The sequence below is a fragment of the Roseibium sp. genome (genome assembly GCF_048260565.1).
Taxonomy (GTDB): domain Bacteria; phylum Pseudomonadota; class Alphaproteobacteria; order Rhizobiales; family Stappiaceae; genus Roseibium.
Window position 1 is genome coordinate 456,697 of record NZ_JBLXGP010000002.1, and the last position, 114,740, is coordinate 571,436.

The window sequence follows — 114,740 nt, forward strand, 5'->3', positions numbered from 1 at the left end:
TCACCCGGTTTTGCAACGGTGCTTTTGTCGACATCCAGGAGCCCTCCACGAAAGTCTCGTCATATCGGCGGAAGCCTATCATGATAGGCGAAAAGAATCAGTGTCTTGGAGTCGTCCTTCATGTCCGTCCTGGTGATTGAAAACTATCCGGATGCCCCGATGGGCAATGTCGGCCGCGCCCTGGAAAAGGCCGGGATCGGCTTTGATATTGTGCAGGCCCATGCCGGTGAACCGGTTCCGGGAACGTGCGCGGGACGGTCCGGGCTCGTTGTCCTGGGAGGTTCCCAGAATGCGCTCGACGACGAGGGCTACCCTTTCCTGCCGGCTGTCTGCGACCTCATCAGAGACTTTCATGATCGAGACAAACCGGTTCTTGGCATTTGCCTGGGCTCTCAACTGATCGCGCGGGCGTTCGGGGCCGAGAACATTCTCGACCGGCCGATCGAATTCGGCTGGCACGAAGTGCGGGCGGTCGAGAAGGCCGGCGACGATCCGATCGGCCGGATTCTGGCCGGAGGCTCGCCGATCTTCCACTGGCACACGGACACGTTTTCCCTGCCGGAGGGCGCGGTGCACTTGGCCAGCAGCGATGCAACGCCGCATCAGGCGTTTCGACTGGGCCGCGCCACCTATGCGACCCAGTTTCATTTCGAAGTGGCGCTGCCGGAGGCCGAACAATGGTCCGCCCTGTTTTCCGAGCGGATCCGGGAGCATACGCCCGACTGGCCGGAACGCTTCACTCACGATGCAAACCGCCACGCGGCCGCCTCCGACCGGACCGGGCAGGCGATTGCCGAAGCCTGGGTCGCTCTGCTCGACCGGTCATAAGCTTTCGGTTCAGAACCTTCAGAGCACCAGATTGTGCCGGCCCACCTTGGTGATGTCGGTTTCGCCGCAAAGGCCCATGGTCACGTCCAGTTCCTTGCGGATGATCTCCAGCGCCTTGGTCACGCCCGGCCTGCCCATGGCGCCGAGGCCGTAGATGTACGAGCGGCCGATGAAGGTGCTTTTCGCACCCATGGCGACGGCCTTGAAGACGTCCTGGCCGGAGCGGATGCCGCCGTCCATGTAGACCTCGATCTTGTCGCCGACGGCATCGACGATATCCCGCAGCACATCGTAGGAGGCCAGGGCGCCGTCGAGCTGGCGGCCGCCGTGGTTGGAGACGATGATCCCGTCGGCTCCCGTCCCGACCGCGATCTTCGCGTCCTCCACGTCGTTGATGCCCTTCAGGATCAGCTTGCGGTTCCAATGCTTCTTGACCCATTCCACCGACGACCAGTCCAGGGTCGGGTCGAACTGGCTGTTGGTCCATTCCGCCAGCGAGGACATGTCCTCCACGCCCTTGACGTGGCCATGGATGTTACCGAACTGGCGACGCTTGGTCTGCAACATGTTCCAGCACCAGCGCGGCTTAAGGGCGAGGTCGAGCAGAACCGGCAGGGTCGGCTTCGGCGGGGTCGACAGGCCGTTCTTGATGTCCCGGTGACGTTGCCCCAGAACCTGAAGATCAAGCGTGAGCACGAGGGCGGAACAGCCGGCCTCGAGCGCCCGTGTCATCAGCGATTCCGAAAAGCCGCGGTCGCGCATCACATAGAGCTGGAACCAGAACGGCCTGGTCGTGTGTTCCGCCACATCCTCGATGGAGCAGACGCTCATGGTGGTCAGCGTGAACGGCACGCCGAATTGCTCGGCCGCCTGGGCGGCCAGAATTTCCCCGTCCGCGTGCTGCATGCCGGTGAGGCCGACCGGGGCGAGCGCCACCGGCATGGAGACGTCCTCGCCGATCATGGTCGTCTTGAGGCTGCGGTTATCGATGTTGACCGCGACCCGCTGGCGCAGCTTCTGACGCTGAAACGCGGCTTCGTTGTCATGATAGGTGCTCTGGGTCCACGAGCCGGTGTCCGCATATTCGTAGAACATCTTCGGGACACGGCGTCTGGCAAGGGCTTGCAGATCGGAAATGCAGGTAATGGCGGACATGGGTTTTCCTCGATTGGTCTGTATTTTTAACCTTTGGCAGCGGTAGAGCGACCGCTGCGCGGAACATGGCTGCGCTGTTTCAGCCGGAGATCGGACACCTCCTGCCAGCCTTCGGCGCGTTCCGCCTCCTTCAAGGCGGCGGCAACGAAATCGATATGGTCGTGTGACGCCTGTCGCGCCCCGTCCGGGTCGCCGGCCAGGATGCGGTCGACGATCCGCTTGTGCTGCTCCAGAACGGCGCGGCGGGCGGTCGGATGGTGATAGAGCCGCTGGCGGTTGTAGAAGACGCCGTTTTCCAGGAGCCGATAGCAGGAACGCAGGGCGTGCAGCAGGATGATGTTGTGGGCCGCTTCGCCGACGGCGTGATGCAGGTCAACATCCAGTTCCACTTCCCTGGCCGCGTCGCCGCTCTCGTAAGCCGCGTCCATCTGGGCGAGAACGTCGGTGAGGATCTTGCGGTCCGAGGCCGTGGCCCTCTCGGCGGCATGGGCGGCTGCGGTGCCCTCCATGTCGTGCCGGAACTCCAGGTAGTCGGCGATGGCCGTCGGATGGCGCTCGATCAGAGCGATGATCGGTTCGGAGAAGATCGGCCCGATGACATCGGCGACGAAAGTTCCGCCACCCTGCCGGCTGGTCAGAAGGCCGCGCTCTTCCAGAAGTTTCAAGGCCTCGCGCAGCACCGGGCGGGAGACATCGATCTCACTCGCCAGTTCCCGTTCCGGCGGTAGCCGGTCGCCCGGCCGGAGCACACCGTTGAGGATCAGTTCCTCGATCTGCTGCACGACGGCGTCGGCGGTCCTTATGGGTGGCGCCTTTCGGAACATGGCTGCTGTCCGTTGTTGATCTGCGTACCGGGCACGCAAAATCGCACCCGCCGGATCTTAATGACCCAACGAAGATGATTGGTCAATTAAATTGTCCAATTTCTTTTAAAGAAGATCCTTCGGCGTCCTGCCGGCAAAGAAGGCGTCGAGATTGTCCAGTGCGCGGAAGCCCATGGCGTCGCGGGTCCGCACGGTCGCGCTGCCGATATGGGGCAGCATGAACACGGTCTCGAAGTCTGCGAACGCCGGGTTGCCGCCGGGTTCCTTTACAAAACAATCCAGGCCAGCCGCAGCCACCTGTCCGGACCTGAGCGCCGTAATCAGGGCCGCCTCATCCACCAGCGCGCCACGGGCGGTGTTTACGATCACGCAGCCCGCGGGAAGCAGCTTCAAGCTATCCGCGTTCAGGAGGTTCTTCGTTTCAGGGGTTGCCGGGCAGTGGAGCGACAGGAAATCGCCGTTGGGCAACAGGCTTTCCAGCGAGCTGTGGTAGGTCGCGCCGAATTCCCGGTCCTCGGCAAGGCGCTGCCTGTTGTAGTAATGGATCTCCATGTCGAAACCGCGCGCCTTTTTGGCGAAGGCCTGGCCGACACGGCCCATGCCGACGATGGCGAGCCGCGCGCCGCTGACCTGCTTGCCGACCATGAAGGACGGGCTCCAGAAGTCCCACGCACCGCTTCTGACGATCCGGTCGCCCTCGACCGCCCGCCGGGCCGCACCGAGCATCAGCAGCATGGCGATTTCGGCGGTCGCATCCGACAGGACGTCCGGCGTGTTGGTCACGGCGATGCCGCGCGCCTTGAGAGCGGCCAGATCGCAATGGTCTACGCCGACCGAATGATTGGCGAGGATCTTCAGGCGCGGGTCGAGCCGGCTGACCACATCGGCTGAAAAGATCTCCGAGTGGCACGGCATCATCGCGTCGACACGTGCGCTCATGGCGACGATCTCGTCAGCAGTGCTGACGTCGTCCGCCTCGTTGAGGATCACCTCGTAGCTTTCCCGGGCCCGCGCGATGGTCGCGTCGGACACCCGCCGCGGCAGCCACAGGACCGGTTTGTCAGCCATTTTTGCCGTTCCCGTCCTTGCCCAGAACGCATTCCTGAACATAGTCGGTGACGGCGAGGGACAGAACGAAGATCACTATGATCCAGCAGGGCAGGCCGCCCCAGAAACCGGCAAAACCGGTGGAGATGCTGTAGGCCAGGCCGATCACGAAGACAGAGACCAGGGCGGTTCCGATCAGTCCCAGGAGGATCTTGCTGTTTCGTCCTAACATGAGGAACTCCTTGTCTCGTCTCAGGCGGCATTCAATGCTGTCAAAAGCCAGCGGGCGGTGCGCATCAGCCGGTCGTCCTGCTCGACCGCACCAATAAGCTGGACCCCGATCGGCAGTCCGTTCTCGCCGACCAGCAGGGGCATGGAAACGGCAGGCAATCCGCCCAGCGTCCAGAGTGTGCAGAAGATCGGGTCCCCGGTACTCGGCCCCATCTTCGGAGCTTCTCCCGCCGCACTCGGGCTGAGGATCGCATCGTAGTCCTTGAAGAAGGCGGTGAAGAAGCCGTCGGCCGTTTCGGCAACCGAAAGCGCATCCTCATAGGCCGCGGTCGTTATTGCCCGGCCCCGTTCAATCACCGGCTTCAGCGTCGCGCTGATCCGATCCCAATGATTATCGAAGGTGTCCTGCAGAAGCTGGCAGATCTCGTATTCATGGATGATCCGCTGCACCTCGACCAGGTCGGCAAACGCGGGCGGTGCCGGTATCCGTTCCACCCGAGCGCCGAGAGCCGTAACGAGTTCCGTAAACCCGGCACGGCTGTCCGCGCTCAGTCGGTCGGCGAAGGGAAGGTCGATAAAGGCCAGGGACGGTTCCACCGGCGGTTCCGACAGAAAGCCTGCCAGCATGGCGGGCCTTGGACGCGGATAGCACTTGTCGTCGGTCTGGTCGTAGCCTTTGAGGGTATCGGTCAGAAGGGCGCTGTCCTCCAGGGTGCGGGCAAAGACGCCGATCTGGTCGAGCGTATTTGATGTCGCCAGAACGCCCCGGCGGGAAATAACCCCGCGCGTTGGCTTGAAGCCGTAGGTCCCGCAAAAGGAGGCCGGACGGATGACCGAACCGTTGGTCTGGGTGCCGAGCGCCAGTGGCACCTGATGGGCGGCAACGGCTGCCGCCGACCCGCTCGAGGAGCCGCCGGGTATATGGCCCGGGTCGTGCGGATTGGTGGTATCGGTCGGATGAACGAAGGCCAGCTCCGTCGTCTTGGTCTTGCCCAGGATCACGGCCCCGGCGTCACGCAGGCGTTCCACCACGGCCGCATCCCGGTCGGGGCAGCGTCCTGTGAACACCGCAGACCCGCGTTCGGTCGGATAATCCTTCGTGTCGATGATGTCCTTCAGGCCGACCGGCACACCATGCAGGGCGCCGAGGGGGCGGCCTGATTTCCGGACCGCATCCATTTCGGCGGCCTCCGCCAGCGCCTTGTCCCGGTCCAGATGGGCCCAGGCTTTCAACTGCCCGTCGGTTTCCTCGATGCGTCGGAGACAGGCGGAAACAAGATCGGTCGAGGTCAGAAGGCCGGCCCGGATTTTCCGGACCGCCTCGCTGGCGCTGAGTTTGAGGATGTCGTTGTCAGGCAGTGTCAGGTTCATGGAATATACGGTCCGAACAGGTAATCAGGCAGCCACAGGGCAATCGCGGGGAATTCGTGCAGCATCACCATGCTGAAAATCACGATCGCCAGATACGGCAGGATGCCCTTGAAGATGTCAATCAGCTCGATCTCTTTCTTCAACACACCTTTCAGATAGTAGGCCGACATGGCCATGGGCGGGGTCAGGAACGAGGTTTGCAGGTTCAGCGCCACCAGCATCGCGAAGAAATACGGGTTGACGTGGAACGTATCGAGCATGGGCAGGAAGATCGGCACGAAGATGATCAGGATTTCCGACCATTCCAGCGGCCAGCCGAGGAAGAAGATGATCAGCTGAACCAGGATCAGGAACTGCCACGGCTCGAGCTGCATGTGCAGGAACCATTGCTCGATGATGTCGTGGCCGCCGAGATAGGAGAACACCGACGCGAAGGTCCAGGAGCCGACGAACAGCCAGCAAACCATGGCGGTCGCCTTGGCGGTCAGGAACACGCTTTCCGTCAATCGGACCCAAACCGCCTTGTGGGCGTGGCGGAGGCACGAGAGCCAGAGGCCGGCGAGCGCACCCAGAACAGGAATTGTGATCATCTGCCACAACTTCGGCTCCTTGGCGGACAGGATGAAAACCGCGAAGGACACCACGGCGAACCCGGCCGGAACCGGGTCTTTCAGTGTGACGCACCTCCTCAGGATGTCTTCCGTCGGCCCGAGATAGAGAGACGCCAGGAACAGACCTCCAAGCGCTCCCATCGCGGCCGCTTCCGCCGGCGTTGCCAGTCCGCCCAAAATAGAGCCGAGGACGAGCATGATCAGCACGGTCAGCGGCACGAAGGAAACCAGCAGATCCGTGTAGATCTTCGCCACCGGCGGCACGTCCTCCTGCTGTGGCTTGGGCGCGATTCCGGGACTGACGAGAACCCGGGCAATCACATAGAGGATATAGAGACCCGCGAGCATCAGCCCGGGGAAGACCGCTGCCGCGTAAAGGCGGAGCGGGGACAGTTCGGCGATCGCCGCATAGACGATCAGCATGATGGATGGCGGAATCAGGATGCCGAGCGTGCCGCCGGCACAGATCACGCCGGAGGCGAATTGCTTGTTGTAATTGGCATTGGCCATGGCGGGGAAGGCCAGAAGTCCCATCAGCGTCACGACGGCGCCGACGATCCCGGATGCGGTTGAAAAAACCGCGCAGGTGATCAGGGCGGCAATCGCCATGGAGCCGGGCAGGTTGCGCGCGGCCATCTGCAGCGAGAAGAACAGGCGGTTGACGATATTTGCCCGTTCGACCACGTAACCCATGAACAGGAACAACGGGATGGCGACCAGTGTGTCGTTTTCCATCACCGAATAGGTATTCTGGTTCAGCAGATAGAAGATGTTGTTAGTGAACAGGTCTGCGAAGGTTTCCGCACCGGAGTAATAGGCGTAGTAGCCGAAGGCGACGCCCATGGCGAGAAGGGTAAAGGCGATCGGAAAGCCGAGCAGCACCAGCAGGATAAACAGGCACAGCATCAGGATCGCGACTTCGGGATTCGTCATCTCAGGACACTTTCATCAAAGAGACATGCTGTCCGGTCAATGGCCGGCGGCGGGCTGGTCTTCGAAGGGATCCTCGGCCAGGATGTCCTCCGTTTCCTTCACGTCGTCCAGGCGTGGCAGCCATTGACCCGTTTTCATGGCGCGCCAGCAGCGTGCGAGTTCGGCAAGTCCCTGCAGCATCAGCAGGAAGCCGGCCACCGGGATCAGGGTCTTGAAGAAATAGACCTGGATGCGCGCCGGGCTGTTCCAGCTCACTTCCTTGTAGCGCCAGCTGTCGGAGGCGATCTCCGCCCCGTACCAGAACAGGGCCAGCATGCCCGGATAGAAGAACAGCAGGTAAAGCAGGAAGTCGACGCGGGCCTGCCAACGGACCGAAAACAGGCGGTAGAGGACATCGCCGCGCACATGGGTGTCCTGGGCCAGGGCATAGGGCCCCGACATCAGGAAGAGGGCGCCATACATCTGCACCATCATGTCGAAGGCCCAAACGGTGGGCGCGTTCAGCACGTAGCGCACGAACACTTCGTAGGAAACGGACAGGGTGAGGATGAGAATGCACCAGCCGAATGCCCGGCCGACCCAGACGCTTAGCCCTTCGATCATATAGATTAGTCTTGTCACGTCAGCCTCTGGAGGTTTGCAGGCAGGAATGCGCAGGGGCCCGTGACGGGTCCCCGCGACAACATCCGGCAAAAGGGGCTCGGATCAGCCGAAGTAGTGCTTGTAGGCCAGCTTGTAGTCGGGCTGGTTGAGGTTCAGGTAGCCCATCACCTCTTTGGCATACTTCTTCTGCGACTCGATCACCTTGGCGAAGAAGGGGTCTTCCTCGGAAATGCGGGTGACAACGGCATCCCAGGCATCGAGCTGAGCGGCCATGACCGCATCCGGCGTGCGGTAAACCTTGACGCCCTGCTCTTCCTGCAGTTTGACGAGGTCTTCCGAGTAGCGCTTGGTGTTGTGCCAGTAGAAGTTCGAGTTCTCCGCATTCGACGCGTGCTTGAGGACGGCCTGGAGCTCGGACGGCAGGTTCTCGTACTTCTTCTTGTTGAAGGTGATTTCGAAGAATTCCTGGCTCTGGTGGAACGACGCCAGCATGTAGTTCTTCGAGACGTCCTGCATGCCGAAGTCGCGGTCGGAGGTCGGGTTGTTGAACTCGGCCGCGTCGATTAGGCCGGACTTCATTGCCGGCTGAATTTCACCGCCGGGAAGCTGCACGACCGAAAGTCCCATCTGCAGCATCACGTCCGCAGCCAGGCCGACCGTGCGGTACTTCAGGCCGTTCATCTGCGCGACATCAGTGATCTGTTCCTTGAACCAGCCGAGCGGCTGTGCAGGCATCGGACTGTTGAAGAAGGAGACGACGTTCAGTCCGAGCGAGGCCATTAGTTCGTCGAACAGCTCCTGGCCACCACCGTAATTGACCCAGCCGAGCACTTCCTGAGAGGACCAGCCGAAGCACGGACCGGTACCGAACAGGGACGCGGTTTTCGATTTGGAGTACCAGTAGGCCGGAACGTAGTGGGCCGCATCGAGCACGCCCCGGTGCACAGCGTCCTGCATCTGGCTGGTCTTGACCACCGAGTCCACCGGCAGCAGGTCGATCTTCAGGTCCTTGCCGGCCATGGCATGGACGGTGTCCACGTAGGACTTGGCGTTTTCAAGAAAGATGCCGCCTCCCCAGGCGGCCTGCATTTTCAGGACGGCCGGCTCGGCGCGCGCCACGGCGGGTGCGGCAAGCGTGCCGGCCGTTGCAGTGGCGGCAAGCGCGCTGCCTTTCAGGAACCGTCTCCTGTTCAGTGTATCAGTCATGATTTTCCTCCCGTTTATGCCGGCTTTGTTTATGGGTATCCCGGACCTAAACAGGATTAGGAAACCATTATCCCCGAAGAAGAACAAGAGGATCTGTATCTTCCAGCTGATTGAACTCAAGAGGAGACTGAGGGGTTTGTTTTGCGGTCAAGTCTTATGTTTAATTTGTTAAATAATAGACTTTCTGTTTTTTTGGGTGCGTTTGTATTGCGTTGCGGAATGACGGCCTCGCATCTGCATCAGGTTGTGTGCCGTGGGGGGTATTTACCGGCGTTCAGAATGGGCCGGTTCGTCGATCGGGCACAGCCTGAGGCTGTTCCGGAACAATTTCGAGAAATGCGAACAAATGAATGCATTTACAAAATGCGAGAAACCGTTTGAGGTATCCGGTTCGAAGGCGCATGTGCTGCTGCCTGTCCGGACGGGTCGCATTGCATGATCCCCAGGGTACCTCGATGGGTGAAAACAGGGCCTTGGGATGGTGTGAAAATTTTGCGGCGCGACAAAGGCTTGAGAAGTCCACCGGTGCCGGGTTATGATTTCTCGCGAAATGAGAATTGTTTCGCGATTTTGCATTCAGTTTTAACGCTGCGTTGAAAATCCTTGTGGATTTATGCCCGCGTCGGGATGGCGCACGTCCATTCCAACCAAAACCCGTGACAAGGCTCCTCTCCATAAGCCATTCTCTGGACTGGTCATCATGGCGAGATGGAAGGACTGGGACAGTCATGGGCGAGAACACAAAGGACACGGCAAGCCCGTTACCGGCCTTCAAAACGCATCCCATGCGCGAGGCCGTTCTGGGGGAGGTGCATGCCCGTCCCTTTCGCCCGCTGTCGGTGCCAAGCATCATCCTGCATTACGCTTTCACCACGACGCCCGAGCAGGCGGCGGCCGATTACGACTGGTTTTCCGACCTCTGCGCCAGCCAGGGCGCGGCAGGGCCTGGAAAGTCGGCGCGCCACCACGTTCTGGGATTTGGCGGGGGGACCCTGAGCTGGGAGCGGCACGCCGAGTTCACCACCTATACGTGGCACGGCCCGGCGACCTCGTCGGATCCATTCGGGCCGCTGCCTGGCACGCATCCGTTCGGGGTCGCATTCCGGGCGCCGGGACCGATGCTGGTGTCGACCCGGCTCGATCTCTGCAAGGCGCCGGCATCGCAGAACTGGCGAAGCCACTATGATCCCGCAAGCCTGACGGTCTTCAAGGTGGAAAACGGTGCGGGGCTCGTCGCGACGGATTTCCGGCCGGACGGGGACGGCATGACCAGGATCGTCGTCTTCAATGAAGCCATGACGCCGATACAGAGCGGCGCGGTGGTGCAGCGCCTTCTGGAAATCGACACCTACCGGACCCTGGCATTGCTCGGTCTTTTCGAGGCAAACGGCAGGCAACCCGAAATCGGTACGATCGAGACGAAACTGATTGATCTGGCCAAGCGGCTCCAGGATACGGCCGGCCTGGAGGAAAACCGCACCCTGCTGGAGCAATTGTCCGGGCTGGCAGCCGAACTCGGCGCCGCCGCGGCGGCAAGCACCTACCGTTTCGCCGCAAGCCGGGCCTATTACGAAATCGTCCTGGCCCGTCTCAGGTCCCTTGGCGAGGAGACCGCGCCCGGTGACTTGAGCATGTCCGCGTTTCTCGGGCGCCGGCTCGGCCCGGCGATGCGGACGTGTCAGGCTCTCGAAACGCGCCAGGACATGCTGTCGGAAAAACTGGCGCGCGCGACGACCCTGTTGCGCACGCGGGTCGATGTGGATCTGGAACAGCAGAACCGGAGCCTGCTGGAATCCATGAACCGGCGCGCGCGCGTTCAACTGCGCCTGCAGCAGACGGTTGAAGGCCTGTCCGTCGCCGCCATCAGCTACTACGTAATCGGCCTGCTGTCCTATCTCGCCAAGGGCGTGAAGACGGCAGGCGTTCCGATGCCCGGACCGGAATTGACCACGGGGCTTGCCGTGCCGGTGGTCGTGGTCGGCATCTGGCTGATCGTGCGCAGGATCCGGTCTCATCACGCGGAAGGCGCCGACGACGAGACCGGGAAATAAACCGGACCTGGAAATGAGAAAGGCCGGCTCGCAGGGAGCCGGCCTTTTTTGTTTTCTACGGGAGGACCGCTTACTTCGTCGAGCCGTCCTCATTGAATTGGGCCAGGTAGGCGATGATGTCGTCGCGGTCCTTTTCCTTTTTCAAGCCCGCAAACGCCATCTTGGTTTTCGGAACGAGGTCTTTCGGCTTCTCCAGGTAGGTATGGAGGATCTCGTCGGTCCACACCTTGTCGCCTTCGGCGAATTCCTTCATGGCCGGAGAATACTTGAAGTCTTCAATGCTGGCGACCTTGCGGCCGACGATGCCGTTCAGCTCCGGTCCGACCTTGTTTTTGGCGTCGGGACCAACGGCATGGCAGGCCTTGCACTTCTTAAAGACCTTCTCGCCCTTGTCCACATCGCCTTCAGCCGATGCGGTAACGGTCAGGGCAAGAAGAGCCGTGCCGGCAATCATTACGAGACGCTTCATTTCATTCTCCCTCAATGATGCGTAATCACATAGCAGTTTTAGAACAAAAAAACGAAGCCCAACGCAAGGGAGCAGCCAGAAAACTTGTTCGGTTTTTCTGGGCTTGAGCGCCTATGTCGCAGGTTCGTGGCAAAACCGCTTACCCCAAAAGAGGCATTCCGTGTCTGAAATTGCAACCGATACATAAGGGTGATTTTTCAACTTGCCTTGGCCGTGCCGGACGAATCCAGCCATGCGTCCAGTCCGGCGTCCCAATAGGGCGAAGGGCCGTAAAGTCCGGCGAGGAAATCGATGAAGACGCGGACCTTCGCCGGCAGAAAACGTCGGCTGGGGTAGACGGCGTGCAGCCCCACATCCTTCGAGGCCCGGTATTGCGGCAGGACGATCTTGAGTTTTCCCTCGCGCAGTTCCGGTCCGATGTCCCAGGTGGAGCGCAGGGCGACGCCGACGCCCGCCAGGAGGCACTCGCGAACCACCTCGCTGGAGTTGGTCCGGATCGGGGCAAGCGTACGCACCGTCTCGATACCGTGCGGGCCCATCAGCCGCCACGGGTCCTGATTGACCGCCGCAAGACAGACGTGATTTTCCAGCAGATCCTCTATGGAAGCCGGTTCGCCGTGCTCGGCCAGATAGCCGGGAGCGGCACACAGGATCCGGTGAACCGGCGCGAGCCTGCGCGCCACGAGGCTGGAATCGGACAGCTCGGCAATGCGGATCGCCAGGTCGTAGCCCTCGCCGACAATGTCCACGAAGTCGTCGCCCAGGTCGAGATTGATCGACAGGTCCGGATTGTCCTTCAGGAATTTTCCGAGATAGGGCGCGATATGCAGTCGGCCGAACGAGGTGGGGGCCGCAACCTTCAGCGTGCCTCGCGCCTGCGCGGAACCGCGGGTCACGAACGCTTCGGCCTCTTCCACGGAGGCAAGAATCGCGACGACGCGCTCGTAGAATCCCTGTCCGGCTTCGGTCATGGCGATCTGACGGGTCGTGCGCTGCAGAAGCCTGGTGCCGAGCTTGTCCTCAAGCCGTCGGATGCGTTTGGAAACAACCGCGGGGGAAAGCGACATCTCCCGGCCCGCCGCCGACATGCTGCCGGCGCCGACGACCCTGGCGAAAATCTCCATGTCCGTGAGATTGCTCATTTTCAACTGCCCGGAAAGATTATTATTGCTTGGCCGGCGTTTCGTCCGGCGCGGTTTTTTGACAGGATTGGCAAACAGCCGGAATCCGATACGGTCAACCGGATTGATTATACGTCTTTTCGGCAATAATAGATCATATTTGTTCGGAAATGGAAAGGGAGAGGCCATGACTGCGATCGCAATGCCGGCGCCGGATGGCGCGGTCATCGCCCGCAGGGCGGACATCGTCAAAGCGCTGCAGGCGATTGTGCCCGGAGAGGGCGTAATCGATGACGAAACCGAAATGCGCCCCTATGAAACCGATGGCCTGACCGCATATCGTCAGCTGCCGCTGATCGTGGTCCTTCCCGAAACCGTGGACCAGGTCTCCCGCGTCCTGCGCTATTGCCACGAGAACGACGTCAAGGTGGTGCCGCGCGGTGCCGGGACGTCGCTTTCCGGAGGCGCGCTGCCTCTTGCCGACGGCGTTCTGCTATCCATGATGAAGTTCAACCGGGTGCTCGACATCGACTATGAGAACCGGGCGGTCGTCGTTCAGCCGGGCGTCACCAATCTCGGGATCACCCGGGCCGTCGAGCATGAAGGTTTTTACTACGCGCCCGATCCCTCGTCCCAGATCGCCTGTTCCATCGGCGGCAACATCGCGGAGAACTCCGGCGGCGTGCATTGCCTGAAATACGGCCTGACGACCAACAATGTGCTCGGCCTGGAAATGGTCCTGATCACCGGCGAGGTGATCCGCCTCGGCGGCAAGCATCTCGACAGCGAGGGCTATGACTTGCTCGGCCTGATGACCGGGTCGGAAGGCCTGCTCGGCGTCGTCACCGAAGTCACCGTGCGCATTCTGCAGAAGCCGGAAACCGCCCGCGCACTCCTGATCGGCTTTCCTTCCAGCGAGGACGGCGGCCGTTGCGTGGCCGACATCATCGGCGCGGGCATCATTCCCGGCGGCATGGAAATGATGGACAAACCGGCCATTCATGCGGCCGAGGATTTCGTCCACGCCGGCTATCCACGGGATGTGGAGGCGCTTCTGATCGTCGAACTCGACGGTCCGGAGGCGGAGGTGGACTACCTGATCGGCCGGGTCGAGGCGATCGCGAAGGACAACAAGGCGAGCCATATCCGGATTTCCGAAAACGAGGAGGAGCGCCTGACCTTCTGGGCCGGACGCAAGGCCGCCTTCCCGGCGGTCGGCCGGATCTCGCCCGACTATCTGTGCATGGACGGAACGATCCCGCGCAGGGAACTGCCGAAAGTGCTGGCGCGCATGCGCGAACTGTCCGACAAGCACGGGTTGCGGGTCGCCAACGTGTTCCATGCCGGCGACGGCAACCTGCACCCGCTCATTCTCTATGATGCCAACAAGCCGGGCGAACTGGATGCCGCAGAAGCCTTCGGCGCGGATATCCTGCGGCTTTGCGTCGAGGTCGGCGGTGTTCTCACCGGCGAGCACGGGGTCGGCATCGAGAAGCGCGACCTGATGACGGACATGTTTTCCGAAGACGACCTGAAGCAGCAGCAGCGGGTCAAATGCGCCTTCGACGACAAGCACCTGCTGAACCCGGGCAAGGTGTTCCCGGTACTGCACCGCTGCGCCGAGCTCGGCAAGATGCATGTTCATAAAGGACAGCTTCCGTTCCCGGACATCCCTCGTTTCTAGGAAATCCCATGGACGCGACACTGAAACCGCGCGATACGCGCGAAACCTGCGAAGCGGTCAAATGGGCCGCTGCCGAGCACACGCCGCTGGAAATCATCGGCCAGGGCTCCAAGCGCGCGCTCGGCCGCCCGGTCCAGGCGGCGCATGTGCTCGATCTCTCCGACCTGAACGGCGTGGATGTCTACGAGCCGGCCGAACTCGTGCTCACGGTGAAGGCGGGAACGCCGATCAAGGACGTCGAGGCGCTGGTGGCTCAAAGCGGCCAGGAACTGTCGTTCGAGCCGATGGACTACGGTCCGCTCCTGGGCGAGGCGCCGGGCAGGGGAACGGTCGGCGGCGTTCTGGCCGCCAACCTCTCCGGTCCGCGCCGGATCAAGGCAGGGGCTGCCCGCGATCATATCCTGGGTATGGAGGCAGTCTCCGGCCGTGGCGAGATCTTCAATTCCGGCGGCCGGGTCGTGAAGAACGTCACCGGTTATGATTTGCCGCGTGCGCTCTGCAGTTCCTGGGGAACGCTGGCGGTGGCCACCACGGTTACGCTGAAGGTCAATCCGAAGCCGGAAACCAGCGCGAGTTTCCGCCTCACCGGCCTGTCCGACGAGGACGCGGTCAAAGCCATGTGCGCGGCCATGGGATCGTCGGCGGAAGTCTCCGGAGCGGCCCATCTCCCGGCCGACATCGAAGGCGGCGAAGGTCAAACGTTGCTCCGGCTGGAGGGCTTCGCGACCTCGGTCGATTACCGGTTCGACACCTTGAGGAAGCTGCTGGCTCCTTTCGGCACGCCGACCCGCATCCAAAACGAGGAATCGGCGACGTTATGGGCAAGGGTCCGCGACGTGATGCCGTTCGCCGGAGGCAGGACGCCGGTCTGGCGCATATCCGTGGCGCCGGCGTCTGGCGCGGACCTGGTCGCGCACTTGCGGGACAAACTGGACCTGCAGGCGTTCTACGACTGGTCCGGAGGTCTTGTCTGGCTGAATTGTCTCGACGGCGAGGTTCACGACGTGCCCATCCGGGACGCAGTGGCCGATTGCGGCGGCGGTCACGCGACGCTTGTGCGGGCCGATGCGCCGGTGCGCGCCTCCGTTCCCGTTTTCCAGCCGCAGCCTGATGCGCTTGCGGCCCTTGCCCAACGGGTCAAGGAGCAGTTCGATCCGCATGGCATTCTCAATCCCGGTCGGATGGTTCCCTGAACACTCATATGAGCTGACAAAAAGCGCCGGGGAAGCGAATTGCTTCCCCGGCGCTTTTTGTCGGGAGCAGGCAGGCTGCAGCGGCCATGATCAGGCGCGCGGCGGTGCCTTCTTCAGGCCGGCGTTGCACTTGACGGTCAGGTCATACGTCATGCTGCCGCGCTGGTTCGTGGTGTTCTTTAGGCTCCACTTGTTGTTTTTCGCGGCCTTCTTACGGGCGGCCACGGCATCGAGTTCGAAGTAGGCACGTGCCTTCACCGTCCAGTTCTTCGACAGGACGTCCGTCTTCGACAGGCCCTTTTTCATCTGGTTCAACAGGTTGAGTTCGCACTGCTTTTTCGGATCGGAGCCGTGCCAGGCAAGCTTGTGAACCGGGATCTCCGGCTTGAAGCCGATGCTGACCGTCCGCTTGGAGCCGGACCCGACATCCCGGTACTTGAAGCTCTTGTGCCAGGCATTGCCGCTGCCTTCGAAATAAAGCACGTTATGGAAGGAACCGAGCTTCATGGCGACAATGCGTTCGCCGTTGGTGGCCTTGGCATAGAGGTTCAGCAGGAAGCGGTGGCTGGGGGTCTTGATCTTGGTGTAGCCGTTTGCGTCGGCGGAAACCTCGATGACCTTCACGTCGATGCCGTCCTGCTTGACGCTGACCTTTTCGATCCAGTCCTTGGCAAAACCGGCCGAGGTCATGGTGAGCAGCGCTGCTGCGGTCAGGGCGGTCCGGAAAATTGCTTTCGTCTGCATAATTTTCTCCAAATAGATGTCTTAATCAAACCCACGGGAAGACATATGGTGGCTCTGCCTTGAATGGCGCCTGAAGCCGTCGTTCAAACTCCGTTCATCTGTCCGTGAACTTTTCGCGGAATTTCGAAAGTCCTGTGCGGGAGATCGGGTTCGATGCGGCACAAGCATCTGCTATAGGTTTGATTGCAAAGGGAGAGGATCGCCGCCGGCTGTGACCCGACCGGCTGGTCGAGCAGGCCGGATTGACGGTCGATTGATGGAACCGAGGACACATGCAGACCAATTTCACCGCCGAGCAGTTATCTGACAGTGCTGTCGCGGAATCGGAAAAGATCCTGCGCAAATGCGTCCATTGCGGGTTCTGCACGGCAACCTGTCCGACCTTCACCCTGTTGGGCGACGAACTCGACAGTCCCCGCGGGCGGATCTACCTGATCAAGGATATGCTGGAAAACAGCCGTCCTGCGGATGCCCGCGTGGTCAAGCATATCGACCGCTGCCTGTCGTGCCTGTCCTGCATGACGACCTGCCCGTCCGGGGTGCATTACATGCATCTGGTCGATCATGCCCGGGCGCATATCGACAAGACCTACAAGCGGCCCCTGGCCGACCGGCTGCTGCGGGAGCTGCTGGCTTTCGTCCTGCCCCATCCGGGCCGGTTCCGGCTGGCGTTGGTGGGCGCGTTTTTCGCGCGGCCCATGGCGGGTCTCCTGAAAACCTTCGGCGGTTCTTTTGCAAAGTTGGGCGCCATGCTGGAACTGGCGCCGGCAAAGGCGCAGGGGATCTCGCATATGGCGGGGCCTGCCTGCTTTCCCGCGGAGACGGGTCAGCGGAAGGGGCGGGTCGCGATCCTGTCCGGTTGCGCCCAGCCGGTCCTGAAGCCGTCGATCAACGAGGCGACCATCCGCCTGTTGCAGCGTGCCGGCTATGAGATCGTCCTGCCGGAAGGCGAGGGCTGCTGCGGCGCGCTGGTCCATCACATGGGCAAGGAAGAGGCCGCCCTTGAAAATGCCCGGCGCAACGTGGATGCCTGGACCCGCGAGATCGAGGGGGAGGGGCTCGACGCCATCCTGATCACCGCATCCGGCTGCGGCACCACGGTCAAGGACTACGGTTTCATGTTGCGCGAGGATCCGGTCTATGCGGAAAAGGCGGAACGGGTATCCGCGCTGACGAAGGACATCACCGAATTTCTCACCGGCGTCGAACTGGGCGAACCGGCCTTCGCGCCAAACCTGACCGTTGCCTACCATTCCGCCTGCTCGATGCAGCACGGCCAGAAAATTACCCGTGAACCCAAGGATCTGCTGAAGGCCGCGGGCTTTGTGGTCAAGGATGTGCCGGAAGGCCACCTGTGCTGCGGTTCGGCCGGGACCTACAACATCCTTCAGCCGGAGCTGGCCAGGAAACTGCGTGACCGCAAGGTCGCCAATATCGAAAAGACCGCGCCGGATCTGGTCGCCACCGGCAATATCGGCTGCATGACACAGATCGGTACGGGATCGGATCTTCCGATCGTCCACACCGCCGAACTTCTGGACTGGGTCTACGGTGGGCCGGTACCGGAAGGGCTTGAGCAGGTCTACCGTCTGTAGCCGCCGATACCTGCCTGGATCGCTCCATCCGGTCGGCTTTTTGAAAATTACCGCCCGAGCCACCATATTGATCGGGTTGGAAAATCAGGTGGAAGTCTTGTCGGCCGGAAGCAGCCATACAGCAATCGTCAGCCTCGGCATGTCCTGCCAGAGTTCGCGGCAGATCCGCACCAGTCTGGATACTCTGAGCACAGCGCTGGAAGAGACATTCGAGCGGGAGCGGCATTTCTTCGACGGCCTCATCGCTCCGGTCGACGGCATGGCAGCTCTGTTTGAGGATGACTTTCCGCTCTTTCAACGCGATCAGATCGAGCCGGGTCCGGGACACCCGACCTGGCAGCCCTACGGGATCCGGTTTCTGCATCATTTTCGTACGGATGACGAAGACGCCGATATCGATGCGCACTTCGACGAGGAACGCTCGCGCTTCGGCTATATGAGGGAGAAACTTGCCGACCTTGCGAACCGCCGGCGTGTCGTTTTCGTCATTTCCAACAGCCAGAACAATCTGGCCGAGGTGGCCGCGGAAACAGGGATGGGGTCCATCGCCTTTAAAACCGGTGAGCTGAACCGCCTGCAGACAGCGGTCGACCGGTTTCTCGGAAGATCATGCGAGTATCTCGTGGTCAGTTATCCGGACCGCCACGGCGGCATCACCCATCCCGAATTGACGGTCCTGCGGCCCGATGACAGCGAATGGACGGGCGACAAGGCGCAATGGCGCGCCCTATTTCAGGACTATTTCGGCCAGCCGAAACGGCTGTCTTTCGCCGTCTGAATGGAAAACCCCGCCGAAGCAGGGCTTTCCATGACTTGTTTGGCTTGAACGCCCTCAGATCACGTGCACCTCGGTGCCCACGCCGACGCGTTCATAAAGGTCTTCGACATCCTGGTTGCGCATGCGGATGCACCCTGACGAGACGGCATGGCCGATGGTCCAGGGCTGGTTGGAGCCGTGAATCCGGTAGAGCGTCGAGCCCAGATAGAGCGCACGCGCGCCAAGCGGATTTCGCGGGCCCCCTTCCATGAAGGTCGGCAGATCCGGGCGGCGCTGGAGCATTTCTTTCGGAGGGCGCCAGTCCGGCCATTCGGCCTTGCGTGTGATCTTGTGGGTGCCGGCCCACTCAAAGCCGGGCTTGCCGACACCGACACCGTAACGGCGCGCGGTCCCGTCCCGCTGAACCAGATAGAGATAGCGCTGCTCGGTATTGATGATGATCGAGCCCGGTTTGTAGGGGCCGTCATAGTCCACGATCGTCGGCAGGAACCTGGGTTCGATCTGGCGCTGCGGCCTGCGTGCGGCCGTCTGCACCGAAGCTGTCTGGCGACGGGAGGCGGTCTGCGGATGCCCGCCGAACAGCCAGTTGCGTGTTCTGGGCGGTTGAGCCTGGCGCCTCTGCATCTGCCGCTGGCCCTGTGGCCGAAGCTGGAGGATCCAGGGCTCGGTCAGGTTCGGGCTGAGCACCAGGGGCGGCGGGGCCGCGCGGCCGATGTTGCCGGCGAACGCCGGTTCACAAACGGGTGCAAGGGCAATCAGGACTGCCAATGGAATAAATCGGAACATAGATGAACTCGCTACAAATCATCAGACCTGTCCGGTGCGTCACCGCACTGGTTAAGCCAAGGCCTCGAATTTGAGGTCGCGGCTTAAGACACTGGCAATCATGTTAGAAACGGAAGGATAGCCATTGGTGAATCGCGGCGTAACCATGCGCAAAAATTGCGAGGATGGTTAGCATTCGGTTTCGATTTACGATTTACAAACATTTAACGCCGGCGGCGGTCTGGCGACCGTGAAATCGACGCCGATGATTCAAAAGGGGAATTCGGAAAAGCCTGGTTAATTTACCCGCCGGCGCGCGTCGCGGGCGACCAGCGGCAGAATGTTCTGAAGCTGGGTTGTCGACATGCCCGGCTTGATCCGCGGGTCGTAGAGCATGTTCAAAAGGATCTGGTCGAAGGCTGTAAACCGGCTGTGGTGCGACCGGTCGTTAAACACCGAATGGATCAGGGTATCGTCGTCGTTCATGGGACCGAGCCCTTGAAGGACCTCTTCGACCAGACAGCGGTGGAACAGGAATTCTCCCTCGTCGGAGACGATAACGGCGGCGGATCGCTTGATGCCTCGGGAGCCGGATACGACCCTGACAAGGCATCGGCCCGGCGGATCGATCTTCGAGTTCTTGTAGACATCCTTCTGAACGACTTCCCGGTACTGGGACCGGTCGACGACAAAGACCTGGAAATTGGCGCTGTCGGCACTGCTGGCGAAATCCGTTTTCAGCCCGTGGACCTTGCGCCCCAGGTTTCGGATAAAGGAATTCACCATCGGCTTGCGGTTCTTGCGTGAAAGATTGTGGACGTAGAACCGTACCGGCACCGTATATTTTTTCACCAGGTAAGGACGCCAACTCCAGGCGCGGTATTCCAGCCCGAAGACCGTCTTGTGAAAACCCGCAAGAAGTTCTTCGGTCGAAAACGTGTCCGAGGCGGCAACTGCCGGACCGGCCGCAATGCTGACCGAGAGCAGAATGGAGTACAGAATCCGGCGCATGGATGTCATTGATGCCGATGTCGGTTTCAAACAGGAGCCTGACCGGCCGCTGCAAGAATGTGGCTTACCGGTGTCGCAAAGGGAACTTAGCGAATGCCTTGACCAGACGGAAACAAAAAATTCGGCAGGCCGGCCGTAACGACAACTTGCTGAAGAAATATTTCTCTCAAAAACAATTCCTTAAAACATCCAAGCCTATACCTAGGAAAATTGATGCTCTGTGGTAGCGGAGCAGAGTGAAGACGACTGGAGAGGGCATGGCCGCTATCAGGAGATCCTTTCGGGCTGAAAGCTTGATGCGTATGCAGACGGGGGCGAATGAAGATCCTGCCGCCCGTGATGCGCATCGTCACCGTGAACTGATGGAGGAAATCAGCTCCCTGAAGAGCATGATCTCCAGCGGGCTTCAGGGGCAGCAGCCGGCTGTCGACCCTCAGGAAGTCAGTGCGAAGTTCATGGAGGAGTTCCGCAAGGAGCTTTCCGAAGCCGCCAAGCTCAAGGTCGAGCTTGACGCGATCTATGAAGCGATCGCCCAGACCAAGAAGGAAATCGCCACGCTGCACCAGACGACCGGTTCGGAAGGCGAGGAGATGACCCGCGTCACCAACGAACTTGATGCGGTGGTCAGCGGTACCGAGGGTGCGACCGAGAATATTCTCACCGCTGCCGAGTTTATCGACGAGACAGCCAATACCCTGTCCGCCCGCCTCAAGGGACAGGACGCGGAAATGGCCGGTGATATCCAGGACAAGGTCGTGCAGATCTTCGAGGCCTGTAACTTCCAGGACCTGACCGGTCAGCGCATTACCAAGGTGGTCGGCACCCTTCGGTTCGTCGAGGACCGGATCATGAAGATGATGGACATCTGGGGCGGGATCGAGAGCTTCAAGGAAATCGAAGCCGAGCAGAGGGCCGCGGCCGAAGGCGATGCCGCCCTTCTCAACGGCCCATCCCTGCATTCCGATATGGATGTGGCGACTCAGGACGACATCGACGCCCTGTTTTCCTGATAGCCGTTGCTTTCCTCACGCAGTGTTTTTGAAGAACCCGGCTGTTCAGCCGGGTTTTTTGTTGACCTCTTGAAGGTGGGGCTGAAATCGTGCCATAAGAACAAAAGGTGAATATTGAAGTTTCTGGAAGGAGGACGCAGATGGAACCGGTCATGGATCCGAACACAGGCCTCATTCGGGGCGAGGATGGCAGCGACCGCTGCTGGTGGCACGGCGGTCTGGACGACTACCGCCGTTACCATGACACCGAATGGGGCTGGCCGATTGCCGATGACCGCAGGCTGTTTGAGAAGATCTGCCTGGAAGGGTTTCAGGCCGGCCTGTCATGGCTGACCATTCTCCGCAAACGCGACGCTTTCCGAAAGGCCTTTGCCGGCTTCGATTTCGAAAAGGTCTCGGAATTCGGCGAGCCGGACATCGAGAGATGCCTGCTGGACAAGGGGATTGTCCGTCACCGCAAGAAGATCGAATCCACCATCAACAATGCCAGGCGGGCACTGGAGCTTCGGGACGAATTCGGGTCCCTGGCCGCCTATTTCTGGCGCTTTGAGCCGGGCCCGGAAGATCGGCCGAAGAAGATCGATTTTCCGACGGCCAAGACCCTTGCGACGTCTCCCCAAAGCGTTGCCCTGTCGAAGGATCTGAAGAAACGCGGCTGGAGTTTTGTCGGGCCGACGACGGTCTATGCCTTCATGCAGGCCATGGGACTGGTGAACGACCACCTGGAAGGGTGCTGCTGCCGGCAGCCGATCGAAAGCGCGCGTGCGGACTTCTCCCGACCCCGGAATTAGACGGCCACGGATTTGATGGGACTGCAAATTTCCGCCGGCCGGAGTGATCCGGTACGCCCGATCATGCGTAACACCCATGAACGCATCGGCACGTGACCCCACCTGTCTGCAACGATGTGTTCAAACTTGCCGATACTCCGTCCCTTGAAGAGACGGGTATTTTCCTGGGGCCGCCGTGAGCGGCCCCTTTTTTATGCGCGCCCCGCCTTAAGGCCGGACCTTCTCCAGCAGTGGTTCGAACAGGCGGTTCTCCCGCTTGAACACGTATTCCAGCGTTTCCACTGTGACCGTATCCGCACCACCGGCCTCGATGAGGATCTTGGCGCAGTCCGGAACGGCCTTCTTCGAACAGAGCAGGGTCAGCACCGACTGTTCGGTGGTGGTGAAGGGTTCGCTGGCACCGAGTTTTTCCGCAGCAGCCAGAGCGGCTGCGCGGTCTTTCACGCTCGCCTTGACCAGACGGGTGTCCCGGGCCTGTTCTTCCGCCGCCACACGGTCGAGAATGGCGCGGGCGCCGGCCAGGGCCTCTTCGGACCAGTCCGCGTTGCGGGAGGCGACCAGGTGCGCCTGGCTCTTCAGGATGACGCCGTCGGCCAGGATCTTGAGGTTGTTGGCGGTCAGCGTGGAGCCGGTGGTGGTGATATCCACGATCAGTTCGGCGGAGCCTGCCGCCGGTGCGCCTTCCGTAGCGCCGGCGCTCTCCACGATGCGGTAGTCGGCAATCCCGTGGCGGGCGAAAAAGGCTCGGGTCAGGGTGACGTATTTCGTCGCCACGCGCAGGCGACGTCCATGCCGGTTGCGGAAATCGGAGGCCACATCGCCGAGGTCGGCCATGGTTTCCACGTCGATCCAGGCATTGGGCACGGCAACCACCACATCGGCCGGACCGAAGCCGAGCGGTGTCACGATGTGCACGTTCGTATCCGGATCGGTGATGTTTTCATGTACGAGGTCGAGACCGGTTATGCCGAAGTGCACGCTACCGGCGGACAGCTCGCGGGCGATCTCGGACGCCGACAGGAAGGCGATCTCCACGGTGTCCAGTCCGGCAATCGCGCCGCGGTAATTGCGCGCGCCGCCCGGCTGCAGCACCTTCAGGCCGGCGCGGCCGAAGAAGTCGTGGGTGTTTTCCTGCAAGCGGCCCTTGGACGGAATGGCGATGGTGAGCTTCGTCATTGGCTGCGCCCTGAAATTTCTGCAATCCGGTCGAGCCAGATGGAAAAGCCGATTGCCGGAACTTCCGTGCCCGCGCCAAGCAGCTTGAGGAGGCGGTCATAGCGCCCGCCACCGACCAGTTGGCCGCCGGCCTCCGCGTTCTTGCTGTGAATTTCGAATACGAAGCCGGTGTAATAATCGAGCCGCCGGCCGAAATCCGCCGCGAAGGTCAGGTTGGCGGGATCGATGCCTTTGGCCCGGATGGCTTCAAGCCGGTTCCTGTAGCCCGCGATTGCGTCGTTCAGGTCGAGGCCCGTGTTGCTTGCAAAGGTCTGGAGCTCCGACAGGCTGTCGGCGGCATTGCCGCGAATGGCGAGGAAGGACTTCAGCACCTCGGCCGCGCGCGCATGATTGCCCGAGCCGTTGGCCAAGGCGGCCTGTTCCAGGAAGCGGTCGGCAATTTCGCTCGGTGTCCTGCCGCCGACGGCCGAAATGCCGGCGATCGACAAAAGGTCTTCGACGACCGCATGGGCGGCTTCCGGATCCGCGCCTTCAAGGGCCGCCAGAAAGCCAAGCCGGACATCCCTTGTGTCGTCGCTCGACTGGTCCGTACCGGCCATGCGGCCGATGGCGGCCGACAGCTTGTCGGTTTCGCCGAAGAGATCGCGCAGGCGCCGTTGCCAGACGGCAGGAAGGTCAAGCCCGCTCAGGACGGAGGCGAAAAGCGTTTCGTCGCCGATGAGAATGTTGCGGTCCCGGATGTCGAAAACGTCGAGAGCTGCGACCGCAAGGCCGAGCATGTCCGCGTCCGCTTCGTCCCGGTCGTCCCGGCCGAGGCTTTCCGCGCCCAATTGCGGGATTTCCCCGCTGCCCTGGGCCCGTTGCCGGAACACCGGTCCCGAATAACAGTAGTCGGCGCGCCGTCCGGCATCGCCGCGTTCCAGGTGCTGACGGCAGACCGGAATGGTGAAATCCGGACGCAGGCACAGATCCGACCCGTCCGGACCGCTGGTCAGGAACAGGCGGCGGCGGATATCCTCGCCCGTGAGGTCCAGAAACGTGTTCGCCGGCTGCAGGATCGGCGGTTCGACGGTCAGGTGACCGGCATCCTGAAACAGCTTGAGGACAGTGTCGATCCGGGCCTGGCTCATCATCTCACCGGCCCTCGATTGCCCGTCTGCGGTCTTCGGCCTGGTCGGCCAGAAGCTGCCGGACGGTATCCACCAGCGCGTCTTCCTTCACGGTGACCTGTGCCGGACGGCTTTCGCGCCAGGTGACGTTGTCGGTGATCTCTTCCGACAGGAGCTTGCCCTCGATCAGGTCCTTGATCTGGATCTCGCCCGCGTCCCGCTCGTCGGAGCCCTGGATGATGGCGATCGGACAATCGCGCCGGTCGGCGTATTTGAGCTGGTTGCCGAACTTCTTCCAGTTGCCCTGGTACATTTCGGCCCGGATGCCGGCAGCGCGCAGGTCCTGAACCATCTTCTGATAGCGGGCGAGCGCGGCTGTCTCGCCGTCCATCACCGTCACCAGAACAGGCGCGACCACATCCGCCGAACCGAGCTTGCCCAGGTTCTTCAGGGCGGTCATCAGGCGCGATACGCCGATGGAAAAGCCGGTGGCCGGCACGTCGCGTCCGGTGAAGCGCTTGACCAGACCGTCATAGCGCCCGCCGCCGCCGACCGAGCCGAACTGGACCACTTCGCCCTTTTCGTTGGTCACGTCGAACAGGAGCTCCGCCTCGTAGACCGGGCCGGTGTAATACTCCAGGCCGCGCACGACCGATGGATCGATGGAGATCCGGTCGGACATGTAGCCCGCACCCTTGACGAGGTCGGAGATCAGCTTCAGTTCGGTAAAGCCGGCCTCGAAATGCTCGTTGATGGCGAATTTCGAAAGGGCCGCCGTCTTGAAGGTCAGGTCGTTGGTATAGTCGACCAGGTCGTCTATGGCCGAAGCGTCCAGAATTTCCAGGATCGCCTCGATGGCATCCGGGTGCAGCTTTGCACCTGCGGTGAAGTCTCCGCTCTCGTCCTTGCGGCCGTCACCGAGAAGCAGGCGGACGCCTTCGGAGCCGAACTTGTCGTGCTTGTCCATGGCGCGCAGCACGGTCAGGCGGCGTTCGCTTTCTTCCTCGCCGCCGAGGCCGATGGCCTCCATGACGCCGTCCAGGACCTTACGGTTGTTGACCCGGATGACATAGTCGCCACGTGCGATGCCGAGCGCTTCCATCGTGTCGGACATCATCATGCACATTTCCGCATCGGCCTGGACGCCAGGCGCGCCGACCGTGTCGGCGTCGAACTGCATGAACTGGCGGAACCGGCCGGGGCCGGGCTTTTCGTTGCGGAACACCCATCCGGCCCGGTAGGTCCGGTAGGGGAGTTGGATGTCGTTGATGTTTTCCGACACGTGGCGGGCAAGCGGCGCAGTCAGGTCGTAGCGCAGGCTCATCCACTGCTCGTCGTCGTCCTGTACGGAGAACACGCCGGCATTCGGCCGGTCCGTGTCCGGCAGGAACTTGCCGAGGCAGTCGGTGTATTCGAAGGCCGGCGTTTCGACCGGATCGAAGCCGTATTTTTCATAAACTTCGCGGATCCGTCCGAGCAGCTCGTCCGTTGCCCGGATGTCGCTGGCAGACCGGTCGACGAAGCCGCGCGGCAGGCGGGCTTTCAGCTTGTTTGGTTTCTTGGCCATGAAATCTTAAACGTCCCGGCGAGCTCTTTTGAATTCCTGAGCGGTACTCGACGAAACCGATACCTACTGGAACCCCAATTCACGCGCTGTCCTAGACGAAACGTCGTTCAAGGGCAAGGAGCGTGGCGGGTCAGGCTTAACTCAGGTTGTGCTTTGAGCCTGGGTGTCGTCCGTGGTCAGAAAACCCGGAACCTTGTCGAACGGAGAGGCGATGGTCGCCATCCACAGGCTTTGGGCGATTTTTTCCGCCTGGCGGATGACGACGCGGGCGGCAGCCTCATCCTTGAAGACCTCGAAGGCGGTTTCCCGGAACAGTTCCAGCCAGATCCGGTAATCCTCGGAGACGACTTCTTTCAGTTTGGAGTGGGTGGGAACCGGCTGTCCCTTGTATTCTCCGGTCTTGAGCAGAACCGTTCGCCAGAAGGCCTTCATTTTGCCAAGGTGCGGCTCCCAGCGTCCATCGAGTCTTCGGTCGAAAACCGGGCCCAGCCGGTCGTCTTCGCGGATCCGTCCGTAGAACGTGTCGACCAGGGCGGAAATCTGCGCGCTGTCGATGGAGGGATGCGCCGGCTGCCTGCGAACGGCGGGGCGAATATCGATGCTCTGTTCCATGTCGCTTCCGTTCAAAAATTCCCGTTGGTTGCTCCTGATGTAGGGACTGACGTCCTTGCCGGCCAGCAAAATTAAGCCGGTTTTAGGGTCTGTGTGGCAAAGGGTCCCATGAAAAAGGCGTCATCACGCTCGGTTTGCAACGAATAGTGTTTGGGATATGGTCCCGGCCACTTTATCCCTACGGGATAGGACGGCCACCGGCAGCGGTGGCCAGGACGGAAGTTTCATGCACATGATCGATAAAGTCTCAGTCGAAGCGGAGGAGGCCGTGTGGCCTTCGGCGGAACTGAGTGTCATCCTGCCGACGTTCAACGAGGCGGAAAACGTTCCGATCGTAATCGGGCTGCTCGACGAGGCGCTGCACGGCATCGCCTGGGAAGCCATCGTCGTCGACGACAATTCGCCCGACGGGACGGCGGATGTGGCGCGGGAAATCGCAGGCCGCGATCCACGCGTCCGCGTGATCCGCCGCTTCGGCCGCCGCGGGCTCTCCGGGGCCTGTATCGAAGGCATGCTGGCGAGCTCCGCTCCTTATGTGGCGGTGATGGATGCCGATCTGCAGCATGACGAGACGCTGCTGCCGCGCATGCTGCAGGAGCTTCGCCACACCGATACCGATCTGGTGGTCGCCAGCCGCAAGGTGGAAGGCGGAGACATCGGCTCCGGCCTGTCCTCTATCCGGACCTGGGGGTCGAATGTGGCCAACGGCCTGGCCCAGAAGCTTTTGAACGTGTCCCTGTCGGATCCCATGAGCGGCTTCTTCATGATCCGCCGGGAAGAGGCGGAAGCGCTTGCTCCCAAGCTCTCCGCACAGGGCTTCAAGATTCTTCTGGACATGGTGTCCAGCGCAAAGGGGCGCCTGAAAATCCGGGAATTGCCCTTCACCTTCCGCGAGCGCCAGCACGGCGAGAGCAAGCTCGATACGCTGGTAACCCTCGACTACTTCGGCCTGCTGCTCGCGAAATACTTCGGCAACGTCATCTCCGTTCGCTTCCTGATGTTCGGTCTGGTCGGCGCAAGCGGCCTGTTCGTGCATCTGGTCGCACTCCGGCTCTTTCTCACGGTCGGGGCCTTCGAATTCAATCTGGCCCAGACGGCGGCTTCCTTCGTCGCCATGACCTCGAATTTCTTCCTGAACAACCAGCTTACCTATCGCGACCGGCGTTTGCGCGGGTTCAAGGCCATCCAGGGACTGCTCACCTTCTACGCGGTCTGTAGCGTCGGTGTGCTTGCCAATGTGGGCGTTGCCAGCCTGATCTATTCCGAACCGTCCTACTGGTGGTTTGCCGGCGCGTCCGGTGCGATCATGGGGGCGGTTTGGAATTATGCGGCAAGTTCGGCCCTGACCTGGCGCAAGGGCTGATCGCCAACAAGGGCCTGGAAATGAAAAGTACGTCTCACTGGCAGGCCTTGCCGGTCTATCTGCGACCAGTCTTTCTGTGCCTGTTCGTGCTGGCCCTGACGGTACTTAAGCTCTGGTCGGCAGCCAACGCCTGGTTCGTCGAGGACGAAGCCTATTATCGCCTGTGGGGGCAGTTCCCGGCGCTCAGCTACTACGACCATCCGCCGATGATCGGCTGGTGGGCCTGGGCGGGCCAGCAACTCGTCGGCGATACGTTCCTCGGAACGCGGCTTGTCGTCGTCCTGACATCGGCGCTCGGGTCGCTGGCGCTCTGGCGCACGGCTTTTCTGCTGTTCGACCGGCGTGTCGCCGGCTGGGCCGTGCTTTTTCTGAATGCCAGCATCCTGGTCGGCGTCGGCGGTATTCTGGCGACCCCCGATGCGCCGTCCGTCCTTTTCTGGGGCCTGGCGCTGTGGGCGCTGGCGGAGCTCTACCGGTCGAACAACGCCAACTGGTGGCTGGCCGTCGGCCTGTTTGCCGGTCTCGGGCTTCTGTCGAAATATTCGGTGCTGTTTCTCGGTGTCGGCATCGTTGTTTGGCTGTTGTGGGCAAGAGGCGCGCGGCGCTGGTTCTTCAGCTGGCAACTCTGGGTCGGCGGCGCGCTTGCACTGCTTATGTTCGTTCCGGTCCTCTACTGGAACCATCTCCACGACTGGGCGAGCTTCTACAAGCAATTCGGCAGGGCCGGGCGGGGCGACTGGACCTCCAGATACATCTTCGAGTTTACGGGCGGGCTTCTGGGGCTGGTCAATCCGCTGCTCGCCGTCCCCGCGATCTTCGGGGCCGTTCGTCTCGGCAGGCGAACTCTTCGCCGGGACGGCGCCGCCACTCTCATTCTCCTGACCGTGCTGCCGTTCCTCGCCTATCTCGTCTTTCATTCGCTGCATGCCCGGGTCCAGGCCAACTGGCCGGCACCCCTGTTTCCCGCCTTTGCCATCATGGCGGCGGTCTTCGTCGCCTACCCGAATGGCTGGGACGTCTGGTGGCGGCGCCTGTCGATCGCCGGCATTGCGTTGGGCGTAACGGTAGCGGTCGTCATCCAGATCCATGCGGTCACACCGCTCACCGGCACGCTTGCCCGCAAGGATCCCACGTTCCAGCTGCGCGGCTGGCCCGAAATCGGCGAGGAGATCCGGAGTATCGCGGAGGAAACGGGAGCCGCCTATATCGCGACCACCGGCTACGGGCTCAATGCCCAGCTTGCCTATCTGTTCAAGGATGAGCTTCCGGTCCTTCAGCTCAACGAACGTATCCGTTATGCCATGCTGCCGTCCCCGGATCCGGCCCTGTTCCGGAAAAAGGGGCTTTATGTCACTTTGGAACGCCGCGACCGCGTCGAGCGGCTCAGGCAAATTTATGGCGACGTGATGAAGGCCGCTTCCCTGACCCGGAGTGTGGATGGAACCTTTCTGGAACACATAGTGGTCTATGAGGTTCCAGGACTTCCGAATATGCCGCTTCTACCCGACGAAGACGATTGATCTTTGAAGGGAATAGTCTTTCTAAGGTTGAAATCCGCATGATATTGCCGCAGGGATAAGTACCCGTCACGGTTACCGCCATTTTGTGCGCTAGGCATTTTGGAAAATGAAAAGAATTACACTGGGCGCCCTCGACTACGCGGTGGCCTTTGGCGTCGACAGAGCCTTGCGCTCCCTGCTTCTGGAAGGCCGCTTGAGCGCGGTCGGGTGTCTGGTCGCGAGCGAGCTTTGGGCGCGCGAGTTCAAGCCCATGCAGGAAGTCGCCGAGAAGGTGGGCCAAAAGGCGCTGATCGGTGTCACGCTGGCCTTCAGCGGAGATCGGGTCCATCCGGTCAGCGAACGGATGCGCAAACTCTACCGCGAAAAAATGCCGAGCCGGAGCTTTGTCGAGCGCCGGGCCATGCTGCGGCTGTTGCCGGATGAGGTCTTCGCCGCGGAGGCCGATGCCCAGTTGACGCGCTTTACCTTTCTGATGAACCGGGAACCGGATTTCGTCGCCGTCCGGGAAGGGCTCATGGAGCGATCGGTGATCGCGAGGCATGTGTTCGATGCCATCGAAAGAGCCGGATTTGAACGCACCCCGAAGATTATTTCGCCTTTTGAGCCGGGGTTGCATGCCAAACGTCTTGACCGGATTGCCGCGAAAAAGGGGATAGAGGTCCTGCCCAAGGGTCCGCCCGTTCCCGAAACGTCGGATTCCGAAGATCTGCACCGCAAACTCCGGCATCATTTCGATGGACTGCGGGATATGACCTTTGTCCCCTGTATTCCCGCCCAGGTGGATGATCGGCTGCGCCGCGAGGAACCGCGCGAAAAGGTCACCATGCGGGAGTGTCAGTGGAAAGTGCTCCGAAGCGACCGCTTTTTCCATACCCTGGAAGAAGCAGACATTTTTCTGAATTAGCCCGCATTCTTTATCGGGCCGGGACGGGTCGCCACCAGGTCAGATTCGCCGGCTTCCGTTTCAACATTCTCGTTTAACGATTATCCGGTAGATTTTGCCTGTGTTTGTTTAGTTGGATTTTTTCGGGATTTCAGTGGGCAAAATGGGACGAATTGAAACACAGGGACGCGTGCGCCCGATGGAGGAGAGTGACCTTGATCAGGTCGCCGGCCTTTTTTTACGCAATTTCAGGGCGGGAAGCAGTTTCGACATTTCCGATTTCAAAGCTTACGTCCGGGACGTGTTTTTCGATCCGTCCCGCTACGAGGAAGAAAGCGGAAGCATCGTCTATGAAAATGCCGAGGGCAGGATCCTCGCTTCGATTTTCAGCCTGCCGCTTCAGATTACCGCCAATGGCCGGATCTACAACGGCAAGCTCATGAGCTTCTTCATGAAAGACGTTGATGTAAGCAGCAGGTCCGTTGCTACCCTGTGTCTGGGATTGCGGCCGCGCCATCACGATTTCTGCTTTTCCGACACGGCAAATGTCATCACCCGGAGGATCGTTCTTGCGGGCCGCGGTGAGGAGCTTCCCCTGCAGTCGCTGAAATGGCGGCGTATGTTTCGTCCGGCCACCCATCTTAGTCTCAAGGTGGCCCGCAAGCTGCCCGGGCGACCGTCCAGGCTGGCCGGCGCGGTCGGAGGGCTCTGCGATCCGCTCCTGCGCAGAGCCGACCGCGCTCTGGTGCCTGATAGAGACTGCAAAACAACGAGCCACACGATCGGGCCTTCCCGCTTCCAACAGCTCGCTCAGGAGCATCTGCCCCGGTTTTCCGTTCACCCGACCTGGAACCTTGCGGAATTCGACTGGGTCCTGCAGCAGGCGGGGAAGAACAAGGCCCTGGGCCGCTGCGTGATCCGGGAGGTGATGAATGAAAAAGGCAACAGTATCGGCGCCTACCTTTATTTCGTGACCCCGGAGGGATATGCGGAAGTCTTCAACATTCTGAGCGCCTGCGGACGGGAAAGCGACGTCGTCAACGAATTGCTGCATCACTGCGACCGGGAAGGATATGTCGCGGCCGGCGGCATGAACCAGCCGTTCCTGATGGCGCCGCTGTCGGAGCAGAAATACGTTTCCTTCCGCCATCGCGGCCATTTCTGGATCATCACACGTCATCAGGACATCATCGACGCGGTCAGGCGCAACGATATCTACATCGGCGGGCTTGCTTCGGAGGGCTGGAACCGTTTGATGACGGGCTTCGGCCGGCAAGCCGGCTAGTTCGGCGCCCTGCAACGAAAAAACGGTTCCGGCGGGGAGACGGAACCGTTTTTCGGGGAGGTCAGGAAGGGGGAGGGGGAACCCGCTTCCATGTCTTTGTATATAGGGCTAATTTGATCGGGCGCACGTGATGTGGGTCACAAAAGTGCGCTTGGCGGGAAATGACATGCCCCTGGTGTCGGGGCAGGAGGCGGGGCAGTGGCCGAGATACAGGAATTTCTGCAGAACAGCTTTTCGCTTGAGGGCTTGTCGTCGGAACTGGCGGAGGGCCTGTCGGCTCTTGCCCGGCCGATGAAGATCGGCGCCGGCACGATCCTTTTCGAAAACGGTGACCCGGGCAACGGCTGCTACGCCGTGCTTGAAGGCTCACTCAAGGTCTCAATTCTCTCTGTGGACGGGGATGAGCAACTGCTGGCCGTTCTCGGGCCGGGTGACCTCGTCGGCGAACTGGCGCTTCTGGACGGCAGGCCCAGGTCCGCGACGGTCAGCGCCTTGAAAGCCGCCAATCTGGCCTTCATCGACAAGGCCGCATTCGAGCGGTTTGCGGACGCCAATCCGGCCGTCTACCGGCACATGCTGTCGATCGTCGGCGGGCGTCTGCGCCAGGCGAACGATGTTCTGGCAGCACGGTCTTTCCTGCCGTTGCCTGGACGCGTGGCCCAGGCGCTGCTACAGCTTTCGGAGACTTTCGGCAAGCCGATCGACGGCGGCCGTATCCTGATCCACTACAAGCTGAGCCAGGCGGACATCGCCAATATGGCAGGCGCGGCGCGCGAAAACGTGAGCCGGGTGCTGAACGATTGGAAGCGCGCGGGCACGATCAGCCGGATCTCCGGCTATTACTGCCTGGAGCGGCCGGAGCTGCTGCAGCAGGCGGCAACACTGTAATTTTCAAGAACAAAGGTAAGTCGAAATTGGCAGACACCGAAGAAACCTCTCTCGGCGAACTCACGCTGCGCACCATGGCCATGCCGGCCGACACCAATGCGGCCGGCGATATCTTCGGCGGCTGGGTGTTGTCCCAGATGGATCTTTCCGCCGGGATCGCCGCAGGCCAACGGGCCGCCGGTCGCGTCGTCACGATCGCCGTCGACAAGATGAAATTCATCCGCCCGGTCCATGTCGGAGATGTCCTGTGCGTCTACAGCCGCATCGGCCGCGTCGGAACCTCATCGATAGAGGTGCAGTTGGAGGCATGGGCGCTGCGCCACCGTTTTGGCCACCGGGAAAAGGTCACACAGGCGACGTTCACCATGGTTGCCGTCGATGAAGACGGCCGTCCGCGGCCTGTGCCCAAGGAATGCCCTTAACGCCGTTCCCGGCGGCGGTTCAGGATGTCGGCAAACAGCCGTTCGTCGACAGCGTATAGACACCCTTCCGCCCATAGGCGTAACAGATCCTGCAAGCGGTGCAGCCGTTGTTCAACCGTCAGCGGCGGTTCGTGGCGCGGCAGGCCGCCGATGAGACGCAGCTGATCGATGCGCATCAGAACGCAAGTCTCGGCCGCTTCGATCCATCGCTGCGCTTCCTCAGCGAAACTCTGGCCCGTATCCGTGTCATTCAAACCGGCAATCAGGCTGGCAGCCCGTCCGGCAAAAGCGTCTAGAGACAAAAAATCCTCCATCGGTTTCCCGAGGAGGACTGGCGCAAATATTCCTGGTCGAACCGCTTGGTTGCCGAACGTACTGCAAGACGTTTCAATCGGCCACATCCCCGGCGGGAACCACCTTGCCCGGTCAGGCAGGTTGGTGAGGGCGCCAGCCCTTCTCTTGATGATGGCGGCCTTATGGCATGCCCGTATCGGCCCGTCAATTCTGCTTTCATTTTGCGCGAAACGCGATCGGGCTATAAAGCGAAGTGTGTCCAATTAAACGGAAGGATCGTGGCAACTATGCGGCTGGATCCGAGGGGTTTCTTACATCATTCACAGCCTTCGACGGCAGCCATCCTGGCGTTCTGTGCCTGCTTTATCGATGTGGTGTGCATCGTGGGGCTGTTTCATACCTTCACGGCGTTCATTACGGGAACGCTCGTCGTCTTGTCGACCGAGCTGTTTCAGACCCCCGAAGCCGCTCCGCTCAAGCTCATCGTGCTCGGTGTCTTCTTTATCTCGACGCTAGGCTGGTACGCGCTCGTTCTCCGCATGCGCCGTTCGGGCCGCGGGTCCCTGCGCATGCTGTTGTTGATCGAAGCGGCGCTGCTCACGTCCTTCATGTTGATTGCGGCCTTGTCGGCCCCGCTTTCAGGACCACTCGCAATCGCCACGCTTGTCGCCGTGAGCCTGTCCACCTTCGCCATGTCGTTGCAGAACGTCGTCATGAGCGAGATTTTGAATTTCCATGCCCCCACCACCATCATGACCGGGAACACGATCCGGCTCGTGTCCGGGCTGGTGGATGGCTGGAGGGGGCGGCGGGAAGAGGGGACGGACAACGCGCGCCATAGGGTCAGGCGGCATGGCCGGGTGATCATCGCCTTTACGGCGGGCGGTCTTGTCGGCGGCTACTGCATGTCGCAGATCGGCTTCTGGAGCCTGGCGATACCCGTCGGCCTGATTACCCTGGTCGGATTGGCGCAGCCGCATGAACCCTTGGCAGCGGAAAAGGCCTGAGCGAATGCCCCGATATTGGCTTGCCGAGCTGCAAGGGAGAGGGGCGTTCTAATAATGCGGCGGCTTCTCGACCTGATGGCCGGGCAGGGCGTTCTCGATCAGCTCCTCCATCTGATCGGTCATGTCGGCCAGTTTGCGGGTCAGACGGTCGATCTGCCGGCCTTGCTCGAAGACGACGGTGTTCAGTTCGTCGATCGTCTGATTGGCATGGGCCAGGTCGATTTCCAGTTTTTCCAGTCGGGCTTCGGTGTCCATGGCGCTCATTCAATCGCGTGTCGGTATGGGGGAGATGATGCAGTCCTAGACGACCGCCGTGAAAAGTCTAGCCGAAACAGTCATGGCTCCACACGAGCCGCGGTTTCGGCGTCTTGTCGCCTCCCGGAGGCGGTGTTTTTTCCACCTGAAAGTAAATCTTGAAGGTGGTCAGCGCCGGCAGATCCGGATGTTCCTCGGACCAGGTCCGGCACAGGAACCGTGCGTAATTCAGGGCAAGGATTTGCGGGCGGTCTTCGTAGGAGTTGTCCTCCAGATTGGACAGGAATTTCCGCCAGCGGTAATTGGAATAGACCCTCGAGACGACGTCGGGCTTCTGGAAGACGGCGGGGCCGAGCCGACCGTTATAGACGTCTACCTGCGTACCGTCCTGCAGCTTGCCCGGGATGACCGGCCAGGGGCTGTTCATCTCCGGGTAAGGCGCGAACATGGTCCAGTTCTGGTAGAGGCCCAGGGCCTGGCGCAGGTCTACGAAAGCGTTGGGCAGCGAAAAGGGGCTTGCCGGTAGCGTCGAAATATTCTGGACGGTGATGAAGCCGAGGAAAACAGCCGCCAGAACCTGTGTTGCCTTTCCGATGTGAACCGTTGTCTGCCGCCATGGCAGAAGCCGCGCGGTGAGGCTTGACAGGCCGCCTCTGTGCCGGCCGACGAGGTCATAACAGCGGTCGCCAAGCCGCTTGAGCGGGCCGAGGCGCAGGACCAATGCCAGAGGCAGAAACACCCGGGATGCAGACAGGAGCGCAATCAGCCCGTCGGCCTTGAAGAACCGGTCATCGCCGATCGTCACCACCCACGAATTGCGCGCCGTGAGTTCGGCCCCGATCTTCGGATCCTCCTGCGCCGGACGGATGCCGGCTGCGGGCAGGAACAGGAAGGTGCGCAGAATATGGCAGGTCTTTTCGCAGAAGGAACAGCCCTGATCGTACCAGAGGGTAATTGCCGGAGAGGGCATGCGGAAGAGGCGTCCCGTGATCGCATCCCACATCCAGGAGGGCATGAAGGTGAGATTCATGACGATGGAGATGTAGGGAAAGAGCCCGATCTCCAGGAAGAAACAGAAGGCGATATGCATGGTCATGAAGGCGAGCATGACCAGGGTGCGGAAGGTGCGATGGAAGATCGGCGAAAAGATCAGGAACGGTCCGATCAGTTCCAGGACATAAACGTAATAGGTCAGGCCGGTCATCGCGTCCTGAAACTGGCGAAACCAGAGCGAAAACGGCGTCACCAGGTAGTCGAGCTGAAGGGCGTAATAGACCGCATTGCCGTCGGGCACCCAGATCGGGTGGGTCTTCAAGAGGGCGCTGAAGAAATACATCGACATGCCCTGGATAAGCAGGGCGAACGTTGCCACGGAGAAATAGGCGTTGTCGGGATAGTCCCGTGTCCTGCTCAAGGCGCGGTCCAGCGAGTAGCGGGCGCCGATCGGCAGGAACATGGCCCAGAACATCAACAGAAGCGCCAGATTGTCTTCGCCTGACAGGATGAAGGTGTTCCGGTTCTGCACGGACAGCAGCAGCGCCCAGGAGAGCGCGGTCATCAGCCGCGTGCGCCAGCCGAGGATCAGCCCGACGGCCGCCAATGCGGCAAGGGCGAAAAGCAGGCCCTGGAAGAAGGCGGCACCGTTCGCAAGATGAAGGGACCATGAACCGGAATTCAGCTGATCGATCTGAACCGCGCGGGGCATGATGCCCTGATCGGTGTAATGGGCGGACAGGTCACGAGCGCGCAGGACGAGATCGAACAGGACATAGAACCCCAGCAACACCCGGAACAGGGCCAGGGTCCGCAGATCGATCCCGAAGAGTGTCCGGGCCGGTGTCCATTCAATCCAGCGTCTGTGCATGGTCAATATGCCGGCGGGCTTTGTTATCCGTAGTGGCAGCTCTTCACCGGAATTGAGCTTGAGGGCTGATGGTTAACAATGTCTCCACAGAGACCAGAGGACGCAAAAAGGGCGGCCCGGGGACCGCCTTGAGCCTGGTACCAAACTCCGATTTCGTCATCCCGGGCGAACGACAGTGAGACCCGGGACCGGAGAGCCGGGGTCTTTGTCAGATTCGCCTTGCTGAAGCGGTCAGGCCTTTGCCTCCCCGGTCCCGGATCTCCGCTATCGCTTCGTCCGGGATTGTTTGTTTTGAGCGGGGCTTGTTAGAAGCACCCCGCGCAGCACAGCTGCGCAACCAACATGATGGGCGGCACGCCAACATACAAAAAAGGGCGGCCCGAAGACCGCCCTTTTCCGTAAGCTTTTGAGCGTGGCTTCTTAGAAGCCCATACCGCCCATGCCGCCCATGTCGCCACCGCCCGGCATAGCCGGTGCGTCCTTCTTCGGAAGCTCGGCAACCATGGCTTCGGTGGTGATCAGCAGGCCTGCGACGGAAGCAGCGTCCTGAAGCGCGGTGCGCACGACCTTGGTCGGGTCGATGATGCCGGCTTCGATCATGTTGACGAATTCTTCCGTCTGGGCGTTGAAGCCGAAGGTAATGTCGCTGTTTTCCTGGATCTTGCCGACAACGATGGAACCTTCGACGCCAGCGTTTTCAGCGATCTGACGGATCGGAGCTTCCAGAGCGCGGAGCACGATCTTGATGCCGGCCTGAATGTCAGGGTTGTCGGAAGTCAGCTTCTCGACAGCAGACTTGGCGCGCAGCAGAGCGGTGCCGCCACCCGGGACGATGCCTTCTTCAACCGCAGCGCGGGTTGCGTTCAGGGCGTCGTCGACGCGGTCCTTCTTTTCCTTCACTTCGATTTCAGTCGCACCGCCGACGCGGATGACTGCGACGCCGCCGGCCAGCTTGGCAAGACGTTCCTGCAGCTTTTCACGATCGTAATCGGAGGTGGTTTCCTCGATCTGAGCCTTGATCTGGCCAACGCGGCCCTGGATGTCGTCCTTGGAACCCGCGCCATCGACGATGGTGGTGGTTTCCTTGGTGATCGACACCTTCTCGGCGGTGCCGAGCATGTCGAGGGTGACGTTTTCCAGCTTGATGCCGAGATCTTCGGAGATCACGGTGCCGCCGGTCAGGATCGCGATGTCTTCCAGCATGGCCTTGCGGCGGTCGCCGAAGCCCGGAGCCTTGACGGCAGCGATCTTCAGACCGCCGCGCAGCTTGTTGACGACGAGCGTTGCGAGAGCTTCGCCTTCGACGTCTTCAGCAATGATGAGCAGCGGACGGGAAGACTGAACGACAGCTTCCAGGATCGGCAGCATGGCCTGCAGGTTGGAAAGCTTCTTCTCGTGGAGAAGGATGTACGGCTTTTCCAGATCGGCCAGCATCTTGTCGGCGTTGGTGACGAAGTACGGCGACAGGTAGCCGCGGTCGAACTGCATGCCTTCGACGACTTCCAGCTCGGTTTCCAGCGACTTGGCTTCCTCGACGGTGATGACACCTTCGTTGCCGACCTTCTGCATGGCTTCGGCAATGTCCTTGCCGACCTGCGTGTCGCCGTTTGCGGAGATGGTGCCGACCTGAGCCACTTCTGCAGAGGTGGTGATGGTCTTGGAAGCGCCTTCCAGGTACTTGACGGCTTCCAGAGCAGCTAGGTCAACGCCGCGCTTCAGGTCCATCGGGTTCATGCCGGCAGCAACGGCCTTGCAGCCTTCCTTGACGATGGACTGGGCCAGAACGGTCGCGGTCGTGGTGCCGTCGCCAGCGATGTCGTTGGTCTTGGAAGCCACTTCGCGCACCATCTGGGCGCCCATGTTCTCGAACTTGTCTTCCAGTTCGATTTCCTTGGCGACCGAAACACCGTCCTTGGTGATGCGCGGTGCGCCGAAGGCCTTGTCGAGGACCACGTTGCGGCCTTTAGGGCCCAGGGTCACCTTGACAGCGTTTGCAAGGGTGTCGACGCCGCGGAGCATCTTCTCGCGGGCGTCAGAGGAGAACTTTACGTCCTTTGCAGCCATTTTAACGTCTCACTTTTTAATTGGAATAACGGGTGAAATCAGGGGGCTCCGATTAGGAGATCACGCCCATGATGTCGGATTCCTTCATGATCAAGAGGTCTTCACCGTCGATCTTGACTTCGGTGCCGGACCACTTGCCGAACAGAACACGGTCGCCGGCCTTCACATCGAGTGCGACCACCTTGCCGGACTCGTCGCGTGCGCCATTGCCTACGGCAACGACTTCGCCTTCCTGCGGCTTTTCCTTGGCGGTATCCGGAATGATGATGCCGCCTTTGGTCTTTTCTTCGGAATCGACGCGGCGGACAACGACACGGTCGTGCAGCGGACGAAATGTCATTTGGCTTTTTCCTCTCATGGGGCACGCCCCCACACTTACAGGCAGCGTGCTGGCATGAACTTAAGGGTCTTATTGAGATGCCGGTCCACAGACACGGCATCTGTTAGCACTCCCGAAAGGCGAGTGCTAACAGCCGACGATTTAGGTCCGCCGCCTGGGCTTGTCAATGGTGGGTCGGGAGAAATATCGCTTGTGAAACCGATGTAAACGGCAGCTGAACCGACATTGGCCAATCCGCGGCCAAGTTCGGGATGGCTATGTGAAAGCGCATCAGCTTCGCTTGGCGGCTTACTGTCCGGCCGAAATGGAGAAGGGCAGGGAGATCGTTCCGGATTTTCCGCCGATCTTGTCGTTGAATGTCGTTTCCAGCGTGTAGTCGCCAACGGGCAGTCCGCTGAACTGGAACGACAGGGATGTCGGCAGTTCTCTTTTGGCGGACCGGGTCGTGCCGGAGAAATCCGCGAACCCGTCCTGGGAGGCAAGCACCTGTCCGGTCGTGTTCAAAAGGCGGTAGCTTGCCTGAAGGGAATAGCTGTAACCGTCCTCCGACGAGGAAAACCCGTAGCCGACCGGTTCCGCATAGACCGTGAGCGGTTCATCGGCCGCAAAGGCCGGTGTTGCGCGCGGGGTATATTGTCCGTATCCGCTCGCCGGCGCTTCGGCGAAGGTCGCCGTCGTGAAGGCAAGGCCGGAAGTATTCCAGGCACTGGAGAGCGCGGCCAGACTATCGGCGAGCGCGCCTTCCGGTTTAGGAAAGTCCGGTGAACCCGTCTGAGCGATAGATGCATAGGAAAGCGTCGTCGCGGCCAGGAATAGCGCGCCCCTTACCGCTTGCCGAGCAAAGAAACCTTTTTGCATTTACTTACCCCTGAGCCAGCCCAACAGCATTGTTTTTTCAACTGCTTTTCAGCCGATATAGACCGCCTTCGGCCAAGACACAAGGATTTGCGTGCAGTGCGGTAAACGCGAAACCGGCTAAAGGCTTCGCCCCGACCAGGATTGACGCTTGCGATAGATTGTCGACGGGCTGATTTCGAGAGCCGCTGCCGCCATGGCAATATTGCCGTCGAAGGCGTCCAGCGCGTCCTCGATGATCCGACGTTCCTGCGCCCAGAGCGGTTCGATGGATCCGAAGGCCCGGCTTGGCGCGGACGCCCGTGCCCGTTCCCGCGACAGGTCGACGATCGAGTGTCCGCGTCCGGAGGGATCGCGGATCAGCATCGGCAGCATGTCCAGCGTGACGGCGGCTCCGTCGTTCATCACGACGATCTGGCGGATCGTGTTTTCAAGCTGGCGCACGTTGCCCGGCCAGGGATAGGTGAGCAGCTTTGCTTCCGCGTCTGCATCGAACCCCTTGAAGCCGCGACGTTCTTCTGCGGAATACCGCTCCAGGAAGGTCTGGGCCAGTGGCAGGATGTCGTCACGGCGTTCGCGCAGCGGCGGAAGCCGGACCGGGAGGACGTGAAGCCGGTAGTAGAGATCCTCGCGGAACCGCCCGGCGTTTATTTCGGCCAGAGGGTCCCGGTTGGTTGCGCAGATAATGCGCGCATCCACCTGACGGCTGGTCGTGTCGCCGAGGCGCTGAAACGTACCGGTCTGCAGGAACCGGAGCAGCTTGCTCTGAAGCAGCAAATCCATTTCGCCGATCTCGTCGAGGAACAGGGTCCCGCCGTCCGCCTGTTCGGCCGCCCCCGGTCGGCTTTCGGTCGCCCCTGTAAAGGCGCCGCGCATATATCCGAAAATTTCGCTTTCGATCAGGTCCCGCGGAATGGCCGCGCAATTGATGGTGATGAACGGCTTGTTTTTCCTGTCGGAGAGCGTGTGGATCGCACTGGCGCACAGTTCCTTGCCCGTACCCGATTCCCCTGTAATGAAGACGGGAGCCTGTGACGGCGCCATGCGTTTCACCTGATCGAAGACGGCAAGCATCGGCGCCGAGTTTCCGATCAGCTTTTCAAGGCCACGGGGGGCGGTGGCAGGGGCAATGATCGGCGCGCTCATGTCCGGCTCTGCGGCGATGGAATGATCGTTGGCGCTGGCGGTTTCGGTTCCTGGGCGCGGATCCCGCTGATCCAGCTGGAAATTGATTTTCGAAGCCAGGGCGTCCAGCGAGAACGGTTTGGTCAGGAAATCATGGGCGCCGGCGCGCATGGCGTTGACTGCACGGGATACGGAGCCCTTGGACGAGACCGCGACCAGAACGGTTTTGGGACAACGTACTGCAAAGGATTCCAGAACGTCTTCGCCGCCGATTGTCTCCAGGTCCAGGATCAGGATGTCGGTCGTCTTGTTGGCAAGCTCTCCGAGACACGAGCCCGGATCGGTATAAAGTGCGGGTTGCGCGCATGGAGCAGCCAGTTTTGCGCAAACGGCGGCGGTGCGAGTGGCTTCCGAGATCGAAGCATCTAGAACGCGTACCATAACGGGTCCCGTGAGACCCTCATTACTCCCCATCGCTGGGCATCCCCCATCATTTCAAGCAGGGTTCGACATGGATCGAACAGATCACCTGATGAATGTTTCTACGAACAGGGTAAACAAAGCGTTGTCATGGACGGAGAACCATGCCGCCTATCGAAGGGTGGGCAGGGGCTCAGACAGTCAATTCAGGACAAAAGGCCCGGATTAACGGGGCTCCGCCTCACAGAATGGTGCCGAGGGTATAGCCGGCAATAAATGCGAGAAACACGACGCAGATTGCCGCGGGAAGTCGCATCCTGTTCGGAATATTTCCCAAAAGCCAGGCAGTGTCGACCGACCCGGCCGGCTGATTTTCGACAGGATCCGCATCGGCCGCGGTCGCAAAAAAAGGCGTTTCAGGCGGGGGCGTCGTAAACGTGTTGTCCATATCGGGACCGGTCTGCTCGGAGACAGTGAGGTTCCGGTGGGGGGTTTCGCAAGGTTGCCCTTCCGGTTCCCGGTTCGTATCGGGCGAAGGGGTCGCCGATCCGATGCCCTTCGTCCTCAACTCGAAGACCGGCACATAGCTTCCCTTTGGAATTGCGATCTCGATCGGGTCATGTTTCCCGCTGCCTGCATAATATCTGGCAAGCCGGCGTCTCAAGCGGGCGGCTTCCACCCGAACGATCGGATCGGTCACGGGATTGAAGGAGACGTCCCGGCCGAGGGCTTCGACCGCGATCGTGTAGCCCTTGATTTCGTCAAGCCGGTTCTCGATCGCTTTTGAAACCACGTAGTGCAGGAAGGCGCGAAGCTGATCGACGGAGCTGAATTCGGAACTGTTGAGCACCTTGTGCAGGGCCAGCCGCGCGTCGTCGCTCGAAACCTGAACGGGGCTTGTGAAGCCGGACGGTTGATCGACTGTTAAAGGCCTGCCGGTTTCGCTTTCGCTCTCCTGCGGAAGCCGGGAATGTCGCCCGGCTGTCATCATGGCTCCCCCCTGCATTTTCTGATCAGTCGTGCATTCTTTCGATGACGTATGAAATCAAGACCGAAAATATCATTACGTTACGTTAACCAAGGCATTGGAGCTAGGAAAGGAAAAAAACGAGGTGGCTCATAAGTTCGGCTGTTCCGCTCCTCCTTGCGGATCGCGGGAAAACATGCGCAATCGGACGGAAACCGGATCGCATAATCGGGGACAACCGCGAGAATCCGCCCGATGGCCTCTGGAAGGGATTCGGAAGCGGCCAATTCTTAAGGCATGATTAACGGTGAATTTGTGATTCGAGTTGAGAGCGTTTTGCGAAAATGGGCCGCACGGCGACCATATTCATAGCGATATGCATGAGCGTGATTGCGCTTTCCGCAGCGGCGGTGCTGGTGTTCCAGTTCGGCAGGCCGTTCGGGGAAGCGGTGTCGCTCTCGCTGGCCTTGATGTGCACGATGATCATGTTCCACCTGCTCGTTGCCAGGGCGACGGACCGGAGCGCGGTGAGCGATACCGTGGATCGTCTGGAAGACCGGATGGTGGAACTCGACGAGGACGTGGGCAATCTGGAAGGGCGCCTGACCGGCGTCGAGCGCAACATTCCCCGTCGGACACGTGAGGAAATCGATCCGCTGTTCGCCGAAGTGGAGGTCCTGGGGTCTCTGGTCAAGCAGATGGCAGAGGCTATGACCGATCTCGAAACCCGGTTCGATGACCAGCAACGCCTGGCTCCGCCACCGGCCGCGCCAGGCCTGCCCGACTACCGGACACCCGTATCGTCCTATAATGCGGGTGGGACGGCTTCCAGACCGGTCCGGAGTGTTCCGCCCCTGGATGATCCCTATCGATCTCAGAATTCCCGCATGGAACCGGAGATGAGGGCGACCGATTACGGCAGGGGGGGCGACTACGGTGGTGCCCCCGATTATGCCGGGGGCGATGAGTATGGTCGGCCCTATGGCGCTTCGGACCATGAAACCGCGTCCGGTATTCGTCGGGACGAACAGGCCGCGCGTTCGGCATATCTCCCCCAGGAACAGGATCCGTACGACGCGTCCGAAGCTGCCGGTGTTTTCGATGGCGGCGGCGAATACGCAGCAGACCTCGGCCGAAAGGCGGAGCCGCAGCCGGATCCCGCAATGCGGGAGCTGATTACCGCGGCGTTGAACGCGAACCGCGTCGAACTGCATCTGCAGCCGATCGTCACCTTGCCGCAGCGCCAGGTGAAATACTACGAAGCCTTCACGAGACTGCGCGATAGCCAGGGCGAACTGATTGCGGCAGGAACCTTCCTGCCCGAAGCGGTTCGGGCCGGACTGATCGCCCGTATTGACAATCTGCTTCTGTTCCGGTCGATCCAGGTAATCCGCCGTCTTACGTCCCGAAACCGCAATGCCGCGCTTTTCTGCAATATTTCGTCCTCATCCCTGGTGGACGAGACCTTTTTCCCCGGGTTCCTGGACTTCGCCAGCGCCAACAAGAACATCGCCGATGTTCTGATTTTCGAGTTTGCCCAGGACGATGTGTCCAGAATGGGTGTCGTGGAGATGGAAAGCCTGAACGCGCTTGCGGAAATCGGCTTCCACTTTTCCATCGATCGCATCACCGACATGAAGATGGATTTCAAGTCCCTCGCGCAGCGCGGCTTCAAGTTCGCCAAGCTCCAGGCCGATTTCCTCATCGGTCGCCGGTCCGCGGACCACGGACACATTCATCCGTCGGACTTCGGCGATCTCCTGCATCGGTATGGCATGGAACTGATCACCGACCACGTGGAGACCGAAAGTCAGGTGCTGGAACTTCTCGACTACGAGGTCAAGCTGGCCCAGGGCAACCTGTTCTCGCCCCCGCGCCCCGTGCGATCGGAAGTCCTGCAGGGCGCGCCGGCTCCCGCGCCGCGCAAGCGGGCAGCCGGCTAGAGTATCGGGCGATAACTTTGAAACATTTGACGGGTGCGCTTTTGTCTGCTGACAAGGCGGATTGCGCGCGGTGGTGTTTCCCACCACAAGCGTGAGCCCCACAAGCGCGAGAAAACGCAGTCAGCCGGGCCCTTCGGGTGTCAGCAAGCAGCCCATCGGCCGCGTTGCGCCGCTTGCACGATGCACCGCATCGCACTTCACGGCGCGACTCGCTCTAGCGCCCGATGCTCGGCTTCATTTCTACATTCGGTAAAAGGCGTGTTGCCGGTAAGACGGGATCATCCCGTTCCGGGAGCGCGCACGGAAAAGCGCGTCGCGTTCCCGGACCCCTTCGTGATGCTTAGTCGGTTGCCGGTCCGACCGAAACGACGGTCGGTTCCTTCCCGGCCAGCAGGCGTTGCGCCACCCGGTTCACATCATCGAGCGTAACGGCTTCGATCTCGCTGTTGCGGCGGTCGAAGTAGTCGATGCCCAAGTCGGCATTCTGCAGGGCAACGAGCTGACTGGCGATCTTGCCCGAAGAATCGAACCTCAACGCATAGGACCCGGTCAGATAGCGCTTGGCGCTGTCGAGTTCCGCCTGCGTCGGTCCCTTGGTGGCCATCCGGTCGATCTGTTCCAGGACGATTTTCAGGGTTTCGTCGGCCCGGTCGGCACGGGTCGCGGTCGACCCGAGGACCAATCCCATATGATCGTAAGGGATCAGGGACGTGTTCACGCCATAGGCCAGCCCGCGCTTTTCACGTACTTCCTCATAGAGCCAGGACGTGAAGCTGCCGCCGCCCAGAATGTGGTTCATCACATAGGCCGCCTGGTAGTCCGGATCGTCCCGCTTCAGGCCCGGCAGTCCGAACATCAGGGTGGTTTGCGGAACCTGCAGGGATTTGGAAACCTGGAGGCCGGTCTTTGCCATTACCTCCGGGATCGCTGACAGGTCGCCGTCTTCCGGCAGGTCGGCAAACACGCGATCGAGCAGGGACGCCAGCGTTTTTGCATCGATCGCGCCGACCACGCCGATCGTCAGGTCAGAACGGGCTACAAGCCGTTTGTGCTGCTGGACGAGGTCCTCCGGCGTCAATGTTTCGAGACTTTCCGGGGTGCCGCCGGTCGGTCGGGCGTAAGGATGATCGCCAAGGGCGGCCTCGGTGTAGCTGAGGGCGGCGATCGCATCGGCATCTTCCGCGTTCCGCTTCGCACTTGAAATAAGCTGCGCTTTCATCCGCCCGACCGCTTCCGCGTCGAAACGCGGCTTCGTGAGGGCGAGGTGCAGCAGCTCGAAAGCTTCGTCCCGCGTCGGCGTCAATGTGCGCAGGTTGCCGTAGAACCGGTCCTTTCCGGCGTCGAAGCTGATGGTAACGGCAAGCTCCTCCAGACGGGCCTGAAAGGCCTGCGACGGGAGGTCACCAGCGCCTTCGTCCAGGGTTGCCGCCAGGAGCCGTGTCAGGCCTTCCTTGCCCTTCGGATCCTGGGCCGCACCGCCATTGAACGAGAAATTCACCGCGATCTGAGGGATCGTGTGGTCCTCGACCAGCCACGCTTCGATGCCGCCCGGGCTGACGACTTTCTGAATTTCGACGGCCTGCGCCGGCAGAACGTACAGGGAGGCTGCAAACAGGCTCAGGCAACCTGCGGTCAGAACACCCAGGCTTTTTTCAAAAAGAGCACGCATGGTTCAGGACTTTCCTTTCGCTTCTGCGGAGCCGGCGGTCCCTGTCCGGGTTTCCTTGACCGGTTCGGCGTGCTTCAGCAGGCCCGTTACCGGTGAGCCCGACAGATAGGTGCGGGCCGCATCCTGCACGTCCTGTGCGGTGACGTCCTGAACCTGCTGTGGCCAGGTCTGTACGTTTTCCAGGGTCTGTCCCGTCGTCAGTGCGCTGCCGAATATCCTGGCAAGGCTCATCTGACTGTCCTGGGCATAGATGGCATCCGCGACCATGCTGTGTTTGGCCCGGTTCAATTCGTCTTGAGTGACGCCATCCTTGATGAGCTTGTGCAATTCCTCGGTGAACAGGGTTTCGAGTTCATCAAGGGAATGCCCTGTGGCGGGCGTCCCGTAAAATCCGAACTTGCCCTGATCCAGTGCATCGCCCTGATAATAGCTTCCCGCATTGATGGCGATCTTGCTGTCAAGCACGGCGGATTTGTAGAGGCGGCTGGTCGGTCCTCCGCCGAGAATATAGGACAGAACGTCGAAGGACACGGAGACCCGGCCTTCGCCGGTCGTCTGGCTCGGTACGATCCATGTCTGGGACAGGCTTTCCTGGCGGACGCGCGCATCGGAAACCGAAACCGTTCGTTCTCCCGTCAGCGGCGGTTCGGCGGGGCGGATCCGGGCACCCGGTTCCGCACGGCGCGCGACCTTGCCGTAGGTTTCTTCGGCCAGTTTCCGGACCTCGTCGGCCGTCACGTCTCCGGCAACCACCAGCACCGCGTTGTTCGGCGTGTAGAACCGGTCATAGAAGGCGATGACCGCTTTCCTGTTGAGCGCCTGGATCTCGTGTTCCCATCCGATCACCGGCGAGCCGTAGGGATGATTGACGAAAAGCGTCGCGTTCATGGTTTCGCGCAGTTTCGAAGCGGGTTCGCTGTCGACCCGCATCCGGCGCTCTTCCAGGACCACATCCCGTTCCGCCCCGATCATGTCGTCGGTCAGGAGGAGGTCTTCCATGCGATCCGCCTCCATTTCCATCATCAGCGGCAGGTGCTCCTTGGCAACCCGCTGGAAGTAGGCGGTGTAGTCCGTGGTGGTGAATGCGTTCTCCTGGCCTCCGAGCTCGGCGACCATCTTGGAAAAAGCCCCGTCAGGATGCTTGGCCGTGCCTTTGAACATAAGATGCTCAAGGAAGTGCGCCACGCCGGACTGGCCTTCCGGCTCGTCGGCAGATCCGGCCTTGTACCAGATCATATGGGTGACCACCGGTGCCCTGTGGTCGGGGATAACCACGACCTCAAGCCCGTTCTCGAGCGTGAAGTGGCTGAGGTTCGGCGCGATCTTCAAAGTTGCCGCGGGCTCGGCCGGGACAACAGGCTCCGCCGCATGGGCGGACAGACCGGGCGCAACGCTCAAGAGGCCGGCGATGCAGAATGCAAGTGCCGGTGCTGTCAGGCGATTTTGTTTTCTAGGAACTGCGTGGGTCTCGAAACAGGGCACATTCGTCTCCGGTTTTTATCGGTTCCGCAGGCCCTTGAGTTTTCAGGACCTGCACAGGCTCCACCTTCTCATATAGAGTGGTGTCCCGCGCCGGTCCCGTTAATTATTGGTCATATTGATCAGGCAACTCCGCCTAGCGCTCATAATCCTTACACTTGAGGCTTCGGTTGCTGCCCGAGCAGGCAATTTCGCTGCTGACGCGCGCAGCGGTGTCGTCGGTCTCGACGATTTCAGGCAACGGTGCACCGCCTGCAGGCGTGCTGTATTCGCTCGGCGGCTCGATCAGGTAACGCCGGGCCAGTTTGTCCTGCGCATTTCCGGCCGCCTGTTGCTTCAACTCGCCAGCTGCCGTGTTCTGCGCCTTCATTTCTTCCGGGGTCATCCGGGCGCCGTCTTCCAGCTCGTTCTGACGCTTCTCGGCGGCAAAATCGCGCGGCTTCGTGTTGTAGATGTTGATCCCGCGCGCCTGTTCCGGCGTCAACCGCGTGTTCTCGTTGCCGTCGTGCCCGCCGACGTTCTTTTTCGCGTAGAGCGCCTTTACAGCTTCATAGTCGTCGGCCTTCTGCGCTTGCGGCCAGTTTTCGGATTGCGACCCGGCAACCTTGGTTTCAGGCTTCGGCAGTGCGGTCGGTTCAGCCGGCATGGCCAGCGGCGCACGCGGCTTGTAATCGATCGGCTTTGCTTTCGGATCGACGGCGCCAAGCCCGGACATGATCGCACTGACCATGGCCGTATCGGGAGCCTGGGTCGTTCCATCGGCAGCCTGGCATGCGGCCAAGGCGAAAAGGGCCAGTAGGGCGACCGGGCGTGAAAGCGTTCTCAAATACGTCCGCAGCACCGCAGACTCCTTAGTTTTCATCAAGGCGATTCCCGCCGCATACCTTCGGGCACGCAGCCGGACTCAGCCTGAGTTCCTGATCAGTCCGCCCAATAGAGACTCATTTTGCGGCTGAATTAGGACCGGATTTCAACCCGTCATACAGCAGTCCGCAAACTCCGGCAACGATCCATACGTCGGCGAAGTTAAAGACGTACCATGAGAAATCGCCGACATGGAAATGGATGAAGTCGACGACGGCGCCGTAGGCGAGGCGGTCGATGCCGTTGCCGATCGCGCCGCTGATCACCAGAGCCAGCGCCAGGGCAAGGAAACGGTGGCCCGCGCGGACCGACCAGATCCAAAGTCCAACGGCGGCAATCAGGGTTGCGGCTGCCAGACCCCAGCGCCCGATCGCGCCGTCCTGCTGGAACAGGCCATAGGAAATGCCCCTGTTCCAGACCAGGGTCAGATCCAGGATCGGAAGCAGCGGAACCGGTCCGCGTCCCGCAAGACCGAAGCCGTGGAGGAGCCACAGCTTCGAAGCCTGGTCCAGCACCAGTCCCGCAAGGGCGACGACAAGAACGAAACCGCTCTGCCGCCCCCAGGTCCAGCGGGCCGTCCAGGAGGCCGAAGAGGCTTGTGCGGTTTCGCTATCGCTCATCGACGGTTCCATTGTCCTTTGCCGGTTTCGCGATCAGGCGGGCTGATGGGCCGCGTCCCATTCCCGCAGGGCCGCCGCATCGCGAAGCGTTACGTCCGGGTAGTCAGGATCGGATCCGACTTCCGGCAGGATCTTCCACGACCGGGCGCATTTCCGCCCCTCGGCAAGTCCCGGAACGACGGCAACACCCGGCGTGTCGTCCAGCGTGAAGGCGCCTGCAGGCGCCGGATCGGCACTCAGGGTCAATTGGCTGGTGATGGCGATATCGGCCATGTCCTTGCCTTCCAGAGCTGCCATCAGCGCCGGATCGGTCACATGGACCACCGGATGGGCCTCCAGGGAGGACCCGATCCGCTTTTCCCGGCGCTCCACTTCGAGCGCCCCGGTGATCACGCGGCGGACGGTCCGGATCTTGGCCCATTTCGCCGCCAGTGCATCGTCGCGCCAGTCGGCCGGAACCGCCGGGAACTGTTCCAGATGGACGCAAGCGCCGTCTCCGTAGCGCGATGTCCACGTTTCTTCCATGGTGAAGGGCAGCATCGGCGCCATCCAGGTCACCAGGCAGTTGAACAGCTTGTCGATCACGTAGAGGGACGCCTTGCGGCGCACCGAGGAGGCCGCGTCGCAGTAAAGCGCATCCTTGCGGATGTCGAAATAAAACGCCGACAGCTCCACCGTCATGAAGGTGAACAGGTGGTGGAAGATACGCTTGTAGTCGAAGTCCCAATAGGCCTTGCGGACCAGATCGTCGAGCTCGGCCAACCGGTGCAGCATCAGCCGTTCCAGCTCCGGCATGTCTGCAAGGGCGATCTCTTCGTTGGTCGCGTGGGCGAGCGAACCCAGCATCCAGCGCAGGGTGTTGCGCAGCTTGCGATAGCTGTCGACGCTGGTCTTGATGATCTCCGGGCCGATGCGCTGGTCTTCCGCATAATCCGAGGAGGCCACCCACAGGCGCAGGATGTCGGCGCCATATTGCTTGATGATATCCTGCGGGAACACCTGGTTGCCGAGCGACTTGGACATCTTGCGTCCGTCCTCGGCCATGGTGAAGCCGTGGGTCAGGACAGCGTCGTAAGGCGCATGGCCCCGTGTGCCGCAGCCTTCCAGCAGCGAGGAGTGGAACCAGCCGCGATGCTGGTCGGACCCTTCCAGGTAAAGCACATAGTCGTCGCCTCCGAGACCCTTGCGGTTCGGCATCAGGTCTTCGCGCCTTTCCAGGCAAAAGGCATGGGTGGAGCCGGAGTCGAACCAGACGTCCAGAATGTCCGTGACCATCTCCCAGTCGTCGGCCTTGTGGTCGTTGCCGAGGAACCGTTCCTTGGCCCCGTCCGCGAACCAGGCATCGGCGCCCTCGGAAACGAAAGCTTCGTAGATGCGGGCGTTGACCGCCTCGTCCTTCAGGACCTCCGCCGTGTCCTTGTGGATGAACACCGTGATCGGCACGCCCCAGGCGCGCTGGCGCGACAGCACCCAGTCGGGCCGGTTTTCGATCATCGACCGCAACCGGTTCTGGCCGGAGGCGGGAGCGAACCGGGTGTTGTCGATCGCATTCAGCGCACGGACCCGCAACGTGTCGCCCTTGCCGTCGATATCGCGGTCCATATAGACGAACCACTGCGGCGTGTTGCGGAAGATGATCGGCTTCTTCGACCGCCAGGAATGGGGATACTGGTGCTTCAGCCGGCCGAGGCCGATCAGGCAGCCGCTTTCCTTCAGCGCCTCGATCACGGCCTTGTTGGCCTTGCCCTTCTCACCCTTGTGGGTGATTACCTGGTTGCCTTCGAAGCCTGGCGCATCCTTGGTGTAGAAACCATCGTCGGCGACGGTGAACGGGATCGCGGTGTCGATGCCGCGGGCATCCAGCTCGCGGGCATTCGCCATCCAGATCTCGAAGTCGTCCGCGCCGTGGCCCGGTGCGGTGTGAACGAACCCGGTGCCGGCATCGTCGGTGACGTGATCGCCGTCCAGAACGGGAACGTCGAACTGATAGCCGCCGAGGTCCAGGTCGCGAAGCGGATGGGCAAGCGTCACCGAGGCCAGTTCTTCCGGCGTCACGGCGCGCACATGCTCGTAGCGCTCCACCCGGGACTGTTCGAAGACGGCAGCGGCCAGCGCGTCGGCCAGGATCAGCTTGTCGCCCTTCTGGACCCAGTTTTCTTCCGGCAGGTCGTCCTGGGTGACCTCGTAAAGGCCGTAATGGATCCTGGAAGAGAAGCAGACCGCCCGGTTGCCCGGGATCGTCCAGGGGGTCGTGGTCCAGATGACGACGGAGGCATCCAGCAGTTCGTCGGCTTCCGCCTCACTGGTGCCGCCGGCCTCGACCACCGGGAACTTCACCCAGATCGTGTCCGACTGGTAGTCGTGATATTCGATTTCCGCCTCGGCCAGGGCGGTCTTTTCCACCACGGACCACATCACCGGCTTGGAGCCGCGGTAAAGCTGGCCGGACATGGCGAACTTCATCAGTTCCTGCGCGATCACCGCCTCGCTCTCGAAGCGCATGGTGAGATACGGGTTCTCCCAGTCGCCCTCGATGCCGAGACGCTTGAACTCCTCGCGCTGCACGCCGATCCAGTGCTCGGCGAATTCGCGGCATTCCTGGCGGAATTCGTTGACCGGAACCTCGTCCTTGTTCTTGCCCTTGGCGCGGTACTGTTCCTCGATCTTCCATTCGATCGGCAGGCCATGGCAGTCCCAGCCGGGGACATAGTTGGAGTCCCAGCCAGTCATCTGCATGGAGCGGGTGACGATGTCCTTCAGCGTCTTGTTCAGCGCGTGGCCGATGTGGATGTTGCCGTTGGCGTAGGGCGGGCCGTCATGGAGGATGAACTTGTTCCGGCCGGTGCCGGCCTCCCGGAGCTTCTTGTAAAGGTTCATCTCCTGCCAGCGCTGAAGGATTTCCGGCTCCTTCTTGGGGAGACCGGCGCGCATGGGAAAGTCGGTCTTGGGCAGGTTCAGGGTTTCTGAATAGTCGCGTTCAGGTGTCTCGGTCATCACGTATGGGATCCGGTCGGAGAGGCGCACGGCGGGTTTGAGAATGAGCCCCGTGCGCGCTGCTACGGTCATTGTCGGCTGCACGGCGATCGGAAGATGCCGGCCATGAGAGATTTATCCCGGTCCTTGGGCGCCGCAGGGATGCGTCAGCCGAAGGCCGGGCCGGTAATTCGACGGTGCTGCAGCAGGGTGCAGTCTCTTTTGTAGTCGAGCCAGCGAAGCATGCGCAGGACATAGCAGCACTTTGTCGATGAATAAAGTCATTCCGCGCATTGGCGCGCATGATCGCGCGCCGTGCCCGCCTCAAATCGTTTCTTAACGCTCCTGCCGTACGAACGGCCAGGGAAGTGGCAACGGATGGGACGATGATCGAGGCATTGAGGCAGGGGCGCTGGGCGACCCGCGACCGGCTGGTTCCGGCCGGGTTCATGGCCCTTGCGGGTTATGTCATCGTCCTCGGCTATCTCTATATCTATCCGGGTATCCTGACCGCGCCGGGGGGAACCGCCGTCGTCAGTGACTTCCTGAGCTTCTGGGTCGCGGCGCGAGAAGCCGTCGGCGGGGCTCCGGCCACACCCTACCGAACCGAGGATTTCGCGGCCCTCCAGGCGGCCTACATCGGTGCCGGCCACTATTTCGCATTCTTCTATCCGCCGACATTCCTCCTGATGCTCCTGCCGCTCGGCCTGTTGGGGGGCGTTGCCGCCTACTGGATCTTTCAGCTTGCCGCTGCCCTTGCGGCCGGATGGGCATGTAGCCGGATCATGCGCCACTGGCACGGGTTCCTTCTGGCAGCCGCCCTGCCGACCAGCTTCAACACCTACTTCTATGGACAGAATTCCCTGCTGGCCGCGGCGTTCCTCGGAGCCGGCCTGGTCATGCTGGCGGAAAAACGGCACATTCTGGCAGGCGTCTTTATCGGCCTGATGACCTTCAAGCCGCAATTGGGCGTGCTCATTCCCTTCGCCCTGATTGCGGGCGGATATTGGCGCACGTTTTTGGCTGCGGCGGTGACGACCGTGCTGCTTGCCGCGCTCAGTTGGTACGTGTTCGGCACCGGAACCTGGGAGGCCTTTTTCGCTCAGGCCGGCTTTGCGCAGAAAACGCTCAACCTTGGTCTGGTGGACCTGCACAAGATGATTTCGGTTTACGCCGCCGCAAGACAAGTCGGCGCACCGATCCAACTGGCCTACGGCCTCCAGGCTCTGACCGCGTTCGCAGCCCTGGTTACGGTCTGGCTGTCCTGGCGAAGCCGCGCTCCGTTTGCGGCGAAGGCCATCGTTCTCGTCGCCGCCGGCCTGCTGGCGACACCCTTTGCGCTGTCCTATGACCTCGCCCTTCTGGCGGTCGCACTGGCCTTTCTGCTTCGCTTCGGCCAGACCGAAAGCCTGCCGTCCTGGAGCGCAACGCTTGCCCTCGTTGTCGTGCTGATGGCGGCAGGAACCCGCATTGCGGGCGAGGTGGGTTTCCCGTTTCTGGGGCCGATCCTGCTGACGATCACGATCTGGATCGGCTGGCGCTGTGCCATTGAAACGAAAGATAGTGAGACGGTCAGAGCTTAGCGGCGGGCTGGTTTGCCCGGCGCTTGTTCAGCGCCCGCTCGCGCTGGGTGATGTAGAGCCCGCTGCCGACGATGAGCGCAATGCCGATCCAGGTCGGCCCGTCCGGAAAATCGCCGAACACCAGAAAGCCAAACAGTGTCGCGCTGACGATCTCCAGATATTGCAGCGGCGCCAGCAGGGCCGCTTCGCCTCTCTGGAAGGCTGCGACGACCAGACCGTGGCCGACGAAGGAAATCGCCCCGATGGCGAACAGAAACCCGGTCTGGTTCAGATTCGGAACCGCGAAGGCGTAGTCCGGATCGCCCAACAGTGTGCCAACCGCCAGGGCTCCCCCCAGCACGATGCTTCCTGCCATGCCGGCACTGAACTGGATGGCCAGAAGCCCGTCGGAGCCTGCGTAGAGCCGGTTGAGCAGCAGATAGCTGGCAAAGAAAGTTGCGGCCAGCAGCGGCAGCAGGCTCGCCGGGCCGATCTCCAGAAAGCTCGGCCGCAGGATGATCAGCGCGCCGGCAAGCCCGGTGAGGATGGCCGTGATCCGGCGCGGCCCGACCTTTTCCTTCAGGATCAGGGCAGCCAGGACCGTCAGGATCATCGGCTCGACGAAGAAGATCGAGATCGCGGTTGCGACCGGCATGTATTTGACGGCGGTGAAGAAACACAGAACCGCCGCCGACAGCAGGACACCGCGCAGGTAATTGACCGCGGGCCGTTTGCTGCGAAGACCTTTCAGGTTCCAGGTCAGCAGGGCGGCCGCCAAAGAAATCAGGAGCTGGAACACGAACCGGCCGAAGGTGACCTCCAGCGGCGGCAGCGACAGGGCGAGATACTTGGCGATAACGTCCATGATCGGCACGATCATCATGGCGCAGGACATCAGCGACAGGGCGACGAGATTGTTGTCCTGGCTCGAGCCGGACGTGCTCGTCGGGCCGGTCATCTGTCGAACTCGAAAAGCGTCAGGTCGACCGGCGAGATCGGATGCAGCGAGGCAAGGGCCGCGCGTGCCTCCTCGCTGTCCCGGTCCATCTGGGCGATCAGCGCGTCGAGGGAATCGAATTTCTCCTCGCTCCGCAGAAAGGAAACGAGATGCACCCGGAGCGTCTCGCCGTAAAGGTCGCCCTTGAAATCGAACAGGAACACTTCCAGCAGTGGCGCGCCATTGTCGAAGGTCGGGCGCCGGCCGTAATTCGCCACACCGTCAAAGACGCCTTTCGGCGTCCTGACCCGGACCGCGTAGATCCCGTGTTTGAGCGGGCAATGCGGATCGAGTTGCAGGTTTGCCGTCGGATATCCCAGGTCCCGGCCCCGCTTGTCGCCGTGCCGCACTTCGGCGTCCACGAACCACCGGTAACCGAGCAGGCCGTTGGCAAGGATCAGTTCGCCGTTTGCCAGACACTCCCTGATCCGCGATGACGAAATGGTTTCTTCCGCTTCGTCCTGTTCGGCCTGAACGATGGTGACGCCAAAGCCGTGCTTCTGGCCCGATGACCGGAGAAAATCCGGGGTTCCCGCCCTGGCCCGGCCGAAATGGAAATCATAACCGGTTACCGCATGGCTGATTCCGAGGCGATCGATCAGGATGTTGCCGACAAAGTCGGACGCCTCGATTCCGGCGAAGTCACGGGTGAACGGCAGCACCAGGACGCCATCCAGACCGCAGGCCCTCAGGATATCCGCCTTCTGGTCGCGCGGCGTCAGGCGGAAGACGGGATTGTCCGGATTGAAGACGGTGCGCGGGTGCGGCTCGAACGTCATGGCAAAGACCGGAACGCCGTCCTTGCGCCCTTCTGCGAGCGCGGCTTCCAGAACGGCCCGGTGCCCGCGGTGAACCCCGTCGAAATTGCCGATGGCAACCACGCCGCCCTTGAGGTGGTCGGGAAAGGCGTCGAGACCGGATATAACCGAAAATTCAGCCGGGTTTGCAGCGGACATTCAGGGTACCTTCGTGGCCGGGCAGAACCGGCCTCGCCCGGCTACCCTCTAATTGGGATACGTGAGCATCGTCCAATGCCGCGATTCCAAACGCGCTTTAAGGCAATGCGCGCTGGAAACTGCCGTCTCCGTCGCGAAAGGTCAAGCGCTGCTGTTGCCAAGGCAGACCGGCTGGAAGTTCGGTCGGGCCAGACTAAAGACCGGAGCGGTCTTCATCCGCGGAAGGAACCTTGACCAGGGCTTCGCCTTCCAGCACGACCATGTCGTCGACGCTACAAACGCAGGACAGCCGCGCCCGGTTGCCCCGTTCCATCAGCTCTTCCACCTTTACCGTGACCAGAACGTCGTCGCCGATCTTGACCGGGGCCTTGAAGTTCAGCGTCTGCGACAGATAGATCGCGCCGGGGCCGGGAAGACGGGTTCCCAGAACGGCGGAGATCAGGCTTGCGGTATAAAGACCGTGGGCGATGCGGGTCTTGAAAGGGGTTCGGGCCGCGAAGTGTTCGGAGAGATGGATCGGATTCCGGTCTCCGGAAACCTCGGCAAAACCGACCACGTCAGATGAACTCACATGCTTGAGCAGAGTTTCGGTCATGCCGACTTCGAGATCTTCGAAACAGAGTTTTTGCAGTTCAAGCATTGTGGGCCTTTTGTGGTTTTGTCTTGAGGATTCCAAGCAGAGAGACCCTAGGGGAGCGGTGTTAGGGCTGCAATTGGGCTTTGGGCGAAGAAAAAACTTGTCTTATTAACGGTCTTTTCAGGGGCTTGGCGTAATTTCGCTTGAGTATGGGGAGGCGAGGACACGTGAAGTGTCTCTCTCCTTTGAAGTCAGAACGCGTTTCCACGGCCCAAGGCCAGGGGCCGCGCCGATTGACAGTATGGAGTAGATGATGGCCCTTGATCTTCAGATGCCGGTCCTCGTGGTCGATGACTACAAGACGATGATCCGGATCATTCGGAACCTGCTCAAGCAGCTCGGTTTCGAAGATATTGATGATGCAGCAGATGGTACCGAAGCGCTCGAAAAAATGAAGCAGCGCCGCTACGGTCTGGTGATTTCCGACTGGAACATGGAACCGATGACCGGTTACGAGCTGCTGAAGCAGGTTCGCGCAGACGGCAGCCTCAGCAAGACCCCGTTCATCATGGTGACGGCGGAATCCAAGACGGAAAACGTGATCGCCGCCAAGAAGGCCGGCGTGAACAACTACATCGTGAAGCCGTTCAATGCGCAGACCTTGAAGGGCAAGATCGAAGCAGTCTTCTCCGACTAAACGGGCAACACGGGCGGAAACCGGCGCTCGGCCGGGTCTGCCTCCGGAATTGGAAGAGTTCGTTGATGAACTGGTGCGGGGGCATTGGCGCAACGAACTCCTGTTACCTATCCGAAACGCGAAACCGGATTTGCGATAGGGAACAGACAGGAAGCAAGGGCTGAGAAAATGGCCGCAATGAGCAAGGATAACGTGGCGCGAGTCATCGATTTCCTGCAAGAAAACAAGAACCGCGGCGGCGACGTGTCCCTGTCCGATGTCATGCATCTGGCCGAGGTCATGTCAGGCTCGATGCATGAGGTTCTGACCAAGATCCAGCCTGCCGTCACCGAGGAACTGACCGCGATAGCGCGCGAAATCTCCCGGATGAAGCAGGAAATCACGGACCTTCGGGCCGATGACATGAAGAACAGCCGCATTCCGGAAGCCGGACGCGAGCTGGACGCCATTGTCGAAGCCACCGAGGACGCGACCAACACCATCATGGAAGCGGCCGAGGAAATCATGAGTGCGGACGCAAGCGACCCGCAGGCCTATCAGGATTTCGTCAGCGGCAAGATGATCACGATTTTCGAAGCCTGTACGTTCCAGGACATCACCGGACAGCGGATTTCCAAGGTCGTCTCCACGCTCAACTTCATCGATGAGCGCGTGTCGGCGTTCGTGGACAAGCTCCGGCTGCCGGAAGGCGAGGGGATCTCCACCGAGGAAACCGAGGAGGAGCGGCGCAAGCGCGAACTCATCCTGCACGGGCCGCAGCATGCGGGCGAAGGCGTGTCCCAGTCGGATGTCGACGCCATGCTCGCCGAAGCCCAGAGCGAGATCGACAAGCTGTTCGACTGACCGTTTCCCGTCAACGGAATTTAAAAAGCCGCCCTGCTGTCGGGGCGGCTTTTTTCGTGTCTTGAAAACGTCTGAACGCAAACCCCTTTATTCCGCTGGAACGGGCCCCGAACCAGCCTCCGCCGCAGCTGCCCGCTTGCGTTCGCGTGCGAGCGAGGTCAGGCCGAAATCGTCCAGGATCGTGTAGAAAGCCGGGACGATGAAAACAATCATCAAGGTCGTTCCGAGCAGACCAAAGGAAATCGACGTGACCAGCGGCACCAGCACCTGGGCCTGGGTGCTGGTTTCGAACAGGAGCGGCATCATCCCGGCGATTGTCGTCAACGACGTCAGGAGGATGGCCCGGAACCGGGCCTTGGCGCCGGCAGGCGCGATTTCGCTGACGCTGGTTATGCCGGGGGCGTGATGGTTCTTGATGAATTCCACCAGCAGGATGGAGTCGTTGACCACGATCCCCGTCAGGGAAATAAAGCCAAGCGTACTCGGCAGGGAAAAGTCGATCCCCATGAGGTAATGGCCGAGCACCGCACCGATCAGGGAGAACGGGATCAGCGTCATCACCACGATGGGTTCGGCGTAGCTGCGGAACTGGAAGGACAGGAGGCAGAAGACGAAGATCAGGCCGATCCCGAGCGAAGTGATCATCGAGCCCTGGGTCTTTCCGGCTTTGGCATTCTGCCCTTCTGTCGAGGCGCTCAGGCCCGGATAGGCGGCGAGCAGCTCCGGCAGGAACGCTTTCTGCGTGTTTCTGACAATCTCGTTGGCGTTGGCGATACCGCTTTGAATATCGCCGGTGACGGTCACCGTCGGCATCCGGTTGATGCGGTTGATCCGCGTATATCCGCGCTCGTAGGACGCGTTGGCGACGGCGCCGAGCGGAACCCGATTGCCTTGCGGCGTCTCGATCGTGAACTGTTCGATATCCTCCAGACTGTCTCGACCCGAAGGTGCCAGCCGGACATCGATCTCATAGCTTTGCGTGCCGATCTGGATTTCATCGGCGACGATGCCATTGAAGGCCGCCCGAATCTGGTTGGCGATCGAACGGGCATCGAGCCCGAGGGCCCCGGCGCCATCGCGCAGGGACAGGGACAATTCCGGTTTGCCCGCAGTCAGGTCATCTGAAATGTTGTAGACGCCCTTGTAGCCCGAGAGCCAGGTCTGGAGGTCCGCCGAAGCTCTGTCCAGTGTCGCGACGTCCGGGTGAGACAGGCGCAGCTCAATAGGCCGGCCCGCGGCGCGGCGTGCGGATTCGGTCAGAATGATCTGCCGCACGTCGAGCGTCTTCGGCAGTTCTTCCCGCCATCGGGTCATGATGTCTTCGTTCGTCGCGGTCCGGAGCGGTCCCGCAATTAGATCCACGTTGACCGTCGCCAGATGGGCGCCGTTCGTACCTGCGTCGACGTTCTCGTTGAAACGGACAAGGATATTGGTCGTAAGAGGCCGGTGATCTGCATTGCCGGGCGACGACGCGTCGCTCACCCGCTGAAGCGCGGCAACCGTTTCCGCGACCACTGCGCGTGTGTCACCAAGCGTCGCGCGGGACGGCAATTCGATCCGGGCTTCGATCTGGTCGCCCTGGACGTCCGGGAAAGCCTGGAACTTGACGATCCCGCCCAGCAGCAGGGACAGGGTTCCCAGGAACATCATGAGTGCGATGCCGAGCGTCAGGTAGCGGTACCTGACCGCCCAGGAGGCCACCGGTCCGATGAAATGGTCGCGCGCCCAGCCGATCCCAGCTTCCGCTTTCCGCGTGAGCCGGCTTTGCTTCTCATTCCCGCTGCCGTGGGAAAGATGGTTCGGCAGGATCAGGAACGCCTCGACCAGCGAAACGCAAAGGACCATCAGCATAACGATCGGGACCACGCGCAGGATTTTTCCCAGATCCCCGCTCAGGAACGCCAGCGCACCGAAAACGGCCGCGGTTGTCAGGAAGGAGGCCATCACGCCGGGCAGGACCTGTTTCGTTCCTTCGACTGCCGCCTCCAGCGGCGGCAATCCGTTCTGGCGCTTGGTGGCGATGTTCTCAGAGATCACGATGGCATCGTCCATGACGATACCGATGACGATCAGAAGTCCGACCAGCGACAGCATGTTGATCGTGATGCCGAAGGCAACCATCAGGGCGACGGCGCCCAGGAACGAGACAGGCAGCCCCAGTCCGATCCAGAACGCCTGGCGCCCGCCGAAGAAAATCCACATGGCGGCGACCACAAGGACCAACCCCTGAATGCTGTTGGAGATCAGGATCCTCAAACGGTCCTTCAGGGCGATGGACCCATCGCGTATCACGGTCAGCTTGATGCCCGGAGACGTTCTGTGCTGTTCCTCGCCGGCAAACGCTTTCAGGCGATCTATGACCTTGATCAGATCGTCCTGACGGGTCATGTAAACGTCCAGAACAGCCGCAATGTCGCCGTTGAGCCTGGTTTCGACCTCATCGTCCTCGAAGCGATCGGTAATCCGCGCGATATCGCCGAGACGGATCTGGCCCCCCTGGGACGAAGACCGGATGATTACGGACCGGTAGGCGTCGGCCGCAAGCCGTTCATCGGAAAACCGCAACAGGGTTGTCCCGTCCCTGGAGACGATTTCACCGGCCGGCAGGTCGATATTCTGACGCGAAACGATGTTGGCGATTTCTTCGAGCGTCAGTCCAAGTTCTCTTGCCGCTGCGTCATCCACTTCGATCCGGATCTGCCGGTCCGAGAACCCTTTGACTTCGACCTTCGGGATGCCGCCGAACCGGAGCAATCGGTCCTTGAGGTCATCCGCATAGACTTTCAATTGGGTCCGGTCCGCAATGCCTGTGACCACAAGCGAGGCAACGAAGCTCATCCGGCCCGCCTGCTCGACCACAGGTTCCTCAACCGGTTCCGGAAAGTCGTTGATCGCGCCGATCTCACGGTCGATGTCGAGCAGAAACTGTTCGACATCGTTCCCCTCGATCATGGTGACCGTGGCAATGGCCACGTTCTCGCGGGCATCGCACTGGATTTCCTCGACATTCTCGACGCCGTCGACGGCATCTTCGATCCGCCGGCAAATCGTGCGTTCCACATCCGCCGCCGTCGCGCCGGGATAGGGGACACTGACCGTGACTTCCTTGATCGGGATCTTCGGAAACGTCTCGATCAGGAGCCTGGGCAGGCTGATCAGGCCGAGGAGGAGAAAGCCCGCCATGAGCAGATTGGCGCCGGTGGGATGTTTGGCGAAGAAGCGGATCATTGGCCGTTCGCCTCCGGGGCGTCATCGGCCATGGCCAGGCGTTTCAGGTAATCGCCCATGTCAGGGTCTTCCACCGGCGTCAGCAGCATGCCTTCCACCGCCGGGGAGAGGTCGCCGATGACGACCCGTGTTCCGTCCGGAAGACTGTCTTGGAGGACGATCGCATCGCCGAATTCAAAAAGCGTTTCAGCCTGCTCGAACCGCAGCCGGTTGTCTCCGTCCACCAGGCGGAGACGCCCTTCGAACAGGGCGCTGCGCGGCAGTACCGTCACGCCGTCAACCGTTGGTCCGCGAAGTTCCACATCCACGAACATGCCCTTGATGAGCGGCGGGATGCTTCCCGGGACGAAATTCCTGTAGGGCTCCGGGACCGAGACGATTACCCCGAGCGATCGGGTCACCGGATCGACCGTATCGCTGATCCTTTTGACATTCGCCTGCCAGGTTGCCGACAGCCCCGACAGGTCGAGACGCACGGTCGCGGACATGCGGGACAACTGCTGGGCCATCTTCTCGAAGCTGATGGAGGGCGCAGGACTGTGTTTCGACTGCAGCTTGACGAAGCCGGCCATTTTTCTCGGCGTAATCTGAACCTCGACATCCGAGGCATTGATCCCGTCGAGATGGCCGATGGTGCTTCCTGCGCCGACAAACTGATCGATCTCGACATTCACTTCCGCGATGCGTGCGTCGAAGGGCGCCCTGATGGTCGTCCGCTCAAGGTTGAGCTTTGCATTTTCAAGCTGAACTTCGCTTTTCTTTTTCGCTTGCTCCAGGGCCTTCAGTTTTGTCGGCATCAGGGCGATTTCGGTTTCAAGGTTCTGAACCGAGATCTGCCGCTGCAACAGGGCAGACTGCTGGTTCTCAAGGGTCTGGCTGGAGACGACGTTGCGCCCGGACAGTTCCTGTTTGCGGGCAAGGTCCTTTTGCTCGAGGTCGAGCATCGCCTTTTCGATTTCCAGCGTTTTGTTCTTGAACTCCAGTGTGGCCTTGAGCTCCTCGATATCGACCTCTGCCGAGGCGATGCCGGTCTGCGCCTCCGCTATATCGAGTTCGTAGTCTTCCGGCGCGAGGTTCACGAGAACGTCGCCTGCCCTGACGAATGCGCCCTTGACGAAATCCGGATTGATATAGGTTACCCGACCGGCGACCTGGGCGATGCCGTTCCAGGTCCGGGCCGGTGCGGCGGTCCCAAAGCCGTTGATGCGCGGGATAAAGCTTTGCACGGCAGTGGTAATCACGCGTGCCGTTGTTGCGGTCTCCGCGATTTCGGTTCTGACCGGCGGCTGGCGGTGCGAAACGGCATAAACGACAAGCCCGGCCCCTATCAGAATGGGAGGGACGATGAGAAACTTGCGCAGCAGGGACATAAACAGCTCCAGAGCGATGGGCCGGCAATCAGGCGTGGGGAGCGTTTTCGTGACCCCGCGTACTTATAGTTTCACCATTTCAAACATAAGCTTCCCCTTCCGCCAAGGCAGAAGAAGTCGCAGGGCAAAATCCGTCTGCCAATTGTGGGCTCGCGGACTCTGCCGTACAAACAGTTTTTTGAAAGGGAAAGCGGTCCTTACCAGACCAGACGCGGCACCGCGGCGCGCGCGGTCAGGCCTTCTTCCGCAAGCCGCCGGCGGATGATCTGTTCGTCCGGAGCGTCGGTCGGTCCGAAATCCGATGCGTGAATGCCGCCGGTGATGAACAGGACATCGATATCCTGGGAGACGGCGCCGCGAATATCGGTCGGAAGGCCGTCTCCGATGGCGAGAACCTTGCCTTTGTCGATGTCCTTGCCGCTGGCCTTGACGGCCCTGGCAAGGGCTGCGGCGTAGATCGGGGCGTGGGGCTTGCCGACGATCATCACGGTGCCGCCGAGATCCTCGTAGAGACGCGCCAGGGCGCCGGCGCACCAGATCAGCTGTTCGCCCCGTTCCACGACAATGTCCGGATTGGCGCAGATCATCGGCAGGCCGCGGGCCGCGAGCGCCTGAAGCTGGTCGCGGTAGTCGTCGGGCGTTTCCTGTTCGTCATCGAACAGCCCGGTGCAACAGATGATCTCCGCTTCGCCTTCCGTGCCGAGCGCAACGCCCGTCCCCTCGTAGACCGTCAGGTCCCGGCCCGGACCGATATGAAACACCTTTGAGCCGGCGTTCTGTGCCAGCAATTCGCGGGTGACGTCGCCCGAGGTGACGATGTCGTCATAGGCCTCGTCCGGAACGCCCAGCTGGGCGAGTTGTTCGCGCACCGGCGGTGCAGGGCGGGGAGCATTGGTGATCAGAACGACAACACCACCGGTTTCCTCGCGGAAAGCCCTCAGCGCCTTGTGGGCATGTTCGAAGGCGGCGACACCGTTGTGCAGCACGCCCCAGACGTCGCATAGAACAGCGGAATAGTCGGCCGAAAGGGCTTCAAGGCCGGGAACAAGAAGCGGTGCAGAAGCGTTCATGATGGGTCACTCGGGGATGGTAGGATCTGGTAGGATCTAAGGATTCGACAGGGATGCGCGGCGGACCATATAGGAATGGTGCGTAACGGGAAACCGCAGAAAGGGAATTGAATGCAGGTCAGACAGCTCGGCGAGGCGGTGATCAACCGGATAGCGGCCGGTGAGGTTATCGAGCGGCCGGCCAGTGTGATCAAGGAACTTGTCGAAAATGCCGTCGATGCCGATGCGACATCCATCGAGGTCGTGACGGCCGCCGGCGGAAAGACCCTCATGCGCGTCTCCGACAACGGGATCGGCATGCAGCGCGAAGACCTGCAGCTTGCGATCCGCCGCCATTGCACATCCAAGATCTCCAACGACGATCTGTTCGATATTCGAAGCCTGGGGTTCCGCGGCGAGGCGCTGCCCTCCATCGGTTCCGTCGCCCGCCTGGCGATCCAGACCCGGCATGCGGACGACGACCATGCCTGGAGGATTGCCGTCGAAGGCGGTACCGAAACACCGCCGGTTCCGGCCGCCAGAACCAAGGGCACGCAGGTCGAGGTGCGGGATCTTTTCTTTGCCACGCCCGCCCGGCTCAAGTTCCTGAAATCCGACCGGGCCGAAGCGTCCGCGATCACCGAGGTGGTCAAGCGTATCGCGCTCGCCTATCCGGAGGTCGGTTTTTCTCTATCCGGTGCCGACCGGCAAAGCCAGAGCTGGCCGGCCGCCCGTGGCGAGGACCCGCGTCAGGCACGCATTGCGCAGGTTCTGGGGCAGGAATTCGTCGACAACGCCATGGAAATCGATGCGGCGCGCGAAGGCGTGGCCCTGACCGGTTTCGCCGGATTGCCGACCTTCCATCGCGGCAACGCCCAACTGCAGTTCTTCTACGTTAACGGCCGCCCGGTGAAGGACAAGCTGCTGCTGTCCGGTCTGCGCGGCGCCTATGCGGATGTCCTTGCCCGCGACCGGCACCCGGTCGTGGTTCTGTTCATCGAACTCGATCCGGCGCTCGTCGATGTGAACGTGCATCCTGCAAAGGCGGATGTCCGCTTTCGCGATCCCCAACTGGTCCGCGGTCTTCTGGTCGGCGCGATCAAGCAGGCGCTGGTCCAGTCCGGGCACCGGTCATCGACGTCCAATGCGGCGGTTGCCATGGAGGCGATCCGCTCCGGCGCGGTCGGCGCGGGCGCACGGCCCCAGTCCGGCTGGTCGGGCGGCTTCCAGCGCTCCGCCGGCTGGGACGCCTCCGCCTTTCGCCCCCATGCAGCCGCCCCGGTATCTCAAACCGGCGGCTTTAGCGAGCCTGCCCAGGCGTATTCCGGCGTGCCGGAAGAACAGGGCCTTGCCGAACTGGTTCGCCCGTCGGCGGATGCCAGGGCGCATGAGGAGCCGACGGAAGAAAACCGCACCCGGCTGCCACTCGGTGCCGCCCGGGCCCAGGTGCATGAAACCTATATCATCGCCCAGACGGAAGACGGCGTGGTGATCGTCGATCAGCACGCGGCCCATGAGCGGCTGGTCTATGAACGGTTGAAAGAGGCGCTGGCCAGCAAACAGGTGGCCCGCCAGTTGCTGCTGATCCCGGAGATCATCGAGATGCCGGAAGAAGACGTCGGCCGTCTGGCGGAGCATGCGGCGGAACTGGAAGAGGTGGGCCTCGTCCTGGAACCTTTCGGGCCCGGCGCCATCGCGGTCAGGGAAACGCCGGCCATGCTCGGCGACATGGATATTCGCGGCATGGTAACGGACCTTGCAGACGAACTGGCCGAATGGGATACGGCAACGGGCTTGAGGGAAAAACTGGACCATGTGGCGGCGACCATGGCCTGTCATGGGTCGGTCCGGGCCGGCCGGCGCATGCGGCCGCAGGAAATGGACGCCCTTTTGCGCGATATGGAGGCGACGCCCCTGTCGGGCCAGTGCAATCACGGCCGCCCGACCTGGGTGGAACTCAAGCTTTCCGACATCGAGCGGCTGTTCGGGCGGAAATAGTCCGCCATGAGGCCGGCGGGTTAAGCCGTTTTCTTCTCTTCGGCTGCTGACGGGGCGTCTTCGTTGAGAGCGTCGAGGACTTCCCGCGGCACGGTCGTGCGCAGCCGCTCCAGAGGTTCGGGATGGCCGATCAGGAACCCCTGGATCTCGTCGCAGCCGTTCGATGCGAGCAGTTGCAGCTTTTCCAGGTCTTCCACGCCTTCCGCCACGATGGTCATGTTCAGGACCTTGCCCAGGCGGACGACGGTTTCGATGATGGCGAACGAACTGTAGCTCGATCCGGCTTCGCGAACGAACGAACGGTCGATCTTGATGGTGTCGAACGGGAAGCGGCTCAGGTAACCGAGCGACGAATAACCCACCCCGAAGTCGTCCAGTGCGATATTGACGCCGATGCTCTTCAACTGGGTCAGGATCGACAGCGCGCGGGCATCGTCCTCGATGAGGAGGTTCTCGGTAATCTCAAGTTCCAGACGGTGCGGTGCGACATTCGATGCCTCGATTGCCGCACGGACATCCTCCACGAAATCGACATCGCGGAATTGGACCGGGCTGACGTTGATACTGATACGGGCATCCGGGATCTTGTCCGCTGCCGTCTTGAGCGCGTCCCTCAGGACCCATTTCCCGATCGGGATGATCTGCCCGGAGCCTTCTGCGACGGCGATGAAGTCCATCGGGTTGACCAGCCCCTTTTCCGGGTGGTTCCAGCGGATCAGGGCTTCGTAGGAATCGATGACGCCGGCCCGCAGGTTGAGACGCGGCTGGAAGTAGAGTTCGAACTGCTCCTTGCTGATGGCCTCATGCAGGTCGCCTTCCAGTTCCCGGCGCTGGCGGACCTTGTCGCCCATTCCCTCCTGGAAGACACAGTAGGTGTGTCGGCCGAGGCTCTTGGCGTTGTAAAGGGCGATATCGGCGTTTGAGATCAGTTGTTCGGCAACGGTGCCGTGCCTGCCGATCATGGCGACGCCGATGCTGGCGCTCGGCCTGATGATCAGGCCGTTGCCGCAGTTGATCGGCTCCGACAGGCTGCGCACCAGCCGATGGGCCATATCTTCGGCCTGATTGGCGAACTGGATCTTGTGCTGGATGATGGCGAATTCGTCGCCGCCGAGCCGGGAAACCGTGTCGCAGGCGCGTGTGTATTTGCGCAGGCGTTCCGCCGTGATCCGGATCACCGTATCGCCGATCGGATGTCCGTGGAGATCGTTGATGTCCTTGAACCGGTCCAGATCGAGCAACAGCAGGGCGGCGGTGTCGACGCCGGTCAGAACCTGGTCGATCGCGTGATTGAGTTCCGCATTGAACACCGCCCGGTTCGGGAGGTCGGTGAGGGGGTCGTGCTGAGCGAGGTGCAGGATCTGGGCTTCTGCCTTCTTCCGGTCGCGCAGGTCGACCAGGGCCGAAACGCGGGTCGGAATGCCGCGGTAGGAAATCACCCTTGTGCGGATTTCGACAGGGATCAGCTCGCCGCTGCTGTGGGTGACCTGAAGTTCGCGGGGTTCCTTTTCCGCCTTGACCAGATGCTGTTCCAGATCCCCGGCCACATTGGCCTGCACGAATTCGTAAAGACCGCGCATCTTCAGGTTTTCGATCGGGTGGCCGAGCAGGTCTTCCAGGGCCGCATTGCCGTCCAGGATCCGACCGTCCACGGAAATCACGATGGCATCGAAGGTCGCATTGGCAAGAGCCGACAGGCGTTCGGCTTCTTCCCGCGTGCGCTTGGCGTCGGCCGCTTTCAGATGGGCCATTTCCTCGCCCTGGATCGTGTCCATCAGGGCGTTGAACATGCGCGTCAGCCGTTCCGCGTCATCGCCCGGCGTCACATCGAGGCGCATGGTGAGATCGGCCTTGCCGGCAATCAGCCGGTCCAGGGCGTCCTCCACGTGACCGATCCCGAGCCGGGTTCCGTGCTCGGCTTCGTTCATCCCGATTTCCTCGGCCTCCCGGTCGACCCGCAAGGGAACGAAGAGGCTGAGCAGCTTCAACGACAGATAGCCGAGACCGAAGCACCAGGCGAAATTGACGGCCACACCTTCGAGTTGGATCAGGAACTGGGCGCCCCGGTCGTCGAGCGGCAGTTTTTCCAGGGGCGCGAGCAGGGCAAGGCCGAGGGTTCCGCAGACGCCGGCAATGCCGTGAACTGCGACCGCATTGACCGCGTCATCGACCCTGATCCGTTCGATAAGCGCCCCTCCGAGGACGGCGGCAGTACCGCCGACAAGACCGATCACGGCTGCCGTGCCGGGGGTCAGGACATGGCAGCCGGCCGTGATCGCGACCAGCCCGCCGAGCATTCCGGAGATCGAGTTTTCCGGCAGGACGATCTTGTCGCGATACCAGCCGAGGCCGTATCCGATCGCAGCGCCTGCCGCGGCCGCCACAACGGTGTTGACGATGATCAGCGGTACATCGCTGTTGGCCGCCAGTGTCGAGCCGCCGTTGAAGCCGATCCAGCCGACAAAAAGCAGGAAGGCGCCCGTCGTTGCCGTGGCGGCGCTGTGGCCCTGGATCCGCAAAGCCCGGCCGTTGGCGTCGAAGCGGCCGATACGCGGTCCGATGACGAGACAGGCGGCAAGCGCGATCCAGCCGCCGGTACCGTGCACCACGGTCGATCCGGCAAAATCGACAAAGCCGCCTTCGGCAAGGAAGGCACTGGTATTGTGAACGACCGCGCTCCCCCAGGCCCAGTGGGCAAAGAACGGGTAGATCAGCCCGGCGGTGATCAGCGAACACCAGACATAGGCCGCCAGGCGCATGCGTTCCGCGACGGCGCCGGATATGATCGTCGCCGCGGTCCCGCAAAACATGACCTGAAAGGCGAATACCGCGAACCACCAGGTATCCAGCCCCTGCAGCATGAACAGCCTGCTGTCGATGCCGACCCAGTAGCCGTCCGACCGGCCGAAAGCGAACATGAAGCCGACGGCGGCGAAAATCAGAACCGAAAACGTGAAGTCCAGAAGGTTCTTCTGCGCCACGTTGATGGAATTCTTGGAACGGACCAGACCCGTTTCCAGCAGCATGAAGCCGACCTGCATCAAGAGGACGAGCGCCGCGGCGATCATTACCCATACGAGATTCAGCAGGTGCTGAAGATCGCCTGCCGTGTCCGGCGTGACGGATTCGGCATGGGCCGGCCCGCCCGGAACGAGCGAAAATAGGAATAAAACGAAGAATAACCCGAACAGGTTACGGGTGAGCGTTTTCATGACCAGGTCCTGCGATATCAGCGGGACCAGCCTGGGCCTCAATTTCTTAAGTAGTGGTTTTCAAAGTGGAATCTGGCAAAATCAAAACGGCACTAATTTTAGATAGTTGATTAAATTTTGGGCGATTACGACGTGTCGGATATAAATTTTTAACCGAGATTAACGAGAGTGCCCTCGATATTTACATATGACGTAGCGTAAAAAATTATCGCAGGATTTTGAAGAAGTTGCGCAGTGTCTCCGATGCACGCCGCTCGCCGATACCGGCATAGACGTCGGGCGCATGATGGCAGCTCCTTTGAGAAAAAAACCGGGTGCCGTGATCGACCGCGCCTCCCTTCTCATCGCCCGCGCCATAGTAGAGGCGGCGAATCCGGGCAAAGGAAATAGCCGCCGCGCACATCGGGCAGGGCTCCAGCGTGACGTAGAGATCGCAGTCGGGGAGCCTCTGGGATTGCAGCGACCGGCAGGCCGAACGGATGACCAGTACCTCGGCATGCGCCGTCGGATCGCTGAGTTCCAGGGTCCGGTTGCCGTCGCGCGCGAGGATTTCTCCATCCTTGACCAGGACGGCGCCGACGGGCACTTCACCGCGTTTACCGGCGCTTTCGGCTTCTTCGTGGGCTATATCCATGAAGGATTTCATGGAGTTCGCAGTGCTGTCGTTCGTCATGTGGGCGGCTGCGCGATGATGGACACTGCCCTTGTTCTATCGACGTGCGGGGTAAAAGTCAGCAGAGAGCCTGCCGGATAGGCTTTGCCAAAAGACTGCGGAAGATGAAAATGGGCGAACTTGCCGATTTCCGAAACGGCAAAGCTCTGCTATGACGCGCGCATGACAACAGATCAGACTTCCCGCAAACGCCGTCCTCCGCACCAGGGTTCAGGCGGTAAGAAGCGTGCCGCAGGTGCCCGTGACAATGCCGGGCCACGCAAGAACGATCGTCCGTCCGGACCGGGCGGACCCAAGAACCGATCGGCCGCTCCGAAGAAAGGTGCGCCGTCCCGCACGCAAAAGCGCGGCGAGCGTCCGGAGCCGGCGCCTTCTTTCCGGGATGAGGGCCCGGACCGCGGCGAGCGCATCGCCAAGGTGATGGCGCGTGTCGGATTGTGTTCCAGGCGCGAAGCGGAAAAATGGATCGAGGCAGGCCGGGTGGAGCTCAACGGCAAGGTGCTCGACACACCGGCCGTCACAGTCACGGCGAGCGACAAGGTGCTGGTCGACGGCGAACCGCTGCCCCTTCGTGAGCGCACACGGCTCTGGCTCTACCACAAGCCGCGCGGACTGGTGACGACCAACCGGGACCCGGAAGGCCGACCGACCGTGTTCGACCGTCTGCCCGAGGACCTGCCGCGGGTCCTTGCGGTGGGGCGCCTCGATATCAACACCGAAGGCCTGTTGCTGCTCACCAACGACGGCGGCCTGGCCCGCGTCCTGGAACTGCCCGCGACAGGCTGGCTGCGCCGGTACCGGGTTCGCGCTTTCGGCAAGGTAACCCAGGCGGACCTCGACGGTCTGGCGGAGGGCATCGCCATCGACGGCGTGCTCTACGGAGCGATCGAGGCGACCCTGGACAAGGAGCAGGGCGACAACGTCTGGCTGACGGTTGGTCTGCGCGAAGGCAAGAACCGGGAAGTCAAGCGGGTGCTGGAACATCTCGGCCTTACCGTGAACCGATTGATCCGTCTTTCGTTTGGCCCGTTCCAGTTGCAGGATCTCGATGAAGGTGCGGTTCGGGAGATCCGCGGCCGGGTCTTGCGCGATCAGCTCGGCGAAAAGCTTGCCGAGGAAGCCGGTGCCGATTTCGACGCGCCGATCCTGCATGAGCCGAAACCGGCTGTTGAGAAAAAACCTGCGGGTGGCAGAGGACGGCAACAGGAACGAGGCCGGCAGGATGGACCGAAAGGCAGCTGGATGACGGCCCGCGACGGGGCCGCCGCGACAACCCGAGGCAAGAAGCCCCGCAATGCGTCCGGCTCTGGCGGTGGCGATAAACCCAAGCGACGCAAGAATGCCGGCGAGCGCCAGGAAAAGATTTCGCCGCGCAGCCGGTTCCGGATGACATCGGAACCCAAACCCCGGCGCGACAGCGACGAACGTCCCGCAGCCCCCAAGCGCAAGATCTGGAGCGAAGACGGGCTGATCGATGACAAGCAGCAGGAAAGCCGGACGCCCAGCCCCAAGCGCCCGCCCCGGGACGGAGGGCCTAAGGGAGGGCGCTCTTGAGGATCGTCGCGGGTCGTTTCAAGGGCGCTCAGCTGGCCACACCGCGGTCCCAGGCGACAAGGCCGACGAGCGATCGCCTGCGCGAGACGGTTTTCAACATCCTGGCTCATGGCATCGGACTGGACCTGGACGGCATCCGGGTCCTGGATCTGTTTGCCGGCACCGGCGCGCTCGGGTTTGAGGCCATCAGCCGGGGTGCGCGCCACTGCACCTTTATCGAGGATGCTGCCGAAGCGCGCGGTGTCATCCGCAAGAACATGGAAGCGTTCGGTCTCAACGGCGCCGCGAAAATCCTGCGCCGGGATGCGACACGGATGGGGGACGCCGGAACGATCGAACCCTTCGACCTGGTTTTCGCCGATCCGCCTTACGGCAAGGGCCTGGGCGAAAAGGCCCTGGCCTCGGCGGCTGCCGGCGGCTGGATGAAACCCGGTGCGGTCTGCGTGCTGGAGGAACGGGCGAATGCGCTATTGGAGCTGCCTGCCGGATTTGAGGAGCTGGATCGCAGGACCGCGGGTGACAGCCAGGTTGTTTTTCTGAAGCGTTCTTAGGACCCTAGGAACCGCCGGGCATCATCACATAGACGGTTTTCTGCGCAGGCAGCTTGTCCCGCCGTGCGATAAGTACAGGGTCCGTTGCCATGACCACGTCATAGCCGTCCGCGGTTGCCCGCGCCATGAAGGTTTCCAGCGCCCCATGGAAGTGGAAATGCATCGGGATGACCATTGCCGGACGGATCGCGGCCAGAACATCCATCAGGCTGTCGATCCGCAAGGTCGAGGTGTTGTCGATGGCGGCGAAGACGATGTCGATCTGTCCGAGCCGCTTCAGGTCCTCCTGGGTCAGCCGTTGGTGCAGATGACCCAGATGCGCAATGCACAGATCGGCGATCTCAAAGATGAAGATTGAATTTCCAAGCCGGTGGACCTCTCCGTCCCAGCCGCGGGTATTGGTCTGGATGTTGCGGATCCGGACATCGCCCACGGTGAGATCGTGGTCGATCGGTCCGCCTTGCCGGTTCCAGCCGTAAAGCAGGTGCTCGATGGCGGGGTCCGGCAACAGGGAATAGTGGGTGCTGTGCGCACCGTTCATGGTCGCGACCGTCGGCGCACGGCGGGGTCTGACGCTGTCGTTGTAATCCGTTGCGATACGAATGCCTCGAGCCGTTTCCAGTTCGAAGGTCGAATGTCCGATATAGCGGATCTGAACCTCGTTCGGTGCAAGCGCGACCCGCAACAGACGTGGCGCCGACGAAGGCGTGTTGTCGGCGATCAACTGGCAGACCGCGAATGCGGGCGTTGAAATGAGGAAAGAACAGAGGATCGTCAGAAGCATATAGAGACACGGGCGCTGCTGAACAGTTGAACGAGGTCTCATGACAATTCCTCCCGCCGGTCTGCCGGCGCATTCAAATCCTTCCTTAAACGTTAGGGCAGATGCCGGCCGTTGCAAGCCTATTCTCGCGCCATCAGGGCGGAGCGGGACCGTCGTGTCTGTGCGGGAAAAGAATTGGCAACCGTTCCAGGAGGGAAATTCTATTTGTTTGGAACGGTTGCCAGGTGGGGGCGGGTGGGAGGAAGAACCTGCCCCGGAAAGACGGGCCGGAACCTTTAGACTTCGTGCAGGCTGACCTGCCGCTTCGGTATCCGGGAAGACATATAGGTGTCGCTTGCCAGCGTTGCAGCCATGTTTGCGGCCTGGAAGTGAATGAGTTCTCCGGCATGCCCTGCTTCTTCGACCAGGCTGCGTCGGCTGCACTGGCTTGCGATCGTCAGGCCGAGCCTGCGCAGGTGCGAGCGCCGATAGCAGTAGACCGCGAGCCGCCCACGTTGCCCCTCGGGCAAGGCGTTCGTCTGTTGTGTGATATCGGCCGGTGTCAGTTGCAGAAGTGTGTTCAAGAACTCCTCAGCAACCGGACATCCTTCGATATCTATTGACCCAGCACCCCGAAGCATCGATCAAAGTCTCCATTAATATGAGACTAGAGTCGCGTTACGGAATTAATTTTTTATTAATTTCAGACTTGGGTAAAATAATTAGGTAGTACTGTCTATGAATTATATTTGAGATATTTCTTGGCGTTCATTGGTAAAACTGTGGAGGATGAGGTCTTCCAGCCGGGTGCGCAAATGACCCCGCAATGGTTCCGTTCGTTCCAGAATGTCCTTTGTTTTCAGGAAGTCCAGCACACGGACGTTGTCATGTTCCGGCTGAACGAGGATGTCAGGCCGCTGCTGTTGCAGCTTTCCGGCGGTAATACTTTGCATCAGGATTTGCGATGTTCCGAACAGGGATTCCATGGTGGTCGGCAACTCCCGTCCCGGCTGTCTTACCGGTGCGCCGACCACATCGACAGCGACGACTATGTCGCAATCCGCAGGCAGCCTGTCGAAGGGAAGGGGATTGATCACGCCGCCGTCGATCAGGATCCGGCCCTGACGCTCGACCGGCTTGAAGACCGCGGGAATGGCGATCGAGGCGGCAATGGCCGGCAGCAACGGGCCGGAACCGATTGACACTTCAGAGCAGCCGTAAAAGTCCGTCGCAATGACATTGAGCGGCGTTGCGAGGTCTTCGAAGGTATCTGGAAGATATTCTGCGAGGAAGACATCCAGCACCTTCAGCGGATCGAATGTGACAAGGTTGCCGGTGAAGACTTCCGCGAAGCGTTTCGGCCGCAGCTTCCACAGGTGAGACAGGACCGTGTTGCGATCCGCAAACGTCTGAAGTGCAATCTCGCGGATGTCCGCGCCGGTCAGGCCGCTTGCGTAAGCCGCACCCATGATCGCGCCGATCGAGGATCCGGTAATCGCACAGGGCCGGATACCCAGGTCGTCGAAGGCCTCCAGCACCGGAATATGCGACATGCCCCGAGCGCCTCCGCCCCCGAGGGCAAGGCCGATGCGCGGTTGCGTCATGGGTCGGTCTCCTTTGTTGCCCAATTCGAAGGTAGGGATGCGATGGGCAATCTTCAAAGCCCCGGATTCATCTCGTGGGGCCCCGCTGGCGGGAGCCGGCGAGCGTAAGTGCGATCCCAATGCGGCAGGAAATGATATCGCCTGTCCCTTGTCCGAGACACCCTTGGGGGTGTTTGAGGCCGGAAGGGAAGGTCAGATCATGGAAACCAGCTCTTCGGGAGCATCCTGAAGCCAGCCCGTGATGTCCTCATAGGGCATCGGTCGGGCGATGTAGTACCCTTGGACCGAGAAATCTCCCATCATCTGGAGCCGGTCGATTTGCGCTTCCGTTTCCACGCCTTCGCAGATCAGGCCGATATTGAGCGCCCGGGCCAGATGGATCAGCTGATTGACGACGATTTCCTTGCGGTTGTCATCGAGGATCTGGGCCGTGAAGGAGCGGTCGATTTTCAGACCGTTGATCGGCAGGTCCGCCACATGAGACAGCGATGCATAGCCGGTGCCGAAATCGTCCAGCTCGATATGCACGCCAATCCGGTGCAATTCGTCGAGAACCTGAACGTTGTCGGAGCGGCTGTTGTCGAGGAACACCGATTCCAGCACTTCCGCGGTGATCTTTTCCGGACCCACGCCATGGCGCTCCATCGCCTTGTCGAAGTCGTGGAGCAGGGTTCCCGAGGTGAGGTGCGAAGGCGACAGGTTGACTGCGATCCGCCCGAATTCCACGCCGAGATCCTGCCATGACCGGGCCGCGGCCAGAGCCTTGTTGATCACGATCTCTCCAAGCGTGGAGGCGAGATTGGATTTCTCCACGACAGGCAGGAAGGCGCCGGGTCCGAGAGTGCCGCGGGTCGGATGCTGCCAGCGGACAAGCGCCTCGATGCCCGTCACCCGCTGGGTGCGGATATTGACCTGCGGCTGGAACACGAGGAAGAACTCGTCTCGCCGGATCGCCTGGCGCAGCTCCTTGTCCATGCGCGCTTCTTCGTCGCTGTCGATCTTCATGTCGCTGGTGAAGTAGCTCCAGCGGTCCTTGCCGTTGTCCTTCGACCGGTAAAGGGCCAGATCGGCGTGAACCAGAAGGGTGCCGAAATCCTCGCCGTCTTCCGGGCAGCGGGCGACGCCCATGCTGACCGACGGCCAGATCTGGTTGCCCTCGAATTCCATCGGCGCACGCATGACGACATTCAAACGTTCGCACAATTCTTCAGAGTCCGACCCCGGGTCTTCGGCGATCACCACGAATTCGTCGCCGCCCCACCGATAGGCGGTCCCCAGTCCGACGCAGCAAAGTTTGAGCCGCTCGCCGACCTCTTCGAGACAACTGTCGCCGGCCGTGTGTCCGAGCGTGTCGTTGATGCGCTTGAAGTTGTCCAGGTCCATGTGAATGATGAACGCTGGCCGGTCGGGATTTTCCGGGCCGAACAGACGTTCCGCCTCACGCTGGCAACCGGCCCGGTTCGGCAATTGGGTCAGGGCATCAAAATAGGCCATCCGTTCGGCCTTTTCCCGAGCCGCCTGGGTTTCCCGCTCGCGTGCCATCCGTTCGGAAATGTCATTGGCGATGGCAACGATGAGATCCTTGTTGCGCTCGCGATGGACCTGCAGGCGCACTTCGACCGGATATTCCGAACCGTCCTTCCGTTTCAGATTGCCATCGATGTTCAGGAGGGTTTTCTCACCGCTCAACAGCGGCCGGATGAGATTGCGGTAATACTCTTCCGAATAGTCCGGATTAACGTTCCACGCATGCAGGATCAGCAGCTCTTCCATCGAGTAACCGAGGTTCTCGCGGGCGCATTTGTTTGCATGCTCAAACAGGAATGAGTTTGCGTCAAAGACGTAGACTTCGTTCAATGAGGCTTCGAGAATACCGGCCAGGCGCTGGTTCTGCTCCTGGGCTGCGTGCCAGTCCGTGATGTCATGGGTTGTCCCGATAACCCGGGCCGCCACGTCGTTTTCATCGGCGATGACATAGCCGCGCACCCGCAGGTAACGGATCGAGCCGTCGCGACGGACAATCTGGTGTTCGAAGTCGAAATCGGCGCATTCCTTGATCGCCTTGTCCAGGCAGGCCTCTACGTAGGGGCGCTCGGGGGGCGGGATGATCCGGTAGAGATATTGTCTGGCGACGATCGGATCCGTATCGCCCGGCAAGCCGACGATCCGGAACATTTCCTGGGTCCAGTGCAGCATCCCGGTCGTCAGATCCCGTTCCCAGCTTCCCACGGCCGCGATCTTCTGCGCTTCAATAAGCCGGTAGCGGCTGTGTTCCAGTTCCTTGGTATTGGCGGCAACTTCGCTTTCCAGTTTTTGCCGCGTTTCGCGGATCGAGTTCTGGAGCGAGAAAATCAGGCGTTTGAAGATGAACCAGGAGAAGATCGCAAGGATGATGCCGATCAGGAGCGAGACCCCGGTGCTCCTGGCGAAGGAGCGGAAGCTGTCTGTGATGTCGTGCAGAAGGATCAGCGTGCTCGGATTGCTGCCGTCGGCCATGGTCAGGGGGACGCTGGAGAGCACTTTCAGGCGTCCGCGGTCCGTGAACATCCTGGACAGGAACGAACTGGAGGAGAGGGCCTGCTCGAGTAACGTGTCGAAATTTTCCGGAAGATGCCCGGACGTTGCTTTCAGGTAGGCATGATCGCCGCTGCTGTCCCATCCGTCGGAGCGCAGCATAAGCCTCGGATTGTTCTTCAGGTGATCCTTGGAATAGACCTCCAGAACTTCCGTATTCAATGAAGAACCGATCAGTATCAGTGGCCGGCGAAGATTCATGGTCAGCTTGATGAATCCGATCAGTTTACCGTCCACCTTCCAAGGTCGAACGACCGCGATGGCTGTCTGCCCGGTGCTATCCAGTTCAAATCCTCGGGTGACCCGGTCGACCGTCTTCGCCAGGCGAACGAGATAGGTTGTGTCCGCCTTTTCGAACAAGCCCGGCTCAAAAGCCTGATATTCGTGGGTTAATCCCGCATCGTAGATCGTGAACTCGGAGACGTCGTGAAAGGTCTCCATTTCGGCAAGCAGCTTGGTGGCCGCGGCACGGATATTGTCCGTGCTGCCGCTCTTCATGGCCTCGATCATTGCGCTGTTGGTGGTAATTCCCAGAAGCGTCTGTTCAAGTCCGGATGTGCCGGTTGCCTTTTGATGCTGGAGCAGCTTTTCCGCCGTGTCTGTCGCCTGATCCAGCGGAGCTTCCAGGTTATGATATTCATTGACGAAATTTTGCGTCGTCAGAGCCGCTACAGTCAGGAAGAGAAAGAGCAGGAAGATCGCCTTGAGGGGTCTGGCGATCTGGCGGCCGCCGGCGGTCCATTCGCGTAAAATACGGTCGAGGCGCGCGGAAAACCGCGCACCATACGAACGATTGCCATTGGTGTTCGACGATGGTTCTTCGACGCCCACAACTAACTCCCCGCGCAGCCTTCGGCTGCTTTTCCTGTGATGTTGATGCGTCGGTACAAGGCGCAGGAACGTGGAACTCTTGTCTATGGTTTCCTCGAATGGGCCTAAGACGCACCATCAACAGCAAGCAATTTACACGGTACAAGTTAACCCGAATTGAATCTTTCAAGATTAACCAGCCGGTAAGGTATTGGGCGGGCAGTAAAAATCCCGGAATGCCTTAATATGATGCCGGAAAACGCAATTGATCGGGCGTCGAGGATGTTCGGGATGCGAGATGTAAAGGTTGAATATCCGGGGAAAACTTGGAATTTCCGACGGAGGAGGTAAAGCCTGCGCCAAGGTGGAGCTTCTGATGTAACGTCTATGTTTCAGGTTGTTTTGGTTGTTTCAAATATGGCAGGCCCGCTCGCTAAAGTGACAGATGACGGCGTATTGGTCTTGTCCGCAGTGCCTTTTAGAATATTTTTCTCACTGTTTCAGGCCGCTTTTTCTAAAAATGGCAATAGTTTGTCCAGAAGCTCTGCCGGATTTTCTTCGGCCACAAAATGACCGCCGCCAATCGCGAATCCCTGGACGTCGGATGCCCAGCGCCGCCAGACATCGAGGGGCGTTTCGCCCGATTGCGCGATGCCCGCGCCGCCCCACAGGGCAAGGAGCGGAACGTCGATTCGTCGCCCGGCTTCCACGTCTGCCTTGTCATGGTCGAGGTCGATGGTTGCGCCGGCACGATAGTCTTCACAGGTTGCCGCAATCCGGTCCGGTTGACTGAAGAAATCGTGATAATGAGCAAGCGCATCCGGATGAAAGGCGGAAAGGTCCTTTGCCGCGGTCCAGCTCGCCAGCGTATGGTCCAGATAATAGCCGGCCGATGCGGCTATCATGTTTTCCGGAAAGGGAGCCGGCTGCGCCAGGAAGGCCCAGTGATAGATCTTGAGCGCGAAGGCCCGGTCCATCCGCCGCCAGTAATCGAAGGTCGGCAGAATATCGAGGACGGCGATCCTGGTGAGGCGGTCCGGGTGATCGAGCGCCATGCGGTAGGAGACCCGCGCGCCGCGGTCGTGTCCGACAAGCGCAAAGCGATCATGTCCCAGAGACAACATCAGATCGACCAGGGCTTCTGCGACGGCCCGCTTGGAGTAGGCAGCGTGATTGTCACTGAGTGCCGGGATGGAAGACCGGCCGTAGCCTGGCAGATCGGGGACCACAAGCGTGAAGCGTTTCGCGAGCTCCGGCGCCACCTTGTGCCACATGACGTGGGTTTGCGGATATCCGTGGACGAGAAGCAGGGGCTGCCCCCGACCGCCCACGCGGCAGAACAGACTTCCGGATCGGGTTTCGACATGACGGGTTTCGAAGCCCGGAAAAAGGTCCGGCAATGCGGCGTCCGACATGTGATCTCTCCCTCGGCTGTGATCTGCGCCGGGAGATTTGCACGGTCAAAATAGGCGTGCAAGTCACGCCTTGCGCGATACGGGAAAGCTTCAGCGGTCCTTGGACGACTTTTCCCGGGAGATCGCCCGCCAGCCGATGTCGGAACGGCAGAAGCCGTCGGGCCAGTCGATCCTGGCAATAGCCGTGTAGGCCTTGTCCCTGGCGTCCTCGACAGATTTTCCGACCGCGGTGATGTTCAGAACACGGCCGCCGTTCGCAAGAATCCTGTCCCCGTCGGCCTTGGTTCCTGCATGAAAGATTTCGATATCGGGATCCTGCGCGGCGTCGTCCAGGTTCCGGATCTCGGTGCCCTTCTTGTAGGATCCGGGATATCCCTTTGCCGCCATGACCACGGTCATCGCCACGTCGTCTTTCCAGCGGGCGGAGACCTTGTCCAGGGTTCCGTCTGCGGCGGCCAGCATCAGGGTCAGGATATCGTCCTTCAGCCTGACCATCAGGACCTGGCATTCCGGATCGCCGAAGCGGGTGTTGTATTCGATCAGTTTCGGCCCGTTTTCGGTAATCATGAGCCCGGCATAAAGCACACCCTTGAACGGGGTGCCACGCCTGGCCATCGTCGCGACGGTCGGCTCGATTATGTCCGACAGGGTGCGCGCGACGAGCTCCTCGGTCATGACCGGAGCCGGCGAATAGGCGCCCATGCCGCCTGTATTGGGGCCCTGGTCGCCGTCGAAGGCACGCTTGTGGTCCTGTGCCGTCGCTAGCGGCAGGGCGGTCGCTCCATCGACAAGCACGAAGAAACTGGCTTCTTCGCCGGTCAGGAATTCCTCGATGACGACCTCGGCTCCGGCGTCGCCGAAACTGCCGTCAAAACAGGCCTCGACGGCTTCAACCGCCTCGTCGAGCGTCATGGCCACGACAACGCCCTTGCCTGCGGCCAGCCCGTCGGCCTTGACCACGATAGGGGCACCTTTTTCGCGCACATAGGCGAGCGCAGGGTCTTTGTTGTCGAACCTGGCGTAAGCTGCCGTGGGAATCCCGGCTTCGTCGCAGACACCCTTGGTAAAGGCCTTGGAGCCTTCCAGTCGGGCCGCGGCCCTGGTCGGGCCGAAGGCCTTGATGCCGGCTGCGGTCAAATCATCGACCAGACCGGCAACGAGCGGTGCTTCCGGTCCGACAACGACGAAGTCGATCGCCTTTTCCCTGCAGAAGGCGATCACGGCCCCGTGGTCTTCGATGGCAAGGGACACGAGATCGGCGACCTGCCCGATCCCCGCGTTGCCCGGCGATGCGTAGAGTTTCGTCAAAAGTGGCGAATTGGAGATCGCCCAGGCCAGGGCATGTTCGCGGCCACCGGATCCGATCAGGAGGATGTTCATGGCGGGCTGTCTCTCAAGGCATTGCGGATGCGCTGCCGGAAATCCGGTTCCCGCAGCGTGGTCAGATCCGCGGTCACCTAGCATGCCGGGTCGGGATCGGCAATGCGAAGGCGAGGGTCTGCCCACAGCCGCGGGCGGTTGCCAGGAGCGTTTCCCCTAGGGAAGATTGCATAATTTTTGATGCAAATTGAACATAAAGCAGTCAGCGCCCTCCTTAGGTGCAGTCGAGGGCTTGTGAAAAAATACATTGTTGCTACAGAAAGGTATGCTCCTCGCGAATACCGCTCTTCTTGTGGCGGAGGCCACCGTTTATTTCACCGTCATGATGACACTGTTGCACGCTCGCCGTGTAATAGGCATCGGTGTGTTCATGTGTGCGCTCGGGGTCATGCACTTTCTGGAGACCTATCTGGCAAGTGTTTTTTACGTCGAAACGCCTGTCGGAATCCTGTCGCCCGGGTCGACGGTGCTGTTTACCGGCAAGTTGTTGATGATCCTGTTGCTTTACATTCGCGAGGATGCGCTGGTCGCCCGCCAGCCGATCTACGGCCTGCTCATCGGCAACTTCCTGATCGTCGCCCTTGTGATGTTGCTGCGCAACCACGTTACGGTCGATGCCGTTGGCGGCCGGGTGCCGGATATCGGATTTGTCGACGAGATGGGATGGCTCATGGTCTGGGGAACCAGCCTCCTGTTCATCGATTCCATCGCCATTATCCTGCTCTACGAGCGCCTTGGAAAATGGTTCGGCCGTCACTTGTGCATGCGGTTCCTGGTTTCCGGCATCGTTGTCCTGACGTTCGACCAGGCGGGATTTTTTCTCGCGCTTCGTTATGTTTCCGATGTGCACACAGACGTGTTTTTTGGCGGATGGGCCGCCAAAATGGCAGCGGCTCTCGTCTACACCCTGTTTTTCACGGTCTATCTGAAATTCTTCGATGATGAGAATTCATGGCTGACCAACCGGTCGTTCAAGGATGCTTTCCAGATCCTGACCTACCGGGAGCGCTACGAGGACCTGCTTCAGGTCGTGAACAAGGATCATCTGACAGGCGCATTCCACCGCCGGTATTATGACACGACTGCGCCCGACGTTTTGAAATCGGGACTGGAAAGGAGCAGTCCCGTCAGTTTCCTCGTCATCGACATCGATTTTTTCAAGGCCGTCAACGATCGGCTCGGACACCAGACCGGTGACGAGGTCCTGAAGACGATTGCCCAACTGCTGCAGGAAAACCTGCGCTCCGATGACCATCTCTACAGATACGGCGGCGAGGAATTCGTGCTGATCTGCGATCGTTTGGGCAGTGAGGCTGCATGTTCCCTCGCGGAGCGGATCCGTAAGCTCGTCGAGCGCTTTTCGCTTGTCTATCTGCCGGAAAAGGTGACGGTCAGTATCGGGGTTGCGAGTGCGCCGGAAGACGGGCGAACCATCAAGGCTCTGTTCGAAAAAGCCGACAGCCGCCTCTATCAGGCCAAGAGTTCAGGCAGGAACAGGGTCGTCGGTCCGGCTGCCTGAGCTCTCCGGCCATTCTTTGAAGACAAAGGTCTCGCAACCGGAGCCTAGTCGGGTTAAACCGTGGCCCATGTTTTTTTCGACGAAAGATACCGGTCCTGTCGCGGATGCGGTTAAGCGCCATTGGGTCGATATGCATCTGCCGGCCTGGGCGCGGCCTTACGCGCGCCTGGCGCGCTGGGAACGGCCGATCGGCTGGTGGCTGCTGCTGTGGCCGTGCTGGTGGTCGGCGGCCCTGGCAGCGATCGCACAGGAGGCGCCCTGGCCAAACCCTTGGCACCTGGCACTCTTTCTGATCGGTGCGGTCGCCATGCGCGGCGCAGGCTGCACTTACAACGATCTCGTTGACGAGGACATTGACGCACAGGTGGAGCGGACCCGCTCGCGGCCGATCCCGGCCGGTCAGGTCAGCCGCCTGCAGGCGAAGGTCTTTCTGGTGCTGCAGGCGCTGGTCGGCCTCGTGGTGCTGGTCCAGTTCAACGCCTTCGCCATCGGCCTCGGCGTGGCTTCGCTTCTGCCGGTGGCCATTTACCCGTTCATGAAGCGCGTCACCAACTGGCCGCAGTTCTTCTTAGGATTGGCCTTTTCCTGGGGCGCTCTCATGGGATGGGCAGCGGCTTTCGGGTCCTTGGGCTGGGCGCCTGTGGTTCTTTACATCGGCGGGATCTGCTGGACCATCGGCTACGACACCATCTATGCCCACCAGGACAAGGAGGATGACGCCCTGGTCGGCGTCAAGTCGACGGCGCGGCTGTTCGGGAGCTGGACGAAACCCGCCATGTTCCTGCTCTATGCGACGGCGACGGCCCTGTTCATCCTTGCCGCGAGCCTTGCCGATGCGGGCCCCGCTGCCTTCGCCGGTATCGTCATAGGGGCAGCGCATCTGGCGTGGCAGGCCATCGTTCTCGACATCGATGACCCGGACCAGTGCCTGAAGCTGTTTCGTTCCAACACGAGTTACGGCTGGATCCTGTTTGCAGGCTTCGTCGTTGACAGCCTGATCCACTGGCTCTGAAAAAATCGAGAAAGCAGCTCGAGCGGCCGGGCATCACGTGCCGTGACCGGGATCAGGCCACCTTTGAGGGCCGCGAAAAGTCTTGCCGGGGCCGGGCAGAGGCGCGCGGCTTGTCCGGTTCGCTGTCAGAGGACGCGGTGTTGCTTGTGACCATGGACATCGCCAGCCGGTTGCGGCCACGGCGCTTCGCGTTGGCAAGCGCAAGGTCCGCAGCGCGCAGGGCATCCTGAATATCGGTCTCGCCAATATCTCCTCCGCTCAAACCCGCACTGAGCGTGGACCGCAGACGGCCTTCCGTCGCGCTTTCGCTGGATCTGGCGTATTGCTGCCGGATCTGTTCGGCCAGTAACGCTGCCTTTCCGACCGGGATGCCGCCGTAAAAGACTGCAAAGCAGTCGCCGTTCAGGTGGCTGGCGAAGATCCTGTCTTCGCTGGCGCTGTCATCGCAGATCCGCGCCAGGAGTTGAAGGATGGCATCTCCGAGCACCTGACCGTATTTGTCATTGGCGGCCTTGAACCGGTCGATATCGAAAATGGCGATCGCAAACGGAGCGTGCGTGCTGTCCTGATTGGCGATCCAGGCATTGACCTGTTCGCCGAATGCCCGCCGGTTGGCCAGACCCGTAAGAGGATCCATCCGTGCCTGGCTCCGGAAGAAGAGCTGCTCTTTCTCGATGATCATCGCAAAGATCAGGATGATCGCCGCAACGGTGCAAAGCAGGGCGCCCAGCAGGTAGATCTTGGCAAAATCGCGCTGAAAGGTGAAAGGCAGCGACGGGTCGTGGGCGGCATAGGCGTTTATGGCGTAATAGGCGCTGCCAGCCGCCAGGACGAATGTGGTCACCCCGTTGAGGCGCGCCGTGTAAAGATTGTCGCGATTGCGGGTAAAACAAAGCAGCGAGATCCAGATCAGGCTTGCGCCGAGGGCACACTGGACAGCGATAATCCGGGCGGTGGTGTTTTCCAGAAATGGCGGATAGGCACACAAGGCCAGCCAGAGGATTCCGGGCAATGCGGCCAGTGCGGCATATGGTTTTTGCCCGAAAAAGACGCTGATTGCCATACGCGCGAGCCCGACCCCGAACAACAGGAGCGCGTTGCCCATCACGATGCTCGCCCAGTCCGGAATAAACGTACGGAGGCCGACCATCACGTTTCCGAGCCCGAGAAACAGATGCGTCAGGGACCAGATGCCGATGCTGGAGAGTTGGGCTTCGAACCGGTTCGAAAACAGACGCCAGACCAGGAAGAACAGAATTCCTCCTGCAAGATGGACAACCGTGATGGCGATCAGCAATGTGGATGCGTCGATTGGCATAATGCTTTTTTCCCGGACCGCGCATACACGCGGTCCATTGGACGGAATGATCCGTCGAATCTAGCGGGAAATCGTCAATTTTACCTTACGATATTGATAATTTTCACGATCGGATTTTACGGATCAGGTTCGGGCGATGATCTCGCGCTCGTCCCGATGGATCATCCTTGCGCCCTCATTGGAGCCGGATTTACGGCGAACCAGGAAACGGGGCCTACGTCCCGTCAGGAGGGCCATCCTGCGCCGCGGCGCGGGACCAGCGGAGGGCCGTGCGGAGTAGGCCTCGATCGGCTTGACCTTGCCGCCCAGGTCACAGACCAGCATCGGCAGGCCGAGGGATTTCGACCATGCGGGCCAGAGGGCGGCAAGTTCTTCCGGATTTCCGGTTTCGGCTAGAAGGACCGACAGGCCTTCGTCCGGATGTTTCAGGATCAGTTTCGCGCAGACGGTGCCGTTCTGGTCCGCCGGAGCGATCTGAACCATGACGCCGGCAAATGTCTTCACCGGAACCACGGTGCCGGAAGGGGTGCCGGAGGAAACGGGATTGATCATCACGCGTTCCCGGTCGAGATTGATTTCGACCGTCTGGAGATCCCGATCACCGTTCGAAAACGAACCGGCCTTGCCTTGAAAGGTCAGCGGCAGGTGGCCGGGGTCGAGCGGGAATTCCCTGCTCGCCCCGGCTTCTGTGGCCGCCTGATATGCTGTTTGACGTCCCAATGTGCCTCTCCGTCGGACCTGTTATGTTTCTGGTCTCGCGAATGAGGTCAATCTAGCAGCACGATGTACCGATCAGCTTAACAGGCACGGTTAAAAAAGTCTGATTTTCAAGAGGGTTACCGAATTCTCACCGATGCATTCATGTTTTGTGAACCATGGTGTTTGTCGCCGCTCCTTGCCCTTGGCAGGACATCGTCCTAAACAATCCCACAATCAGGAGAACCGAGATCCATGTCAGACATGATTGACCAGAGCGAACTGGAAAGCCGGGCAACGCGCCTGGTCGAGGCTGCGAAGAAGGCCGGAGCGGATGCGTGTGACGCGGTCGCGCTCACCGGTGTGTCGCTTTCGGTCGATGTGCGTGACGGCAAGGTTGAGGAAACCGACCGGGCGGAAGGAGACGACGTCACCCTGAGGGTATTCGTCGGCAAACGCACTGCCTCGGTTTCGGCGAACACGATAGATGACCCGCAAGGGTTGGCCGAACGGGCCGTCGCCATGGCAAGGGTCGCGCCGGAAGATCCCTTTGCCGGGCTGGCCGATCAGAACCGGCTGCTGACCAGCCTGCCCGAGCTGGAAATGCTGGATGCCCGGGAACTGGACGCCGGGGCCCTCACGGACCTTGCCCGTGAAGCCGAAGAGGCGGGGCTTGCGGTCGCTGGCGTCACAAAGTCAGGCGGCGCCGGTGCGTCCTGGCGCCTGGCGGGGGTCGTGCTTGCGACCAGCCATGGGTTCTCCGGGGCCTACCTGACATCGCGTTACGGTCTGTCGATGACCGCAGTTGCCGGTGAGGGCACCGGGATGGAGCGCGACTACGACTACGATTACCGGACGTTTTTCGAAGACATGGAAAACCCGGCCGACATCGGCCGGCGGGCAGGCGAACGGGCGGTGCGCCGGCTCAATCCGCGAAAGATTTCGACCCGAACGACCAACGTCCTTTATGAATCGCGCGCCGCGCGCAGCCTGCTCGGGCATCTCGGCGGAGCGATCAACGGCGCGTCCGTGGCCCGCGGCTCCAGCTTCCTGCGCGACAAGATGGGTGAGCGGATCTTTGCTCCGGGGATCACCATCGTCGATGACCCCTTCAAGCCGAGGGGCGCTGCGACCCGTCCTTTCGATGGCGAGGGGACGGGGGCGAGCGTCCTGAACATGATCGACGACGGCACTTTGAAGCACTGGTTTCTGGACAGCGCGTCGGCGCGCGAACTTGGGCTTGAGCCGAACGGACGCGCCCATCGCGGCGGCTCCGGCACGGCGCCCGGTCCGACCAACCTGACGCTCAATCCCGGCGTGAAATCCCCGGAGGAACTGATGAAGGAGGTCGGTGAAGGCCTGTTGGTGACCGACCTGATCGGTCACGGCGTCAACGGCGTGACCGGCGACTATTCGCGTGGAGCCGCCGGTTTCTGGTTCGAGAACGGCGAACCGGTCCAGGCCATCAGCGAGATCACCATCGCCGGCAACCTGAAGGACATGTTTGCCCGGCTTGTGCCGGCGAGCGACCTCGATGCGCGCTATTCGGTCGCGAGCCCGTCGATCCTGATAGAAGGACTGGCCCTTGCCGGAGACTGATCCGAACCTGGAAGATCTCGTCCTGCTGGAAGATGCGGCAAGGCAGGCCGGTGAGATTGCGCTTTCCTTTTTCGGCGGCGATCCGAGGACCTGGTTCAAGGACAACAAGTCACCGGTTTCCGAGGCCGATATGGAGGTCGACGGCTACCTCGCTGAGGTTCTTCGCATGGCCCGGCCGGACTACGGCTGGTTGTCGGAAGAAGCGGTCGACAACAAGGAACGTCTGGCCCGTCCGAGGACCTTCATCGTCGACCCGATAGACGGTACCCGTGCTTTTTTGGCAGGCGGCGATGAATGGACGGTGGCGCTTGCGGTCGTGGATCACGGCCGGCCGGTCGCCGGCGTGGTCTATTGCCCCGTTCGCCGGGAACTGTTCTCTGCTGTTGCGAACCGCGGCGCCCGGCTCAACGGCGAGAAGATCACCGTTTCCAGCCACAATGCGGTTGAGGGCGCGCGCCTGTCCGGCCCGCATTCGATCGTGGCGAACGACAAGATTCTGAAGGCCGGTTTCGAGCGTATGCCGAATGTCCGGTCGCTGGCCTACCGGATCGCTCTGGTTGCCGCGGGGCGGGTCGAAGTTGCCGCGGCGCGTGGCGGTCCCAGTGATTGGGATCTTGCGGCTGCCGATCTTTTGGTGCAGGAAGCGGGCGGCAGGTTGACCGACCTTAACGGGAATGGTGTTACCTACAACAAGGAAACCACCCGGCACCCGGGCCTGATTGCGGCGCCGAAGCGCCTTGTCGGGCCAGTGTGCGATACCATCTCAGCAGCCGTCGGCACATAGCGGGTACGGCATTCTAAGCAGCGGGATTTGAACAATGAGCGAAACCGAATCTCCCAAGCAGCTCCTGCATCTTGTGTTCGGCGGTGAGCTGGAAAGCCCGGAAGGCCTGACGTTCCGGGATCTCGACGATCTGGATATCGTCGGCATTTTCCCGAATTACGCGAAGGCCTATGAGGCCTGGAAGGCAAAGGCCCAGGCCACCGTCGACAATGCGCACATGCGTTACTTCATCGTCCATATGCACCGGCTGCTGGATCCCGACGCTAATGCATGAGCCCAAGCCAGGATCTGGGGCCCGTTCGGACTTTTTGAAGAAATGATCAAACGTATCGGCCGCCACCCCGCCGTCGTAAGGGGTGTCGGTTCTTTCCTCGCCGGATATCTGAAATTCGTCTATCGAACCAACCGGTTCGTTTTCGAGCCCTCCGATCTGTACGGAAAACTGGATCCGCATCTGCCGGTCATCTTCGCGATGTGGCACGGGCAGCATTTCATCGTCCCGTTTTTTTCGCCCGAAGGCTGGCCGACCCGCGTGATGATTTCCCGTTCCGCGGACGGAGAGGTCAACGCGACGGTCATTCGCAAACTCGGCATCGGCCTGATCCGGGCATCGGGAAGCCAGAAGAAACATCAGATTACCAAGCGCGGCGGCATGCGTGGCTTTATCGAGGCGCTCAGGGCATTGAAGAACGGCGAGAATATTGCGATGACCGCGGACGTGCCGAAAGGGCCTGCGCGCGTATCGGGCAGCGGGATCGTTCAACTCGCCAGACATTCCGGACGTCCCATCGTTCCCGTTGCAGTGGCAACAAGCCGGAGCCTCGATCTTTCGACCTGGGACAAGGCCAGCGTCAATCTGCCGTTTGGCAAGGGAGCCGTTGTTGTGGACGAACCGATCTATGTTCCGGCGGAAGCCGATGAAGAGGAACTGGAAAATGCCCGCAAGAGCGTGGAAGCCGGTCTGAACCGGGTGACCGCGCGGGCCTATGAACTCGTCGGGCGCAGCGATGGCTGAAGCCCGGCCCTTGCTGGTGACGCTTTATCTGGCCGTCTCAAGGCTTGCAGCCCCCCTGTACCGGCTGGTGCACCTGGTGCGGTGCCGGGCGGGCAAGGACGATCCGGCAAGGGGAAACGAGAAATGGGGACGGTCCGCCATTGCCCGGCCGGCCGGTCCGGTGATCTGGATCCATGCGGCGAGCGTCGGCGAGACGAACTCGGTCCTGCCCCTGATTGAAACCCTCAGCTATCGCGGGTTCTTCGTCGTTCTGACCACGGTCACGCGAACGTCTGCGGAGCTGGCGGCGGCGCGGTTGCCGGACCGGGCTCTTCACCAGTTCGTGCCGTTCGACAGCCCCGGTTACGTCCGCGCCTTTCTCGATCACTGGCGGCCGGACATGGCCATGACCGTGGAATCGGAGATCTGGCCGGGGATCTTCGTTGCAATTCATGATCGGCAAATTCCCTTCATTCTGGTCAACGGCCGCATGTCCGACCGCAGTTTCAAAGGGTGGTCGCGCTTGCGCGAAGCCTCGGCTTATCTCTTCGGCTGCCTGGATATCGCGCTTGCCCAGACGCCGGCGGATGCGGAACGTCTGAAAAAACTGGGGTGTCGCGATGTGATCTGCCCCGGAAACCTGAAGTTCGATGCCCGTCCGAAGGATGCGGATCAGGCGCAAGTGGACCGGTTGAAGGCATCCATCGGCGTCCGGCCCGTCTGGCTGGCGGCGCTCACCCATCCGGGCGAGGACGAAATTGTCCTGCGGGCGCATCGCGCGATCCTGGACAGGATGCCCGATTGTCTGCTGATCCTGGTTCCGAGACACCCGGTGCGCGCCGACGCGATGGAAGAAACTGTCGAGTCGCAGGGTTTCTCACTGGCCCGGCGCAGCCGCCACGAACTGCCGGAAGCCCGATCCCAGGTCTACCTGGGGGATACGCTCGGAGAAATGGCATTGTTCTACCGGCTGGCGCCGATCGTGTTTCTCGGCGGCTCTTACGTCGATGTCGGTGGACATAATCCGCTGGAGGCGGCAAGCTTCGGTACAGCCATTCTCTCCGGTCCCAAAGTGGCCAATGCGCATGCGATCTACAAATCCCTCTGGGAGGGAGAGGCGGCCAAAAGGGTTGAAGATCCGGCAATGCTGGCCGAGGCGGTTCTTGCGCTGCAGACGGGCGATCAGGAACGCGAACGGCAGGTCGCACATGCCGCGGCAATTGTCGAAAGCGGGCGCGGTGCGCTGAAACAGACGCTGGAATATCTGGAACCCCTCATTGCGGGAACCGTCCAGTCATCCGGGGATGGAGTCGCGGGATGAAACAGGCGCCTGATTTCTGGTGGCGGGGTTTCAGCTGGCAGGCGCTTGTTCTTTTTCTGCCATCCCTGATCTACGGGCGCATCGCCGGGCAGCGCATGCTGCAAAATCCGCAAGGCCGCGCATCGGTGCCTGTCATTTGCATCGGAAACTTTGTGGTCGGAGGAACCGGCAAGACGCCGTTCAGCCTGCGGCTGGCGAAGCGCTTGAAAGCGGAGGGGTACAAGCCTGCCTTTCTGCTGCGGGGATATGGCGGCACGGAAGAGGGGCCGCTGGTTGTCGATGCGTTTGAGCATGATGCCGCAACGGTCGGCGATGAAGCGCTGCTGCTGGCCCGGCAGGCGCCGACAGTGATTGCCGCCGACCGGGTTGCCGGCGCCCGGCTGATCGGGGAACTCGATGCCGATATCATCCTCATGGACGACGGCTTTCAGAACCCCTCGCTTCACAAGGACCTGAGCATCGTCCTGGTGGACGCCGAAACCGGTCTTGGAAACGGACGCTGTCTTCCTGCCGGCCCCTTGCGCGCGCCGATCACCGCGCAGATTCTCAAGACCGATGTCCTCGTGGTCGTGGGCGAGGGCGATGCGGCGCGGCGGGCTGTTCATCTCGCCTCCCGCAGAGGTCTGCCGATCTGCACTGCGGCGCTTGAAGCCGACGACACGGAGTTGCTGCGGGAAGTCTCCCTGCTGGCCTATGCCGGGATCGGGCGACCTCAGAAATTTTTTGCCACTCTGCAAAAACTGGGACTGAAAGTCACCGAAACCCGAGCCTTTGCCGATCATCACGGATTTTCCGAAAAGGAAGCCCAGGCCTTGCTGACAAAGGCGGAAGCCAAGGGGCTCCAACTGGTGACGACATCGAAGGACATGGTGCGGCTCAAGACCGCCCGGCACGAGATTTTCCGTTGGCTGGCCGCACGCTCCGCCGTTTTGAACGTGACGATGAAAATTGAAGGCGAGGACCGTCTGATCGGTCTCATTCGCGAGATCAAACGGTCGCGCACTTTCAGGCGCTGAGATTTCGGGCCCTTTGACGTTAAAGGCCGAAATCATCCGGGTCTTTGCAGATTTGCAATCACCCGGCCCATCACGGCGACAAAGGCGTTTCTTTCTTCCTCAGAAAGTGTGGCAAGCGCCTTCTCGTTGACGCCGGTCGCAGCGGCCTTCGCCGGGGCTTCCAGCGCCTTCGCCTTGTCGGTGAGCCAGACGGACTGGGCTCTCCGATCCTCCGGATGCGGTTTACGGACTATCAGACCGTCACGTTCCATACGTGACAGGGTATTGGCCACCGTCGCCTGCTCGACGTCCAGGCGCCGGATCAGGTCGCGTTGGGTCAGGCCTTCCTCCGACCAGAGCTCCAGAAGGGTCATGAACTGGGCGGGCGCCAGCCCGAGGGGGGCAATTTCCCTGTGCAGGGCGAGCGCGAAGAGGCGCGCCATGTGGTTGGCGAGATAACCCGCCGATTGCAGTTTCTTAAAAGCCATAAGGCTATTTACGCATTGCATAGCACGCTATTCAAGTGCTATATAAATAGCATGCTATGTAATTGGAGTGCGAACGATGAAAGCGATCTTGCATGCGTCTGCCGGCGGACTGGCTCTGGCCCTGATTTCCGTGTTCTGGAGCGCGACCCTGATTTCGGAGTTGTTTGGAACCGAAGAAGCGATTGCCGGTGTCAAGACCGGCATCCTGTGGGCGATGGCCGGACTGATCCCGGCCATGATGGCGACCGGGATTTCGGGAGTGGTACTCGGGAAAGGCTGGCGATCGCCGGTGGTCACCCGGAAAATGCGCAGAATGCGGATCATCGCGGCGAACGGGCTGTGCGTTCTGCTGCCGTCGGCCGTGTTCCTGGCGCTGCGTGCCCAGGCCGGACAGTTCGATGTCTGGTTTTATGCCGTCCAGGCCGTGGAACTGATGGCCGGTGCCGTGAATATCCGGTTGCTGGCGCAGAACATGAAAGACGGCATCAGCCTGTCGCGTCGGCGCACCGTATCCGTTTGATATCAGGCTTTCGCCGGATGCGTTTCCTTGTATCGCTTGAGCGAAGCGGCCGCGTCCACGTAAGCCTCCTGGTTTTCCACGGACCAGTATTTCAATTCTTCCAGCGGAATGGCTGCGCCGGTAACGGCGCAGCGAACGAAGGTACCCGGGCTTTCGACCTGATAGTCGCCGTCGAGATATCGGATTTTGGCTTCGCTCGGCATGCGCGGGTTTTCGTAACGGTTCATCATTTTAATTATCCGGGGTGGCTAAAATGCCGGCATCGTTGATTGCTCAGCCGCCGGCTTCCATCTTTTGCGCGATCCTAGAGCATCGGGCGCTGACTTTGAAGCATTTGATGTCTGAAAACAGTTCGTTCGGCCAGGCGCGTCGTGTGAGCTGAGATGCGGTGCATCGTGCAAGCGGCGCAACGCAGCCGATGGACTGCTTTCAGACACCCGAAGGGCCGGGCTCTTTTGCCCGCTGACCGCGTTGGCCCGTGTTTTTGCGGCTCGCGCTTGTGGTGGGAAACACCACGGCGCGCAATCCGCCTTGCCAGCAGACAAAAGCGCGCCGGTCAAATAGTTCAAAGTTATCGTCCGATGCTCTAGGCAGTCCGGCGGGACAGGGCAAGTCTTGGGCAGAATACCTAGCTCAGATTATCGCCCGATGCTCGGAATCAGCCGAAAGCCGGGGCAAGACTTTGCCGGTGCCTTTCGGACGGGAAGCTGCGACACGGATCGGGTCTTGCGCGTGGAGAATCTCTCCCGGCAGGTGAAATCATTTGAAAAGTGTCTATGTTACCGGGAACGACACGTCACGAACCGGAGCCGGGCAGAGACGCAGGCAACGCCGCGACCTGCCGGCAGGCTTCTGAAACAGGGATTTCACCATGGCCGATATCTCCTCCGATCTCATTGAAACGTCCGGCCTTGGCCTTGAGACCGCACGGCGGATAACGGCTGACGCCCTGTCCGGCGCCGATGACGGCGAGCTATTCGTCGAATACCGCCAATCGGAAGGGCTCGTCTTCGACAACGGTCGTTTGAAGGGCGCCAACTATGACACGGCTCAGGGCTTCGGCCTGCGCGCTGTCGCCGGCGAGGCAGCGGGCTATGCCCATTCGGGTGAAATTTCCGAAGGCGCCCTGAAGCGTGCGGCCGACGCCGTGAGTGCCGTCAAGACCGGACATTCGGGCTCCTATGCGGCTGCCCCGGCTCGGACCAACCAGTCGCTCTATACCGACGCCAATCCGCTCGGCGGACCGAGTTTCGAGGACAAGGTCAAACTCCTGCAGGAAATCGACGCCTATGCGCGGGCGAAGGATCCGCGGGTGCGCCAGGTGACCGCTTCGCTTGCCGGCTCGTGGCAGGTGGTCGATATCCTGCGCGCCGACGGTCACCGTGTGCGCGACGTGCGTCCGATGGTCCGAATGAGCATCAGCGTGATCGCCGGGTCCGACGAGCGCCAGGAGACCGGGTCCTTCGGCTGCGGCGGCCGTGAAGGCTTCGAGCGCTTCATCACACCCGAAAACTGGCAGGGCGGGGTGGATGAGGCCCTGCGCCAGGCACTGGTCAATCTGGAAGCGGTCCCGGCACCTGCCGGAACACTTGATGTCGTACTCGGTCCGGGCTGGCCCGGGATCCTGCTGCACGAAGCGGTCGGTCATGGCCTTGAAGGCGACTTCAACCGTAAGAAGACCTCGGCCTTCGCCGGGCTGATGGGTCAGCGTGTTGCCTCTCCCGGCGTGACGATCGTCGATGACGGCACGATTCCGGATCGACGCGGCTCCTTGAGCGTCGACGACGAGGGAACCCCCTCCAGCCGCACCACCCTGATCGAGGACGGCATCCTCGTCGGCTATATGCAGGACCGCCAGAACGCCCGGCTGATGGGCATGGCGCCGACCGGCAACGGCCGCCGCCAGTCCTACGCCCACATCCCCATGCCGCGCATGACCAACACCATCATGATGGGGGGCGACAAGGAGCCCGAAGAAATCCTGGCGTCGGTGAAGAACGGGATCTATGCGGTCGCCTTCGGCGGCGGCCAGGTCGACATCACCTCCGGCAAGTTCGTCTTCTCCTGCACGGAAGCCTACAAGATCGAGGACGGCAAGGTGGGCGCGCCGGTCAAGGGCGCGATGCTGATCGGCAACGGGCCGGATGCCCTGACGCGCGTCGCAATGATCGGCAACGACATGAAGCTCGACCCCGGTATGGGCACCTGCGGCAAGCAGGGCCAGGGCGTTCCGGTCGGTGTCGGCCAGCCCTCCATGCGCATCAACGCGCTGACGGTCGGCGGCACCGCGGTCTGACGGCATCGATGCTGCATCATGCCGGGAGAGGCAGGCGAAATTGCCGCTGTCTTTGCAGGCTTCGGAAATGAGTTACCGATTCGGGTTACACTGATTCCCGGGTAGTCGGAGTTTAACCAGAATCCGGGAGACAGAATGGCGGTCGAAGGCGCACCCCCGTTTCTTCACGAATCGATTGTTCTGCTGACGGCGACCGTCGTGGCGGTGCCATTGGCCAAGCGCCTGGGTCTGGGGTCGGTTGTCGGCTATCTGGCCGCCGGTGTCTTCCTCGGCCCGTTCGGCTTTAAACTGATCGAGGCCGGCAAGGATGTGCTGCATGTGGCCGAACTGGGTGTGGTTCTGCTGCTCTTCGTGATCGGCCTGGAACTCGATCCGAAGAAATTGTGGCGCATGAAAAGGGATATATTCGGCCTGGGAACCGCCCAGGTCGTCCTGACGGGCCTGACGTTCTTCGGCATTGCCTCGCTTGCGGGCCTGCCGACCAGTGCGGCCCTGATCGCCGGTTTCGGCATGGCCTTGTCCTCCACCGCATTCGCCCTTCAGATCCTGCAGGAACGCGGTCAGTTGTCCTCCGCATATGGTCAGCGCGCATTCGGGATCCTTCTCCTTCAGGACATTGCCATCGTGCCGCTCCTGGCGATGGTTTCCATCCTGGCGCCGGGCCAGACAGGTGAAGGTGGCCCGGGCATTCTGGCGGAAGCCGCCAAGACGCTCGGCGCGGTCGCCGCGGTTATCCTGGCAGGGCGATATCTGGCCTCGCCCCTGTTTCTGTTTCTGGCAGGAAGCCGGGCCCGGGAAGTCATGCTCACCGCGGCCCTTCTGGTTGCGCTGGGAAGTGCCGACCTGATGCATACGGTCGGCCTGTCCATGGCAATGGGAGCCTTTCTGGCTGGCGTCCTTCTGGCCGAATCCAGTTTCAAACACACGCTGGAAGCCGATATCGAGCCGTTCCGATCCCTGTTGATGGGCCTTTTCTTTATCGCGGTCGGCATGTCACTCGATTTTACGGTTCTCGGTAACCACCTTGCCGAAGTGATTGTCGGCGTTTTCGTCGTCATGCTGGTAAAGGGCGCTTATCTTTGGGGGCTGACCCGGGTGAGCGGGTCGTCCAATTCCGACGCGCTGAGGGTCGCGGTCACCTTGCCTCAAGGCGGGGAATTCGCGTTCGTTCTGTTCACGGCCGCGATCGGAAGCCAGGTTCTGGACCATCAGTATGCCAATATCCTGAGCGCGATCGTCATTATCTCGATGCTGATGACCCCCCTGGCCTGCCTCGGTCTTGATGCGATTGCCGGACGCATGAAGGCGAGGGGGGGCGACACCCCGGCGATCGAGTCCTTTGAAGAGGCAATGCCGACGGTCCTTGTGATCGGCTTCGGCCGGTTCGGGATGATGGTCGCGCAGATCCTGACCTCGGAAGGTCTCGAGATAACGGCGATCGACAACCGCCCGGACCGGATCGCCTATGCGCGCAAGCTCGGCTACAAGGTCTACTACGGCGATGCCACGCGCGCCGACGTGCTCGCCGCGGCGGGCGCCGGCAAGGCGGCGCTCATTGCGATGTGTATCGAAAATGATCGTGTGATGGGCAAGTCGATCGAACTGCTGCGCGAAGGGTTCCCGAAGGCGCTCCTGTTCTGTCGTGCGACGGATCGGGCACATGCCCTCGTGCTGACAAAACTCGGCGTCGATTTCCAGATCAGGGAAACCTTCGAATCGAGCGTTGCCTTCGGAAAGGCAGCTCTTGAGCGGCTCGGCATTCCTGCCGATCGTATCGCCCAGATCGAGGAAGACGTCCGCCGCCGCGATCAGGAACGGCTTGCCATGGAATTGACAGACGGCCCCTTCGCAGGGACCGACCGGCTCCACGGCGTCACACCGCGCCTGCAGGCCGGTGTCGACGAGCAGGACAAATCCACCCCATCTGCCTGATCCTTTGCGCCTGATCCCTTGCCCCTGGAGCCGCGGCCGAGGGCGTCAGGCGGAGAACCAGCTGACTTCGATCAGGGCAGGGCGTCGAAGCCTGCGGAAAAGCCGTTCAGGGAGATCGGAATGCCGATGCCCTCTTCCGGCGTCTGGAAAATGATGAAGGTCGCCTGACCGCCGGCTTTCAGCTTGGCCAGCAATGCATCTTCCAGAATGACCTCGGCGATACAGCCGTTGGGAAGGCAGCGCACAAACCCCGCCCGTCCGATATCCGCGTCATCCACCCTGAGCCCAAGTCCGGAGGGAAGCAGCACGCCAAGAGGGGCGAGAACCCGGAGGATGCGCGCCTGCTTGTCGGCAGTCTTCAGGACGATAACGGAAAGCCCCACGTTTTCGCGGTCTTCGGCCGTAACGTTCTGGATCAGGGCGCATTGCTCGCTTGTGGCGCCCGGCGGCGTGTCGCAACGCATCTGCCAGTCGCCATGGGTCGCTTTGACTTCACCCTGGGCCGCCACCGGCGGCACGGAAGTGGCGAGGCCTGCCGCAATCATGCTCACGGCCAGCAGCGTTTTGCATAGTTTTTTGCCGTAGAGCCCGGCCTGCGTCCGGAGAAAAGCGGTACGGTATTGCAACGAACGGATCGACAAAGAATCCTCCAGTCAATTGCGCCAGTCGATTCCGGCCTGGATCGCATCGGTTTTCAACCGGTATCCAGAAGACGAATCAGCGTCAGATTTCATCGGCGACATTGCCGCAACAGGGTGTCCATGACCAGCCCGTAGGCGTTGTCGATAGCATATTCCTTGGTTTTTTAGCTGAATTCGGGCCGTCATTGATAAATATCAACTGGAGAGGTGTGGGCTGTCGTGAAATAATTACCCGCAACACCATTGCAGATAGCCGATTGTTGTGTTTTTTGTGCGGCATTAAGCCTCTAGTGTGATGCATGCGGCAGATCGCCGCTCCAGCTACGGGCGAGATCGCGCTACATTGGCGATTGTGTTTATGATGCGGCAAAACCGGATTGGAATGCCGTTTCTCGGGCAGGGTTCTGCCTAAATGTTGAGCGGGCTTTGCGGTCCGGGAAATAGGCATGCGTGGTCCGCCTGAAACGTGGCGGATTAAGAGGGAAGGGAGCGTAGGCGTGAAGGCTATCTTCAAGCGTCTCATGAAGCTGACTGGCGGTGCGGTTGCACTGGCCACTTCAACAGGGGCGGTTATGGCGGAATCCGGAATCAAGCCCTGGCAGCTCGGGCTGCAGGCGTCCGATACCGACGTCATGGACAGTATCCATTCGTTTAACAATCTGACACTCGGAATCGTCACAGTCATCACGCTGTTTGTCCTGGCCTTGCTGGTGATCGTGATGGTGCGGTTCAATTCCAAGGCCAATCCGACCCCGTCCCGGACATCGCACAACACGATGATCGAGGTGGTCTGGACGATCGTGCCGATTCTGATCCTTGTCGTGATCGCCATTCCGTCGTTCCGCCTGCTCTTCAAGCAACTCGACATCCCGGAATACGACATGACGGTCAAGGTGACCGGCTACCAGTGGTACTGGGGCTATGAATACGCCGACGAAGGCATGGAGGATGTGAGCTTCGATTCCATCATGATGAGTGACGAAGAGCGCAAGGAATTCGCCGAAGCCCGCGGTCTCGAGCTGTCGCAGGTGCCGCGTCTTCTGGCTGTCGACTATTCGATGGTCGTGCCGGTGGACAAGACCGTGCGTGTCCAGGTGACCGCCGCGGACGTTCTGCACTCCTTCGCCATGCCGGCATTCGGCGTCAAGGTGGACGCTGTACCGGGACGCCTGAACGAAACCTGGTTCCGTGCCCGCAGCACCGGCATCTACTACGGCCAGTGCTCCGAACTGTGCGGCAAGGATCATGCCTACATGCCGATCGCTATCCGTGTCGTTACCCAGGAGCAGTATGATGCCTGGGTGGAGGCGGCCAAGGATGACATAGACGTGGCAAAAGAGCAGCTGCTGGCCGATATCGATGCCGCGCGCAAGTCTGCCGCTGCCGACACCGCTACGGCGAATGTGAAGGTCGCCGCACGGTAAGCTTCCGGACGGCATAGAAACTGGGGTAGCTGCGCGCTCAAGGGCTAGAGTGGCGCGCAGCATTGGAAATCTACGAGGGAGCACAAGCATGGCTGCGACCGACGCCCACGCAGCGCACGATCATCCGATAGGATGGCGCCGCTACGTCTATTCGACTAACCATAAAGACATCGGCACGATGTACCTGATCTTCGCGATCATGGCGGGCATCATCGGTGGTTTCCTGTCCGTGATGATGCGCTGGGAACTGGCTGAGCCGGGCATCCAGATCTTCCACGGTCTCGCGGCCATGGTCTACGGCGCAGAAGGCGCTACCGCCATGGATGCCGGAAAGAGCATGTTCAATGCCTTCACGACGGCGCACGGCCTCATCATGATCTTCTTCATGGTCATGCCGGCCCTGATCGGCGGTTTTGCCAACTGGTTCGTTCCGATCATGATCGGCGCGCCGGACATGGCGTTCCCGCGCATGAACAACATCTCCTTCTGGCTCCTGCCGCCGGCGTTCCTGCTGCTGCTGCTCTCGGCCTTCATGCCGAGCGCGCCGGGCGCCTACGGTGTGGGCGGCGGCTGGACCATCTACCCGCCGCTGTCGACCACCGGTCAGCCCGGGCCTGCGATGGACCTGGCGATCCTGTCGCTGCACATTGCCGGTGCCTCCTCGATCCTCGGGGCGATCAACTTCATCACCACCATCTTCAACATGCGTGCGCCGGGCATGACCCTGCACAAGATGCCGCTGTTCGCCTGGTCCGTACTGATCACCGCGTTCCTGCTGCTTCTGTCCCTGCCGGTTCTGGCCGGCGGTATCACCATGCTGCTGACGGACCGCAACTTCGGCACGACGTTCTTCGATCCGGCCGGCGGCGGTGACCCGATCCTGTTCCAGCACCTGTTCTGGTTCTTCGGCCATCCGGAAGTGTACATCCTGATCCTCCCGGGCTTCGGCATCATCAGCCACATCATCTCCACCTTCTCCCGCAAGCCGGTCTTTGGTTACCTCGGCATGGCCTACGCCATGGTCGCCATCGGCGTCGTCGGCTTCATCGTGTGGGCTCACCACATGTACACGGTGGGTATGTCGGTCGACACGCAGGCCTACTTCGTGGCGGCTACCATGGTCATCGCGGTGCCCACGGGTGTGAAGATCTTCTCCTGGATCGCTACCATGTGGGGGGGCTCCATTGAGTTCCGTACTCCGATGGTCTGGGCAATCGGCTTCATCTTCCTGTTCACCGTTGGCGGTGTGACCGGTGTGCAGCTTGCCAACGCCGGTCTCGACCGCGCCCTGCACGACACCTATTACGTCGTGGCTCACTTCCACTACGTGCTGTCGCTTGGGGCCGTGTTCGCTATCTTCGCCGGCTGGTACTACTGGTTCCCGAAGATGTTCGGCTACATGTACAATGAAATGATCGGGAAGGCGCACTTCTGGATCACCTTCATCGGCGTGAACCTGGTCTTCTTCCCGCAGCACTTCCTGGGTCTTGCCGGCATGCCGCGCCGGTATGTCGACTACCCGGATGCGCTGGCCGGCTGGAACATGGTTTCCTCCATCGGCTCCTACATCTCCGCTTTCGCGGTTCTGGTGTTCCTCTTCGGTATCGTCGAGGCCTTCGCCAAGAAGCGCGTTGCCGGAAACAACCCGTGGGGCGAAGGTGCGACGACGCTCGAGTGGACCCTGTCGTCCCCGCCGCCGTTCCACCAGTTCGAGACGCTGCCGCGCATCAGGTAACGGCATCCGGCCGGGGGCGTTCATTACTCCCGCCGGCCGGAATCGACACCCGGCATCGCGCTGTCCGGCGCGGTGCCGCAACATAAAAACCGCCGGCGTGCAAGTTGCCGCCGGTTTGGGAAGAAAATAAGGATAGGCCGCATGTCGCTCGCAGAGCGCCACGAATTGATGACCGGAGAAGACGCCACCTGGGACGGCGGAATGGGATCGGTCGGTGACTATATCGCGCTGTTGAAGCCGCGTGTCATGTCACTGGTGATCTTTACGGCCTTCGTCGGCATGATGCTGGCGCCGGGCGGGCTGCATCCGGTTCTCGCGGGCGTGGGCCTTCTGTGCATCGCCATCGGCGCGGGGGCGTCCGGAGCGCTGAACATGTGGTACGATGCCGATATCGACCGCATCATGTCGCGCACCCAGAAGCGTCCGATACCCGCAGGTAAAGTGACCCCTGAAGAGGCCCTGGCATTCGGCCTGACTCTCTCTCTAGGCTCTGTTTTGACACTCGGCCTGCTGGTGAACTGGTTCGCTGGCGCCTTTCTCGCCTTCACGATCTTCTTCTATGTGGTGATCTACACCATGTGGCTGAAGCGCTCCACGCCGCAGAACATCGTCATCGGTGGCGCGGCCGGCGCATTTCCCCCGATGATCGGCTGGGCGTCTGTCACGGGCAATGTCAGCCTGGAAAGCCTGATCCTGTTCCTGATCATCTTCATGTGGACGCCGCCCCATTTCTGGGCTCTGGCGCTGTTCAAGAGCGGCGACTACCGCGCCGCCGGCATTCCGATGATGCCGGTCGTGGCAGGCGAATCCTCCACGCGGACGCAGATCCTCGCCTATGCGGTCATTCTTGCGCCGATCGTGGTCAGCCCGTATCTGCTCGGTTTCGCGAGCCCGGTGTATGGCGCCGTGTCATCCGTTCTGAGCGCCGTATTCGTTGCGCTCGCCTTCAACGTCTGGCGGAAGCGCGAGGGTGATGCCGCCCGCAAGGCCGCGGTCCGGCTCTTCAGCTATTCGATCCTGTATCTCTTCCTGATTTTCGCTCTCCTTCTGGGCGAAAACCTTCTGGCACGGCTGGTCTGAGGTGGTCATGGAAGACGATGGCGTGAAACTGACCGAAAAGCAGAAGAAGAACCGTCGTTCGCGGTCGATCGCGATCGCGCTTGTGCTCGCCGCGCTGGTTGTTCTGTTTTACGTGGTCACCATCGTGAAGATGGGGCCTGACGTTCTCACCAGGCCTTTGTGAGGATCGCATGACCAACCGCCCCGCCACACAGCCTGATCAGTCTGCGCGCCGGAACCGGATCGTCGGTCTGATCTGCGCCGGCCTGTTCGTCTCGATGATCGGCGCGGCCTATGCCGCGGTTCCGCTTTACCAGCTTTTCTGCCAGGTGACCGGTTATGGCGGCACGACCCAAAGGGCGGAAGCCGAATCCGATGTGATCATCGATCGTGAGATCACCGTTCGGCTCGACGGCAACGTCAATCCGGCATTGAACTGGACGTTCAAGCCCAAGATAAAGACCGTCAAACTGAAAATGGGCGAAACCGCCCAGATGGTCTATCTGGCCACCAATGACTCCGACCATCGGACCATCGGCACGTCGGTTTTCAATGTCACGCCGAATGAGGCCGGATCCTATTTCAACAAGATCCAGTGCTTCTGTTTTACAGAGCAGGCTCTTGAGGCCGGCGAAACGGTGGAAATGCCCGTGGTTTTCTTCGTCGATCCTGAAATGGCGAAGGATCCGATCCTGACGCACGTGAAGGAAATCACGTTGTCATATACCTTTTTTCCGGTCGATGAACCGGTTAAACCAGTTGCGGCGCGGACCCAAAATGATCCGGTCGCGGAAGATAGGCTATAGAACCGTGGCGATGGACGCGACGGTCATTGGGAACTCTGGGGAGCACGCCTATGGCTGAGGCACACACCAAAAATCACGACTACCATCTGGTTGACCCCAGTCCGTGGCCGTTTACCGGCTCGGTCGGCGCATTCATCATGGCCATCGGCGCCATTGGCTGGATGAAGGGCCTTCAGGATAAGGAATTCGCCATTTTCGGCGTCGACCTTACCGGTTGGGGCATCTTTGCGGTCGGCCTTCTGATTGTGCTCTACACCATGTTCGGCTGGTGGCGTGACACGATCCGTGAATCCGCACAGGGCCATCACACCCGCGTTGTTTCTCTCCATCTGCGCTACGGCATGATCCTGTTCATCGCTTCGGAAGTGATGTTCTTCGTGGCCTGGTTCTGGGCCTATTTCGATGCGTCGCTGTTTGCCGGAGAAGCGATCCAGTTCACTCGCGCCGAGGTGACCGGCGGCCATTGGCCTCCCGCTGGTATCGAAACCTTCGATCCGTGGCATCTTCCGCTGCTGAACACCATTATCCTGCTGACCTCCGGCACGACCGTGACCTGGGCGCACCATGCACTGCTGCATAACGATCGCCAGGGCCTGAAGTGGGGCCTGACGCTGACCGTCCTGCTCGGCGTACTGTTCACCATGACCCAGGCGTTCGAATATGCGCACGCTGCCTTCGACTTCGGCGGCAATATCTACGGCGCAACCTTCTTCATGGCGACCGGCTTCCACGGCTTCCACGTGATCGTCGGTACGATCTTCCTGCTGGTCTGTCTGATCCGGGCGCTGAACGGTGGCTTCACCCCCGAAAAGCATTTCGGCTTCGAGGCTGCCGCCTGGTACTGGCACTTCGTTGACGTGGTCTGGCTGTTCCTGTTCGCCTCCATCTACGTCTGGGGTGCGGGCGTGCCTGCCGCCCACTGATCGGGCACAAGAGAGATTGCCAGGCGCCCGGTCCTCATGAAGGATCGGGCGCTTGTCGTTTGACAACACAATTCGAAACGGTGGGGGCCGGTCGAAAGCTTAAGGAGGCGCGAGCGTGACAGATAAAGCCCATTACCCGCCGGTTAATCCCATTTCAGCCGGCTTGTCCGGACGCTGCCCGCGCTGCGGTCAGGGAAAGCTGTTTTCCGGATTTCTCTCCATTGCCAAGTCCTGCCGCAACTGCGGCTTGAGCTATGATTTCGCCGACAGCGGCGACGGACCTGCCGTGTTTGTCATCATGATCGTCGGCTTCGTCGTCGTCGGTCTGGTGCTGGCCGTGGAACTCGCCTTTCAGCCGCCGATTTGGGTTCACCTCGTCGTCTGGCTGCCGCTGACGGTCATCCTAGCAGGAGGCGTTCTGCGTCCCCTGAAGGGCGTGCTGATTGCCCTGCAGTACAAGCACAATGCCGAGGAGGGCCGTCTTGACCAGTAAGACGGCCGCCGGAAACAGCAGTCCGTTCCGAAAATTGTTGTGGCCCTTCATCGCGACGGTGTGCGCGTTGGCCATCCTTTTAAAGCTCGGATTCTGGCAGGTTGACCGTCTGACCTGGAAGGAAGCCCTGATCGCCAAGGTCGCCGCGGACCTTCAGCTCGATCCGGTGCCGGCCCCGGGGCCGGACCAGTGGCCGTCTATGGATCTGGAAGAAGCCGACTACCGCCATGTCATGACCAGCGGTCGGTTCCTGGAAGGCGCGGCGCTTTACTATATCGCGCTTTCCCAGGCCAACGGCCGATTTTCCGGGCCGGGTTACTTTGTCTACAGCCCGTTTGAGACCGACAACGGCTGGCTGGTCATGGTCAACAGGGGCTTCGTCCCGCAGGATACGCCTGCGGAGGTCAGGTCGGCCGCCTTGACGCCACCGCCCGGAACCATCCGCATCGAGGGAGTATTGCGCCGTTCAGAGAAGCCGAATTGGGCAACCCCGGAATCCGATGCGGCAAACCGGACCTGGTTCGCGCGGGACACGGACGACATGGCCGCCGTGCTGGGCATCCCTGACGAGAAGATCGCCCCGTACAGCATCGATCTGGACGCAAGGTTTACACCTGCCTCGGGCCTGCCCCAGGCTGGAGAGACGATCGTGAAGTTCAAGAACGATCATCTGGGCTATGCCCTGACCTGGTTCGGCCTTGCCGCGACCCTGGTCGGCGTCTTCATCACCTATGCGTTCAGCCTCATCCGCCGCGCACGGGCAAATAAAAACGGGGACGCATAGGTCCCCGTTCTCAAATGGAACGAACCGTCCGGTCTGCGGTTCAGGACAGCGCCTCAAGAATGGCTGCCGCACCGGACTGTGTCACCTCGCGGCCGTCCTCCGTGCCCAGATAGGTCACAACGCCATCCTTGGCGATCAGCGCGAACCGCTGGGCGCGGGTGTGGCCGAGGATCGGCGCTTCCATCGACAGGCCGATCTCCTTGACGAAGTCGCCCGACGTATCGGACAGGAATTCGATCTTGCCGGTGGCATTGGTGGCCTTGGCCCAGGCGTCCATGACGAACAGGTCGTTGGTCGCAAGCACGGCAATGGTATCGACACCCTTCGCCTTGATGGTGTCGCCATGTTCCACGAAGCCGGGCAGGTGGTTCATGTGGCAGGTGGGCGTGAAAGCGCCCGGAACGGCGAAGAGCACGACAGTCTTGCCGGCGAAGATATCGTCCGTGCTGATTTCGCCCGGGCCATCGGCCGTCATGTGATGAAATTTGGCCTGCGGAATTTTGTCGCCGACTTTGATGGTCATTCAGGTATCTCCCCAAGTGTCTGAAGTCCGTAATAGCACTTAGGGCTTGTCGGGACGACAGTCGAGTGCCGGTATGGATAAATCTGCATGCGGGAAGATTATTTCAGCAGGTCCGCAGACAGTGCATGACGGCTTTCCACCGCCTTGTCGCCATCGACAAGAACGAGCGTCAGCATCGAACCATCACCGGTCCGCGCAAGACCGTTGGTCGAAAGTGTCCAGACAGCCATACCGCCATCCCGCGATTGGAGGTCCGGGACGCCGATGTAAGAGCCTTCCGGGCCTTCGGCAAAAAGCCCGGGTTCAGGTGTGTCCGGATCGACCTTGGCCGTGATCGTCAAAACCGGAGCGTTCTTGCCGGGCGCGCTGGTGATCGAGACGATCCCGGAAGCCGGTCCTTCCACGGTTTGGGGCACCAGAGCCAGGTCCCGGTCGATCAGCATTGCCGAGACCGTGTCTTCCTCTGCCGATGGTTCCAGCACGAGGTCGAACACCCCGTCGCCGGGCACGCAGATGTCCTTGCAGATCCCGAAAAACAGGGATGCTTGCAATCGCACGGGGGCTTGCGGGTCGTCCGGCGTGATCAGGATCGGCAGGACGACGTTCTCGTCATAAACGATCGAGGTGGAAAAGCCGTCGTTGTAGCGGCCGGGTGCCGGATACAGGATGTCCGCCTTGGCAAGGTTCTGCGAGCCGGAAAAATCGAAGGTCGGTGGAACACCGGCTTCGCCCGGATAGCGCCAATAGGTATGCCAGCCGGGATCGAGGGAAAATTCCAGGCCCGCCCGATAGATCCCGCTTTCCATGGGCCCTGCGGTGACGAGCCGTACCGCGCCGCCGGTCACCGAAACCCAGTCGGTGGTCGTCGCCTTTACCGGCAGACTTGCAAGGCAAAGCGAGACAAAGAGGAGAAAAAGTCTTGTTCTCATGAGCGATACCTACAACATCGAGCAAGCGGCGTCACGGGAGGGATAAACGCAAGCCGGTCATTTCGGTGTGACAGATACGTGAGCAGGCTTTGCGGCCAACCGTATCGGAAGGCGTTAACAATCGCGATGGAACAGGTTAGGGTTACGTCGCGCGCTGGAATTTGTGAGTGATCAACTGGTGAGGTGTAGATGACGGATCAGTCGACCGCGGTTTCTCTTGAAGGGCAGCTGTTGGTTGCCATGCCGAACATGATGGACGGGCGGTTCGATCACTCCGTTATCTATCTGTGCTCCCATTCCGAACAAGGCGCGATGGGTCTGGTTCTGAACCAGGTTGCGCGTCATTTGTCCCTGGAGGAGCTGCTGATCCAGCTTAACATCCTGAACGACGATACCGCGATCCGTCTGCCGTCGAAGATCCGTGAGATGAATGTCCACAAGGGCGGGCCGGTCGAGGTCGAGCGCGGGTTCGTGCTTCACAGCGACGATTTCGTCATCGAACGATCGACGCTTTGTATCGCCGACGGGATCTGCCTGACGGCGACCCTTGAGATTCTCAAGGCCATGGCCGAAGGGGGCGGGCCGGAGCAGGCGATGCTTGCGCTCGGCTATTCCGGTTGGGCGCCCGGGCAGCTTGAGAGTGAAATCCAGGCGAACGGCTGGCTCAACTGTCCGGCAAACCCGCAGCTCGTTTTCGATCCGGTCTATGATGACAAATGGCAGCGCGCGCTGATGTCGATCGGTATCGATCCGGCGATGCTGTTCGGCGATGCTGGGCACGCCTGAACCGGGCAAGGCTTAATTCTTCAAACGGAAAATCCGCTGTCGGGGTGAACTAACCCCTGACAGGCCTATGGTTTTGTTTTAAATCCGGCGAAGTTTGATTTAGGGTGAGCGAAAACCGGAAGCGCGTTGTTTCCGGCGCGAAAGAGAGTTTGGAGGCAATTGGCGCGGTGAGATATTTCAGTACGCGTGGCGAAGCACCGGTCCTTGGATTTTCCGACGTTCTTCTCCAAGGCCTGGCGCGGGACGGCGGGCTCTACCTGCCCGAATCCTGGCCGAGCTTTGACGCGGCCAAGATCGCTTCCTTTGCCGGCAAGCCCTACGCGGATGTTGCGTTTGAAGTGATCGCGCCCTTCGTCGGCGACGCTGTTCCAGCCGAAAAGCTCCGCAAGATGATTGCGGACACCTACGCGGAATTTCGCCACGAGGCGGTGACGCCGCTGGTGCAGATCGCACCGAATGCCTTCGTCCTGGAGCTGTTCCACGGCCCGACGCTCGCCTTCAAGGATGTGGCGATGCAGTTCCTCGGCAGGATGATGGACCATGTCCTGACAGAACGGGGCCTGCGGGCGACCATCGTGGGCGCCACGTCCGGCGACACCGGCGGCGCCGCGATCGAGGCGTTCCGAGGGCGGGAACGCACCGACGTCTTCATCCTCTTCCCCGACGGCCGGGTGTCCCCGGTGCAGCGACGGCAGATGACGACGCCGTCGGAAGCCAACGTCCATGCCCTGGCTCTCACCGGGAATTTCGATGACTGCCAGGCGATCGTCAAAGGCATGTTCAACAACTTCGCTTTCCGCGACCGGGTGGCGCTGTCCGGCGTGAACTCGATCAACTGGGCGCGGATCCTGGCGCAGATCGTCTATTACTTCGTTTCCGGCGTTGCCCTGGGAGCCCCCCACCGGCCGGTGTCCTTCACCGTTCCGACCGGCAATTTCGGCGATATCTTTGCCGGCTATGCGGCCATGCAGATGGGCCTGCCGGTGGAAAAGCTGGTGGTGGCAACCAACGTCAACGATATTCTGGCGCGCACGCTTGAGACCGGCCGTTACGAAATGCGCGGCGTGACGGCGACCACGTCTCCCTCCATGGACATTCAGATTTCCTCCAATTTCGAGCGGCTGCTGTCGGAAGTCTACGGTCATGACGGAGAGGCCGTGCGCGGACTGATGAACCGTCTGTCCCAGTCGGGCAGCTTTACCATTGCCGACGCTCCGCTGGCGAAGATCCGGGAACGGTTTGCCGCCGGGCGCTGCGACGAAGCGGAGACGGCTGCGACGATTGCGGACACCTTGAAGGGCAGCGGCTATCTGCTCGATCCGCATACTGCGATCGGTGTGCATGTCGCCAGGGATCATGCCCGTGACGGTGTGCCCATGATCGTGCTCGGCACGGCCCATCCGGCGAAATTCCCGGATGCGGTGGAAGCAGCCTGCGGTGTCCGGCCGGACCTGCCGGACGAGCTTCAGCCGATGATGACGGCGGAAGAGCGCCAACAGGTCCTTGCGGCCGACCAGTCCGCGGTGGAAAGGCATATCGAGACCCATGCCCGCGCCGTACACAGCGGGGTTTGATTGATGCAGGTCCGGACAAGCACACTTGCAAATGGCATGACGGTCGTCACCGACCGGATGCCGCATTTGAAGACGGCAGCCCTGGGGATCTGGGTGAGAACCGGATCCAGGGCGGAGAACCAGGACCAGAACGGCATCACCCATCTGTTGGAACATATGGCGTTCAAGGGGACCCTGTCCCGGTCGGCACGCGAGATCGCCGAGCAGATCGAGGCGGTCGGCGGCGAGCTGAATGCCGCCACGAGCATCGAGCACACCAACTACTACGCCCGGATCCTGGCCGAAGACCTGCCGCTCGCCGTCGATCTGCTGTCGGATATCCTGCAGAACTCCACCTTCGACGAGGAAGAACTGACACGCGAGAAGCACGTCATTCTGCAGGAGATCGGGGCCGCGCACGATTCTCCGGAAGACCAGGCCTTCGATCTGTTTCAGGACACCGCCTGGCCGGATCAGGCCATCGGGAGGCCGATCCTCGGCACGCCGGAAACGGTCAAGGGGTTCAGCCGGGATGCCTTGAACCACTATCTCCGCTCCCGGTATCGCGGGCCGGACATGATCCTGTCCGCCGCCGGCGCCGTTGACCATGATGTCCTGGTCGCACTGGCCGAGGAAAAGTTTACTGGTATCGGTTCCGAGCCGGCGGAAAACGGAACCCGGGCGCAGTATCGGGGCGGGGAACAGAAACTCCAGAAGGATCTGATGGAAGCGCAGATCCTGATCGGCTTCGAGGGCAGGCCGTACAAGTCGCCGGACTATTACGCGATCCAGATCCTGGCCTCCGTGCTGGGCGGCGGCATGTCGTCCAGGCTGTTCCAGGAAATCCGCGAAAAGCTGGGTCTGTGTTACGCGATCTACAGTTTCCACTGGGCGTTTTCCGATACCGGCCTTTTCGGGCTTCATGCGGCGACGAGCCAGGAAGACATCGCCGATCTGATGCCGGCGATCGTCGATGAACTGAAGTCGGCCTGCGAAACGGTCACCGATGAGGAAGTCGCCCGGTCCCGTGCCCAGATCAGGGCAGGACTGATGATGGCGCTGGAAAGCCCGGCGGCCCGGGCCGGCCAGATCGCCCGCCAGATTCTCGTCCATGGCCGCACCCTGACCCTTGAGGAAATTTCCGAAAAGATCGAAGCCGTAACGGCGGCCGACATTCGCCGTGTGGCGCATGAGACCTTTACCGGATCGACACCGACACTTACCGCCGTCGGCCCGGTTGGCGAGATAATGAGTGCCGATGAGATTTCGCAACGGCTGAACGCACCGCTGTTGAAAGCGGTATCGATGTAGGTTGCGATCTCATTCAGGAGGTCGGGGCCGAGGAAAGGGGGTCAGGCATGTCACTCTTGCGCTCCACGATCGCGCTGGACGCCGAGCCCCGCATCGAATCGAGCACGCACTATCTGCGCCCGCCCGTCATCGGCGATTTCCGCGCCTGGGCCGAACTCAGGGCCGCCAGCCGCGAATTCCTGAGACCCTGGGAGCCTCTGTGGCCGAGGGACGATCTGACCAAGTCCGGTTTTCGCCGCCGGTTGCGTAAATACGCCCGGGACCGGCGGGACGGACGCAGCTATCCCTTTCTGCTTTTCAGTGCGCGAACCGGCGAATTGCTCGGTGGCCTGACGCTCTCCAACATCCGCAGGGGCGTGTGCCAGTCCGCCACGATGGGCTACTGGATGGGCGCGCCCTTTGCCGGAAACGGCCATATGAGCCATGCCGTCCGCCTGGTCCTTCCCTATTGCTTCGATGTCCTGGGGTTGCACCGGGTCGAGGCCGCCTGCCTGCCCAACAACGCCCCTTCCATCCATCTCCTTCAAAAAGCCGGATTTCGGCGCGAAGGCTACGCCCGCAAATATTTGCTGATCAACGGTAAATGGCAGGATCATCTTCTGTTTGCCTGTCTCGCCGAAGATCATGCGCTTGCTTGCGAACCGCCCACCGTGTCGGGCGGGAGAACAATGAAAGAAATCTTGTGACATGCGGCGCAACCCGATACTCATTCGGCCCATGTCAGAAATGTTACCGGAACGGCTCGTGGGCATTCGTAAATATCTTGCCGCATTACTCCTTGGATTGATTGGGTTTTTTGTCACCGTGCCCGCATGGGCGGTGGAACCGATCCTGGTGCCGATCGATGCCGATGCCCTGGACCTGACCAATATGGTCGAAATTCACGCCAATGCCGGTCCGCGCCTGCAGGTCTCCACCGCGCCGGGCGCCGACGGGATCGTGCGCCGGATCGAGGTTGCCTCCAGGGACGGTGAGAACAAGAGCTGGGCGGTTTTTGCGCTCGCCAATACCAGTGACGAGCAAATCGACCGGCTTCTGGTCGCGCCCTACTTCCAGCTCGTCGGCTCCAAATTGTTCTGGCCGGATCTCGGTTCTTCGCGGATCACGGCCATCACCCCCAGCCAGGGGATCGCGCCGACACGGCAAAGGAGCCTGGAGGCGGACGTCTTCCTGGTGACGCTCGATCCCGGATCGGTGGTGACCTTCGTCGCCGAACTGACGTCGCCGAACCTGCCGCAGTTCCGGCTCTGGGAGCCGGATACCTATACGGAGAAGGTGAACGCCTACACGCTCTATCGCGGCATCGTGCTCGGGATTTCCGGGTTGCTGGCGCTGTTCCTGACCATTCTGTTCGTGGTCAAGGGGACGGTGATGTTCCCGGCAACCGCCGCCCTTGCCTGGGCGGTTCTGGCCTATCTGTGTATCGATTTCGGTTTCTGGAACCTGGTGTTCAATCTGAAGGAGGGGGGCGACCAGCTCTACCGGGCCTATGCGGAGGTGATGCTCGCGGCCAGTCTGATCATCTTCCTCTATGCCTATTTGAACCTGAACCGCTGGAACATCCACTATTCTCACCTGGCGCTGACGACGCTTGTCCTGCTGCTCGGCCTCATCGGGGTCGCGGTCTGGGATCCTTCCGTCGCCGCCGGCGTCGCACGCCTGTCTCTGGGGATCATCGGCATTCTCGGATTCATCACGATTATGGTGCTTGCCTTCCAGGGCTACGACCGGGCGATCATGCTGATCCCGACGTGGTGTCTGCTGATTGCCTGGCTGATCGGTGCGGCCATGACGATCACCGGCACACTGGCGAACGATATCGTGCAGCCGGCCCTTGGCGGCGGCCTCGTCCTGATCGTGCTGCTGATCGGGTTCACGGTCATGCAGCACGCCTTCGCAGGCGGCGCCATCGCGCAAGGCCTGATTTCCGATGTGGAGCGCAGGGCGCTCGCGCTGACGGGCGCCGGCGACATCATCTGGGACTGGGATGTGGACCGGGACCGGATCTTCACCGGGCATGAGGTCGAGGACCTCCTCAACCTGCGCCACGGCACGCTTGAAGGCCCCGCACGCGACTGGCTCGAAGTCCTGCATCCCCAGGACCGGGACCGGTTCCGCGCCACGCTGGACGCAGTGATCGACCAGCGCCGGGGCAAGGTCGTCCAGACCTTCCGCCTGCGTTCCGAGGACGGCCATTTCCGTTGGTTCCGGCTGCGCGCCCGGCCGATCATCGGCTCCGACGGCGAAGTGATCCGCTGCGTCGGTACCCTGCTCGACGTGACCGAGGAAAGAACCGCCGAGGAACGCCTGCTGCACGATGCAGTTCATGACAATCTGACCGGGCTGCCGAACAGGGAACTGTTCATGGACCGTCTGCAGGGTGCCCTCGCCAACGCCCGTGCGGACGGAAGAAGCAAGCCGGCCGTGATGATCCTGAACCTCGACCGGTTCAAGCAGGTCAACGACAGCATCGGCCTGTCCGCCGGCGACAGTATTCTGCTCACGGTCGCGCGCCGGCTCGTTCGCATGATCGGTGAACAGGATACCCTCTCGCGTATCAACGGCGACCAGTACGGCCTGCTTGTGCTGTCGGAGCCGGAGCCGGACCGGATCGTTGCTCTGGCAGATGGCCTGAGAAAAGCGGTCCGCTCGCCGATTACCTTCGGCGACCGCGAAATCTTCCTGACCTGCTCCGTTGGCATTTCGTTGTACGAGGATGAAAAACAGACGTCGGAAGACCTGATCACCAACACGGAGATCGCGCTCAATCATGCCAAACGGCTGGGTGGCGATCGCCAGGAGGTGTTCCGCCCGATCCTGCGTCCGCTCGGCAAGAACATCATCGATATGGAAAGCGACCTGCGCGAGGCAATCCGCAAGGAAACGCTCGGGGTCTTCTATCAGCCGATCATTCGCCTGGAAGACCGGACAATCGCGGGCTTTGAAGTGCTCGCGCGCTGGAACCATCCCAAGCGCGGCAAGATCGCTCCCGCAGAATTCATCCCGGTTGCCGAACAATCCGGCCTGATCAATGAACTTGGCATGTACATGCTGGAAAAGGGCGCGCATCAGTTGGCCTTCTGGCAGCGGGAGACCGCGATGCCGAGGCCGTTGTTCGCATCGGTCAATCTCTCGTCCAGGCAACTTCTGAAGCATGATCTGATCAACGACGTGAAAGCGGTTCTGTCACGCTGTTCACTGGCGCCGGGAACCTTGAAGCTGGAACTGACGGAATCACTCGTCATGTCCAACCCGGAATACTCCGCCAAGGTTCTGGAGCGGCTGCGCGCCTTGGGGGCGGGCCTCTCGCTGGATGATTTCGGCACGGGCCATTCGTCGCTGTCCTACCTGCAACGGTTCCCCTTCGACACGATCAAGATCGACCAGTCTTTCGTGAAAGCGAACGGAAAGTCGGCACGGCCCGTCCTGCTCAGGACGATCGTCGCCATGGGGCACGATCTCGGCATGTCCGTGGTGGCCGAAGGTGCGGAAAGCGAAGCGGACGCGCTGGAACTTTACCAGCTCGGCTGCGAATTCGCGCAAGGCTTCCATTTCGGTCAGGCGGTATCGGCGGACGAGGCGAGCAAGCTGCTGCGCCGTCAGCCGGCGGCGGAAGCCCATACAGCCTGACGCGCCTTCGTCGAATTTCGTTTCAGGGAACGACGATCGCGAGGTGACCGGGAGCCGGCTCGATTTCGACCGGCGTCGTCCCGAAGGGATCGCCATCGATCTGGACGGGGACCGGACGGTTGGACAGGATACGGGCGCGCTGGAAATTGCGGACCGTCACCCCCTTGGCCTTGTGAACCCGCCCCATCAGCAGCGCCAGCCCGAACCGGAAGCTTGAAAGCGGGTCGTCCTTCTCCAGCATAAGCAGCTGCAGACCGGCCTTGGTCACGGAAGCATCCGGGCTGATCACGAAAGGACCGCCGTAGAAACGGCCGTTGGTCGCAACCGCCAGCTTGCCGTGCAAGGTCTCCCCGTCGATCTCCGCCGTCAGATCACTGGTCTCGCGGGTCAGCCCGATCCGGATCGCGGTGATAACGTAAGCCAGTTTCCCCAGCCGGCGTTTCAGCGACAGCGGGATGCCGTGGACGACTTCCGCATCGAACCCGGAGGACGCCATCAGGACGAAGGGGTGGCCGTTGGCAAGGCCCGCGTGCAATGGCTTGGTCCGCCGCCGCAGAATAGCGCCCGCAATGGCGCCGGAGCGCCTTGGCAGGCCCAGTTCGCAGGCGAGCACATTGGCCGTTCCGAAAGGGATGACCGCAAGGTCGGGCGGGGCCGGATTGGACTGGAAACCGGCGAGCGCCTCGTTGATCGATCCGTCGCCCCCGGCAATGACGAGCAGGCCGACGGCAAGCTTCGGATCGGCACAGACTTCGCCGATCTCGCCTGCGTGGGAGGTCAGGTGCAGGGTGACCTTGCAGCCGCCGGCCTGGAGTTTTTCCTGAACCTTGGCAAGCAGCTTGGGGCGATACCCTCCCGCGGTCGGGTTTGCCATGATCAGGACATCGCAGGGCGCCGTCCGGAAGGACGCGGCAGGTGACGGAAGGTCGTCGCGCCGGAAGAACCTCAAGAAAGATCCTCCGCCAGTTCGCCATTCCCGCCCGGTTTGAACGGCGCCATTCCCATTCTGGCGAGTTCGTCGGCCCGTTCGTTTTCCGGGTGTCCGGCATGTCCCTTGACCCAATGCCAGGACACGTCATGGCGCTGGCGCGCTTCGTCCAGTGCCTGCCAGAGATCCGCATTCTTCACCGGCTTCTTGGCCGCCGTCCGCCAGTTCTTGCGTTTCCAGCCGTCCAGCCACTCGGTGATGCCGCTGCGCACATAGGTCGAATCCGTATAAAGGTCGACCGTGCAGGGGCGCTTGAGGGCATTGAGCGATTCGATCGCCGCGGTCAGTTCCATACGGTTGTTCGTCGTCTCCGCGGCGCCGCCGGAAAGCTCCTTCTCGTGCTCGCCGAACCGCAGGATCGCGCCCCAGCCTCCGGGGCCCGGGTTTCCCGAACACGCTCCGTCCGTGTAGATGGTCACTCTGTTTGGTGCGCTCATAAATCCAGCCCGTAGGCGCCGGCATTGCCGACGCTCTGGTGAAACCGCAGTTTTTTCAGGTATTCAAGCGGGTCCTTCGGCGTGACGAGGGCGCCTTCCGGAACGCTGAGCCAGTCATAAAGCCGTGTCAGCAGAAAACGGAGCGCCGCGCCGCGCGCCAGCAGCGGCAGGACGTCATACTCCTGCTCGGTGAGCGGACGGACCCGGCAATAGCCGTTGAGGAGCGCGCGCGCCTTGGTCACGTTGAAGGAGAGGTCCGTCTCGAAACACCAAGCGTTCAGGCAGATCGCCACATCGTAGGCGAACGCATCGGAGCAGGCGAAATAGAAGTCGATCAGGCCGGACAGCCTGTCCGACAGGAAGAAGACGTTGTCGGGAAACAGATCCGCATGGATGATCCCCGATGGCAGGTCGGCAGGCCAGTTCGCCTCCAGGAAATCCAGTTCCCTGCCGATTTCGGCTGCAAGGCCCGGCACGACCGTATCGGCGCGGCCGTCGCATTGCGCGAACAGCGGACGCCAGCCGTCGACGCTCAGGGCGTTTTTCCGGGTCATCCCGAAGTCGGCGCCGGCCAGATGCATCTGGGCCATGCCCTCGCCAAGGGCGCTGCAATGCTCCGGTTTCGGCCGCCGGACCCACATGCCGTCCAGGAATGTCACCATGGCCGCGGGCCGGCCCGCGAGCGTACCGAGCAGTTTTCCTTCGGTGGTCTGGACCGGCGTCGGGCAACTCAGCCCCTTGCGGGCCAGATGCTGGAGCAGGTTCAGGAAAAACGGCAGATCGTTCGGATCCACGCGTTTTTCGTAGAGCGTCAGGATGTAATAGCCGCTTTCGGTGTGAACCAGGAAATTGCTGTTTTCGACGCCCTCGGCAATGCCCTTGAAGGAGAGCAGCTTGCCGATGTCGTAGGTGTCGATGAACGCGGCGAGCTCTTCATCCGCGACTTCTGTGTAAACGGCCATTCTTCGGTCTACTCTGCTGCCGCGTCTTGAGCGCCCGTCACATCCCGCAATTCGCGGGGCAGATTGAACGCAATGGTTTCTTCCGCCGTCCGCACGGTCTCGACGGAAACGGTAAACCGCTCCGCGAAGGCGGCAATCACTTCTTCCACGAGGGTTTCGGGAGCGGACGCACCGGCGGTCAGTCCGAGCGAGGAGATCTGGCCGAACCGGCTCCAGTCGATGTCGGTGGCGCGCTGGATCAGCATGGACGTCTTGCACCCGGCCCGCTCGGCCACTTCCCGCAGGCGCTGGGAATTGGAAGAGTTGGGCGCACCGACCACGATCATCGCATCCACTTTCGGCGCGGTTGCCTTGACCGCTTCCTGGCGGTTCGTGGTGGCGTAGCAGATGTCTTCCTTGTGAGGCGCGACAACATCCGGAAAACGCTCGCGCAGGATGTCGACAATACCGGCCGTGTCGTCGAGCGACAGCGTCGTCTGGGTAATATAGGCAAGCTGGCGGTCGCTCTTGGGCTCGAACGCCCTGGCATCCGCTTCGGTTTCGATCAGCGAGACCGTCCCCTCCGGCAACTGGCCCATCGTCCCGATGACTTCCGGGTGGCCCGCATGGCCGATCAGCAGGATCTCGCGGTCCCGGCGGTGATGGATCTCCGCCTCCTTGTGGACCTTGGAAACCAGCGGACAGGTGGCGTCGAGATAAAACATGTTCCGGCTGCCGGCGTCGGCGGGAACGGATTTCGGAACGCCGTGCGCGGAGAAGATCACCGGGCGGTCGGTGTCGCCTGCCGGGATTTCGTCGAGTTCCTCGACAAAGACGGCGCCTTTCGCCTTGAGGCCGTCCACGACGAATTTGTTGTGAACGATCTCGTGGCGTACGTAGACCGG

The 114,740-nt window shown here is 61.2% G+C and carries 101 protein-coding genes, 1 pseudogene and 1 riboswitch (2 of these 103 only partly in view); of the genes and pseudogenes, 46 read left to right on the top strand and 56 right to left on the bottom strand.

Going from position 1 to position 114,740, the window contains the following annotated elements; all coding sequences use genetic code 11:
- Window positions 1-34 carry the 5' end (the start) of a hypothetical protein gene (locus ACN0SO_RS06535; RefSeq protein ID WP_417675767.1) on the bottom strand. It extends 608 nt beyond the left edge of the window, so the window shows 34 of its 642 coding nt (coding positions 1-34); it begins with the start codon at window positions 32-34; its stop codon lies off the left edge, out of view.
- 86 nt (window positions 35-120) lie between these two features.
- Here ACN0SO_RS06535 and ACN0SO_RS06540 point away from each other — a divergent pair, with 86 nt between their 5' ends.
- Window positions 121-828 (top strand): type 1 glutamine amidotransferase, encoded by a 708-nt coding sequence (locus tag ACN0SO_RS06540; protein WP_417675769.1) that lies wholly within the window; start codon window positions 121-123, stop codon window positions 826-828.
- Window positions 829-846: 18 nt separating this feature from the next.
- On the opposite strand, the gene ACN0SO_RS06545 is transcribed toward ACN0SO_RS06540, so the two are convergent.
- From ACN0SO_RS06545 to ACN0SO_RS06580, 8 genes are all read right to left on the bottom strand, one after another.
- Window positions 847-1,983, bottom strand: coding sequence for an alpha-hydroxy acid oxidase (locus ACN0SO_RS06545; RefSeq protein ID WP_417675771.1), 1,137 nt, complete (start codon window positions 1,981-1,983; stop codon window positions 847-849).
- 26 nt (window positions 1,984-2,009) lie between these two features.
- Window positions 2,010-2,807: an FCD domain-containing protein gene (locus ACN0SO_RS06550; RefSeq protein WP_417675773.1), complete on the bottom strand. Its 798-nt coding sequence runs from the start codon at window positions 2,805-2,807 to the stop codon at window positions 2,010-2,012.
- 105 nt (window positions 2,808-2,912) lie between these two features.
- Window positions 2,913-3,875 carry a 2-hydroxyacid dehydrogenase gene (locus ACN0SO_RS06555; RefSeq protein ID WP_417675775.1) on the bottom strand — a complete coding sequence of 321 codons (963 nt, stop codon included), beginning with the start codon at window positions 3,873-3,875 and terminating at the stop codon, window positions 2,913-2,915.
- Window positions 3,868-4,086 (bottom strand): hypothetical protein, encoded by a 219-nt coding sequence (locus ACN0SO_RS06560; RefSeq protein WP_417675777.1) that lies wholly within the window; start codon window positions 4,084-4,086, stop codon window positions 3,868-3,870. Before ACN0SO_RS06560 ends, ACN0SO_RS06555 begins: the two co-directional genes overlap by 8 nt.
- 20 nt (window positions 4,087-4,106) lie before the next feature.
- Window positions 4,107-5,456, bottom strand: a complete 1,350-nt coding sequence (locus ACN0SO_RS06565) for an amidase (protein WP_417675779.1) — start codon at window positions 5,454-5,456, stop codon at window positions 4,107-4,109.
- Complete coding sequence (locus tag ACN0SO_RS06570; RefSeq protein WP_417675781.1) at window positions 5,453-7,000, bottom strand: TRAP transporter large permease; 1,548 nt, start codon at window positions 6,998-7,000, stop codon at window positions 5,453-5,455. The genes ACN0SO_RS06565 and ACN0SO_RS06570 overlap by 4 nt, the downstream gene beginning before the upstream one ends.
- Window positions 7,001-7,036: 36 nt before the next feature.
- The gene (locus tag ACN0SO_RS06575; RefSeq protein WP_417675783.1) at window positions 7,037-7,621 is read right to left on the bottom strand and encodes a TRAP transporter small permease subunit; all 585 of its coding nucleotides are present in this window, start codon (window positions 7,619-7,621) and stop codon (window positions 7,037-7,039) included.
- An 84-nt stretch (window positions 7,622-7,705) separates the two neighbouring features.
- Window positions 7,706-8,809: a TRAP transporter substrate-binding protein gene (locus tag ACN0SO_RS06580; protein ID WP_417675785.1), complete on the bottom strand. Its 1,104-nt coding sequence runs from the start codon at window positions 8,807-8,809 to the stop codon at window positions 7,706-7,708.
- Between the two features lie 728 nt (window positions 8,810-9,537).
- On the opposite strand from ACN0SO_RS06580, the gene ACN0SO_RS06585 reads away from it, so the two are divergent.
- Window positions 9,538-10,860 carry a DUF3422 family protein gene (locus tag ACN0SO_RS06585; RefSeq protein ID WP_417675787.1) on the top strand — a complete coding sequence of 441 codons (1,323 nt, stop codon included), beginning with the start codon at window positions 9,538-9,540 and terminating at the stop codon, window positions 10,858-10,860.
- Between the two features lie 70 nt (window positions 10,861-10,930).
- On the opposite strand, the gene ACN0SO_RS06590 is transcribed toward ACN0SO_RS06585, so the two are convergent.
- Together ACN0SO_RS06590 and ACN0SO_RS06595 are read right to left on the bottom strand one after the other, a co-directional pair.
- On the bottom strand, window positions 10,931-11,329 hold the full coding sequence (locus tag ACN0SO_RS06590) for a c-type cytochrome (protein ID WP_417675789.1): 399 nt from the start codon (window positions 11,327-11,329) through the stop codon (window positions 10,931-10,933).
- Window positions 11,330-11,526: 197 nt separating this feature from the next.
- A complete protein-coding gene (locus ACN0SO_RS06595; protein WP_417675791.1) occupies window positions 11,527-12,471 on the bottom strand; it encodes a LysR family transcriptional regulator in 945 nt (314 codons plus the stop codon).
- A 166-nt stretch (window positions 12,472-12,637) separates the two neighbouring features.
- On the opposite strand from ACN0SO_RS06595, the gene ACN0SO_RS06600 reads away from it, so the two are divergent.
- Both ACN0SO_RS06600 and glcE read left to right on the top strand, forming a co-directional pair.
- The gene (locus ACN0SO_RS06600) at window positions 12,638-14,134 is read left to right on the top strand and encodes an FAD-linked oxidase C-terminal domain-containing protein (protein WP_417675793.1); all 1,497 of its coding nucleotides are present in this window, start codon (window positions 12,638-12,640) and stop codon (window positions 14,132-14,134) included.
- A gap of 8 nt (window positions 14,135-14,142) precedes the next feature.
- Window positions 14,143-15,327 carry a glycolate oxidase subunit GlcE gene (glcE, locus tag ACN0SO_RS06605; RefSeq protein WP_417675795.1) on the top strand — a complete coding sequence of 395 codons (1,185 nt, stop codon included), beginning with the start codon at window positions 14,143-14,145 and terminating at the stop codon, window positions 15,325-15,327.
- Window positions 15,328-15,417: 90 nt separating this feature from the next.
- On the opposite strand, the gene ACN0SO_RS06610 is transcribed toward glcE, so the two are convergent.
- Window positions 15,418-16,071, bottom strand: coding sequence for a hypothetical protein (locus tag ACN0SO_RS06610; RefSeq protein ID WP_417675797.1), 654 nt, complete (start codon window positions 16,069-16,071; stop codon window positions 15,418-15,420).
- Window positions 16,072-16,343: 272 nt separating this feature from the next.
- Between ACN0SO_RS06610 and glcF the strand changes: the two genes are divergently transcribed.
- Together glcF and ACN0SO_RS06620 are read left to right on the top strand one after the other, a co-directional pair.
- Complete coding sequence (gene glcF, locus ACN0SO_RS06615) at window positions 16,344-17,666, top strand: glycolate oxidase subunit GlcF (RefSeq protein ID WP_417675799.1); 1,323 nt, start codon at window positions 16,344-16,346, stop codon at window positions 17,664-17,666.
- An 88-nt stretch (window positions 17,667-17,754) separates the two neighbouring features.
- Entirely contained in the window at window positions 17,755-18,444 is a 690-nt protein-coding gene (locus ACN0SO_RS06620) for a hypothetical protein (protein WP_417675801.1), read from the top strand.
- A 54-nt stretch (window positions 18,445-18,498) separates the two neighbouring features.
- On the opposite strand, the gene ACN0SO_RS06625 is transcribed toward ACN0SO_RS06620, so the two are convergent.
- Together ACN0SO_RS06625 and ACN0SO_RS06630 are read right to left on the bottom strand one after the other, a co-directional pair.
- Window positions 18,499-19,230 (bottom strand): L,D-transpeptidase, encoded by a 732-nt coding sequence (locus ACN0SO_RS06625; protein WP_417675803.1) that lies wholly within the window; start codon window positions 19,228-19,230, stop codon window positions 18,499-18,501.
- Window positions 19,231-19,506: 276 nt separating this feature from the next.
- On the bottom strand, window positions 19,507-20,220 hold the full coding sequence (locus ACN0SO_RS06630) for a DUF2927 domain-containing protein (RefSeq protein WP_417675805.1): 714 nt from the start codon (window positions 20,218-20,220) through the stop codon (window positions 19,507-19,509).
- A gap of 302 nt (window positions 20,221-20,522) precedes the next feature.
- On the opposite strand from ACN0SO_RS06630, the gene ACN0SO_RS06635 reads away from it, so the two are divergent.
- Entirely contained in the window at window positions 20,523-21,230 is a 708-nt protein-coding gene (locus ACN0SO_RS06635; RefSeq protein ID WP_417676399.1) for a protein phosphatase CheZ, read from the top strand.
- A 140-nt stretch (window positions 21,231-21,370) separates the two neighbouring features.
- Window positions 21,371-22,021 (top strand): DNA-3-methyladenine glycosylase I, encoded by a 651-nt coding sequence (locus ACN0SO_RS06640; RefSeq protein ID WP_417675807.1) that lies wholly within the window; start codon window positions 21,371-21,373, stop codon window positions 22,019-22,021.
- 207 nt (window positions 22,022-22,228) lie between these two features.
- Here the strand turns inward: ACN0SO_RS06640 and hisG are convergent, their stop codons facing one another.
- The 4 genes from hisG to ACN0SO_RS06660 form a co-directional block, all read right to left on the bottom strand.
- Window positions 22,229-23,197, bottom strand: a complete 969-nt coding sequence (gene hisG, locus ACN0SO_RS06645) for an ATP phosphoribosyltransferase (protein WP_417675809.1) — start codon at window positions 23,195-23,197, stop codon at window positions 22,229-22,231.
- Window positions 23,194-24,327 (bottom strand): ATP phosphoribosyltransferase regulatory subunit, encoded by a 1,134-nt coding sequence (locus ACN0SO_RS06650; protein WP_417675811.1) that lies wholly within the window; start codon window positions 24,325-24,327, stop codon window positions 23,194-23,196. The genes hisG and ACN0SO_RS06650 overlap by 4 nt, the downstream gene beginning before the upstream one ends.
- A gap of 4 nt (window positions 24,328-24,331) precedes the next feature.
- The gene (hisS, locus tag ACN0SO_RS06655) at window positions 24,332-25,873 is read right to left on the bottom strand and encodes a histidine--tRNA ligase (RefSeq protein WP_417675813.1); all 1,542 of its coding nucleotides are present in this window, start codon (window positions 25,871-25,873) and stop codon (window positions 24,332-24,334) included.
- 141 nt (window positions 25,874-26,014) lie between these two features.
- Window positions 26,015-26,485 carry a group III truncated hemoglobin gene (locus ACN0SO_RS06660; protein ID WP_417675815.1) on the bottom strand — a complete coding sequence of 157 codons (471 nt, stop codon included), beginning with the start codon at window positions 26,483-26,485 and terminating at the stop codon, window positions 26,015-26,017.
- 232 nt (window positions 26,486-26,717) lie between these two features.
- Between ACN0SO_RS06660 and ACN0SO_RS06665 the strand changes: the two genes are divergently transcribed.
- The 6 genes from ACN0SO_RS06665 to ACN0SO_RS06690 all read left to right on the top strand — a co-directional run bounded on the left by ACN0SO_RS06665 (window position 26,718) and on the right by ACN0SO_RS06690 (window position 32,846).
- Window positions 26,718-27,848, top strand: coding sequence for a glycosyltransferase family 2 protein (locus ACN0SO_RS06665; protein ID WP_417675817.1), 1,131 nt, complete (start codon window positions 26,718-26,720; stop codon window positions 27,846-27,848).
- Entirely contained in the window at window positions 27,803-29,368 is a 1,566-nt protein-coding gene (locus ACN0SO_RS06670) for an ArnT family glycosyltransferase (RefSeq protein ID WP_417675819.1), read from the top strand. Before ACN0SO_RS06665 ends, ACN0SO_RS06670 begins: the two co-directional genes overlap by 46 nt.
- 106 nt (window positions 29,369-29,474) lie before the next feature.
- Window positions 29,475-30,272: a ChbG/HpnK family deacetylase gene (locus ACN0SO_RS06675; RefSeq protein WP_417675821.1), complete on the top strand. Its 798-nt coding sequence runs from the start codon at window positions 29,475-29,477 to the stop codon at window positions 30,270-30,272.
- Window positions 30,273-30,414: 142 nt separating this feature from the next.
- The gene (locus ACN0SO_RS06680) at window positions 30,415-31,536 is read left to right on the top strand and encodes a hypothetical protein (protein ID WP_417675823.1); all 1,122 of its coding nucleotides are present in this window, start codon (window positions 30,415-30,417) and stop codon (window positions 31,534-31,536) included.
- Window positions 31,537-31,734: 198 nt separating this feature from the next.
- The gene (locus tag ACN0SO_RS06685) at window positions 31,735-32,424 is read left to right on the top strand and encodes a Crp/Fnr family transcriptional regulator (RefSeq protein ID WP_417675825.1); all 690 of its coding nucleotides are present in this window, start codon (window positions 31,735-31,737) and stop codon (window positions 32,422-32,424) included.
- Window positions 32,425-32,498: 74 nt separating this feature from the next.
- Window positions 32,499-32,846 (top strand): acyl-CoA thioesterase, encoded by a 348-nt coding sequence (locus tag ACN0SO_RS06690; RefSeq protein ID WP_417676401.1) that lies wholly within the window; start codon window positions 32,499-32,501, stop codon window positions 32,844-32,846.
- Here the strand turns inward: ACN0SO_RS06690 and ACN0SO_RS06695 are convergent.
- The gene (locus ACN0SO_RS06695; protein ID WP_417675827.1) at window positions 32,843-33,148 is read right to left on the bottom strand and encodes a hypothetical protein; all 306 of its coding nucleotides are present in this window, start codon (window positions 33,146-33,148) and stop codon (window positions 32,843-32,845) included. The genes ACN0SO_RS06690 and ACN0SO_RS06695 overlap by 4 nt on opposite strands.
- A 47-nt stretch (window positions 33,149-33,195) precedes the next feature.
- Window positions 33,196-33,317, bottom strand: a riboswitch (SAM-I-IV-variant riboswitch).
- Window positions 33,318-33,427: 110 nt separating this feature from the next.
- Here ACN0SO_RS06695 and ACN0SO_RS06700 point away from each other — a divergent pair.
- Window positions 33,428-34,147, top strand: coding sequence for a YoaK family protein (locus tag ACN0SO_RS06700; RefSeq protein ID WP_417676403.1), 720 nt, complete (start codon window positions 33,428-33,430; stop codon window positions 34,145-34,147).
- Between the two features lie 48 nt (window positions 34,148-34,195).
- Here the strand turns inward: ACN0SO_RS06700 and ACN0SO_RS06705 are convergent, their stop codons facing one another.
- The 7 genes from ACN0SO_RS06705 to ACN0SO_RS06735 form a co-directional block, all read right to left on the bottom strand.
- On the bottom strand, window positions 34,196-34,411 hold the full coding sequence (locus ACN0SO_RS06705; protein WP_417675829.1) for a SlyX family protein: 216 nt from the start codon (window positions 34,409-34,411) through the stop codon (window positions 34,196-34,198).
- A gap of 58 nt (window positions 34,412-34,469) precedes the next feature.
- Window positions 34,470-36,266, bottom strand: a complete 1,797-nt coding sequence (locus ACN0SO_RS06710; RefSeq protein ID WP_417675831.1) for an HTTM domain-containing protein — start codon at window positions 36,264-36,266, stop codon at window positions 34,470-34,472.
- A 420-nt stretch (window positions 36,267-36,686) separates the two neighbouring features.
- Window positions 36,687-38,330: a chaperonin GroEL gene (gene groL, locus ACN0SO_RS06715; protein WP_417675833.1), complete on the bottom strand. Its 1,644-nt coding sequence runs from the start codon at window positions 38,328-38,330 to the stop codon at window positions 36,687-36,689.
- A gap of 52 nt (window positions 38,331-38,382) precedes the next feature.
- Complete coding sequence (gene groES / locus ACN0SO_RS06720) at window positions 38,383-38,670, bottom strand: co-chaperone GroES (RefSeq protein WP_417675835.1); 288 nt, start codon at window positions 38,668-38,670, stop codon at window positions 38,383-38,385.
- A gap of 288 nt (window positions 38,671-38,958) precedes the next feature.
- Entirely contained in the window at window positions 38,959-39,528 is a 570-nt protein-coding gene (locus tag ACN0SO_RS06725; protein ID WP_417675837.1) for a hypothetical protein, read from the bottom strand.
- A gap of 117 nt (window positions 39,529-39,645) precedes the next feature.
- Window positions 39,646-41,124 carry a sigma-54 dependent transcriptional regulator gene (locus tag ACN0SO_RS06730; protein ID WP_417675839.1) on the bottom strand — a complete coding sequence of 493 codons (1,479 nt, stop codon included), beginning with the start codon at window positions 41,122-41,124 and terminating at the stop codon, window positions 39,646-39,648.
- A gap of 187 nt (window positions 41,125-41,311) precedes the next feature.
- On the bottom strand, window positions 41,312-42,061 hold the full coding sequence (locus ACN0SO_RS06735) for a hypothetical protein (protein WP_417675841.1): 750 nt from the start codon (window positions 42,059-42,061) through the stop codon (window positions 41,312-41,314).
- A gap of 356 nt (window positions 42,062-42,417) precedes the next feature.
- Here ACN0SO_RS06735 and ACN0SO_RS06740 point away from each other — a divergent pair, with 356 nt between their 5' ends.
- Complete coding sequence (locus ACN0SO_RS06740) at window positions 42,418-43,980, top strand: EAL domain-containing protein (protein WP_417675843.1); 1,563 nt, start codon at window positions 42,418-42,420, stop codon at window positions 43,978-43,980.
- A 340-nt stretch (window positions 43,981-44,320) separates the two neighbouring features.
- Here the strand turns inward: ACN0SO_RS06740 and ACN0SO_RS06745 are convergent, their stop codons facing one another.
- From ACN0SO_RS06745 to ileS, 5 genes are all read right to left on the bottom strand, one after another.
- On the bottom strand, window positions 44,321-45,649 hold the full coding sequence (locus tag ACN0SO_RS06745; protein WP_417675845.1) for a M16 family metallopeptidase: 1,329 nt from the start codon (window positions 45,647-45,649) through the stop codon (window positions 44,321-44,323).
- 3 nt (window positions 45,650-45,652) lie between these two features.
- Window positions 45,653-47,047, bottom strand: a complete 1,395-nt coding sequence (locus ACN0SO_RS06750; protein ID WP_417675847.1) for a M16 family metallopeptidase — start codon at window positions 47,045-47,047, stop codon at window positions 45,653-45,655.
- A 217-nt stretch (window positions 47,048-47,264) separates the two neighbouring features.
- The gene (locus tag ACN0SO_RS06755; protein ID WP_417675849.1) at window positions 47,265-47,969 is read right to left on the bottom strand and encodes a hypothetical protein; all 705 of its coding nucleotides are present in this window, start codon (window positions 47,967-47,969) and stop codon (window positions 47,265-47,267) included.
- A gap of 100 nt (window positions 47,970-48,069) precedes the next feature.
- Window positions 48,070-48,612 carry a signal peptidase II gene (gene lspA, locus ACN0SO_RS06760; protein WP_417675851.1) on the bottom strand — a complete coding sequence of 181 codons (543 nt, stop codon included), beginning with the start codon at window positions 48,610-48,612 and terminating at the stop codon, window positions 48,070-48,072.
- Window positions 48,613-48,645: 33 nt separating this feature from the next.
- Window positions 48,646-51,606 (bottom strand): isoleucine--tRNA ligase, encoded by a 2,961-nt coding sequence (gene ileS, locus ACN0SO_RS06765; RefSeq protein ID WP_417676404.1) that lies wholly within the window; start codon window positions 51,604-51,606, stop codon window positions 48,646-48,648.
- A gap of 365 nt (window positions 51,607-51,971) precedes the next feature.
- On the opposite strand from ileS, the gene ACN0SO_RS06770 reads away from it, so the two are divergent.
- Complete coding sequence (locus ACN0SO_RS06770) at window positions 51,972-53,168, top strand: glycosyltransferase family 87 protein (RefSeq protein WP_417675853.1); 1,197 nt, start codon at window positions 51,972-51,974, stop codon at window positions 53,166-53,168.
- On the opposite strand, the gene ACN0SO_RS06775 is transcribed toward ACN0SO_RS06770, so the two are convergent.
- From ACN0SO_RS06775 to ACN0SO_RS06785, 3 genes are all read right to left on the bottom strand, one after another.
- A complete protein-coding gene (locus tag ACN0SO_RS06775; protein WP_417675855.1) occupies window positions 53,158-54,105 on the bottom strand; it encodes a DMT family transporter in 948 nt (315 codons plus the stop codon). The genes ACN0SO_RS06770 and ACN0SO_RS06775 overlap by 11 nt on opposite strands.
- Window positions 54,102-55,100: a bifunctional riboflavin kinase/FAD synthetase gene (locus ACN0SO_RS06780; RefSeq protein ID WP_417675857.1), complete on the bottom strand. Its 999-nt coding sequence runs from the start codon at window positions 55,098-55,100 to the stop codon at window positions 54,102-54,104. The genes ACN0SO_RS06775 and ACN0SO_RS06780 overlap by 4 nt, the downstream gene beginning before the upstream one ends.
- A 193-nt stretch (window positions 55,101-55,293) precedes the next feature.
- On the bottom strand, window positions 55,294-55,740 hold the full coding sequence (locus tag ACN0SO_RS06785) for a MaoC family dehydratase (protein ID WP_417675859.1): 447 nt from the start codon (window positions 55,738-55,740) through the stop codon (window positions 55,294-55,296).
- 250 nt (window positions 55,741-55,990) lie between these two features.
- Between ACN0SO_RS06785 and ACN0SO_RS06790 the strand changes: the two genes are divergently transcribed.
- Window positions 55,991-56,374 (top strand): response regulator, encoded by a 384-nt coding sequence (locus ACN0SO_RS06790; protein WP_006935666.1) that lies wholly within the window; start codon window positions 55,991-55,993, stop codon window positions 56,372-56,374.
- Window positions 56,375-56,551: 177 nt separating this feature from the next.
- A complete protein-coding gene (locus ACN0SO_RS06795; protein ID WP_417675862.1) occupies window positions 56,552-57,217 on the top strand; it encodes a chemotaxis protein in 666 nt (221 codons plus the stop codon).
- 87 nt (window positions 57,218-57,304) lie between these two features.
- Here ACN0SO_RS06795 and ACN0SO_RS06800 read toward each other — a convergent pair whose 3' ends face one another.
- From ACN0SO_RS06800 to ACN0SO_RS06810, 3 genes are all read right to left on the bottom strand, one after another.
- Window positions 57,305-60,445, bottom strand: a complete 3,141-nt coding sequence (locus tag ACN0SO_RS06800; RefSeq protein WP_417675864.1) for an efflux RND transporter permease subunit — start codon at window positions 60,443-60,445, stop codon at window positions 57,305-57,307.
- Window positions 60,442-61,815 (bottom strand): efflux RND transporter periplasmic adaptor subunit, encoded by a 1,374-nt coding sequence (locus ACN0SO_RS06805; RefSeq protein WP_417675866.1) that lies wholly within the window; start codon window positions 61,813-61,815, stop codon window positions 60,442-60,444. The genes ACN0SO_RS06800 and ACN0SO_RS06805 overlap by 4 nt, the downstream gene beginning before the upstream one ends.
- Before the next feature lie 197 nt (window positions 61,816-62,012).
- Complete coding sequence (locus ACN0SO_RS06810) at window positions 62,013-62,885, bottom strand: TIGR01459 family HAD-type hydrolase (RefSeq protein ID WP_417675868.1); 873 nt, start codon at window positions 62,883-62,885, stop codon at window positions 62,013-62,015.
- Window positions 62,886-62,996: 111 nt separating this feature from the next.
- On the opposite strand from ACN0SO_RS06810, the gene mutL reads away from it, so the two are divergent.
- On the top strand, window positions 62,997-64,862 hold the full coding sequence (mutL, locus tag ACN0SO_RS06815) for a DNA mismatch repair endonuclease MutL (protein WP_417675870.1): 1,866 nt from the start codon (window positions 62,997-62,999) through the stop codon (window positions 64,860-64,862).
- Between the two features lie 20 nt (window positions 64,863-64,882).
- Here the strand turns inward: mutL and amt are convergent, their stop codons facing one another.
- A complete protein-coding gene (amt, locus tag ACN0SO_RS06820) occupies window positions 64,883-68,074 on the bottom strand; it encodes an ammonium transporter (RefSeq protein ID WP_417675872.1) in 3,192 nt (1,063 codons plus the stop codon).
- A gap of 205 nt (window positions 68,075-68,279) precedes the next feature.
- On the bottom strand, window positions 68,280-68,747 hold the full coding sequence (locus ACN0SO_RS06825) for a nucleoside deaminase (protein WP_417675874.1): 468 nt from the start codon (window positions 68,745-68,747) through the stop codon (window positions 68,280-68,282).
- A 162-nt stretch (window positions 68,748-68,909) separates the two neighbouring features.
- On the opposite strand from ACN0SO_RS06825, the pseudogene ACN0SO_RS06830 reads away from it, so the two are divergent.
- Window positions 68,910-70,127 (top strand): annotated as a pseudogene (locus ACN0SO_RS06830) (pseudouridine synthase); the annotation flags it as partial.
- 170 nt (window positions 70,128-70,297) lie between these two features.
- The gene (rsmD, locus tag ACN0SO_RS06835) at window positions 70,298-70,852 is read left to right on the top strand and encodes a 16S rRNA (guanine(966)-N(2))-methyltransferase RsmD (protein WP_417675876.1); all 555 of its coding nucleotides are present in this window, start codon (window positions 70,298-70,300) and stop codon (window positions 70,850-70,852) included.
- Between the two features lie 4 nt (window positions 70,853-70,856).
- Here the strand turns inward: rsmD and ACN0SO_RS06840 are convergent, their stop codons facing one another.
- From ACN0SO_RS06840 to purD, 6 genes are all read right to left on the bottom strand, one after another.
- Complete coding sequence (locus tag ACN0SO_RS06840) at window positions 70,857-71,678, bottom strand: MBL fold metallo-hydrolase (protein WP_417675878.1); 822 nt, start codon at window positions 71,676-71,678, stop codon at window positions 70,857-70,859.
- A gap of 233 nt (window positions 71,679-71,911) precedes the next feature.
- Window positions 71,912-72,199 carry a hypothetical protein gene (locus tag ACN0SO_RS06845; RefSeq protein ID WP_417675880.1) on the bottom strand — a complete coding sequence of 96 codons (288 nt, stop codon included), beginning with the start codon at window positions 72,197-72,199 and terminating at the stop codon, window positions 71,912-71,914.
- A 159-nt stretch (window positions 72,200-72,358) separates the two neighbouring features.
- Entirely contained in the window at window positions 72,359-73,219 is an 861-nt protein-coding gene (locus ACN0SO_RS06850) for a patatin-like phospholipase family protein (RefSeq protein ID WP_417675882.1), read from the bottom strand.
- 192 nt (window positions 73,220-73,411) lie between these two features.
- Window positions 73,412-76,624: a putative bifunctional diguanylate cyclase/phosphodiesterase gene (locus tag ACN0SO_RS06855; RefSeq protein WP_417675884.1), complete on the bottom strand. Its 3,213-nt coding sequence runs from the start codon at window positions 76,622-76,624 to the stop codon at window positions 73,412-73,414.
- Window positions 76,625-77,103: 479 nt separating this feature from the next.
- On the bottom strand, window positions 77,104-78,018 hold the full coding sequence (locus tag ACN0SO_RS06860; RefSeq protein WP_417675886.1) for an alpha/beta fold hydrolase: 915 nt from the start codon (window positions 78,016-78,018) through the stop codon (window positions 77,104-77,106).
- Between the two features lie 90 nt (window positions 78,019-78,108).
- Window positions 78,109-79,398, bottom strand: coding sequence for a phosphoribosylamine--glycine ligase (gene purD / locus ACN0SO_RS06865; RefSeq protein WP_417675888.1), 1,290 nt, complete (start codon window positions 79,396-79,398; stop codon window positions 78,109-78,111).
- Between the two features lie 265 nt (window positions 79,399-79,663).
- Between purD and ACN0SO_RS06870 the strand changes: the two genes are divergently transcribed.
- Together ACN0SO_RS06870 and ubiA are read left to right on the top strand one after the other, a co-directional pair.
- On the top strand, window positions 79,664-80,917 hold the full coding sequence (locus ACN0SO_RS06870; RefSeq protein WP_417675890.1) for a diguanylate cyclase: 1,254 nt from the start codon (window positions 79,664-79,666) through the stop codon (window positions 80,915-80,917).
- Window positions 80,918-80,984: 67 nt separating this feature from the next.
- The gene (ubiA, locus tag ACN0SO_RS06875; protein ID WP_417675892.1) at window positions 80,985-81,929 is read left to right on the top strand and encodes a 4-hydroxybenzoate octaprenyltransferase; all 945 of its coding nucleotides are present in this window, start codon (window positions 80,985-80,987) and stop codon (window positions 81,927-81,929) included.
- 52 nt (window positions 81,930-81,981) lie between these two features.
- Here the strand turns inward: ubiA and ACN0SO_RS06880 are convergent, their stop codons facing one another.
- Window positions 81,982-83,247 (bottom strand): GGDEF domain-containing protein, encoded by a 1,266-nt coding sequence (locus ACN0SO_RS06880; protein WP_417675894.1) that lies wholly within the window; start codon window positions 83,245-83,247, stop codon window positions 81,982-81,984.
- 123 nt (window positions 83,248-83,370) lie between these two features.
- The gene (locus ACN0SO_RS06885) at window positions 83,371-83,967 is read right to left on the bottom strand and encodes a DUF6101 family protein (RefSeq protein WP_417675896.1); all 597 of its coding nucleotides are present in this window, start codon (window positions 83,965-83,967) and stop codon (window positions 83,371-83,373) included.
- A gap of 231 nt (window positions 83,968-84,198) precedes the next feature.
- On the opposite strand from ACN0SO_RS06885, the gene ACN0SO_RS06890 reads away from it, so the two are divergent.
- From ACN0SO_RS06890 to lpxK, 6 genes are read left to right on the top strand one after another with little or no spacing between them, the layout of a single operon-like run.
- Window positions 84,199-85,542 (top strand): TldD/PmbA family protein, encoded by a 1,344-nt coding sequence (locus ACN0SO_RS06890; RefSeq protein WP_417675898.1) that lies wholly within the window; start codon window positions 84,199-84,201, stop codon window positions 85,540-85,542.
- Window positions 85,529-86,326 (top strand): 3'(2'),5'-bisphosphate nucleotidase CysQ, encoded by a 798-nt coding sequence (locus ACN0SO_RS06895; protein WP_417675900.1) that lies wholly within the window; start codon window positions 85,529-85,531, stop codon window positions 86,324-86,326. Before ACN0SO_RS06890 ends, ACN0SO_RS06895 begins: the two co-directional genes overlap by 14 nt.
- Before the next feature lie 34 nt (window positions 86,327-86,360).
- Window positions 86,361-86,600 carry a DUF4170 domain-containing protein gene (locus ACN0SO_RS06900; RefSeq protein WP_417675902.1) on the top strand — a complete coding sequence of 80 codons (240 nt, stop codon included), beginning with the start codon at window positions 86,361-86,363 and terminating at the stop codon, window positions 86,598-86,600.
- A 42-nt stretch (window positions 86,601-86,642) separates the two neighbouring features.
- Window positions 86,643-87,341, top strand: a complete 699-nt coding sequence (locus ACN0SO_RS06905) for a lysophospholipid acyltransferase family protein (RefSeq protein ID WP_417675904.1) — start codon at window positions 86,643-86,645, stop codon at window positions 87,339-87,341.
- Window positions 87,334-88,641: a 3-deoxy-D-manno-octulosonic acid transferase gene (locus ACN0SO_RS06910; protein WP_417675906.1), complete on the top strand. Its 1,308-nt coding sequence runs from the start codon at window positions 87,334-87,336 to the stop codon at window positions 88,639-88,641. The genes ACN0SO_RS06905 and ACN0SO_RS06910 overlap by 8 nt, the downstream gene beginning before the upstream one ends.
- A complete protein-coding gene (lpxK, locus tag ACN0SO_RS06915; protein ID WP_417675908.1) occupies window positions 88,638-89,657 on the top strand; it encodes a tetraacyldisaccharide 4'-kinase in 1,020 nt (339 codons plus the stop codon). Before ACN0SO_RS06910 ends, lpxK begins: the two co-directional genes overlap by 4 nt.
- Window positions 89,658-89,689: 32 nt before the next feature.
- Here lpxK and ACN0SO_RS06920 read toward each other — a convergent pair whose 3' ends face one another.
- Window positions 89,690-90,124: a MarR family winged helix-turn-helix transcriptional regulator gene (locus ACN0SO_RS06920; protein ID WP_417675910.1), complete on the bottom strand. Its 435-nt coding sequence runs from the start codon at window positions 90,122-90,124 to the stop codon at window positions 89,690-89,692.
- Window positions 90,125-90,200: 76 nt separating this feature from the next.
- Between ACN0SO_RS06920 and ACN0SO_RS06925 the strand changes: the two genes are divergently transcribed.
- A complete protein-coding gene (locus ACN0SO_RS06925) occupies window positions 90,201-90,644 on the top strand; it encodes a hypothetical protein (RefSeq protein ID WP_417675912.1) in 444 nt (147 codons plus the stop codon).
- A gap of 2 nt (window positions 90,645-90,646) precedes the next feature.
- On the opposite strand, the gene ACN0SO_RS06930 is transcribed toward ACN0SO_RS06925, so the two are convergent.
- A complete protein-coding gene (locus tag ACN0SO_RS06930) occupies window positions 90,647-90,874 on the bottom strand; it encodes a DUF2093 domain-containing protein (RefSeq protein WP_417675914.1) in 228 nt (75 codons plus the stop codon).
- 641 nt (window positions 90,875-91,515) lie between these two features.
- Here ACN0SO_RS06930 and tldD point away from each other — a divergent pair.
- Window positions 91,516-92,940 (top strand): metalloprotease TldD, encoded by a 1,425-nt coding sequence (tldD, locus tag ACN0SO_RS06935; protein ID WP_417675916.1) that lies wholly within the window; start codon window positions 91,516-91,518, stop codon window positions 92,938-92,940.
- Between the two features lie 135 nt (window positions 92,941-93,075).
- On the top strand, window positions 93,076-94,872 hold the full coding sequence (locus tag ACN0SO_RS06940; protein WP_417675918.1) for a monovalent cation:proton antiporter-2 (CPA2) family protein: 1,797 nt from the start codon (window positions 93,076-93,078) through the stop codon (window positions 94,870-94,872).
- A 71-nt stretch (window positions 94,873-94,943) separates the two neighbouring features.
- Here ACN0SO_RS06940 and ACN0SO_RS06945 read toward each other — a convergent pair whose 3' ends face one another.
- Entirely contained in the window at window positions 94,944-95,417 is a 474-nt protein-coding gene (locus ACN0SO_RS06945) for an invasion associated locus B family protein (protein WP_417676406.1), read from the bottom strand.
- A gap of 668 nt (window positions 95,418-96,085) precedes the next feature.
- Here ACN0SO_RS06945 and coxB point away from each other — a divergent pair.
- The 8 genes from coxB (at window position 96,086) to ACN0SO_RS06985 (ending at window position 102,737) form a co-directional block, all read left to right on the top strand.
- The gene (gene coxB / locus ACN0SO_RS06950; RefSeq protein ID WP_417676408.1) at window positions 96,086-96,937 is read left to right on the top strand and encodes a cytochrome c oxidase subunit II; all 852 of its coding nucleotides are present in this window, start codon (window positions 96,086-96,088) and stop codon (window positions 96,935-96,937) included.
- 88 nt (window positions 96,938-97,025) lie between these two features.
- Window positions 97,026-98,672, top strand: a complete 1,647-nt coding sequence (gene ctaD, locus ACN0SO_RS06955; protein WP_417675920.1) for a cytochrome c oxidase subunit I — start codon at window positions 97,026-97,028, stop codon at window positions 98,670-98,672.
- A 141-nt stretch (window positions 98,673-98,813) separates the two neighbouring features.
- Window positions 98,814-99,752, top strand: coding sequence for a heme o synthase (gene cyoE, locus ACN0SO_RS06960; protein ID WP_417675922.1), 939 nt, complete (start codon window positions 98,814-98,816; stop codon window positions 99,750-99,752).
- A gap of 7 nt (window positions 99,753-99,759) precedes the next feature.
- A complete protein-coding gene (locus ACN0SO_RS06965) occupies window positions 99,760-99,915 on the top strand; it encodes a hypothetical protein (protein WP_417675924.1) in 156 nt (51 codons plus the stop codon).
- A gap of 7 nt (window positions 99,916-99,922) precedes the next feature.
- Window positions 99,923-100,537 carry a cytochrome c oxidase assembly protein gene (locus tag ACN0SO_RS06970; protein WP_417675926.1) on the top strand — a complete coding sequence of 205 codons (615 nt, stop codon included), beginning with the start codon at window positions 99,923-99,925 and terminating at the stop codon, window positions 100,535-100,537.
- Between the two features lie 50 nt (window positions 100,538-100,587).
- Entirely contained in the window at window positions 100,588-101,460 is an 873-nt protein-coding gene (locus ACN0SO_RS06975; RefSeq protein ID WP_417675928.1) for a cytochrome c oxidase subunit 3, read from the top strand.
- A 115-nt stretch (window positions 101,461-101,575) separates the two neighbouring features.
- Complete coding sequence (locus tag ACN0SO_RS06980; RefSeq protein WP_417675930.1) at window positions 101,576-101,953, top strand: DUF983 domain-containing protein; 378 nt, start codon at window positions 101,576-101,578, stop codon at window positions 101,951-101,953.
- Window positions 101,943-102,737: an SURF1 family protein gene (locus tag ACN0SO_RS06985; protein ID WP_417675932.1), complete on the top strand. Its 795-nt coding sequence runs from the start codon at window positions 101,943-101,945 to the stop codon at window positions 102,735-102,737. Before ACN0SO_RS06980 ends, ACN0SO_RS06985 begins: the two co-directional genes overlap by 11 nt.
- Window positions 102,738-102,777: 40 nt before the next feature.
- Here ACN0SO_RS06985 and ACN0SO_RS06990 read toward each other — a convergent pair whose 3' ends face one another.
- Both ACN0SO_RS06990 and ACN0SO_RS06995 read right to left on the bottom strand, forming a co-directional pair.
- Window positions 102,778-103,260 (bottom strand): peroxiredoxin, encoded by a 483-nt coding sequence (locus ACN0SO_RS06990; protein WP_417675934.1) that lies wholly within the window; start codon window positions 103,258-103,260, stop codon window positions 102,778-102,780.
- 98 nt (window positions 103,261-103,358) lie between these two features.
- Entirely contained in the window at window positions 103,359-104,189 is an 831-nt protein-coding gene (locus tag ACN0SO_RS06995) for a protein-disulfide reductase DsbD domain-containing protein (RefSeq protein WP_417675936.1), read from the bottom strand.
- Window positions 104,190-104,378: 189 nt separating this feature from the next.
- Here ACN0SO_RS06995 and ACN0SO_RS07000 point away from each other — a divergent pair, with 189 nt between their 5' ends.
- From ACN0SO_RS07000 to ACN0SO_RS07020, 5 genes are all read left to right on the top strand, one after another.
- Window positions 104,379-104,975, top strand: a complete 597-nt coding sequence (locus ACN0SO_RS07000) for a YqgE/AlgH family protein (RefSeq protein WP_417675938.1) — start codon at window positions 104,379-104,381, stop codon at window positions 104,973-104,975.
- Between the two features lie 167 nt (window positions 104,976-105,142).
- Complete coding sequence (gene thrC, locus ACN0SO_RS07005) at window positions 105,143-106,549, top strand: threonine synthase (RefSeq protein ID WP_417675940.1); 1,407 nt, start codon at window positions 105,143-105,145, stop codon at window positions 106,547-106,549.
- Between the two features lie 3 nt (window positions 106,550-106,552).
- Window positions 106,553-107,839 carry a M16 family metallopeptidase gene (locus ACN0SO_RS07010; RefSeq protein ID WP_417675942.1) on the top strand — a complete coding sequence of 429 codons (1,287 nt, stop codon included), beginning with the start codon at window positions 106,553-106,555 and terminating at the stop codon, window positions 107,837-107,839.
- 47 nt (window positions 107,840-107,886) lie between these two features.
- Window positions 107,887-108,525, top strand: coding sequence for a GNAT family N-acetyltransferase (locus ACN0SO_RS07015; RefSeq protein WP_417675944.1), 639 nt, complete (start codon window positions 107,887-107,889; stop codon window positions 108,523-108,525).
- Between the two features lie 40 nt (window positions 108,526-108,565).
- Window positions 108,566-111,469 carry an EAL domain-containing protein gene (locus ACN0SO_RS07020; protein ID WP_417676410.1) on the top strand — a complete coding sequence of 968 codons (2,904 nt, stop codon included), beginning with the start codon at window positions 108,566-108,568 and terminating at the stop codon, window positions 111,467-111,469.
- Between the two features lie 22 nt (window positions 111,470-111,491).
- On the opposite strand, the gene ACN0SO_RS07025 is transcribed toward ACN0SO_RS07020, so the two are convergent.
- The 4 genes in view from ACN0SO_RS07025 to ispH are tightly spaced (at most 8 nt apart) and all read right to left on the bottom strand, a layout consistent with a single transcriptional unit that may run on beyond the window.
- Window positions 111,492-112,418 (bottom strand): diacylglycerol/lipid kinase family protein, encoded by a 927-nt coding sequence (locus ACN0SO_RS07025; protein WP_417675946.1) that lies wholly within the window; start codon window positions 112,416-112,418, stop codon window positions 111,492-111,494.
- Window positions 112,415-112,894, bottom strand: a complete 480-nt coding sequence (gene rnhA, locus ACN0SO_RS07030; RefSeq protein WP_417675948.1) for a ribonuclease HI — start codon at window positions 112,892-112,894, stop codon at window positions 112,415-112,417. The genes ACN0SO_RS07025 and rnhA overlap by 4 nt, the downstream gene beginning before the upstream one ends.
- Window positions 112,891-113,856 (bottom strand): homoserine kinase, encoded by a 966-nt coding sequence (gene thrB / locus ACN0SO_RS07035; RefSeq protein WP_417675950.1) that lies wholly within the window; start codon window positions 113,854-113,856, stop codon window positions 112,891-112,893. Before thrB ends, rnhA begins: the two co-directional genes overlap by 4 nt.
- Before the next feature lie 8 nt (window positions 113,857-113,864).
- Window positions 113,865-114,740 carry the 3' portion of a 4-hydroxy-3-methylbut-2-enyl diphosphate reductase gene (gene ispH / locus ACN0SO_RS07040; protein WP_417675952.1) on the bottom strand. Its footprint extends 126 nt past the window's final position, so only the last 876 of its 1,002 coding nucleotides appear in the window; its start codon lies off the right edge, out of view; the stop codon is at window positions 113,865-113,867.

Bases quoted from the DNA above. Each gene is read 5' to 3' on its own strand.
- ACN0SO_RS06860 (WP_417675886.1), bottom strand. From the start codon at position 78,018: ATGTCGGACGCCGCATTGCCGGACCTTTTTCCGGGCTTCGAAACCCGT.
- ACN0SO_RS06870 (WP_417675890.1), top strand. From the start codon at position 79,664: ATGCTCCTCGCGAATACCGCTCTTCTTGTGGCGGAGGCCACCGTTTAT.
- ACN0SO_RS06550 (WP_417675773.1), bottom strand. From the start codon at position 2,807: ATGTTCCGAAAGGCGCCACCCATAAGGACCGCCGACGCCGTCGTGCAG.
- ACN0SO_RS06785 (WP_417675859.1), bottom strand. From the start codon at position 55,740: ATGCTTGAACTGCAAAAACTCTGTTTCGAAGATCTCGAAGTCGGCATG.
- ACN0SO_RS06780 (WP_417675857.1), bottom strand. From the start codon at position 55,100: ATGTCCGCTGCAAACCCGGCTGAATTTTCGGTTATATCCGGTCTCGAC.
- ACN0SO_RS06905 (WP_417675904.1), top strand. From the start codon at position 86,643: ATGATCAAACGTATCGGCCGCCACCCCGCCGTCGTAAGGGGTGTCGGT.
- ACN0SO_RS06900 (WP_417675902.1), top strand. From the start codon at position 86,361: ATGAGCGAAACCGAATCTCCCAAGCAGCTCCTGCATCTTGTGTTCGGC.
- ACN0SO_RS06555 (WP_417675775.1), bottom strand. From the start codon at position 3,875: ATGGCTGACAAACCGGTCCTGTGGCTGCCGCGGCGGGTGTCCGACGCG.
- groL (WP_417675833.1), bottom strand. From the start codon at position 38,330: ATGGCTGCAAAGGACGTAAAGTTCTCCTCTGACGCCCGCGAGAAGATG.
- ACN0SO_RS06735 (WP_417675841.1), bottom strand. From the start codon at position 42,061: ATGATGACAGCCGGGCGACATTCCCGGCTTCCGCAGGAGAGCGAAAGC.
- ACN0SO_RS06635 (WP_417676399.1), top strand. From the start codon at position 20,523: ATGCAGACGGGGGCGAATGAAGATCCTGCCGCCCGTGATGCGCATCGT.
- ACN0SO_RS06965 (WP_417675924.1), top strand. From the start codon at position 99,760: ATGGAAGACGATGGCGTGAAACTGACCGAAAAGCAGAAGAAGAACCGT.
- ACN0SO_RS06540 (WP_417675769.1), top strand. From the start codon at position 121: ATGTCCGTCCTGGTGATTGAAAACTATCCGGATGCCCCGATGGGCAAT.
- ACN0SO_RS06800 (WP_417675864.1), bottom strand. From the start codon at position 60,445: ATGATCCGCTTCTTCGCCAAACATCCCACCGGCGCCAATCTGCTCATG.
- ACN0SO_RS06595 (WP_417675791.1), bottom strand. From the start codon at position 12,471: ATGAGCAATCTCACGGACATGGAGATTTTCGCCAGGGTCGTCGGCGCC.
- ACN0SO_RS06675 (WP_417675821.1), top strand. From the start codon at position 29,475: ATGAAAAGAATTACACTGGGCGCCCTCGACTACGCGGTGGCCTTTGGC.
- ACN0SO_RS06775 (WP_417675855.1), bottom strand. From the start codon at position 54,105: ATGACCGGCCCGACGAGCACGTCCGGCTCGAGCCAGGACAACAATCTC.
- ACN0SO_RS06640 (WP_417675807.1), top strand. From the start codon at position 21,371: ATGGAACCGGTCATGGATCCGAACACAGGCCTCATTCGGGGCGAGGAT.
- ACN0SO_RS06795 (WP_417675862.1), top strand. From the start codon at position 56,552: ATGAGCAAGGATAACGTGGCGCGAGTCATCGATTTCCTGCAAGAAAAC.
- glcE (WP_417675795.1), top strand. From the start codon at position 14,143: ATGGACGCGACACTGAAACCGCGCGATACGCGCGAAACCTGCGAAGCG.
- rnhA (WP_417675948.1), bottom strand. From the start codon at position 112,894: ATGAGCGCACCAAACAGAGTGACCATCTACACGGACGGAGCGTGTTCG.
- ACN0SO_RS06690 (WP_417676401.1), top strand. From the start codon at position 32,499: ATGGCCATGCCGGCCGACACCAATGCGGCCGGCGATATCTTCGGCGGC.
- coxB (WP_417676408.1), top strand. From the start codon at position 96,086: ATGGCGGAATCCGGAATCAAGCCCTGGCAGCTCGGGCTGCAGGCGTCC.
- purD (WP_417675888.1), bottom strand. From the start codon at position 79,398: ATGAACATCCTCCTGATCGGATCCGGTGGCCGCGAACATGCCCTGGCC.
- ACN0SO_RS06880 (WP_417675894.1), bottom strand. From the start codon at position 83,247: ATGCCAATCGACGCATCCACATTGCTGATCGCCATCACGGTTGTCCAT.
- ACN0SO_RS06600 (WP_417675793.1), top strand. From the start codon at position 12,638: ATGACTGCGATCGCAATGCCGGCGCCGGATGGCGCGGTCATCGCCCGC.
- ubiA (WP_417675892.1), top strand. From the start codon at position 80,985: ATGTTTTTTTCGACGAAAGATACCGGTCCTGTCGCGGATGCGGTTAAG.
- ileS (WP_417676404.1), bottom strand. From the start codon at position 51,606: ATGACCGAGACACCTGAACGCGACTATTCAGAAACCCTGAACCTGCCC.
- ACN0SO_RS06560 (WP_417675777.1), bottom strand. From the start codon at position 4,086: ATGTTAGGACGAAACAGCAAGATCCTCCTGGGACTGATCGGAACCGCC.
- groES (WP_417675835.1), bottom strand. From the start codon at position 38,670: ATGACATTTCGTCCGCTGCACGACCGTGTCGTTGTCCGCCGCGTCGAT.
- lspA (WP_417675851.1), bottom strand. From the start codon at position 48,612: ATGAGCGATAGCGAAACCGCACAAGCCTCTTCGGCCTCCTGGACGGCC.
- thrB (WP_417675950.1), bottom strand. From the start codon at position 113,856: ATGGCCGTTTACACAGAAGTCGCGGATGAAGAGCTCGCCGCGTTCATC.
- ACN0SO_RS06745 (WP_417675845.1), bottom strand. From the start codon at position 45,649: ATGCGTGCTCTTTTTGAAAAAAGCCTGGGTGTTCTGACCGCAGGTTGC.
- ACN0SO_RS06660 (WP_417675815.1), bottom strand. From the start codon at position 26,485: ATGGAACAGAGCATCGATATTCGCCCCGCCGTTCGCAGGCAGCCGGCG.
- ACN0SO_RS06945 (WP_417676406.1), bottom strand. From the start codon at position 95,417: ATGATTGCGGCAGGCCTCGCCACTTCCGTGCCGCCGGTGGCGGCCCAG.
- ACN0SO_RS06770 (WP_417675853.1), top strand. From the start codon at position 51,972: ATGATCGAGGCATTGAGGCAGGGGCGCTGGGCGACCCGCGACCGGCTG.
- ACN0SO_RS06840 (WP_417675878.1), bottom strand. From the start codon at position 71,678: ATGAGACCTCGTTCAACTGTTCAGCAGCGCCCGTGTCTCTATATGCTT.
- ACN0SO_RS06805 (WP_417675866.1), bottom strand. From the start codon at position 61,815: ATGTCCCTGCTGCGCAAGTTTCTCATCGTCCCTCCCATTCTGATAGGG.
- amt (WP_417675872.1), bottom strand. From the start codon at position 68,074: ATGAAAACGCTCACCCGTAACCTGTTCGGGTTATTCTTCGTTTTATTC.
- ACN0SO_RS07000 (WP_417675938.1), top strand. From the start codon at position 104,379: ATGACGGATCAGTCGACCGCGGTTTCTCTTGAAGGGCAGCTGTTGGTT.
- ACN0SO_RS06825 (WP_417675874.1), bottom strand. From the start codon at position 68,747: ATGACGAACGACAGCACTGCGAACTCCATGAAATCCTTCATGGATATA.
- ACN0SO_RS06740 (WP_417675843.1), top strand. From the start codon at position 42,418: ATGAGCGTGATTGCGCTTTCCGCAGCGGCGGTGCTGGTGTTCCAGTTC.
- ACN0SO_RS06700 (WP_417676403.1), top strand. From the start codon at position 33,428: ATGCGGCTGGATCCGAGGGGTTTCTTACATCATTCACAGCCTTCGACG.
- hisG (WP_417675809.1), bottom strand. From the start codon at position 23,197: ATGACGAAGCTCACCATCGCCATTCCGTCCAAGGGCCGCTTGCAGGAA.
- ACN0SO_RS06970 (WP_417675926.1), top strand. From the start codon at position 99,923: ATGACCAACCGCCCCGCCACACAGCCTGATCAGTCTGCGCGCCGGAAC.
- ACN0SO_RS06890 (WP_417675898.1), top strand. From the start codon at position 84,199: ATGTCAGACATGATTGACCAGAGCGAACTGGAAAGCCGGGCAACGCGC.
- lpxK (WP_417675908.1), top strand. From the start codon at position 88,638: ATGAAACAGGCGCCTGATTTCTGGTGGCGGGGTTTCAGCTGGCAGGCG.
- ACN0SO_RS06850 (WP_417675882.1), bottom strand. From the start codon at position 73,219: ATGACGCAACCGCGCATCGGCCTTGCCCTCGGGGGCGGAGGCGCTCGG.
- ACN0SO_RS06545 (WP_417675771.1), bottom strand. From the start codon at position 1,983: ATGTCCGCCATTACCTGCATTTCCGATCTGCAAGCCCTTGCCAGACGC.
- cyoE (WP_417675922.1), top strand. From the start codon at position 98,814: ATGTCGCTCGCAGAGCGCCACGAATTGATGACCGGAGAAGACGCCACC.
- ACN0SO_RS06590 (WP_417675789.1), bottom strand. From the start codon at position 11,329: ATGAAGCGTCTCGTAATGATTGCCGGCACGGCTCTTCTTGCCCTGACC.
- ACN0SO_RS06625 (WP_417675803.1), bottom strand. From the start codon at position 19,230: ATGTTCCGATTTATTCCATTGGCAGTCCTGATTGCCCTTGCACCCGTT.
- ACN0SO_RS06995 (WP_417675936.1), bottom strand. From the start codon at position 104,189: ATGAGAACAAGACTTTTTCTCCTCTTTGTCTCGCTTTGCCTTGCAAGT.
- ACN0SO_RS06990 (WP_417675934.1), bottom strand. From the start codon at position 103,260: ATGACCATCAAAGTCGGCGACAAAATTCCGCAGGCCAAATTTCATCAC.
- ACN0SO_RS06710 (WP_417675831.1), bottom strand. From the start codon at position 36,266: ATGCACAGACGCTGGATTGAATGGACACCGGCCCGGACACTCTTCGGG.
- ACN0SO_RS06580 (WP_417675785.1), bottom strand. From the start codon at position 8,809: ATGACTGATACACTGAACAGGAGACGGTTCCTGAAAGGCAGCGCGCTT.
- ACN0SO_RS06940 (WP_417675918.1), top strand. From the start codon at position 93,076: ATGGCGGTCGAAGGCGCACCCCCGTTTCTTCACGAATCGATTGTTCTG.
- ACN0SO_RS06610 (WP_417675797.1), bottom strand. From the start codon at position 16,071: ATGCAGACGAAAGCAATTTTCCGGACCGCCCTGACCGCAGCAGCGCTG.
- ACN0SO_RS06630 (WP_417675805.1), bottom strand. From the start codon at position 20,220: ATGCGCCGGATTCTGTACTCCATTCTGCTCTCGGTCAGCATTGCGGCC.
- ACN0SO_RS06920 (WP_417675910.1), bottom strand. From the start codon at position 90,124: ATGGCTTTTAAGAAACTGCAATCGGCGGGTTATCTCGCCAACCACATG.
- ACN0SO_RS06730 (WP_417675839.1), bottom strand. From the start codon at position 41,124: ATGGGGAGTAATGAGGGTCTCACGGGACCCGTTATGGTACGCGTTCTA.
- mutL (WP_417675870.1), top strand. From the start codon at position 62,997: ATGCAGGTCAGACAGCTCGGCGAGGCGGTGATCAACCGGATAGCGGCC.
- ACN0SO_RS06910 (WP_417675906.1), top strand. From the start codon at position 87,334: ATGGCTGAAGCCCGGCCCTTGCTGGTGACGCTTTATCTGGCCGTCTCA.
- ACN0SO_RS07010 (WP_417675942.1), top strand. From the start codon at position 106,553: ATGCAGGTCCGGACAAGCACACTTGCAAATGGCATGACGGTCGTCACC.
- tldD (WP_417675916.1), top strand. From the start codon at position 91,516: ATGGCCGATATCTCCTCCGATCTCATTGAAACGTCCGGCCTTGGCCTT.
- ACN0SO_RS06570 (WP_417675781.1), bottom strand. From the start codon at position 7,000: ATGACGAATCCCGAAGTCGCGATCCTGATGCTGTGCCTGTTTATCCTG.
- ctaD (WP_417675920.1), top strand. From the start codon at position 97,026: ATGGCTGCGACCGACGCCCACGCAGCGCACGATCATCCGATAGGATGG.
- glcF (WP_417675799.1), top strand. From the start codon at position 16,344: ATGCAGACCAATTTCACCGCCGAGCAGTTATCTGACAGTGCTGTCGCG.
- ACN0SO_RS06925 (WP_417675912.1), top strand. From the start codon at position 90,201: ATGAAAGCGATCTTGCATGCGTCTGCCGGCGGACTGGCTCTGGCCCTG.
- ACN0SO_RS06565 (WP_417675779.1), bottom strand. From the start codon at position 5,456: ATGAACCTGACACTGCCTGACAACGACATCCTCAAACTCAGCGCCAGC.
- ACN0SO_RS06650 (WP_417675811.1), bottom strand. From the start codon at position 24,327: ATGAGCCAGGCCCGGATCGACACTGTCCTCAAGCTGTTTCAGGATGCC.
- ACN0SO_RS06810 (WP_417675868.1), bottom strand. From the start codon at position 62,885: ATGAACGCTTCTGCACCGCTTCTTGTTCCCGGCCTTGAAGCCCTTTCG.
- ACN0SO_RS06705 (WP_417675829.1), bottom strand. From the start codon at position 34,411: ATGAGCGCCATGGACACCGAAGCCCGACTGGAAAAACTGGAAATCGAC.
- ACN0SO_RS07020 (WP_417676410.1), top strand. From the start codon at position 108,566: ATGTTACCGGAACGGCTCGTGGGCATTCGTAAATATCTTGCCGCATTA.
- ACN0SO_RS06975 (WP_417675928.1), top strand. From the start codon at position 100,588: ATGGCTGAGGCACACACCAAAAATCACGACTACCATCTGGTTGACCCC.
- ACN0SO_RS06930 (WP_417675914.1), bottom strand. From the start codon at position 90,874: ATGATGAACCGTTACGAAAACCCGCGCATGCCGAGCGAAGCCAAAATC.
- ACN0SO_RS06790 (WP_006935666.1), top strand. From the start codon at position 55,991: ATGGCCCTTGATCTTCAGATGCCGGTCCTCGTGGTCGATGACTACAAG.
- ACN0SO_RS06665 (WP_417675817.1), top strand. From the start codon at position 26,718: ATGATCGATAAAGTCTCAGTCGAAGCGGAGGAGGCCGTGTGGCCTTCG.
- ACN0SO_RS06585 (WP_417675787.1), top strand. From the start codon at position 9,538: ATGGGCGAGAACACAAAGGACACGGCAAGCCCGTTACCGGCCTTCAAA.
- hisS (WP_417675813.1), bottom strand. From the start codon at position 25,873: ATGGCCAAGAAACCAAACAAGCTGAAAGCCCGCCTGCCGCGCGGCTTC.
- ACN0SO_RS06725 (WP_417675837.1), bottom strand. From the start codon at position 39,528: ATGCAAAAAGGTTTCTTTGCTCGGCAAGCGGTAAGGGGCGCGCTATTC.
- ACN0SO_RS07015 (WP_417675944.1), top strand. From the start codon at position 107,887: ATGTCACTCTTGCGCTCCACGATCGCGCTGGACGCCGAGCCCCGCATC.
- ACN0SO_RS06680 (WP_417675823.1), top strand. From the start codon at position 30,415: ATGGGACGAATTGAAACACAGGGACGCGTGCGCCCGATGGAGGAGAGT.